General features: G+C 70.1%; 102 protein-coding genes, 1 tRNA gene and 1 pseudogene (2 of these 104 running past the window's edge). 60 read left to right on the top strand and 44 right to left on the bottom strand.

The features are described from left to right. From ACZ6Z4_RS20235 to ACZ6Z4_RS20225, 3 genes are all read right to left on the bottom strand, one after another. Positions 1-58, bottom strand: partial view of a hypothetical protein gene (locus tag ACZ6Z4_RS20235; protein WP_465566276.1) — the 5' portion only. It extends 1,229 nt beyond the left edge of the window; 58 of the gene's 1,287 nt are visible here — the first part of the coding sequence; it begins with the start codon at positions 56-58; its stop codon lies beyond the left edge, outside the window. Positions 59-415: 357 nt separating this feature from the next. Beyond that, positions 416-2,275, bottom strand: coding sequence for an acyl-CoA dehydrogenase (locus ACZ6Z4_RS20230; protein WP_465566273.1), 1,860 nt, complete (start codon positions 2,273-2,275; stop codon positions 416-418). 128 nt (positions 2,276-2,403) lie between these two features. Then, on the bottom strand, positions 2,404-3,309 hold the full coding sequence (locus ACZ6Z4_RS20225; protein WP_465566269.1) for an endo-beta-N-acetylglucosaminidase H: 906 nt from the start codon (positions 3,307-3,309) through the stop codon (positions 2,404-2,406). A gap of 201 nt (positions 3,310-3,510) precedes the next feature. Here ACZ6Z4_RS20225 and ACZ6Z4_RS20220 point away from each other — a divergent pair, with 201 nt between their 5' ends. The 5 genes from ACZ6Z4_RS20220 to ACZ6Z4_RS20200 all read left to right on the top strand — a co-directional run bounded on the left by ACZ6Z4_RS20220 (position 3,511) and on the right by ACZ6Z4_RS20200 (position 8,264). After that, positions 3,511-4,812: an MFS transporter gene (locus tag ACZ6Z4_RS20220; protein WP_465566266.1), complete on the top strand. Its 1,302-nt coding sequence runs from the start codon at positions 3,511-3,513 to the stop codon at positions 4,810-4,812. 1 nt (position 4,813) lies between these two features. Further along, positions 4,814-5,977, top strand: a complete 1,164-nt coding sequence (locus ACZ6Z4_RS20215; protein ID WP_465566263.1) for an anhydro-N-acetylmuramic acid kinase — start codon at positions 4,814-4,816, stop codon at positions 5,975-5,977. Positions 5,978-6,038: 61 nt separating this feature from the next. Beyond that, complete coding sequence (locus ACZ6Z4_RS20210; RefSeq protein WP_465566260.1) at positions 6,039-6,941, top strand: alpha/beta hydrolase family protein; 903 nt, start codon at positions 6,039-6,041, stop codon at positions 6,939-6,941. Positions 6,942-7,007: 66 nt separating this feature from the next. Then, positions 7,008-7,502 carry a SigE family RNA polymerase sigma factor gene (locus ACZ6Z4_RS20205; RefSeq protein ID WP_465566257.1) on the top strand — a complete coding sequence of 165 codons (495 nt, stop codon included), beginning with the start codon at positions 7,008-7,010 and terminating at the stop codon, positions 7,500-7,502. An 18-nt stretch (positions 7,503-7,520) separates the two neighbouring features. Continuing rightward, complete coding sequence (locus ACZ6Z4_RS20200) at positions 7,521-8,264, top strand: hypothetical protein (protein ID WP_465566254.1); 744 nt, start codon at positions 7,521-7,523, stop codon at positions 8,262-8,264. On the opposite strand, the gene ACZ6Z4_RS20195 is transcribed toward ACZ6Z4_RS20200, so the two are convergent. Further along, positions 8,245-8,718 (bottom strand): P-loop nucleotide/nucleoside kinase family protein, encoded by a 474-nt coding sequence (locus ACZ6Z4_RS20195; RefSeq protein ID WP_465566251.1) that lies wholly within the window; start codon positions 8,716-8,718, stop codon positions 8,245-8,247. The genes ACZ6Z4_RS20200 and ACZ6Z4_RS20195 overlap by 20 nt on opposite strands. 52 nt (positions 8,719-8,770) lie before the next feature. On the opposite strand from ACZ6Z4_RS20195, the gene ACZ6Z4_RS20190 reads away from it, so the two are divergent. Further along, positions 8,771-9,829: a DNA polymerase III subunit beta family protein gene (locus ACZ6Z4_RS20190; protein ID WP_465566247.1), complete on the top strand. Its 1,059-nt coding sequence runs from the start codon at positions 8,771-8,773 to the stop codon at positions 9,827-9,829. Here ACZ6Z4_RS20190 and ACZ6Z4_RS20185 read toward each other — a convergent pair. Next, positions 9,826-10,575 (bottom strand): CPBP family intramembrane glutamic endopeptidase, encoded by a 750-nt coding sequence (locus ACZ6Z4_RS20185; RefSeq protein WP_465566244.1) that lies wholly within the window; start codon positions 10,573-10,575, stop codon positions 9,826-9,828. The genes ACZ6Z4_RS20190 and ACZ6Z4_RS20185 overlap by 4 nt on opposite strands. Position 10,576: 1 nt before the next feature. After that, positions 10,577-11,167 carry a TetR/AcrR family transcriptional regulator gene (locus tag ACZ6Z4_RS20180; protein WP_465566241.1) on the bottom strand — a complete coding sequence of 197 codons (591 nt, stop codon included), beginning with the start codon at positions 11,165-11,167 and terminating at the stop codon, positions 10,577-10,579. A gap of 172 nt (positions 11,168-11,339) precedes the next feature. On the opposite strand from ACZ6Z4_RS20180, the gene ACZ6Z4_RS20175 reads away from it, so the two are divergent. Both ACZ6Z4_RS20175 and ACZ6Z4_RS20170 read left to right on the top strand, forming a co-directional pair. Next, positions 11,340-13,184, top strand: a complete 1,845-nt coding sequence (locus ACZ6Z4_RS20175; RefSeq protein ID WP_465566239.1) for a DUF8094 domain-containing protein — start codon at positions 11,340-11,342, stop codon at positions 13,182-13,184. Between the two features lie 54 nt (positions 13,185-13,238). Next, on the top strand, positions 13,239-13,850 hold the full coding sequence (locus ACZ6Z4_RS20170) for a G5 domain-containing protein (RefSeq protein WP_465566236.1): 612 nt from the start codon (positions 13,239-13,241) through the stop codon (positions 13,848-13,850). On the opposite strand, the gene ACZ6Z4_RS20165 is transcribed toward ACZ6Z4_RS20170, so the two are convergent. Then, positions 13,847-16,375, bottom strand: coding sequence for a polysaccharide lyase family 8 super-sandwich domain-containing protein (locus tag ACZ6Z4_RS20165; RefSeq protein WP_465566233.1), 2,529 nt, complete (start codon positions 16,373-16,375; stop codon positions 13,847-13,849). The two genes, ACZ6Z4_RS20170 and ACZ6Z4_RS20165, sit on opposite strands and share 4 nt — an antisense overlap. Positions 16,376-16,640: 265 nt before the next feature. On the opposite strand from ACZ6Z4_RS20165, the gene ACZ6Z4_RS20160 reads away from it, so the two are divergent. Then, on the top strand, positions 16,641-17,327 hold the full coding sequence (locus tag ACZ6Z4_RS20160; RefSeq protein WP_465566230.1) for an SDR family oxidoreductase: 687 nt from the start codon (positions 16,641-16,643) through the stop codon (positions 17,325-17,327). Here ACZ6Z4_RS20160 and ACZ6Z4_RS20155 read toward each other — a convergent pair. Beyond that, complete coding sequence (locus ACZ6Z4_RS20155; protein ID WP_465566227.1) at positions 17,324-18,553, bottom strand: DUF6652 family protein; 1,230 nt, start codon at positions 18,551-18,553, stop codon at positions 17,324-17,326. The genes ACZ6Z4_RS20160 and ACZ6Z4_RS20155 overlap by 4 nt on opposite strands. A gap of 224 nt (positions 18,554-18,777) precedes the next feature. After that, positions 18,778-18,851 (bottom strand) — tRNA-Gly (locus tag ACZ6Z4_RS20150). A gap of 224 nt (positions 18,852-19,075) precedes the next feature. Between ACZ6Z4_RS20150 and ACZ6Z4_RS20145 the strand changes: the two genes are divergently transcribed. After that, positions 19,076-19,513, top strand: coding sequence for a MarR family winged helix-turn-helix transcriptional regulator (locus ACZ6Z4_RS20145; protein ID WP_237771578.1), 438 nt, complete (start codon positions 19,076-19,078; stop codon positions 19,511-19,513). A gap of 214 nt (positions 19,514-19,727) precedes the next feature. Further along, a complete protein-coding gene (gene dcd, locus ACZ6Z4_RS20140; protein ID WP_465566219.1) occupies positions 19,728-20,303 on the top strand; it encodes a dCTP deaminase in 576 nt (191 codons plus the stop codon). Here the strand turns inward: dcd and ACZ6Z4_RS20135 are convergent. The 6 genes from ACZ6Z4_RS20135 to ACZ6Z4_RS20110 all read right to left on the bottom strand — a co-directional run bounded on the left by ACZ6Z4_RS20135 (position 20,300) and on the right by ACZ6Z4_RS20110 (position 25,624). Then, positions 20,300-21,760, bottom strand: a complete 1,461-nt coding sequence (locus ACZ6Z4_RS20135) for a hypothetical protein (protein WP_465566216.1) — start codon at positions 21,758-21,760, stop codon at positions 20,300-20,302. The genes dcd and ACZ6Z4_RS20135 overlap by 4 nt on opposite strands. 18 nt (positions 21,761-21,778) lie before the next feature. After that, positions 21,779-23,296, bottom strand: coding sequence for a hypothetical protein (locus ACZ6Z4_RS20130; protein ID WP_465566213.1), 1,518 nt, complete (start codon positions 23,294-23,296; stop codon positions 21,779-21,781). A 104-nt stretch (positions 23,297-23,400) separates the two neighbouring features. Then, positions 23,401-23,754: a HopJ type III effector protein gene (locus tag ACZ6Z4_RS20125; RefSeq protein WP_465566210.1), complete on the bottom strand. Its 354-nt coding sequence runs from the start codon at positions 23,752-23,754 to the stop codon at positions 23,401-23,403. A 4-nt stretch (positions 23,755-23,758) separates the two neighbouring features. Beyond that, positions 23,759-23,977, bottom strand: coding sequence for a hypothetical protein (locus ACZ6Z4_RS20120; protein ID WP_465566207.1), 219 nt, complete (start codon positions 23,975-23,977; stop codon positions 23,759-23,761). 43 nt (positions 23,978-24,020) lie between these two features. Further along, positions 24,021-24,851 (bottom strand): DUF4097 family beta strand repeat-containing protein, encoded by an 831-nt coding sequence (locus ACZ6Z4_RS20115; protein ID WP_465566204.1) that lies wholly within the window; start codon positions 24,849-24,851, stop codon positions 24,021-24,023. Next, the gene (locus ACZ6Z4_RS20110) at positions 24,848-25,624 is read right to left on the bottom strand and encodes a hypothetical protein (protein ID WP_465566202.1); all 777 of its coding nucleotides are present in this window, start codon (positions 25,622-25,624) and stop codon (positions 24,848-24,850) included. The genes ACZ6Z4_RS20115 and ACZ6Z4_RS20110 overlap by 4 nt, the downstream gene beginning before the upstream one ends. 111 nt (positions 25,625-25,735) lie before the next feature. Between ACZ6Z4_RS20110 and ACZ6Z4_RS20105 the strand changes: the two genes are divergently transcribed. Further along, a complete protein-coding gene (locus ACZ6Z4_RS20105; protein WP_465566199.1) occupies positions 25,736-26,530 on the top strand; it encodes an SDR family NAD(P)-dependent oxidoreductase in 795 nt (264 codons plus the stop codon). On the opposite strand, the gene ACZ6Z4_RS20100 is transcribed toward ACZ6Z4_RS20105, so the two are convergent. The 4 genes from ACZ6Z4_RS20100 to ACZ6Z4_RS20085 form a co-directional block, all read right to left on the bottom strand. Then, the gene (locus ACZ6Z4_RS20100) at positions 26,531-27,346 is read right to left on the bottom strand and encodes a LolA-like protein (protein WP_465566196.1); all 816 of its coding nucleotides are present in this window, start codon (positions 27,344-27,346) and stop codon (positions 26,531-26,533) included. Between the two features lie 131 nt (positions 27,347-27,477). Beyond that, positions 27,478-29,628 (bottom strand): (Fe-S)-binding protein, encoded by a 2,151-nt coding sequence (locus tag ACZ6Z4_RS20095; RefSeq protein ID WP_465566193.1) that lies wholly within the window; start codon positions 29,626-29,628, stop codon positions 27,478-27,480. Positions 29,629-29,885: 257 nt separating this feature from the next. Next, the gene (locus tag ACZ6Z4_RS20090; protein WP_465566190.1) at positions 29,886-32,747 is read right to left on the bottom strand and encodes a M36 family metallopeptidase; all 2,862 of its coding nucleotides are present in this window, start codon (positions 32,745-32,747) and stop codon (positions 29,886-29,888) included. Positions 32,748-32,896: 149 nt separating this feature from the next. Continuing rightward, the gene (locus tag ACZ6Z4_RS20085) at positions 32,897-33,880 is read right to left on the bottom strand and encodes a hypothetical protein (RefSeq protein WP_465566187.1); all 984 of its coding nucleotides are present in this window, start codon (positions 33,878-33,880) and stop codon (positions 32,897-32,899) included. 126 nt (positions 33,881-34,006) lie between these two features. On the opposite strand from ACZ6Z4_RS20085, the gene ACZ6Z4_RS20080 reads away from it, so the two are divergent. Beyond that, entirely contained in the window at positions 34,007-34,420 is a 414-nt protein-coding gene (locus ACZ6Z4_RS20080; protein WP_465566184.1) for an RbsD/FucU family protein, read from the top strand. 45 nt (positions 34,421-34,465) lie between these two features. Here ACZ6Z4_RS20080 and ACZ6Z4_RS20075 read toward each other — a convergent pair whose 3' ends face one another. Continuing rightward, positions 34,466-34,843, bottom strand: coding sequence for a DUF779 domain-containing protein (locus ACZ6Z4_RS20075; RefSeq protein ID WP_465566181.1), 378 nt, complete (start codon positions 34,841-34,843; stop codon positions 34,466-34,468). A 3-nt stretch (positions 34,844-34,846) separates the two neighbouring features. Beyond that, positions 34,847-36,370, bottom strand: coding sequence for an aldehyde dehydrogenase (adh, locus tag ACZ6Z4_RS20070; protein WP_465566178.1), 1,524 nt, complete (start codon positions 36,368-36,370; stop codon positions 34,847-34,849). Between the two features lie 112 nt (positions 36,371-36,482). On the opposite strand from adh, the gene ACZ6Z4_RS20065 reads away from it, so the two are divergent. Then, the gene (locus ACZ6Z4_RS20065; protein ID WP_465566175.1) at positions 36,483-37,928 is read left to right on the top strand and encodes a helix-turn-helix domain-containing protein; all 1,446 of its coding nucleotides are present in this window, start codon (positions 36,483-36,485) and stop codon (positions 37,926-37,928) included. Between the two features lie 114 nt (positions 37,929-38,042). Here ACZ6Z4_RS20065 and ACZ6Z4_RS20060 read toward each other — a convergent pair whose 3' ends face one another. Then, positions 38,043-39,056: a LacI family DNA-binding transcriptional regulator gene (locus ACZ6Z4_RS20060; protein ID WP_465566172.1), complete on the bottom strand. Its 1,014-nt coding sequence runs from the start codon at positions 39,054-39,056 to the stop codon at positions 38,043-38,045. Positions 39,057-39,181: 125 nt separating this feature from the next. Here ACZ6Z4_RS20060 and ACZ6Z4_RS20055 point away from each other — a divergent pair, with 125 nt between their 5' ends. The 3 genes from ACZ6Z4_RS20055 to ACZ6Z4_RS20045 all read left to right on the top strand — a co-directional run bounded on the left by ACZ6Z4_RS20055 (position 39,182) and on the right by ACZ6Z4_RS20045 (position 42,301). Then, a complete protein-coding gene (locus ACZ6Z4_RS20055; RefSeq protein WP_465566169.1) occupies positions 39,182-40,174 on the top strand; it encodes an amidohydrolase family protein in 993 nt (330 codons plus the stop codon). A gap of 129 nt (positions 40,175-40,303) precedes the next feature. Then, on the top strand, positions 40,304-40,867 hold the full coding sequence (locus ACZ6Z4_RS20050) for a cysteine dioxygenase (protein WP_363669884.1): 564 nt from the start codon (positions 40,304-40,306) through the stop codon (positions 40,865-40,867). A 330-nt stretch (positions 40,868-41,197) separates the two neighbouring features. Beyond that, positions 41,198-42,301: a hypothetical protein gene (locus tag ACZ6Z4_RS20045; RefSeq protein WP_465566166.1), complete on the top strand. Its 1,104-nt coding sequence runs from the start codon at positions 41,198-41,200 to the stop codon at positions 42,299-42,301. 120 nt (positions 42,302-42,421) lie between these two features. Here ACZ6Z4_RS20045 and ACZ6Z4_RS20040 read toward each other — a convergent pair whose 3' ends face one another. Next, positions 42,422-43,534, bottom strand: coding sequence for a TIGR03118 family protein (locus tag ACZ6Z4_RS20040; RefSeq protein WP_465566163.1), 1,113 nt, complete (start codon positions 43,532-43,534; stop codon positions 42,422-42,424). A gap of 88 nt (positions 43,535-43,622) precedes the next feature. Between ACZ6Z4_RS20040 and ACZ6Z4_RS20035 the strand changes: the two genes are divergently transcribed. Next, entirely contained in the window at positions 43,623-44,018 is a 396-nt protein-coding gene (locus tag ACZ6Z4_RS20035) for a RidA family protein (protein ID WP_465566160.1), read from the top strand. A gap of 53 nt (positions 44,019-44,071) precedes the next feature. On the opposite strand, the gene ACZ6Z4_RS20030 is transcribed toward ACZ6Z4_RS20035, so the two are convergent. Further along, positions 44,072-44,710 (bottom strand): hypothetical protein, encoded by a 639-nt coding sequence (locus ACZ6Z4_RS20030; RefSeq protein ID WP_363669878.1) that lies wholly within the window; start codon positions 44,708-44,710, stop codon positions 44,072-44,074. 279 nt (positions 44,711-44,989) lie between these two features. Here ACZ6Z4_RS20030 and kdpF point away from each other — a divergent pair, with 279 nt between their 5' ends. Genes kdpF through ACZ6Z4_RS19990 form a run of 8 tightly spaced genes read left to right on the top strand, consistent with a single transcriptional unit; the run spans position 44,990 to position 54,867 of the window. Beyond that, positions 44,990-45,079: a K(+)-transporting ATPase subunit F gene (gene kdpF, locus ACZ6Z4_RS20025; protein ID WP_363669876.1), complete on the top strand. Its 90-nt coding sequence runs from the start codon at positions 44,990-44,992 to the stop codon at positions 45,077-45,079. Continuing rightward, a complete protein-coding gene (gene kdpA / locus ACZ6Z4_RS20020; RefSeq protein ID WP_465566155.1) occupies positions 45,079-46,740 on the top strand; it encodes a potassium-transporting ATPase subunit KdpA in 1,662 nt (553 codons plus the stop codon). The genes kdpF and kdpA overlap by 1 nt, the downstream gene beginning before the upstream one ends. A 38-nt stretch (positions 46,741-46,778) precedes the next feature. Then, positions 46,779-48,818, top strand: coding sequence for a potassium-transporting ATPase subunit KdpB (kdpB, locus tag ACZ6Z4_RS20015; RefSeq protein WP_465566797.1), 2,040 nt, complete (start codon positions 46,779-46,781; stop codon positions 48,816-48,818). Positions 48,819-48,831: 13 nt separating this feature from the next. Beyond that, complete coding sequence (gene kdpC / locus ACZ6Z4_RS20010) at positions 48,832-49,452, top strand: K(+)-transporting ATPase subunit C (RefSeq protein ID WP_465566152.1); 621 nt, start codon at positions 48,832-48,834, stop codon at positions 49,450-49,452. A 13-nt stretch (positions 49,453-49,465) separates the two neighbouring features. Beyond that, positions 49,466-52,009, top strand: a complete 2,544-nt coding sequence (locus ACZ6Z4_RS20005) for a sensor histidine kinase (RefSeq protein ID WP_465566149.1) — start codon at positions 49,466-49,468, stop codon at positions 52,007-52,009. Then, positions 52,006-52,683 carry a response regulator gene (locus ACZ6Z4_RS20000; protein WP_465566146.1) on the top strand — a complete coding sequence of 226 codons (678 nt, stop codon included), beginning with the start codon at positions 52,006-52,008 and terminating at the stop codon, positions 52,681-52,683. The genes ACZ6Z4_RS20005 and ACZ6Z4_RS20000 overlap by 4 nt, the downstream gene beginning before the upstream one ends. A gap of 46 nt (positions 52,684-52,729) precedes the next feature. Further along, entirely contained in the window at positions 52,730-53,581 is an 852-nt protein-coding gene (locus tag ACZ6Z4_RS19995) for a hypothetical protein (protein WP_465566143.1), read from the top strand. Positions 53,582-53,631: 50 nt separating this feature from the next. Then, positions 53,632-54,867: an SGNH/GDSL hydrolase family protein gene (locus ACZ6Z4_RS19990; protein ID WP_465566140.1), complete on the top strand. Its 1,236-nt coding sequence runs from the start codon at positions 53,632-53,634 to the stop codon at positions 54,865-54,867. An 18-nt stretch (positions 54,868-54,885) separates the two neighbouring features. Here ACZ6Z4_RS19990 and ACZ6Z4_RS19985 read toward each other — a convergent pair whose 3' ends face one another. The 3 genes from ACZ6Z4_RS19985 to ACZ6Z4_RS19975 all read right to left on the bottom strand — a co-directional run bounded on the left by ACZ6Z4_RS19985 (position 54,886) and on the right by ACZ6Z4_RS19975 (position 57,828). After that, on the bottom strand, positions 54,886-56,307 hold the full coding sequence (locus ACZ6Z4_RS19985) for an aromatic amino acid lyase (protein WP_465566135.1): 1,422 nt from the start codon (positions 56,305-56,307) through the stop codon (positions 54,886-54,888). 175 nt (positions 56,308-56,482) lie between these two features. After that, positions 56,483-56,728 (bottom strand): type B 50S ribosomal protein L31, encoded by a 246-nt coding sequence (locus ACZ6Z4_RS19980; RefSeq protein ID WP_077018606.1) that lies wholly within the window; start codon positions 56,726-56,728, stop codon positions 56,483-56,485. Then, positions 56,725-57,828, bottom strand: a complete 1,104-nt coding sequence (locus ACZ6Z4_RS19975) for a CobW family GTP-binding protein (RefSeq protein ID WP_465566131.1) — start codon at positions 57,826-57,828, stop codon at positions 56,725-56,727. Before ACZ6Z4_RS19975 ends, ACZ6Z4_RS19980 begins: the two co-directional genes overlap by 4 nt. Positions 57,829-57,967: 139 nt before the next feature. Between ACZ6Z4_RS19975 and rpmG the strand changes: the two genes are divergently transcribed. Then, positions 57,968-58,135, top strand: coding sequence for a 50S ribosomal protein L33 (gene rpmG / locus ACZ6Z4_RS19970; RefSeq protein WP_184800145.1), 168 nt, complete (start codon positions 57,968-57,970; stop codon positions 58,133-58,135). 4 nt (positions 58,136-58,139) lie between these two features. Then, positions 58,140-58,445, top strand: a complete 306-nt coding sequence (gene rpsN / locus ACZ6Z4_RS19965; RefSeq protein ID WP_465566126.1) for a 30S ribosomal protein S14 — start codon at positions 58,140-58,142, stop codon at positions 58,443-58,445. Between the two features lie 57 nt (positions 58,446-58,502). Here rpsN and ACZ6Z4_RS19960 read toward each other — a convergent pair whose 3' ends face one another. The 4 genes from ACZ6Z4_RS19960 to ACZ6Z4_RS19945 all read right to left on the bottom strand — a co-directional run bounded on the left by ACZ6Z4_RS19960 (position 58,503) and on the right by ACZ6Z4_RS19945 (position 61,937). Then, positions 58,503-59,972: a carboxylesterase/lipase family protein gene (locus tag ACZ6Z4_RS19960; RefSeq protein WP_465566123.1), complete on the bottom strand. Its 1,470-nt coding sequence runs from the start codon at positions 59,970-59,972 to the stop codon at positions 58,503-58,505. Positions 59,973-60,066: 94 nt separating this feature from the next. Beyond that, positions 60,067-60,825, bottom strand: a complete 759-nt coding sequence (locus ACZ6Z4_RS19955) for an IclR family transcriptional regulator (protein ID WP_363669852.1) — start codon at positions 60,823-60,825, stop codon at positions 60,067-60,069. Positions 60,826-60,849: 24 nt separating this feature from the next. Further along, a complete protein-coding gene (locus ACZ6Z4_RS19950) occupies positions 60,850-61,047 on the bottom strand; it encodes a hypothetical protein (protein WP_465566118.1) in 198 nt (65 codons plus the stop codon). Further along, the gene (locus ACZ6Z4_RS19945; protein ID WP_465566114.1) at positions 61,044-61,937 is read right to left on the bottom strand and encodes a GNAT family N-acetyltransferase; all 894 of its coding nucleotides are present in this window, start codon (positions 61,935-61,937) and stop codon (positions 61,044-61,046) included. Before ACZ6Z4_RS19945 ends, ACZ6Z4_RS19950 begins: the two co-directional genes overlap by 4 nt. Before the next feature lie 106 nt (positions 61,938-62,043). Between ACZ6Z4_RS19945 and hutH the strand changes: the two genes are divergently transcribed. From hutH to hutI, 9 genes are all read left to right on the top strand, one after another. Continuing rightward, positions 62,044-63,588, top strand: coding sequence for a histidine ammonia-lyase (gene hutH, locus ACZ6Z4_RS19940; RefSeq protein WP_465566111.1), 1,545 nt, complete (start codon positions 62,044-62,046; stop codon positions 63,586-63,588). Positions 63,589-63,612: 24 nt separating this feature from the next. Beyond that, positions 63,613-65,268, top strand: coding sequence for a urocanate hydratase (gene hutU / locus ACZ6Z4_RS19935; protein ID WP_465566108.1), 1,656 nt, complete (start codon positions 63,613-63,615; stop codon positions 65,266-65,268). Between the two features lie 164 nt (positions 65,269-65,432). After that, on the top strand, positions 65,433-66,431 hold the full coding sequence (locus ACZ6Z4_RS19930; RefSeq protein WP_465566104.1) for an ABC transporter ATP-binding protein: 999 nt from the start codon (positions 65,433-65,435) through the stop codon (positions 66,429-66,431). Further along, complete coding sequence (locus tag ACZ6Z4_RS19925) at positions 66,428-67,078, top strand: ABC transporter permease (protein WP_363669839.1); 651 nt, start codon at positions 66,428-66,430, stop codon at positions 67,076-67,078. The genes ACZ6Z4_RS19930 and ACZ6Z4_RS19925 overlap by 4 nt, the downstream gene beginning before the upstream one ends. 3 nt (positions 67,079-67,081) lie before the next feature. Continuing rightward, a complete protein-coding gene (locus ACZ6Z4_RS19920) occupies positions 67,082-67,795 on the top strand; it encodes an ABC transporter permease (RefSeq protein WP_363669837.1) in 714 nt (237 codons plus the stop codon). 23 nt (positions 67,796-67,818) lie between these two features. Further along, positions 67,819-68,751, top strand: coding sequence for an ABC transporter substrate-binding protein (locus tag ACZ6Z4_RS19915; RefSeq protein ID WP_363669835.1), 933 nt, complete (start codon positions 67,819-67,821; stop codon positions 68,749-68,751). Then, entirely contained in the window at positions 68,748-69,935 is a 1,188-nt protein-coding gene (locus tag ACZ6Z4_RS19910; RefSeq protein ID WP_465566098.1) for an allantoate amidohydrolase, read from the top strand. The genes ACZ6Z4_RS19915 and ACZ6Z4_RS19910 overlap by 4 nt, the downstream gene beginning before the upstream one ends. Beyond that, the gene (locus ACZ6Z4_RS19905; protein WP_465566095.1) at positions 69,932-71,239 is read left to right on the top strand and encodes a formimidoylglutamate deiminase; all 1,308 of its coding nucleotides are present in this window, start codon (positions 69,932-69,934) and stop codon (positions 71,237-71,239) included. Before ACZ6Z4_RS19910 ends, ACZ6Z4_RS19905 begins: the two co-directional genes overlap by 4 nt. After that, positions 71,236-72,399, top strand: coding sequence for an imidazolonepropionase (gene hutI / locus ACZ6Z4_RS19900; protein WP_465566092.1), 1,164 nt, complete (start codon positions 71,236-71,238; stop codon positions 72,397-72,399). The genes ACZ6Z4_RS19905 and hutI overlap by 4 nt, the downstream gene beginning before the upstream one ends. Before the next feature lie 65 nt (positions 72,400-72,464). On the opposite strand, the gene ACZ6Z4_RS19895 is transcribed toward hutI, so the two are convergent. Beyond that, positions 72,465-73,340 carry a DUF559 domain-containing protein gene (locus tag ACZ6Z4_RS19895; protein ID WP_465566089.1) on the bottom strand — a complete coding sequence of 292 codons (876 nt, stop codon included), beginning with the start codon at positions 73,338-73,340 and terminating at the stop codon, positions 72,465-72,467. Positions 73,341-73,536: 196 nt separating this feature from the next. Between ACZ6Z4_RS19895 and ACZ6Z4_RS19890 the strand changes: the two genes are divergently transcribed. After that, the gene (locus tag ACZ6Z4_RS19890; RefSeq protein WP_465566086.1) at positions 73,537-74,559 is read left to right on the top strand and encodes a sialidase family protein; all 1,023 of its coding nucleotides are present in this window, start codon (positions 73,537-73,539) and stop codon (positions 74,557-74,559) included. Between the two features lie 88 nt (positions 74,560-74,647). Next, positions 74,648-75,217 (top strand): phosphoribosyltransferase family protein, encoded by a 570-nt coding sequence (locus ACZ6Z4_RS19885; protein ID WP_465566084.1) that lies wholly within the window; start codon positions 74,648-74,650, stop codon positions 75,215-75,217. 40 nt (positions 75,218-75,257) lie between these two features. Here ACZ6Z4_RS19885 and ACZ6Z4_RS19880 read toward each other — a convergent pair whose 3' ends face one another. Further along, positions 75,258-75,737 (bottom strand): GNAT family N-acetyltransferase, encoded by a 480-nt coding sequence (locus ACZ6Z4_RS19880; RefSeq protein WP_363669820.1) that lies wholly within the window; start codon positions 75,735-75,737, stop codon positions 75,258-75,260. 229 nt (positions 75,738-75,966) lie between these two features. On the opposite strand from ACZ6Z4_RS19880, the gene dnaK reads away from it, so the two are divergent. The 5 genes from dnaK to ACZ6Z4_RS19855 all read left to right on the top strand — a co-directional run bounded on the left by dnaK (position 75,967) and on the right by ACZ6Z4_RS19855 (position 80,893). Then, positions 75,967-77,841: a molecular chaperone DnaK gene (gene dnaK, locus ACZ6Z4_RS19875; protein ID WP_465566794.1), complete on the top strand. Its 1,875-nt coding sequence runs from the start codon at positions 75,967-75,969 to the stop codon at positions 77,839-77,841. Then, positions 77,838-78,545 (top strand): nucleotide exchange factor GrpE, encoded by a 708-nt coding sequence (grpE, locus tag ACZ6Z4_RS19870; protein ID WP_465566079.1) that lies wholly within the window; start codon positions 77,838-77,840, stop codon positions 78,543-78,545. Before dnaK ends, grpE begins: the two co-directional genes overlap by 4 nt. 21 nt (positions 78,546-78,566) lie before the next feature. After that, entirely contained in the window at positions 78,567-79,748 is a 1,182-nt protein-coding gene (gene dnaJ, locus ACZ6Z4_RS19865) for a molecular chaperone DnaJ (protein ID WP_363669816.1), read from the top strand. Further along, entirely contained in the window at positions 79,748-80,218 is a 471-nt protein-coding gene (locus ACZ6Z4_RS19860; RefSeq protein ID WP_465566076.1) for a heat shock protein transcriptional repressor HspR, read from the top strand. The genes dnaJ and ACZ6Z4_RS19860 overlap by 1 nt, the downstream gene beginning before the upstream one ends. 123 nt (positions 80,219-80,341) lie before the next feature. Further along, positions 80,342-80,893 (top strand): GNAT family N-acetyltransferase, encoded by a 552-nt coding sequence (locus tag ACZ6Z4_RS19855; protein WP_363669813.1) that lies wholly within the window; start codon positions 80,342-80,344, stop codon positions 80,891-80,893. On the opposite strand, the gene ACZ6Z4_RS19850 is transcribed toward ACZ6Z4_RS19855, so the two are convergent. Both ACZ6Z4_RS19850 and ACZ6Z4_RS19845 read right to left on the bottom strand, forming a co-directional pair. Next, positions 80,845-81,975 carry a glycosyltransferase 87 family protein gene (locus ACZ6Z4_RS19850; RefSeq protein ID WP_465566068.1) on the bottom strand — a complete coding sequence of 377 codons (1,131 nt, stop codon included), beginning with the start codon at positions 81,973-81,975 and terminating at the stop codon, positions 80,845-80,847. The genes ACZ6Z4_RS19855 and ACZ6Z4_RS19850 overlap by 49 nt on opposite strands. Next, positions 81,965-83,164 (bottom strand): glycosyltransferase 87 family protein, encoded by a 1,200-nt coding sequence (locus tag ACZ6Z4_RS19845; RefSeq protein WP_465566065.1) that lies wholly within the window; start codon positions 83,162-83,164, stop codon positions 81,965-81,967. The genes ACZ6Z4_RS19850 and ACZ6Z4_RS19845 overlap by 11 nt, the downstream gene beginning before the upstream one ends. 143 nt (positions 83,165-83,307) lie before the next feature. Between ACZ6Z4_RS19845 and ACZ6Z4_RS19840 the strand changes: the two genes are divergently transcribed. Genes ACZ6Z4_RS19840 through ACZ6Z4_RS19830 form a run of 3 tightly spaced genes read left to right on the top strand, consistent with a single transcriptional unit; the run spans position 83,308 to position 87,643 of the window. After that, complete coding sequence (locus ACZ6Z4_RS19840; protein WP_465566062.1) at positions 83,308-85,083, top strand: sensor histidine kinase; 1,776 nt, start codon at positions 83,308-83,310, stop codon at positions 85,081-85,083. Then, positions 85,080-86,969, top strand: a complete 1,890-nt coding sequence (locus ACZ6Z4_RS19835; RefSeq protein WP_465566059.1) for a sensor histidine kinase — start codon at positions 85,080-85,082, stop codon at positions 86,967-86,969. The genes ACZ6Z4_RS19840 and ACZ6Z4_RS19835 overlap by 4 nt, the downstream gene beginning before the upstream one ends. Continuing rightward, on the top strand, positions 86,966-87,643 hold the full coding sequence (locus ACZ6Z4_RS19830) for a response regulator transcription factor (RefSeq protein ID WP_363669802.1): 678 nt from the start codon (positions 86,966-86,968) through the stop codon (positions 87,641-87,643). Before ACZ6Z4_RS19835 ends, ACZ6Z4_RS19830 begins: the two co-directional genes overlap by 4 nt. Here the strand turns inward: ACZ6Z4_RS19830 and ACZ6Z4_RS19825 are convergent. Further along, entirely contained in the window at positions 87,625-91,257 is a 3,633-nt protein-coding gene (locus ACZ6Z4_RS19825) for a S8 family peptidase (protein ID WP_465566054.1), read from the bottom strand. The genes ACZ6Z4_RS19830 and ACZ6Z4_RS19825 overlap by 19 nt on opposite strands. A 132-nt stretch (positions 91,258-91,389) precedes the next feature. On the opposite strand from ACZ6Z4_RS19825, the gene ACZ6Z4_RS19820 reads away from it, so the two are divergent. Further along, complete coding sequence (locus ACZ6Z4_RS19820) at positions 91,390-92,397, top strand: hypothetical protein (protein WP_465566051.1); 1,008 nt, start codon at positions 91,390-91,392, stop codon at positions 92,395-92,397. On the opposite strand, the gene ACZ6Z4_RS19815 is transcribed toward ACZ6Z4_RS19820, so the two are convergent. Further along, on the bottom strand, positions 92,318-93,319 hold the full coding sequence (locus tag ACZ6Z4_RS19815; protein WP_465566791.1) for an amidase: 1,002 nt from the start codon (positions 93,317-93,319) through the stop codon (positions 92,318-92,320). The genes ACZ6Z4_RS19820 and ACZ6Z4_RS19815 overlap by 80 nt on opposite strands. Positions 93,320-93,731: 412 nt before the next feature. Here ACZ6Z4_RS19815 and clpB point away from each other — a divergent pair, with 412 nt between their 5' ends. After that, positions 93,732-96,308, top strand: a complete 2,577-nt coding sequence (gene clpB, locus ACZ6Z4_RS19810) for an ATP-dependent chaperone ClpB (protein WP_465566048.1) — start codon at positions 93,732-93,734, stop codon at positions 96,306-96,308. Positions 96,309-96,365: 57 nt separating this feature from the next. Here the strand turns inward: clpB and ACZ6Z4_RS19805 are convergent, their stop codons facing one another. The 3 genes and pseudogenes from ACZ6Z4_RS19805 to ACZ6Z4_RS19795 all read right to left on the bottom strand — a co-directional run bounded on the left by ACZ6Z4_RS19805 (position 96,366) and on the right by ACZ6Z4_RS19795 (position 98,848). Next, positions 96,366-96,584 carry a hypothetical protein gene (locus tag ACZ6Z4_RS19805; protein ID WP_465566812.1) on the bottom strand — a complete coding sequence of 73 codons (219 nt, stop codon included), beginning with the start codon at positions 96,582-96,584 and terminating at the stop codon, positions 96,366-96,368. A 51-nt stretch (positions 96,585-96,635) separates the two neighbouring features. Then, positions 96,636-97,043, bottom strand: a pseudogene (locus tag ACZ6Z4_RS19800) (phosphotransferase); the annotation flags it as partial. Between the two features lie 1,400 nt (positions 97,044-98,443). Next, positions 98,444-98,848, bottom strand: coding sequence for a PPOX class F420-dependent oxidoreductase (locus ACZ6Z4_RS19795; RefSeq protein ID WP_465566043.1), 405 nt, complete (start codon positions 98,846-98,848; stop codon positions 98,444-98,446). 905 nt (positions 98,849-99,753) lie between these two features. On the opposite strand from ACZ6Z4_RS19795, the gene ACZ6Z4_RS19790 reads away from it, so the two are divergent. Both ACZ6Z4_RS19790 and ACZ6Z4_RS19785 read left to right on the top strand, forming a co-directional pair. Next, complete coding sequence (locus tag ACZ6Z4_RS19790) at positions 99,754-100,092, top strand: hypothetical protein (RefSeq protein ID WP_465566040.1); 339 nt, start codon at positions 99,754-99,756, stop codon at positions 100,090-100,092. Then, positions 100,092-100,442, top strand: coding sequence for an ArsC/Spx/MgsR family protein (locus ACZ6Z4_RS19785; protein WP_465566037.1), 351 nt, complete (start codon positions 100,092-100,094; stop codon positions 100,440-100,442). Before ACZ6Z4_RS19790 ends, ACZ6Z4_RS19785 begins: the two co-directional genes overlap by 1 nt. A gap of 6 nt (positions 100,443-100,448) precedes the next feature. On the opposite strand, the gene ACZ6Z4_RS19780 is transcribed toward ACZ6Z4_RS19785, so the two are convergent. Both ACZ6Z4_RS19780 and ACZ6Z4_RS19775 read right to left on the bottom strand, forming a co-directional pair. Beyond that, on the bottom strand, positions 100,449-101,600 hold the full coding sequence (locus ACZ6Z4_RS19780) for a pyridoxal phosphate-dependent aminotransferase (RefSeq protein ID WP_465566034.1): 1,152 nt from the start codon (positions 101,598-101,600) through the stop codon (positions 100,449-100,451). Between the two features lie 66 nt (positions 101,601-101,666). Further along, positions 101,667-103,643 carry a glycosyl hydrolase family 28-related protein gene (locus ACZ6Z4_RS19775; protein WP_465566031.1) on the bottom strand — a complete coding sequence of 659 codons (1,977 nt, stop codon included), beginning with the start codon at positions 103,641-103,643 and terminating at the stop codon, positions 101,667-101,669. 118 nt (positions 103,644-103,761) lie between these two features. Here ACZ6Z4_RS19775 and ACZ6Z4_RS19770 point away from each other — a divergent pair, with 118 nt between their 5' ends. Then, complete coding sequence (locus ACZ6Z4_RS19770; protein WP_465566028.1) at positions 103,762-104,628, top strand: EamA family transporter; 867 nt, start codon at positions 103,762-103,764, stop codon at positions 104,626-104,628. A gap of 81 nt (positions 104,629-104,709) precedes the next feature. Here ACZ6Z4_RS19770 and ACZ6Z4_RS19765 read toward each other — a convergent pair whose 3' ends face one another. Next, positions 104,710-105,417 (bottom strand): FadR/GntR family transcriptional regulator, encoded by a 708-nt coding sequence (locus ACZ6Z4_RS19765; protein WP_363669779.1) that lies wholly within the window; start codon positions 105,415-105,417, stop codon positions 104,710-104,712. 190 nt (positions 105,418-105,607) lie between these two features. On the opposite strand from ACZ6Z4_RS19765, the gene ACZ6Z4_RS19760 reads away from it, so the two are divergent. The 6 genes from ACZ6Z4_RS19760 to ACZ6Z4_RS19735 all read left to right on the top strand — a co-directional run bounded on the left by ACZ6Z4_RS19760 (position 105,608) and on the right by ACZ6Z4_RS19735 (position 111,384). Next, the gene (locus ACZ6Z4_RS19760) at positions 105,608-106,921 is read left to right on the top strand and encodes an ABC transporter substrate-binding protein (protein WP_363669777.1); all 1,314 of its coding nucleotides are present in this window, start codon (positions 105,608-105,610) and stop codon (positions 106,919-106,921) included. 4 nt (positions 106,922-106,925) lie between these two features. Next, positions 106,926-107,903, top strand: coding sequence for a carbohydrate ABC transporter permease (locus ACZ6Z4_RS19755; protein ID WP_465566023.1), 978 nt, complete (start codon positions 106,926-106,928; stop codon positions 107,901-107,903). Next, the gene (locus ACZ6Z4_RS19750; protein WP_465566020.1) at positions 107,900-108,736 is read left to right on the top strand and encodes a carbohydrate ABC transporter permease; all 837 of its coding nucleotides are present in this window, start codon (positions 107,900-107,902) and stop codon (positions 108,734-108,736) included. Before ACZ6Z4_RS19755 ends, ACZ6Z4_RS19750 begins: the two co-directional genes overlap by 4 nt. A 235-nt stretch (positions 108,737-108,971) precedes the next feature. Then, positions 108,972-109,739: an SDR family NAD(P)-dependent oxidoreductase gene (locus ACZ6Z4_RS19745; protein ID WP_465566017.1), complete on the top strand. Its 768-nt coding sequence runs from the start codon at positions 108,972-108,974 to the stop codon at positions 109,737-109,739. Continuing rightward, positions 109,736-110,494 (top strand): endonuclease/exonuclease/phosphatase family protein, encoded by a 759-nt coding sequence (locus ACZ6Z4_RS19740; protein ID WP_465566014.1) that lies wholly within the window; start codon positions 109,736-109,738, stop codon positions 110,492-110,494. The genes ACZ6Z4_RS19745 and ACZ6Z4_RS19740 overlap by 4 nt, the downstream gene beginning before the upstream one ends. A 92-nt stretch (positions 110,495-110,586) precedes the next feature. Continuing rightward, complete coding sequence (locus ACZ6Z4_RS19735; protein WP_465566011.1) at positions 110,587-111,384, top strand: hypothetical protein; 798 nt, start codon at positions 110,587-110,589, stop codon at positions 111,382-111,384. 57 nt (positions 111,385-111,441) lie between these two features. Here the strand turns inward: ACZ6Z4_RS19735 and ACZ6Z4_RS19730 are convergent, their stop codons facing one another. Further along, entirely contained in the window at positions 111,442-112,302 is an 861-nt protein-coding gene (locus ACZ6Z4_RS19730; RefSeq protein ID WP_465566008.1) for an NAD(P)H-binding protein, read from the bottom strand. 115 nt (positions 112,303-112,417) lie between these two features. Between ACZ6Z4_RS19730 and ACZ6Z4_RS19725 the strand changes: the two genes are divergently transcribed. Next, a complete protein-coding gene (locus tag ACZ6Z4_RS19725; RefSeq protein WP_465566005.1) occupies positions 112,418-112,786 on the top strand; it encodes a winged helix-turn-helix transcriptional regulator in 369 nt (122 codons plus the stop codon). A 22-nt stretch (positions 112,787-112,808) separates the two neighbouring features. Beyond that, on the top strand, positions 112,809-114,438 hold the 5' portion of the coding sequence (locus ACZ6Z4_RS19720) for a helix-turn-helix domain-containing protein (RefSeq protein WP_465566002.1). Its footprint extends 767 nt past the window's final position; only the first 1,630 of its 2,397 coding nucleotides appear in the window; it begins with the start codon at positions 112,809-112,811; the stop codon falls past the right edge of the window.

Genomic DNA, 114,438 nt, shown 5'->3' with positions numbered 1-114,438 from the left:
CCGGCAGGAACGCCAGTACGGCGAGCAGCACGGCCAGGGCGCGGAGACGGGCGGACATCGCGCTCACCTTACGTCGACCGGTTGCCTTCACGCCTGCACAGACGTCCCGTGGACGCCCGTGGTTCCGGGTTGGACGCGGCCCTGGCCCGGACAGGGGAGACCAGGCCAGGGACGCGGTGTTTCAGGACGGAAACGTTGCTACAGGTGAGCGCTCCTGGGGAGGCCAGATTGCAATCTGCCCCGACCTGCCCCGGAAAAACCCGCTCGACCGTGCCGCCGCACGCAGCCCGGACGAGCGCCGTACGCGCTCCGGTCGAGCCGCCGTACGCGGCCCTGCGGGCGGGAAGAACGACGTCCTCCGCGGGGAGGGGCTCCCGCGGAGGACGTCGGCCGGGGGCGACTCAGGGGGTCGGCGTCAGAACGCCGACTCGGGCAGGTCCATCACGTCGAGGTCGGTCAGCTCGGCCTTGACCCGCTCGGCGCGCACGGTCGGCATCGTCGAGCGCACGAACCACTGCGCCGCGGCGATCTTGCCGGTGTAGAAGTCCTGGTCGGCCGGCGACAGCTCGCCGCCCAGCTTCTCCAGCGCGACCTCCGCCTGCCGCAGCATCAGCCACGAGCAGACCACGTCACCGAGCACGTAGAGCAGCCGCGACGTGTTCAGCCCGACCTTGTAGATGTTGCGCGGGTCGCCGTTCTCGGCCTGCGGGTTGCTGGCCATCAGCGCCTGGCCCATCACACCGAGGATCTTGTTGGCGTCCTCCAGGCCCTTGGCGAGCAGCCCGCGCTCCTCCTTGAGCCGCCCGTTGCCGGCCTCGGAGGTGACGAAGCCCTGGATCTGCTCGGCGAGGTGGCCGAGCGCCTGGCCCTGGTCCTTGATGATCTTGCGGAAGAACAGGTCCTGGCCCTGGATCGCGGTGGTGCCCTCGTACAGGGTGTCGATCTTGGCGTCGCGGACGTACTGCTCGATCGGGTAGTCCTGCAGGAAGCCGGACCCGCCGAAGGTCTGCAGCGACTCGGTGCCGAGCAGCGTCCAGGACTTCTCCGAGCCGTAGCCCTTGACCAGCGGCAGCAGCAGGTCGTTGACCCGCTCGGCCAGCTCGTCGTGCTCCCCGGCGTACCGGGCCTGCTCGGCGCGGTCCTGGTACGTCGCGGTGAACAGCACCAGTGCGCGCAGCGCCTCGGCGTACGACTTCTGCGTCATCAGCGAGCGCCGTACGTCGGGGTGGTGGGTGATGGTGACCCGCGGCGCGGTCTTGGCGGCGTTGGTCAGGTCGGCGCCCTGGACCCGCTCCTTGGCGTACTCGAGCGCGTTCAGGTAGCCGGTCGACAGCGTCGCGATCGCCTTGGTGCCGACCATCATCCGGGCGTACTCGATGACCTGGAACATCTGCGCGATGCCGTCGTGCACCTCGCCGAGCAGGTAGCCCTTGGCCGGCGTGGTCTCGCCGAAGGTGATCTCGCAGGTGGTGGAGACCTTGATGCCCATCTTCTTCTCGACGTTGGTGACGAAGGCGCCGTTGCGCTCCCCGGTCAGCTCGCCGGTCTCCAGGTCGAAGTCGTACTTCGGTACGACGAACAGGCTCAGGCCCTTGGTGCCTGGGCCGCCGACGCCGTCGATGCCCTGCGGGCGGGCCAGCACCAGGTGGACGATGTTCTCCGACATGTCGTGGTCGCCGGAGGTGATGAACCGCTTGACGCCCTCGATGTGCCAGCTGCCGTCGTCCTGCAGCGTGGCCTTGGTCCGCCCGGCGCCGACGTCGGAGCCGGCGTCCGGCTCGGTCAGCACCATCGTGGCGCCCCAGCCACGGTCGATCATGATCTGGGCGATCTTCTTGTCCCGGTCGGTGCCGTTGCGCCAGAGCACGTGCGCGAAGTTCGGCCCGGCGGCGTAGATGTGCACGGCCGGGTTGGCGCCGAGCACCATCTCGGCGGCGGCCCAGCGCAGCGACGGCGGCGTCGGCTGGCCGCCCAGCTCCGGCGGCAGCTCGAGCTTGAACCACTCGGCGTCCATGTAGGCGTGGTAGCTCTTCGCGAACGACGCCGGCATCGTCACCGCGTGCGTGGCCGGATCAAAGACCGGCGGGTTGCGGTCGGCGTCCTCGAACGACTCGGCCAGCTCGTTCTTGGCCAGCCGGTCGATCTCGCCCAGCACCTCGCGAGCGGTGTCGACGTCCATGTCGGCGTACGGGCCCTGCCCGAGCACCTCGCCGCGGCCGAGCACCTCGAGCAGGTTGAACTCGATGTCGCGCAGATTCGACTTGTAGTGGCTCACAGTGTCCCCTTCGCTGTACCCGCCAGTAACTTGAGTATATACCGGCCGGTAACGAAGACAAAGCGCAATCGGCCACCAGGCGGAATCCCTGGTGGCCGATTGTCCGTACTGCGGCGTACTGCGAAGCGCTACGGCGTGTAGACCGTGCCGCTCCCGTAGAGCGGGTTGGTGAAGCCGGAGATGTAGCTGCTGGCGTTGGATGCGCCGAGGTCGTAGGTCAGGAAGACGCCGTAGCCCTCGTTCTTGGTGCGGGTGGCCAGGCTGGCGGCGTTCGACGAGACGTTGATCTGGACCGCCGCCGGGGACAGCTTGGACTTCGCGGCCGGGCCGCGCGGGACCGACCAGGTGCCGTAGTACGGGTTCCAGGCGTAGTTGAACTTCTCCGCGACGCTCTGGCCGTTGTAGCTGAGCCGGGCCGCGGCCGGGCCGATGTCGTACAGGGTGATGATCTTGTTCGGCAGCTTCTGGCGCAGCGCCGTCACCAGGTGGAAGAACGAGCTGGCGTTCGGCTGCGGGGTGCCGTTGACGCCGTAGTCGGCGTACTCGTCGTCGAAGTCGATGCCGTCCAGGCCGTAGCGGTTGACCGCGTCGGCCAGCAGCTGGGCGAAGGCGGCGGCGCTGGCCTGCGACGGGAAGTTCGCGAAGCCGGCGCCCTGGTGGTTGCCGAGGATCGACAGCAGGACCTTGATCCCCTTGCGCTGCAGGGGCCGGACCTCGGTCTCGACGTTGTCCAGCACCCGCTGCACGTTCTCGTTGAAGTGCAGGTACGCCTTCGAGCCGTCGTAGTTGATGTTCGCCGCGAAGATCACCGCGATGTCGAAGACCTGGGCGCCGCCGTTGGCCAGCGTGTACTTGCCGACGTTCAGCATGCTGTTGTTGTTGACCTCGACGTAGGCGACCGAGATCGGGCCGTTCTTCGCGCGCGGCCGGCACTCGGCGGCCGCGGCGGTCAGCGGGACGCCGACCGTGGCGGCGACACCGCCGGCGGCCATCAGGGTCAGCAGACTCCGGCGGCCTAGGAGCTCGTCTTTCATCTCTACCTCTTTCAGGGCGGGAAACGGGCGGAGATAAACCGGTATAGCTCCCCGATCATCGGCGGCCGTGCGGGCTGTGTCAAGGTTCGGACACAGGCGGTGATCAGCATTCGGGCCGGACTCGCGGTTTGGGAAACGATGGACGAAGATGGTGAAGTCAGTGGGAGGAAAGTTACCGGGGGCGAGCGGGGAGAGGACCCGATGAGCAGCTCTGCAGGGACACCGACCGTGGACGTCCGGCGGCACCGCCGGTCGCTGGTCGCCGGCACCGTCGGCAACTTCGTCGAGTGGTACGAGTTCGGCGCCTACGGCTTCTTCGCGACCGTGATCGCGGCCAACTTCTTCAGCGCGACGTCGACCAGCGACGCCGAGAGCCTGATCAAGACCTACGCGTCGTTCGCGCTGGCCTTCTTCTTCCGGCCGATCGGCGCGGCGATCTTCGGCCGCGTCGGCGACCGGATCGGCCGGCGGCCGACGCTGATCCTGGTGCTGCTGCTGATGACGCTGTCGACCACGCTGATCGGCCTGCTGCCGACGTACGCGACGGTCGGGGCGGCCGCGCCCTGGCTGCTCACGCTGGTGCGAGCGCTGCAGGGGTTGTCGGCGGGCGGCGAGTTCGGCGGCGCGGTCGCGATCATGACCGAGTTCGCACCGCGCAACAAGCGCGGCCTGTACGGCGCGTGGCAGTCGCTGACCGTCGCCCTCGGCCTGCTGGTCGGCGCCGGGCTGGCGGCGATCCTGGCGACCGCGCTGAGCACGGAGGCGCTGCACGACTGGGGCTGGCGGGTGCCGTTCCTGCTCGCGCTGCCGCTCGGCCTGGTGGCGCTGTTCCTGCGGCTCCGGCTCGAGGAGACGCCGAACTTCGCGCGCGTCCAAGCCGTCGAGGAGCGCGAACCGGCCGGCAAGGCGGAGGTCGCGAAGGCGATCGCGCTGGGCATCGGCCGGCTGATGGGCTGGTCCGCGGCGGGGTACACGTTCCTGGTCGTGATGCCGTCGTACCTGCAGTCGACGCTGAACGCGACCTTCCAGCAGGCGCTGGTCGCGACCGTGCTGGCCAACCTCGGGTTCGCGGTCTCGATCATGCCGGCGGGCTGGATCAGCGATCGCGTCGGTCGCCGGCCGGTGATGGTGACGGGCGCCGCGCTGGTCGTCGTACTGGCGTTCCCGCTGATGAACCTCCTGCAGGACAAGGACTCCTCGAACGCGGCCAAGGGGATCGCGGTCTTCGTCGCCGGGCTCGTGGTCGGTTTGATGGCCGGGCCCGGACCGGCCATGCTGGCCGAGATGTTCACCACGCGGGCGCGCTACACCGGGCTCGGCCTGGCCTACTCACTGTCGAACGCGGTGTTCTCCGGCTCCGCCGGCCTGATCATCACCGAGCTGATCAAGCGGACCAAGAACATCGACATCCCGGCCTGGTACGTGATGATCACCTGTGCGATCAGCGTCGTCGCGCTGCTGACCCTGCGCGGCGACGACCACCAGCGGGAGCTCAAGGACTGAGATGCGTGTCATCGGACTGATGTCAGGGACCTCGTACGACGCGATCGACGCGGCCGCCGCCGAGCTGTCGTTCGAGGGCGACCAGCTGGTGCTGCAGCCGCTCGGGATGCTCAGCCGGCCGTACTCCGCGCAGCTGCGCGACGCGCTGGCCGCAGCGTTGCCTCCGGCAAGTACTTCGCTGGAGGCGGTGACCCGGCTGGACACCGGCATCGGGCAGGCGTTCGCCGAGGTCGCCGTCCAGGCCGTCGAGCAGCTCTGCGGCGGGCACGCCGACCTGATCGTGTCGCACGGGCAGACGGTCTTCCACTGGGTCGACGAGGGGGTCGTGCGCGGGACGCTGCAGATCGGCCAGCCCGCGTGGATCGCGGAGGCGACCGGGACCGCGGTGGTGTCGGACCTGCGGTCGCGCGACGTCGCGGCGGGCGGCCAGGGGGCGCCGCTGGTGAGCCTGTTCGACACGCTGTGGTTGCGCGGCCGCGGCGGTACGCCGGTCGCGCTCAACCTGGGCGGGATCGCCAACATCACCGTCGTACCGGCGGTGGGTGAACCCGTTGCCTTCGACACCGGTCCGGCCAACGCGCTGATCGACGCGGTGGTCGGCGAGCTGACCGCCGGGCGGCTCGCGTTCGACGCCGACGGGCTGATGGCCGGGCGCGGCACGATCCACCCCGAGCTGTTCGCGCGGCTGATGGCCGAGCCGTACTACGCGCGGCCGGCGCCGAAGAGCACAGGCAAGGAGTTGTTCCACCTGTCGTACCTGGCCGAGCGGATGCAGGGCCTGCCGGAGATCGCGCCGGACGACGTCGTCGCGACCGTCACCGCGCTGACCGCCAGGACCGTGGCCGACGCCGTCAAGGCGTACGGCGGGACGGAGGTGATCGCCGCGGGCGGCGGCATCCGGAACCCGGCGCTGATGCACCGCCTCGGCTGGGAGCTCGGCGACCTGCCGCTGCTGAGCACCGACGAGCTCGGGTTGCCGTCGGCGGCGAAGGAGGCGTACGCGTTCGCCGTACTGGGTTTCCTGACCGTGCACGGGCTGGCCGGGACGGTCCCCAGTTGTACGGGCGCGCGGCACGCTTCGGTGCTCGGGTCGATCACTCCTGGGCGCGGGCCGTTGCCGCTGACTGCTGCCGCGACGTTCCCGGCGAGCCTGCGACTGACTTGAGCGGCCGCCGACGGCTGCGGGTGCTCTGCGCTTGACCTGAGCGCGTGTGATCATCCGGCGCATGATCGTGTCGTCGGAGGTCGAGGTGGACGGTCGGCGCGGGTTGCTGACTGTTCCTGGTGATCAGGTGGTGCGCGGCGGCGTGGTCGCGCTGCACGGGTCGAGCAGTTCGTCGTACCGGCAGGTGATCTTCGAGCACCTCGCCGCGACGGTCGCGCCGCTGGGGATCGCGGTGCTGAGCTTCGAGCGGGCCGCTTGGGGGCGGGACGACGTGGACATCCCGTTCGGCGTTCAGGCTGCCGGGGCGGTGGCGGCGTACGACGTCCTGCGGGGCCTGTACGACGTGCCGATCGCGTTCTGGGGAATCAGCCAGGGAACGTGGATCGCCGCGCTGGCCGCGCAGGAGCGAGTCGCGGAGTCGCTCGTGCTGCTGGGGTGCTCGGGCGTGAGCCCGGCTGAGCAGATGAGGCACGCGACGGCGGAGGCTGTGCGACGGGCCGGGTACGACGAGGAGGCGGTGGGGCAGGCCGTCAGCATTCGCGACGCGGTGGCCGACCTGCTGCGCAGCAGTGCAGAGCCGGAGGAGCCCGCGAGTGCGGACCGAGCAGCGGTGGTGAAGTTGCTGCGGCGCTCCGCGGGGGAGCCGTGGTTCGACCTGGTCGGACTGACCGCCGACGACCTCACCGGCGACCTCCCCGTCTGGCACGAGCTCGACTTCGCCTCCGAACCCCTCTACGCGACCGTCCGCTGCCCGGTCCTCCTCATCCACGGCGCCGACGAGGCCAACCTCCCGGTCCCGGAGACCCTCGACGTCTGGCGCCGAGCCGCCGCCACCTCAGGCAACGACCGCGTCGAGCACGTCCTCGTCCCCGACGCCGGCCACTGGCCCGGCACCCCCGACCGCACCCTGGACGGCATCAGCCCGGCGTACACGGAAATCCTCCGCAACTGGTTCCGCGCCTGATTCCAACCCTTTCCGCGCCGGCGCGCTCTGAGGTGGGTGTCGGCAGGTGAGCGGCTAGGAGGCCGGATGGAACGCGACCAGGGGTTCGCCGAGTACGCGGCGACCCACCAGCAGCGGATGTACCGGCAGGCGTACCTGCTGACCGGCGATCTGCACCAGGCCGAGGACCTCGTGCAGACCACGCTGCTGAAGCTGTACCGCGCCTGGCCGCGCGCCTCGCGGGCGGAGTACCTGAAGGCGTACACGTCGAAGACGCTGGTCCGCACCTACCTGCACGGACGGCGTCAGCGGCGCCGCGAGGCAGAGCTCAACCGCCTGCCCGAGCCAGGGCGGTCCGCGGACGCGACGGAGCTGCGGCTGACGCTGCTCGCCGCCCTGGCCGAGCTGCCACGCAAGGCGCGGGCGGTCGTCGTACTGCGGTTCTGGGACGACCTGAGCGTCGAGCAGACCGCGGAGATCCTCGGCTGCAGCCAGGGCACGGTGAAGTCGCAGAGCAACCGCGCGCTGCGGCTGCTGCGCGAGCGGCTCGGCGGCGACTTCCACATCCTGCAGGGGCACTGAGCGATGGAGGACGAGACGATGAGTGACCAGCAGCTGAAGGACCTGCTCGAGCACCTCACGGAGCCGGTGCGGGATATGGACGACGCGGTACCGGTCAGCCTGGAGCGTGGGCGGCGGAGCGTACGGCGTCGGCGGCTCGTCGCTGGTGGCGCGCTGGTCGCGGGGGCTGCCGCGGTGGTGGTCGGGACGGTCGCGGTGAGCGGAGCGATCGGTGTCCGCGGCAACGAGTACGGGCTGGCCGCGCCGGCGGCGTCGCCGTGGCAGGAACCGCCGATCGGGCCTGAGCAGCGGGAGTTCCAGCGCCGGGTGGCGGTGGAGCTGGACCGGTTGCTGCCGGCGCGGTTCGGGAAGGTCGTCGCTGACGTCGACTTCGACCGCTACCAGGTAGCGGTGGCCGGGGCTTCGATTCCGATCATCTTCACGGTAGGCGCTCCACGGCTCGACTTGCCGCCGGTCTGTGCGAAGGGCAGCCCCGCCAAGTCCTGCGTCGCCGCCACCGTCCAGCCCGGTGCCTATCCGGCGACGGCCAGTCACGGGTTCCTTGTCGACGCTGCTGAGAAGACGCTTGCGATCCCCACGGCGCGGATGCGCCTCGGCTCGTACGACCTGACGCTCGAGCTGATCCCGGTGATCGGGTCGGGGGTGGAGGTCCCGATCAGCGACCAGGAACTGCTGAAGGTGGTCACCGATCGGGCCTTCGTCGCGCTCGCGCTGGAGTGGGCGTCGCGCCCGGAGTGGATGGCTACTCCTGGACCCAGGTGAGGATCTCGCCGGCGGAGTCCTCCGGGGTGCCGTCGCCGGTGACCGACCGGGGGACGAGCTTGCGGATCTCGACGGCGTCCAGGAGGGCGTCGTCGATCTCGTCGGGGGACCAGCCGCGGGCGGCAAGGCGTTCACGGCGTACGGCGTCCGGGCAGTCGAGGTGGAGCCAGCGGCCTTCGGGGAGCTGGCTGGGGGTGATCGGGCCGAGGAGGAGCACCGAGACGCCCGATCGGCGGATCAGTTCGGTGATGCGGAGCCAGAGGGCGTTGTACGCCGGCCAGTGCGGCGCCGCGGCCTGTTCGTCGATCTTGATGCCGAGCAGCCGGCCCTCGTCGTCGAGCAGTTCGTCCATGTCGAGCACGACCAGCCGCTCGCCGCTGAGCCGGAGGAGCTCGGGCACGACTGTGGACTTCCCCGCCCCGGGCGCACCGGTCACGACGTACAACCTGGTCACCGGACCATTGTCCCCGCCGGCGGCCGGCGGCGCGCGTTGACCTTCGAGTGGGGTGAAGGTGTTGGATCAGGGGGTGGTGGACGACCTGCTGAGCATCAGCGCCTTCGCGCGCCGCGTCGGCCTGACCCCGAGCGCGCTGCGCTTCTACGACGACTGCGCGGTGCTGCGGCCGGCCGTGGTCGACGAGGGGAACGGGTATCGGTACTACGCGCTCTCGCAGGAGCCCCGCGCTCGGTTGTTGCGTGACTTGCGGGAGATCGACCTGCCGCTGCCCGAGGTGCGCCGGGTCCTCGACGGCGCTCCCGAGGCCGCGGCGGCGGTCGTCGAGGCGCACCTCCGTACGGTCGAACAGAAGGCGGTCAGCACCCGCCAGGCGGCCCAGCGAATCCTCGCCGACCTCACCAGCGCGCCGCCGCGCGTCACCCTCGGTGGCCCGGAGCTGGCGAGCGCCATCCGCCAGGTCACGCCTTCGGCGGCAACTGATCACCAGGCGGCTGCCCCCGCCTCTTTCCTGCCCGCTCTGCGTTGCGTTCGCATCGAGTTCGCCGAGTCCGAAGTCACCCTCGTCGCCACCGACCGCTACCGCCTCGCCATCCGCAAACTCCACCCCCAGTCCTTCGAAGGTACCCCTGCCGCACTCCTCGTCCCCGCCCCCGACCTCACCAACCTCTCCCGCTGGCTGGCCACCGCCGACACCATCACCCTCCAAGCCGGCGCCGCTCTCACCCTCACCACCCCGACGGACTCCCGCACCCTCACCCCCGTGGTCGCCGAGTACCCCGCCTACCAGGCAATCCTGGAGGGCCTCGAACCACCCGTCACCCGCGTCATCGTCGACCGCACCACCCTCACCGACCACCTCGGCACGGACGAGACAGTTGCCCTAAGCATCAACACCGACCAGGTCACCATCGCCGACCGTCACGTCGACGCGATCACCACCGGCCCCGCACTCGAAATCACCTTCACCACCCGCCTCCTGGCCGAGGCCCTCACCACCGGCGTCGGCCCCGACGTCCTCCTCGAGATCCACGCCCCCGACCGCCCCGTCGTCATCCGCTCCGCCGACCAGGGCACCTTCACCACCTTGGTGATGCCCCACGCCCGCTAGCCCGGCAGCGTGGTCAGCGTGCGGGCGACCGGCGCCGGGCGCAGCGCGCGGTGGGTGACGACCGCGGCCGCCGCCCACGCGAGACCCATCACGACCATCGGGAAAGCATGGCCTGTCTCCTCGTCGAACAGGGCGAACATCGCCAGGTTGACCGCGGTGTGGGCAACCGTCGCGATCGCGAGGTTCGTGCCGCGGGCGGTCTGCAGGACGGCGCCGAGGACCACCGACAGCGAGATCGTCATCAGCAGGAATGCGCCCATGAAGACCGGGCCGTTCGCGAAGCCGCCGACGTGCCAGACGCCCCAGAGGACGCCGACGGTCAGCGACGAGCGCAGTACGCCGTACCGGGTCTGCAGGTAGGGCTGCAGGTACGCGCGCCAGCCGAGTTCCTCGCCGGCGGAGCCGATCAGCATCGTCAGGGTCAGGGCCCAGAACGGGTACTTCTGCTCGTCGAAGTGCAGCGGCTGGCCGGCGATCACGTGGACGAGGACCGAGACGGCGATCGCCGCGGCCACGATGCCGACCACCAGCGCCGACTTCCGGGCGACCACGTCGACCGGTGTGAAGCGCGCCGCGACGGACGTCGTACGGCGGAACAGCAGGAACATCACCCCGACCGCCAGCGCCGGCGCGAACTGCACCAGCTCCAGCAGGTCGGGGTCGAGTCCGACGCCGCCCTGGAGCGCGATCATCACGCCGGACAGCAGCAGCGTGGCGACGTAGAAGACGGTGACGCGTAGGAACATCTCACTCCTCGTTCAGGTACGGCGCGAGCAGCAGATCGAGCTGGTCGCGCAGGAAATCGGTCAGCGTGCCCCACCCGTTCACGGCCCAGACCTGGAGCGCGCCGTTGAAGCAGACCAGCGTCAGCCGGGCCAGCGCGTCCACGTCGGCGGTCGGAACCAGCTCGCCGGCCTCCTGGGCGGCGCTGAGCATCCGGCGCGTGGTGTCGATGATCGCCGCCGAGTGCGCGAGCGCGTGCGCGCGGAACTCGGGGTCGGCGACGTCGAGCTGGACGAAGCCGAGCCCGTTGCCGAGCTGCTCGCGGCGCTCGATGTGGGCGACGCTCGACAGCGCGAAGTCGCGCAGCGCGGCCAGCGGCGACGTGTTGCGCGCCTCGGCCTCCTCGGCCGCCCGGATCACCATCAGCGGCGACCGCGCCGCGGACGCGAGCAGCAGCCCGCGCTTGGAGCCGAACCGCTGGATCAGCGTCGGTGCGGACAGCCCGGCCCGCGCTCCGACGGCCGCCAGGGTGAGCTTCAGCGGGCCGAGCTCGGCCAGTACGACGCGGGTCGCGTCGAGGACGGCGTCGTCGTCGATCAGGCGCGGGCGGGCCACGGCGTACTCCCCGGGTAGTTTATAAACGGCGATTCACTAACTCCGGAGACAGTAACAGATCGCTGCCCGATCAGTTATTCGTCAACGACGGCCGACCCTCGCCCTGTGGTTGGGTCTGTGCCGGTCGGTCCTCCGCCCTGGACCTGACATGTCGTCAACGGGAGCCCTACTCATGCGTTTCGCCCGCGTCACCCTCGGCCTGCCGCTCGCCCTGGTGGGGGTGGTCGCCACGCTCGCCGGGGCCGCCTCCGCGTTCTGGCTGGTCGGCCCGGACAGCACCGTCGAGACCGGTTCGCAGCGGCTGACCGGTCCCGGTCTCGCCGTCGCCACCGCCCCCGACCTGCTCGACCGGCACGGCTTCACGCTGCACGTTTCCGCGGCGGGGGAGCGGCCGGTGTTCGTCGGGGTGGGGCACGACCTCGATGTCAGCAGCTACCTCGGCGGGTCGGCGTACACGCGGGTGGTGCGCTTCGACCTGCCGTCGGAGCTCGGGACGCAGGAGATGAAGGGCGCCGTCGAGCGGCTGAACGCGCCGACCGGATTGGACTGGTGGGTCGCGGACGCGAGCGGCGCCGGGAAGCAGGCCGCCGAGTGGGAGACGCAGGACGGCCGGTACGACGTGGTGGTGATGAACGCGGACGGGTCGCCCGGGGTGGACGCGGTGGTGACGTTCGGGGCGGAGCTGAAGGGGCTGTTCGGGATCTGTCTGGTGGTGCTGGGGGTCGGGCTGATTCTGGTGTTCCTGGGGGTTTGGTTGCTGATGCCGCACAGGCGCAAGCCTGAGATCGTCGAAGAGCCGCAGACGCCGATGCCGTACGTCGTGCCGACGGTCCCGAGCCGGCCGGCTCCGGCTCCGCCGGTCGCGGAAGAGCCCGCGCCGGAGCCCGCCCCCGCGCCGGCCCCTGAGTCCGCACCGGCCCCGAAGCCTGCGCCGGCCCCGAAGCCTGCACCGGCCCCTGCGCCCGAGCCCGAGCCGCGCCCGGCGCCCGTGCCCGGGATTCCCCCGCAGTACCAGGCCCCGGCGTACTCCCCGCCCCGGCTGAAGCGCACGGCCACCGCCCTCACCGGCGGCCTGTTGTTGCTCACAGCAACCGGTTGCGTCGCCGTACCGGAGCAGAACACCAGCACCGGCCCCGCGACCCGCGCCGCCGTCACCGTCGCGGACGGCGTGGCCGTCGTCGAGCACTACAACACCGTCAACAACCAGGCCAACCAGTCCCGCAACGAGAAACTCTCCGAGTCGATCGAGGCCGACCCGACCCTCGCGATGACCCGCGCCGGCTACCAGATCGCCCGCAAGACCGCCGACACCGGCAAGGCCAAGCCGTTCACCTACACCGACCCCGCGATCGCCGCCCCGCAGTACGGCACCTACCCCATGCGCTTCGTCGTGGCCTCCGGCGTCTCCAACAGCCCCGAGAACAAGCAACTAGGCGTCTGGGAGCGCACCACCGCAGGCGACCCCTGGGTCCTCAAGTACTCGGTCTACCCCCGCGCGGCGATCAAACTCCCATCCCTGGAAGGCCTCCGGGCCCCCACCAAGTCGGACATGAACAAGCTCGCCAGCCTCCCCCAGTCAGCCGCCGCGAACCTCGCCGACTACCTGACCGCCGGCCCCACATCCCCCAAGTCCGCCCTCTTCACCCCGTCCCCCGGCACGACCGCCCTCCTCACCCAACGCGCCAAGGACAAGATCACCGACACCAAGAAGCCCTACATCTCCACCGCCACCGACACCTTCCGCCCCTCCGGGGACCCCCTCACCTTCATCACCACCGACGGCCACGCCCTCGTCTTCCTCGCCCTCACCGAGCAGTACCTCCAACACATCGAGCCCGGCTCCAACGCCTACTGGACCAGCGGCCCACCCACCGCCTTCAGCAGCTACGTCAAGTACACCCAAACCCTCCACCAGGACTACCTGCACCAGCTCGCGATCGTCATCCCCCCGAAGGGCCAGGGCAAACTCGAGATCCTCTCCCTGGACGGCCAACTCGTCGGAGCGGGCGGCAGCTGAAATCGCGGGTCGCGAGATCTTGTGGCCCCCGCACCGCAGGACGAAGGTGTGGGGATGGGTGGGAGATGGATCGTTGGACTGATGGGATTGGCGCTCGCGGTCGGGGGATGCGCGAGCGATGGGACGCAGGAGGGCGGAACGCTCGCGCCGATCGCGGGCCCGGTGAGCGAAGCGTCGCCGAGTCAGACGCCGACCAGTACGCCGTCGACCGCGCCGACGCAGCCGGTGCGGGTGAAGCCGGTGACCGTACGGCGGTTGGTGGTCGAGACGCGGGCGATCGCGTTCAAGCGGGTGACGAAGGATGACGCGTCGCTCGAGGTCGGGGTGCGGGAGGTGGTCACGCGCGGGCGGGCCGGGGTGCAGCGGCTGACGTACGAGGTGACGTTCACGGACGGCGTACAGGTGCGGAAGCGGCTGGTCCGGCAGGTGGTGACGCGCAAGCCGGTGACCGAGGTGACGGCGGTCGGGACGAAGACCGCTGAGCAGGACGGCGGTGGGTGCGACCCGAACTACAGCGGTGCTTGTGTGCCGATCGCCAGCGACGTGGACTGCTCCAGCGGGAAGGGCAACGGGCCCGCCTACGTGACCGGGCCCGTTCAGGTCGTCGGCGAGGACATCTACGGGCTCGACGCCAACAACGACGGTGTGGGCTGCGAGAACGGCTAGCGCAGGTCGGCTCGCACCGTTGCGCCGTGCGAGTGGTGGGTGGTGAAGGTCAGGCGGGTGCCCAGCAACGTGTGGGTCAGGCGGACGGCTGGGTTTGGGGTTGTCAGGGTGAGCCAGCGGCCGGGGACCGTCACCGGGATGGTTGTGCGGGTGAAGGTGGGGTCGGAGACGGCGAGGGTTAGCTGGCGGCCGTGTGAGCGGGCCAGGACGGAGGTCGGGCCGTCGAGGATCAGGCCGGGGAGTAGATGAGGGCCTGACGCGAAGGTGTTGGCGGCGGTGAGGGTGCCGGATTGGATCGCCTGGGCTCGGCGGGTGTTGGTGAGGATGCGGACCGGGCGGTGGCCGGCGAGTTGGGCGCGGGTGGCGTTGGGGAGGAGCGAGTAGGCGTGCGACGTCAGCTCGCCCGCGGCGTGGTCGAGGGTCAGGGAGAAGACGTTGCGGGTGACCGCGGTGTCCGGGTTCGACGTACGGATGACTCGGCGGCTTCGGGTGATCTGGTCCTGGGCGACGCGGGTCCGCAAAGAACCGTGGAAGTAGTAGCCGACTGACTGGGCGCCGTTGGAGTAGTGGAGCCAGCGCAGGTCGGCAGTCCCGGGCCCGGTCCAGCGGCGGCCGTTGCGGAGGGCCCCTTCGACAGTCGCCGGTACGACGGAAGGCCGCGCGTCCACAGTCGTCGTCGCCGCCCGCGAAGCATCACCGACGCCGGCGGCGAGGACGACGATCTGGTCGTCGAGCAGGAACCACGACTTCGTCGCCGACGCGTTGCGGTAGGTCACGAAGTCGTCTGGGAGCTCTGCGCGGTGCGCGTACGCGAAGTCGTCGGACTGCACCCACCCGACCGCCCCGAGGGCATCCAGCGTCGCGCCACCCGAGTGCCGGTTCGTGCCGACCGGGAAGTACACGTAGGTGTTCTGCGACTCCGACGACGCGGTGAAGTTCAGCGGGTGCGTCGGGTTGTCGTAGTACGCCGTCCCGTACAGCGCCGGCACCGACTGGCGCGTCTCGACCGGCGCGGTCACACCCGCGAGCCCGTACGGCGACACCGTGGTGAAGTAGTCGACGCCGTACGCCTGCGTCTGGTCCTGACCGGAGAGATACAGGTAGTACGCGCCGTCGCCCTGGAACCACGGCAGCAGGTTCTCGCCGCTCATGTACTCGTACTTGCTGATCCGCTCCGAGCTGCGCGCCAGCGCGAACGCGTAGCCGGGCCGCCGGTGCACGGTCTTGTCCATCGCGTTGAACGCCACCGATGATGCCGCCGGGTTCAGATCGGCAGGCACCACCGACGCGTCTGCGACAATCTCCGCGAACCGCCCGACGCTGACCGGCGACACGAAGCTGTTCGGGTTCAGCGTCGGCCGCGCGGTGAACTTCACGTACGACCGCAGCCGCGCCGCATCGGCCGCCAACGCGTAGTCGGCGAGGTCGACCACGGCCTCGATCACCACCGCGACGTCGTCGTACCCGGTCCCCGGCCGCGACACCGCGCGCCCCTTGACGATCTCCATCATCCAGCCCTCGAAGATCAGCGGCGCGAACCCGGTCTCGACCCAGCCCTGCACGACCTTCACCAGGTCCCCACTCGTCGCGTACGCCGTACCGTCGAGCAGCTTGACGGTCTGGACGACGCGGCTGAGCAGCCCCTTGCCGTACGAGCCGGTGTACGCGACCGAGCTGTGCTGGATGAACGACCCGTCCGCGTAGTACCCGTCGGTGACCCCGTGCTGCAGGTCGTACGGATCGATCGTCGCGAACACGGTGAACTGGTCCTGCAGCGCCTTCCGGATCCGCGCGTCGTCGCCGAGCAGCGCGCCCTGGACGATCCGGTTGGTGGTGATGTCGGCGAGGTTGGCGCCGGTGTGGAAGCGCGAGTCGAGGTTCACGTCGCCGTTGGTGCCGTTGCGCAGGTACGCGTCCATCGAGGCGACGTACGTCGTGACCAGGTCCTGCGGCGCGTCGAGCAGCGCGAGGGTCTTGCCGGCGAAGCCGGAGATGCCGATCTCCCAGGTGAACCAGTTGCCGTAGTACCCCTTCGCCTGGTCGCCGTAGTAGTTCGCATGCAGCCAGGTCAGTTTTTCGAGCACCCTGGCCCGGATCGCCGCGTTGCCCTGCAGTTCGGAGGCCGGACCGGGACGGCGTACGGCGAGCGCGATCTCGTACAGGTGCTGGTACGACGCGCTGAGGTTCGGGTCGCTGGTCCCGAGTGGGAGCCCGGCGAACGCCTCGGTCGCGCCCGCGCGGTCCATCGCGGACAGCCAGGTGCGAGCGGTCTGGTCCATCGCGGCGAGCTTCGCGGCGACCGCGGGCCGGGCGTTGGACTCGGCGGTCCCGGTGAAGATGCCGGCCAGGTTGGCCAGCAACTGCTCCGGACCGTCCAGCTGCTCGAGCCCGGCGGCGCCGGCCGTCAGACCACCGGGAGGCGACGCGGCCCCCGGTTCAGCCGCGGACGCGACCGCGGGATGGACCGCGGTCAGCAGCGTGGCGGCGGGGACGAACGACAGCAGGCGGCGGCGACTGAGCTCCACAACGACTCCCGGGCGAAAGGGAAGAACCTCACGCGCTGAGTCAACCAGCCGAAACTATCTTCCGGCAACCGTTTACCGCCGACTTTCCGCCGCGGTCTGCGCCGACTTTGGGCACCGGCCAGTCACCGAACCGGCTCTCCGGTGACTGGCCCGTGCCCAAAGATGCGCTTGCGGTGCGGGCGAGGGGCGGAACAGATCGGGGGTGGGGGCGGTTGGGGGTGGTGGTGTTCGGCGTGGGCCGGGCGACGAGTGGAAGGTGGGCGCAGTGGCCGAGGTGCTGGTGGTCGGGGGCAGCGGGGGACTGGGGTTGGCGATCGCCCGGAAGTACGCCGGGCAGGGCGACTCCGTGGTGGTGACGAGCCGGACCAAGACCGGTGCCGACGAGGCGGCCGCGCTGGTCGGCGGCGCGACCCGCGGGATCGCGGTCGACCTGGCGCAGCCGGAGACGATCGAGTCGGCGCTCGCCGAGATCACCGCGGTCGATCACCTGGTCGTCACCGCGATCGCGCAGAGCGGCAACACACTCGCCGCGTTCGACCTCACCGACGCGGTGACGGCGGCCACGGTCAAGCTCGTCGGGTACGCCGAGGTGGTGCGCGTGCTCACCGACCGGTTCCGGCCGGGCGCGTCCGTCGTACTGCTCGGTGGGCTCGCGAAGTACCGGCCCTACCCGGGGTCGACGATGGTGACCGCGACCAACGGCGGCGTCTCCGCACTGGCTCGCACGCTGGCCGTCGAGGCCGCGCCGGTGCGCGTCAACGTGCTGCACCCGGGTGTCGTCGGCGACAGCCCGAAGTGGAGCGGTACGGACACGGCGCACGTCGCGGCCCGGACGCCGATCGGCCGGACGATCACGGTGGAGGAGGTCGTCGACGCCGTCGACTTCCTGCTCCGCAACGGCGCCGTCAACGCGGTCGACCTGGAGCTCGACGGCGGGATGCGCGTTCTCTAGACCCGAGAAGGAACAGTGGCGGCCGCACGGCCGCCACTGAAGACGGCCAGCGCACTGACGATGTCGGCGACGAACAGAAGATGCAGCACCGTGTTCACCACGCCGTACCGCGGACTCACCGCGCGCCGCCGCATCATCAGCGCCAGGCACGCGATCCCGAAGATCGACGTCGGCAGCAACATCAGGTAGGTCCCGATCACCGTCGGCACCAACCCGGCCGACGTGAACGCTGCCACGAACGCGATCCCGCCCGGCCCACCGAAGAAGATGATCGCCCCGCGCGTCACCACGATCGGCAGCAGCGTCAGTCCGAGCACGAGGACCGCGCTCAGCACGAAGTTCTGCACGAACAACGGGATCATCACAAGCTTCACCGTCCGCGCCGACCGCCGCAGCGCCTCGAGATCGCCGGCCAGGAACTGCCGGACAGCGGTCCGGAACGCGATCAGCGGAACCACCGGCAGCACCACGAGCAGCACGAACTCGGCCGGCGGCACGAGCGCCAGCCAGAACAGCCCGGCCGCGAAGAACATCCCCGGCGGATTCCACAGGTAGATCACCGCGACGAACAGCAACCACACCGTCGCCAGCCCCGAGCCGACAGCAAGCACCCCGGTCAAGAGATTCCGCGAAACCTTGCCCGGCTCCCGCGCCACCCCGAGCAAATGCCGCGCCGTCTCGACGACGACGATCGTGCCCAGCACGTCGACGACGAAAAGAAACTGCAGCGTCAGGTTGACCCCGAAGCACACCGGCCCGACCCTGTCGTTCTTCCGCAGCACCACCAAACACCCGACGCCGTACGCCGACGTCGGCAGGAACGCCAGATAGGTCAGGACGACGAACAGCACCGCCATCACGAACCCGTCGAGCCCGAGCCGGTCCAAGTCGTCGGCGCCCTGCACTACCACCGCACCCGCTAGCGCCACGAAGTTCAGCACGAAGAACGGCACCGACACGAGCTTCACGAAGTTCGCGGCCTGCTGCAGCGTGGCGAGATCGCGCCGCCGGGTCAGGCGGGACGCGTCGGCGACGACGAAGATCCCGAGCACCAGGTGCACCGCGAGCCAGCACCCGAGTACGGCGTACGCGACGTGCAGGTCGGCAGGATCGGAGATCCGGAACGGCCGCTTCAGCACGATGCCGGCGGCCACGACGGCGGTCAGGATCGCGCCGAGAACCAGCCATCCGCCGAGCACCCGGGCCGGCCCGGTCGTCCGCGTCATCTTCTCGCCCCCAGTGGTCGCGGCCGGTGCGCCGCCTGGACATCCTCGCGCCGCCGTGGGTCATTCCGCGGGTGGTTGCCGGGGGCTACCCGCTGTGGGTGTGATCAAACCCGGTGGTCAGTTGATGTTCGAATAGGCCGTGTCGCGGCCGCCCGGAAAGTGAAAAGGCGCCTCCCGGTTTCGGGAAGCGCCTGGAGGTGCTGGTCAGGACATGAGCCCTGGGATGGAGCGGGTGACGGGAATCGAACCCGCACTGTCAGCTTGGGAAGCTGATGTTCTGCCATTGAACTACACCCGCACGCCTGCAACGCAGTGGATCATACCCGGTTCCCCGGGCGGTTTGCACAGGGGGTGCGCTGGGGAGTTTTCCACAAAGCAGTGCCCAAGGGCTGGGCAGAGCGCCCGAACTCTGGCAGATTAGAACGCGTTGCCGGGGGCAACAATGGACGCAACGTGAGGATGCGGTCCTGACCAGGACCGGACAAGATGGTTGCGGGGCAACTGCACAGAAGGGGTGAAGAGGTGGCAACTGACACTAACGACGCGCTGGACAACCTGGAACGGGAGCTCGTCACGATGGCGCGCCGGCTGCGAGGTCTGCAGCGGACGCTGTCCGACGAGGCGCACCCGGACCTGGAACCGGCCCAGTACGCGTTGCTGAACCACGTCGAGGAACTGGCACCGGTCCGGATGGCCGACCTGGTGGCAGCACTCGAGGTGGACAAGGGTCCGGTCAGCCGGGCCTGCGCACGGCTGGAGGAGGAAGGCCTGCTCAAGCGGGCGGCGGACAAGTCCGACGCACGCGCGACGCTGCTGACGCTGACCGCGAGCGGCAAGCGCAAGCTCGCCGCGGCCCGCAAGAAGCGGCACAAGGTGATCGAGGACCTGCTCAAGGACTGGTCCCCGACGCAGGTGAAGACCTTCGCCAACCAGGTCTCGAAGTTCAACAAGCTGGCCTGAGGCCGGTACGACGAGCCGCCCGGCCCACCAGGTCGTGGCGGAGGCTGTTGCCGACGGCCCGTTCGGGTGCCGTGTTCCGGAGAGCTGAGGGGTCCGGACCGGGGCGTACCCGAGTCGACGGGGAGCGACCAGGGCCGTCGCCAGTACGTTGTTGTGAGCGGCACGGAGGTGTCCGGCCTGCCCTGCACGGGCCGGCCTGCGCTACTGTGCCTGCGTGCTGCTCTCCGACCGCGACATCCTGGCCGAGCTCGAGGCGAAGCGGGTCCAGCTGGACCCGTTCGACGCTGCGATGGTCCAGCCGTCCAGCGTCGACGTACGCCTGGACCGGTACTTCCGGGTCTTCGAGAACCACAAGTACCCGCACATCGACCCGGCCGAGGAGCAGCCCGACCTGACCCGCACGGTCGAGCCGATCGGCGACGAGCCGTTCATCCTGCACCCGGGCGAGTTCGTGCTCGGTTCGACGTACGAGCTGGTCACGCTGCCCGACGACGTCGCCGCGCGGCTGGAGGGCAAGTCCTCACTGGGCCGGCTCGGCCTGCTCACGCACTCGACGGCCGGCTTCATCGACCCGGGCTTCTCCGGGCACGTCACGCTGGAGCTGTCGAACGTCGCGACGCTGCCGATCAAGCTCTGGCCGGGCATGAAGATCGGCCAGCTCTGCTTCTTCCGGCTCTCCTCACCGGCCGAGCACCCGTACGGCTCCACGAAGTACGGCTCGCGCTACCAGGGGCAACGCGGGCCGACACCTTCGCGGTCGCACCAGAACTTCCACCGCACCGATATCTAGCCGACGGCCTTCGAGACCACCAGGATCTTCTCGGTGTTCCGCGGGGCCTTGTTGCCGGGGTCCTGCAGGTAGACGCTGCCGTACTTCGAGACCATCGCCGGTGACTTCGGCTCGCCGAAGATCAGCGAGGTGTCACCCCAGCCGCCGAGGTTCCCGGACCCGTACGTCGGGGCGCCGTTGTCGCTCGGCGTCGACCCCTCGGTCGGCGTCGCACCCTCGCTCGGCGTCGCGCTCGGGACGGCGACGTCCTGGCCGGTCTTCGCGTCCAGCAGGATCGCCTGCTCGTCGGCGGTCCCGTAGACCATCCCGTTGTAGATCGCGGTCACCTCGGGGACGATCCGGTTGGCGGTGGCGTCGTACTTCCAGGCCACCTGGCCGGTGCTGTCGTCGAAGCCGATGATCCCCTTCTGGCCGTTCATCGGGCGGTTGCAGACCACCGCGGCGACGTGGTCGGAGAAGCACGCACCGCCGTCGGTCCGCTCCTTGGAGTCCGGCAGCTTCGACTCGACCACCGCGCCGGTCGCGATGTCGACGGCGTAGAACGAGCTGATGAAGTGGTCCTTCACGTACCCGGTGCCGGTGAAGTACGCGTGCTTGCCCCCCGACCCCTGCCCGCTCAGGTAGTTCATCGCCGGCACCGGCACGGTCTTCTTGACCGCCCCGGTGAGCGCGTCGACCTGGACGATCTGGTTCGTGGTGACGCCCTCGCCGACCTGGCCCTTCGCGGCCACGATCGTGCCGTTCAGGACACCGGCCGCCCGGATCCCCGGGATTGTGGTCGCCTTCTTCGTCGCCGGGTCGGCGAACACGGTGAACTCGCGGATCTTCGCCGACCGGTCCGGCGACGACACCGTGACCCCGATCGCGATCTGCCCGGTCGCCGCGTCGTACGCCGGCCGGTAGAAGTCGGCGCCGCTGTTGCCCGGCCCGAGCAGCGTGCTCAGGTCGGCGACCGCGGTGGCGAGCACGTCACCCTCGGACGGGTCGATCCACTGCACAGTCACCTGCCCGTGCGACTTCTGCGTCCCGCTGCCCTGCACGATCTGCGTGTACGCCGTGGCGACGGCCTCCTTGCCGTTCACCTGCACGGCCAGCGGCGCGATGAAGTCGTTGGTCGTCGTGGTCGGTACGTCGGATGCCGGGACCTCCCAGCTGTTCGCGCTCAGCGTCCGCGCGGTCAGGCCGCTGCGCAGCGCGTACAGGGAGGCCTCGCCGACCATGCCGGCCGCGATGTTGAACATGTTCGACTGGCCGGTGTTGCCCTGCGCCAGCGCCGACACCGGCGCGAACGCTTTCGGCGGGTCGAAGGTGGCCAGGTCCGGGCCGGTCGGGGTCGACGAGGCGGACGGCGTGCCGTCGCTCGCGGAGGGCTGGTCGGTGGACTTGGGGTCGTCCCCGCCGCTGCAGCCGGCCAGCAGCGTGGCGGCAACAGTTGCCATGATCAACGGTCGCAGCATTCGTTTGTCTCCCACGGTTCAGCCGATCGCTTTCAGGACCTGCAGGGTGCCCGCGACGTCGCTCGACAGCTCGCCCTCGCGCAGGTAGGCGGCGCCGTACTCGGAGACGCCGACCGGTGACATCAGCTCGAGGTCAGGAGTCGCCGGGAGCAGGCCCGCGCCCGGCGTGGCCGACGGCGTGTCGGTGGGCGTCGGGGTGTCGGTCGGCGTCTGGTCGCCGCCCGGGGTGCTGCTCGCGTCGGGGGAGGCGGTGTCGCTCGGCGTACCGGTCGGAGTCGGCAGCGGGACGTCCTGGCCGGTGAGAGCGTTGATCAGGACCGGCTTCTGCTGGACGGTCGCGTAGACCATCCCGTGGAAGGCCGCGGTGACCTGCGGGACGACCCGGCCGGGGCTCTTCGCCGTGTAGCCCCACGTCTTCTTGCCGGTGCTGTCGTCGAAGCCGACGATCTCTTCCTCGCTCGCGCCGTCCTCGGTGTCGCAGACGACCGCGCTCCGGCCGTCGGCGTGGCAGTCGTAGCCGTACAGGTACCGGGTCTCCTTCACCGCGGCCTTGGTCTGTACGACGGTCCCGGTGGCCGGGTCGACCGCGTAGATGCTGCCGACGTACTCACCGAGGCCGTAGGCGCCGATGCCCTTGGTGTACTTCTGCCCGTACAGGTAGGCGTACTTGCTGCCCAGGGCGCCGGTCGGTTCGAGACCCTCCAGCCCGGGCAGCAGCCCGGACTTGGTCACCTTGCCGGTCGCGGCGTCGACCAGGGCGAGCGTCCGCCGGGTGTTGTCCTTGCCCTGGGCACCGACCATGACGCCCTTGCCGAGACCGGCCGGCTTCATGAACGGGACCGCGACGCCCTTCTTCGTGCCCGGGTCGGCGATCACCGTGATCACGCCGGACTTGGCGCCGATCAGGCTGGCCGGTGCGACACCGACCGCGACCTGCCCGGTGGTCGCGTCGACCGCCAGGTCGGTGAAGCCGCCGGGAAGGCCGCTGTTCACCTCGGCGTCGCCGAGCAGCGGGGTCACGTCGACGGTGGCCTCGGAGATCGGCTTGCCGTCGGCCGGGTCGAGCCAGCGGAACAGCGCCTGGACGCTGGGCTTCTGCGTCCCGCCGCCCTTCACCCGCTGGTAGTACGCGACCGCGACGGCGGACTTGCCGTCGAGCTGGACGGCGACCGGTTCGGTGGCGTCGTTGGTGAGGACGCTCTCGTCGGTGGTCTCGGTGGTCGGGGTCTGCCAGGGCTTCTCGCCGGTGTTCAGGCTCTGGCCGTAGGCGGCGCTCAGGCTGTTCGCGACGGCCGTCGTACCGATCATCGCGACCTGCGGAGCGAACGAGCTGCGGCCCTTCTCCTCGGCCAGCGACGAGGCCGCGACGGCCTGGAAGGCCTTCGGCGGGTCGAACGCCGTGGGCGCCGGCGGCGTCGGCGTACCGGTGGTCTGTCCGCCGCCGTCCTGCGGGGTGTCGGTCGACTTGTCGTCCCCGCCGCTGCAGCCGGCCAGCAGCGCGGCCGCGGCTGTGACGGCGAATACCTGACGCAACATCTTTCGTTCTCCCCGGGCCGTTACCGGCGGAACGCGAGTGTCCCGCCGCGCTCACGGAACGCTAGCAGCGCGACCGGTTCCCCGGAGGGGGTGGAGCGCACCGATCAGATTGCATCTTCCTGCAACCTCCGCAGCGGCAGCTCCTCGAACGTCACCGCCGCCAGCCCGCTGACCATCAGCCGCCGGATGTTCCCGTGCGCTTCACCTCCGGGATCGGCCAGCACGTCCCGGTAGTGCTCCCCGAAGGCCAGCAACGCCTGCTCGTCGCTGAGCCCTTCGAGCTTCGCCAGACCGAGCACTTTGCACGATCCCTCGTTCTGCCCCGCGGCGTTGTGCAGGTCGGCGTTGCTGAACGCCTGGGGCCGGTAGTCGTAGTGCTGGGCAACGAAGTCCAGCGTGCCGGCGAACTGGTGCTTGCCCGACTCGACGCTGCTCAGGAAGTCCTTCAGGTTCGTCATGGAGTCAGCGGACCACAGACAGACCGGGCCTGCGGTGGCGGGGTTGGGGTTCGAGACGGTCGGCCAGCCGGCGCAGGGCGCCGGCCAGCTCGCGTCGCGGGGCGTTGACGCCGTACTTGCGCTCGTGGTCGGCGCGGTTCTGCTTGCGCAGGGCCCGCAGCTCGGCCTGACGGAGCTGTTCGGCGACCTGGTGGCGCGCGATTTCCTGGTGCTCGGTGATCATCGTGCTTCTCCCCTCGGTAGTCCCCGTGTGTCGATTTGTTGCCTCAGGCCCGTACGACGGTGATGTCGCCGGACACGGTGCGGGCCCGCAGGACCAGCGAGCGCTCACCCTCGGCCGGCTGCTCGCTCGGCTCCAGGTCGCACTGGATCTGGCCGGTGACCGTCTTCAGGTCCAGGTACGTCGGTACGCCGTCCGGTACGCCGATCTGCACGTCGCCGCGGGCGGTCTCGGCCCGGACGCTCGGCCCGTCGGCCAGCTCGACCCGGACGTCACCGGAGCCGGAGGTGGCGACCGAGTGGTCGCGGATCCGCTCGATGGTGATGTCGCCCGAACCGACCTTCACGGTGGTCGGAGCGGCCGCGTCGCCGACCCGGACGTCGCCGGACCCGGTGGACAGCGCGAGCTGGCCGTCGGCCTGCTCGATGTCGATCGACCCCGACCCGGTGTTCGCCCGGACGGCGCCCGCCGCCTGCTCGATCCGGATGTCGCCGCTGCCGGTGCCGGCCGCGAGCGTGCCCTCGACCCGCTCCAGCCGGATGTCACCCGACCCCGTCGACAGCCGGGACTCGCCCAGCGCCGCGCGGGCCGTGATGTCGCCCGACCCGGTCTTGATCCGCGCCGCCAGCACGTCCGGGGTCTGGATCACCACGTGCACCTCCGGCCCGCGCCGGTGGTTCTTGGTGGTCTCGACGACCAGTTCGCTGCCGGACAGCTTGTAGCGGATGTCGTCCTCGGTGCCGTGCTCGACGTCGATCTGGACCTGGGTCCGGTCGCCGTCGACGGGCACGATCTCGACCCGTCCGGCGCCGATCTCGATCCGGACCCGGTCGACCTCGCCGGGCTCACCGACCAGTTGCGTGCTGAAGTCGCTCACTGCGCCCACCCCGTCATCCGCTGTCCCGGTCCGCGCCCACCGCGGCCCTGGTGGTTGCCCCGGCCCCGGTCACCGCGGTCGCGGCGGTCGCCACGCTCGCCGCGCCGCTCACCGCGGTCGCCGCGCCGTCCGTCGCCGAACACGCCGTCCGGCCCGAACGGTCCGTCCGGACCGAGCACGCCGTCGGGGCCGAAGACCCCGTCCGGGCCCAGCGGTCCGTCGGGCCCGAGCGGGCCGTCCGGTCCGAAGATCCCGCCGCGCGGCGGGCGCGGGGGCCGGGGCGGCCGGGGGCCACCGCGGCGGCCGCGGTCGCCGGTCAGGGCGGTCATCACGGTCCGCATCAGCCACGCGTTCGAGGAGATGCCCTCGGCGGTCGCGGCCTCGTCGACCTTGTTCTTCACCGACATCGGCAGCCGCAGCGTGATCCGCGCGGTCGGCTCGTCGGCGTCCAGCGCGAGGTCGGTCGCGGTGGAGTCGTCGTTGTCGTCGTCGGAGTCGTCCAGGTCGTCGTCCGCGCCGGTCAGCTGACTCGGGGCGGGGGTGACGACGAACTCGGGACGGCCGCCGGCCATCCGGAGCTCCACCGAACCGGGGGACAGCTCGCGGCTGATCTCCCCGGCGGCGTCGGACAGGGCTGAGATGAGGGCCAGGCGGCCCGCGTCATCCAGCGTGGCTCCGAGGCGTTGCGCCACGGAGCGGGTCTGATCGTCGGCCAACGCGGTGGCGTTCTCCACGCTACGGCGGACCGACTCGAGGTAGTGGTCAAGTTCCATGACGCAATCATGACGTCATGGTGACGTCACTGTCAACCTCTTCTGATGTCACCCTGTCGTCGCGGTGGTGTCACAGGCAGAATGAAGCCCAGCCAACGAGAGGGGACCAGGGTGTCCAGAGGAGTGCTCGTCACCGGGGCGTCACGCGGCGTCGGGGCCGAGGTGGCCAAGGTGTTCGCGGCGTCCGGCGACCGGGTCGTGCTGCACTGCCGCGGCGCGGTCGACCAGGCTCGGGTGATCCTCGAGCAGCTGCCGGGCGAGGGTCATGGCGTGGTGGTGGCCGACCTCGGCGACCCGGCCGCGATCCCTGCCCTGGTTGAGGAATCAGCCGCCGTCCTGGGCCGGATCGACGTCCTGGTCAACAACGCCGCCCTGTACGTCGAGGAGCCGGTGGCCGGCTCGCGACGGATCGGGCACCCGATCGCGGACACGCCGTACGACGAGTGGGTCGCGGCCTGGCGGCGGACCCTCGCGGTCAACCTGGAAGGCGCCGCGCACCTGACCTGGTGCGTGGCGCGGCAGATGATCGACACCGAGCCCGAGGACGGCGTCCGGCGGGGCGCGATCGTGAACGTCGGCTCCCGCGGCGCGTCGCGCGGCGAGCCCGACGTACCGGCGTACGGGGCCTCGAAGGCGGGGTTGCAGGCCTTCGGTCAGTCGATGGCGGTCGCGCTGGCGCCGCAAGACATCACCGTGACGTCAATCGCGCCCGGTTTCATCGGCACCGACATGGTCGCGCAGCGCCTGAACGGCGCCGAGGGCGACGCGCTCCGGGCGCAGAGCCCGTTCAACCGGATCGCGACCGCCGAAGAGGTGGCCGCGGCGGTGCACTGGCTGGCGTCGCCCGGAGCGGGCTGGTCCTCAGGCGCCGTCCTCGACTTCAACGGCGCCTCGTACCTGCACTGATCAGTTGACGATGTTCTTCTTGGCCGGCGCCTTGATCGTCACCGGGGCGGTCGTCGGGTCGATCGTCATCACCATCGCGACGCCCATCAGGTCGAACGACAGCCGGCGGACCATTTTGCCGCCGTCCATCCACATCGAGTAGGTGATCGTCTTCGGCACCTCGGCGGGGATCTTCTTGCCCTGCGCCTTGAGCGCCGCCGCGGTGTCGACGGTCAGGTCGTAGCGGTCCAGCTTCACGCCGCCGATCGTCTCCGACTTCACGAACTTCACGCCCTTGAGCGCACCCTTGAAGGAGTCGAAGGTCTTGGTCGGGTCACCGCTGCCGGCCAGCTCGCTGAACTGCGCCATCTCCGGGTCGGTGGTGTCGATCTTGGCGTACTTGCCGGCCGGCGTCGCGCCCGGGATCGACATGTACAGCGTCTTGCCGACCACCACCATCTTGGCGGTCTTGCCCTCGAACGCGGCACCCGTCATCGTGATCGACGCGGCCGGCGGCTTGGCCTGCTGAACGCCGCTGATCGTCATCAGCACCGAGCCGCCGGCGGTCATCTTGCCGGTGGTGCGGTAGCTGGTCTGCTTGGCCAGCGCGGTGTTCATCGCGGGCAGGAACGTCGCCCGGTCCAGCCGGACGACGGCCGGTGCGGCCGCGGACGGCGGCGGCGCTGACGGCGTACTGGCCGGTGTGTTCGACGTGGTCGACGTCGTGGTGGACGGCTGGTCGCCGGCCTTCGGCTCCTCGCCGCCACCACAGGCAGCGACCCCCAGAACCAGCGGTACCACGGCCAGCGCGGCAGCCGCTCGTGTACGAACCCTCACAGTGCGTTTCCCCTCCCAGGTGGATCGAACGCCGGATCCTATGGGCTCGGAGCCCTGCCTGGGAAGGGAAATTGCAGCTTGTTGCAACGCACCCGGCGCGTCGTCCGCGCCGGGTCGTCAGTTCAGCGTGATCAGCTCTCGCCGCGCTTGACCGACGCGAGCAGCAGCTGCGCGACGTCGCTGACCTCGACCTCCTCGCGGGCCGAGCCGTCGGCCTGCTTCGCGGTCAGCCCGTCGGACAGCATCACCCGGCAGAACGGGCAGCCGGTGGCGATCTTGTCCGCGCCGGTCTCGACCGCTTCCGTGGTCCGGTTCACGTTGATCCGGGAACCGATCTTCTCCTCCATCCACATCCGGGCACCGCCCGCGCCGCAGCAGAACGACTTCGTCTTGTTGCGCGGCATCTCGGCGTACTCGGCCCCGGGGATGATCTCGAGCAGCTCGCGCGGGGCGTCGTACACCTGGTTGTGGCGACCGAGGTAGCAGGGGTCGTGGTAGGTGATCTTCTGGCCGTTCAGCGTGCTGTCCGCGGGCGCGACCGGGGTCAGCTTCTTCTCCCGGACCAGGCGGTTCAGCAGCTGGGTGTGGTGGATGACGTCGAGCTCGACGCCGAGCTGGGAGTACTCGTTCTTCAGCGTGTTGAAGCAGTGCGCGCAGGTGGAGACGACCTTCTTCGCGCCGGTCTCCTTGAACACCTCGGCGTTCTGCATCGCCAGCTGCTGGAAGACGAACTCGTTGCCCGCGCGGCGCGCCGGGTCGCCGGTGCAGGTCTCGCCGTCACCCAGTACGGCGAAGCTGACGCCCGCGATGTTCAGCAGCTCCGCGACCGCCTGCGTGGTCTTCTTCGCGCGGTCCTCGAAGGCGCCGGCGCAACCGACCCAGAACAGGTACTCGACCTCGGCCAGCGTCTCGACGTCGGTGCCGACCTGCTTCACCTCGAACGGCAGGTCCTTGGCCCAGTCCATCCGCCCCGACGGGTTCATGTTCCACGGGTTGCCCTTGTTCTCCAGGCCCTTGAACAGCCCGTTCAGCTCGGACGGGAACGACGACTCGATCAGCACCTGGTAGCGGCGCATGTCCATGATCGCGTCCACGTGCTCGATGTCGACCGGGCACTGCTGCACGCACGCGCCGCACGACGTACAGGCCCACAGCGCTTCCTCGTCGATGACCGCGACGTCGGCCGCGCCGACCAGCGGCTTCTCCTGCTCGTCGAGCACCAGTTGCGACAGCGACTTGCGGTCGTCCTCGGCTGCCAGCAGGTACGGCGCCTTCGCGTACGCGTGCTCGCGCAGCCCCATCATGATCAGCTTCGGCGACAGCGGCTTCTCGGTGTTCCAGGCCGGGCACTGCGACTGGCAGCGGCCGCACTCGGTACAGGTGGTGAAGTCGAGCAGCCCCTTCCAGGTGAAGTCCTCGACCTTGCCGACCCCGAGCGCCGCGTCCTCGTCGAGCTCCTCGATGTTCTCGAAGTCGATCGGCGCGCCGTTGACCATGATCGGCTGCAGCGCACCCAGCGCCGTACCGCCGTCGGCCTTGCGCTTGAACCAGATGTTCGGCCAGGCGGTGAACCGGTGCCAGGCGACCCCCATCGTCGCGTTCAGCGAGATGGTGATCATCCACGCGAACGAGATCAGGATCTTCACCATCGCGACCAGGTAGACGGCGTTCTCGAGCTGGTGCTCGGAGAGGTTCCCGAACAGACCCTGTCCGACGAAGAACGTGCTCGGGAAGTGGAACTTGCTGCCCGCACCGAGCTGGTACTCCAGCCCCCGCAGCAGCAGGATGCAGACCAGCACCCCGAGGATCGTGTACTCCACGTAGTACGCCTGCCAGGCCCGCGACCCGAAGAACCGGCTGTACCGCCCCTTCTCACCCTTCGGCAGGTTCGCCAGCCGAATCGCCATCAGCCCGATGATCGACACCAGCCCGGTCCAGGTCAGGAACTCACTGACCCACTCGAACACGAACCAGTGCCCGATCACCGGCAACGCGAAGTGCGCGTCGAACAGCTGCCCGAACGCCGTCACCAGGCTCAGGAACAACCCGATGAACCCGAACGCCACGAACCAGTGCAGCACCCCGATGTGACTCCACTGCAGCATCCGCGTGTGCAGCAAAGACTCCTTCGCCAGCGTCACCGTGCGCTGCCCCGGCGCATCCGCCCGCCGCACCGGCTGCCCGAGCCGAACCACCGACACCATGTGCCCGATCGTCTTGGCGAACAAGGCAACCCCGACCAGCGCCACCACCAGCGAAACCACGACCGCAAAGATCTGCATACCAGCGATGCTATTGGCTGGTTACCGACCAGTCATGTCGATGAGCCCCGCATCACGCTGGCGTGTTGTGTCTCACTTGCGGGGAGTGACTGTTTTCACCACAAGCAACGGTCAGCTCAGAGCCGGCCTCCACCGTGCGCCGACCTCACTGTGTTTCTTCTCTTTCTTTCTTTTTCTGTTCTTCTTCTCTGGCTTTGCATGACGAAGGGCCCCAACCGGTGGATCCGGTTGGGGCCCTTCTAGGGTCTAGCCAGGTGTTACTTCGTGCCGAAGACCTGGAGTTCGGTCATGTCGGTGAACTGGCAGCCGCCGAAGGCGCCGGCCGGGCAGTTCGTGGCGAAGTCGGGGACCTGGGGGCTGAGCATCCAGAACCGCACGTACTGGACGTTCGTGGTCGCCGCCGACGGGGTGAGTTCGGTGTACTTGCCGCGGTTCGCGGCGGTGAACTCGCCCTCCTGGGCGGTGGCCCAGGTGGTGCCGTCGGTGGAGGTCTCGATCCGGTACTTGCCGGTCGAGCTGCTGCCCGGGTCGCCGCAGGTGTTCGACGGGTCGACCGAGAACTTCGACACCGTGACCGGGTTCGGCAGCTTGATGTCGACGTGCTTCGGGATCATCACACCGGCCGGCGTGCCGTTGTCGTCGCCGGTGGTGCTGCCCCAGCCGGTGCCCTGGCTGGAGTCGATCGCGTACGCCGGCCCGCACTGCGGGCTGAAGTCCGGGCCGTTGAAGTCGACCACGGAGCCGCCGCCGGAGGCCGCGGCCCAGTTGCGCCGCGGCGCGAAGTTCGCCGTGGTGCCGCCGGCCTTGACCTTCAGCGCGTTGCCGAGGATCTCGTAGCCCGCACCGGAGACCACGAACTTGCCGTAGGTCCCGGGGAAGACGTTGTCGATCGAGTAGGTGCCGTCGGCCTTGGTGACGGCCGAGTAGTCACCGGCGTACCCGGAGGCGTGACCGCCGATGAAGACCAGCGCGCCGGCCACCGGCGCCTTGGTGTCGGAGTCGGTCACCTTGCCGCTGATCGTCGTGGTGGCACCGGTCGGCGGGATGTGGAAGTCCTCGACCGGGGTGGAGTCGCCGCCGTCCAGGACACCGGCGTACCAGCCCATGCCGCGGTTGGCGAAGACCTGCCAGATGATGCCGGCGTTCTTGCCGCCGGAGGCGACCAGGTCGGCCTGCACGATCGCGTTGCGCATGTCGAGCATGGTCGGGTCGGCCGCGGACAGCTCCATCGCGCGGGTGATGATGCTGACGGCGTACGACCGGCCGAAGCGCTCGCGCAGGTCCCAGAGGGTCTGCGTCCACACCTCACCGGAGGAGTGCACCTCCGGCGCGCCGCCGATGGTCGGGAAGTCGCCGTAGGTGTAGCCGCCCTGCGATCCGTCGAGGCCGACGCAGGCCGCTTCCTTGGCCTTGACCCGGCAGTCGCCCGGCTGGGTGCGGATGGTGCCGCCGGCGGTGTCGTACTTGCCGATCCGCATCTCGCCGTTGGCGGTGGTGTCCTTCTCCAGGTTGTGCGAGGCCAGGTAGTCGAGCGCGTAGAAGTCGCTCCACGCCTCACCCATCGAGCCGGCCTGGATGCTGTTCAGCGTCGAGTTGCCTCCTGCGTCGACGACGAGCCGGTTCGACAGGCCGTGGGTGTACTCGTGGTACAGGATCTCGGCCGAGTTCGACGAGCTGCTCGGGACGGTGGCGTCGTCACCGGGCGAGCCGAACAGGTACATCTGCATGGTCGGCGGGGTGCCGTCCGGCGGGGTGTTCATGTTCGCGTTGTTGATGTGGTTCGCGTCCGGGCCACCGTTGGCGGCGGTCGCGGCGCCGTCGAGCGCGTTCAGCAGGACCGGGTCGCCGCCGTCGGCGTCGAACGAGCCGGCCGCCTTGGTGAAGCTGATCGGCGGCTTGGCCAGCCAGTCGTGGAAGTTGCTGGCCAGGTAGAACCCGTTGGTGACGTCCTGGTTCATGTTCGTCTTCCAGGAGTCCGGCTTGGCCGGGTCCCAGGTGCAGACGAACGCCGCCGAGCACAGCGGGTTGGACTGGAACGGAACCAGCTTGTACTGCGAGGAGGTGGCCGTGCCCGGAGCGGGAACGGTCTCGCCGGCGTTCGGCTGGTTGTCGTCGTTGACGTCGGCGAAGGCCGCGACCGAGGTGCCCTCGAGCAGCGTCTTGGCCTTCTTCGGCAGCCACTTGTTGTAGATCAGGTTCTCGGTGCGCTGCACGCCGCCCATCGGGGCGCCCGGGTAGTTGTCCTGGACGAGCGCGTCGCCGATGCCTTCGGTCGCCTTGCTGGACAGGTCGCGCCGGTACAGCAGCGCGCCGGTCTGGGCGTCGATGACGTGGGTGTAGATCAGCGAGCCGCCACCGTTGGTGTACGTCGACCAGCCCTTGCGCAGCCCGTCGGCGGTGTGGAACCAGACCTCCTTGGCCCAGTCGCCGTTGGTCCAGGTGGTCGTCGTACCGGCCGTCTTGGCGGTCGCGTTCTTCGCGGCGCCACCGACGTCCTCGGTCGCGGCGCTGCGCGCGGCGGCCGGGCTCAGCTTGGCGGCCGCCGCCCGGGCCTTGGCCAGGCCGACCAGGCCGGCCACCGGCGCACCCTGGACGGAGATCAGCTTGCCGTCCTTGGTGACGTTGGCCTTGACGCCGTTGCCGAACACCTCGAGGCCGTCCACGACCTGCACCCACGAGATGTGGTGCGTGCCGAGGTCGTCGACGTAGTCCTTGCGGAGCTTGAGGGTGCCCAGGTCGGAGTCGGTGAGCTTGAAGACCTCGGGGTGCGCCTTGATGTAGTCGAGCGCGACCTGGGTGGCCTTCTTGGTGCTCGCGGCGGTGAGGAAGCCGTTGAGCTTGGTCACCTGCGCCGGGGTCCCGGTGTTCTCGTCCATACCGACGATGCCCTGCGGACCGAGGGAGTCGCGGAACTTCTCCGCGGCCGCGGTGTCCTTGCCGACCACCTTCGCGGCCCGCGCGAAGCTGGTCCGGGCGCTCGGGGTGCGGGCGTCGAAGTTGCCCTTGCGCTCCTTCGCGCCGACCGACGGGCTGTGCTCGCCGCCGGCGGTCGGAGTGGCTGCTACGGCGGCCGAAGCCCCACCGCCGGCAGCTACGGCCAGTAGGGCGGTCGCGGACACGGCAGAGACTGCCAGGAGCCCCCGCCCTTTGCCTGAAACTTTCACAAACGCTCCATGAAGTTGTGTGCGCGAGTCGCCCTCCACGACCCGTCCGGGCCGACACTAAGCCTGCGTCCGGCCCGGCGGAAGAGAACTCGGCACAAATATGTCTAGTCGAGGGTTGTCCTTCGTGCACGGTGGAAAACCGTCAGTGACAGCACTACGGTCGCGCTGAGCAACGATCCGAGCGCGATCAGTGTCGAGGCGCCGGGGTGGACGAGCGGCTCGCCGCGCTGGGCCTGCCAGGTGACCAGCCAGATCAACCCCGCGTACGCCGCGGCGCCGATCGCGACCAGGGCGGTCCGCGGGCCTTCGGCGCGCAGTACGGCGTACCGGCGGGCGAGCAGAACGAGGCCGAGGGCAAGCAACGGGATCAGCTGCAGGGCGTGCACGCCGAGGAAGTGGCCGATCCGCAGGTCGCCGCCCTCGGTGCTCCAGCCGGTGATCGGCATCCCCGGTCCGCCGTCCTCGACGCCGACCGAGTGCGAGCCGAAGAAGTCCTCGCGGCCGGTGGCCTCGGTGGCGGCCTGCTGGGCGGGTGTCGCGCGGAACATCAGGTTGCCGAGCAGCATGCCGCCGAGCGTCGTACCGAGGGCGAGCCGGATGCTCCAGCGCAGCGCGCGGTCGCCGGGCTTGTCGAACAGGAGCTGGATCGCGACCACCAGGACGGCGATCCAGATGACGTAGACGGTGCCGGCCATGATGTCGTGGATCAGCGTGTCGCGCGGTGTCGACAGGTTGAAGTGCAGCTGCCGGCCGCGGACGACGACCTGGCCGACGATCAGCACCATCTCGGCCGCGACGCCGGCGGCGACGACCGTGCCCATCCACCAGCCGAGGCGCCGCGCCTTGGTCTGCAGCGACAGCATCCAGGCGAGCGTCACGCAGTAGAGCGCGAAGCTGATCATGAACTTGAGCGGCTTCATCCAGATCGGATGGCCGAGCAGGTCGCGGTCGTCGAACAGCGCGCCGCCGATCCCGACCAGTGTCAGGACGGCGAGCGCGATCGAGACCGCGACCAGTGGCCGGTGCAGCCGGTGCGGGCTGCTCGGCAGAGCGGGTACCTTCGGCTGGACGGTTGTCGTGGTGGTCATGGCATCGATCGTCGGGTCGCGTACGGGGTGGGGACAGAGGTTCAGGCCCCCGTCCCGGGGTGGGTCTGGGCCTACCCTGAGTCGACCCTGATCCGGGGTCGGCCGCCATACTCCTGGAGGACCCTGGTGCTGCGCTACCCGCTGATCCACCCGCCGCTGCTCGGAGCACTGGCCCGGTCCGGCCACGGCTCCGTCGTACTGCTTGCCGATGGCAACTACCCGTACGCGACCGCGGTCGCCCCCGGCGCCGAGACAGTCTGGCTCAACCTCCGCCCCGGCCAGATCCCGGTCGACGACGTCCTCGAAACCCTCCTCGGCGTCGTCCCCGTCGAGTCGGCCCGCGTGATGGCCACCGACACCGGCGAGGAACCCGACATCTACACCCGCTTCCGCGAGCTCCTCCCCGACACCCCGCTCCAACCCCTCCAGCGCGAGGCGTTCTACACCACAGCCCGAGGCCCCGAACTCGCCGTAGCTGTAGCCACCGGCGAACAACGCCTGTACGCCAACATCCTGCTCACCCTCGGCGTGGTCACATGAGAGTGCCGGCCGTCCGGCAACGCCACCGGACGGTCGGCACTCGCTCTAGAGGAGGCCCAGCTCCATGGACTCCTGGTCGCTGAACAGGCGGGACCTGATCAGGAACCGGACGCCCTCCGGGGCCTCGACGGAGAAGCCGCTGCCGCGGCCTTTGACGACGTCGACGGTCAGGTGGGTGTGCTTCCAGTACTCGTACTGGTTCGCCGACATCCAGAAGCCGACCGGTTTGTCGAGCCCCTCGATCGCCAGGTCGCCGAGGTGCACGTCCGCGGCGCCGGTCTTGAACTCGCCGTCCGGGTAGCACATCGGTGAGCTGCCGTCGCAGCAGCCGCCGGACTGGTGGAACATCAGTGGTCCGTGCAGCTCGGTGAGACGGCGGAGCAGCTCCGCCGCCGCCTCCGTGTACGACACCCTGTCCGTCATGGCCTAGAAGAATCCGGCCCGGTCGGGCGAGTAGCTGACCAGCAGGTTCTTGGTCTGCTGGTAGTGGTCGAGCATCATCTTGTGGTTCTCCCGCCCGATGCCCGAGTTCTTGTAGCCGCCGAACGCCGCGTGCGCCGGGTAGGCGTGGTAGCAGTTGGTCCAGACCCGGCCGGCCTGGATCTCCCGCCCGGCCCGGTACGCCGTGTTGATGTCGCGCGACCAGACGCCGGCGCCGAGCCCGTACAGGGTGTCGTTGGCGATCTTGAGCGCGTCGGCGTAGTCGTCGAACCGGGTCACCGACACGACCGGGCCGAAGATCTCCTCCTGGAAGATCCGCATCTTGTTCTCGCCCTCGAAGATCGTCGGCCGGATGTAGTAACCGCCGCTCAGGTCCCCGCCGAGGTCGGCCTTCTCGCCGCCGGTGATCACCTTGGCGCCCTCGGCCTTGCCGATGTCGATGTAGGACAGGATCTTCTCGTACTGGTCGTTGCTGGCCTGGGCGCCCATCATCGTCTCGGTGTCGAGCGGGTTGCCCTGCTTGACCGCCTCGGTGCGGGCCTTGGCGTCGGCCAGGAACTCGTCGTAGATCCCGGCCTGGATCAGCGCCCGGGACGGGCAGGTGCAGACCTCGCCCTGGTTCAGCGCGAACATCGTGAAGCCCTCGAGCGCCTTGTCGTAGAAGGCGTCCTTGCTGCTGGCGACGTCGTCGAAGAAGATGTTCGGGCTCTTGCCGCCGAGCTCCAGCGTCACCGGGATGATGTTCTCCGACGCGTACTGCATGATCAGCCGCCCGGTCGTGGTCTCACCAGTGAACGCGACCTTGGCGACTCTGTTGCTGGAGGCAAGCGGTTTGCCGGCCTCGACGCCGAACCCGTTGACGATGTTCAGTACGCCGGGCGGCAGCAGATCCGCGATCAACTCCATCAGCACGTGGATCGAGGCGGGCGTCTGCTCGGCCGGCTTCAGGACGACGGCGTTGCCGGCCGCGAGCGCCGGGGCCAGCTTCCAGGTCGCCATCAGGATCGGGAAGTTCCACGGGATGATCTGCGCGACCACGCCGAGCGGCTCGTGGAAGTGGTAGGCGACGGTGTCGTCGTCGACCTGCGAGATCGAGCCCTCCTGGGCTCGCAGCGCGCCGGCGAAGTACCGGAAGTGGTCGATGGCGAGCGGCATGTCGGCGGCCAGCGTCTCCCGGACGGCCTTGCCGTTGTCCCAGGTCTCGGCGACCGCGAGCAGCTCGAGGTTGGACTCGATCCGGTCGGCGATCTTGTTCAGGATGTTCGCGCGTTCGCTCGCCGAGGTGCGGCCCCAGCCGGGGGCGGCGCCGTGCGCGGCGTCCAGCGCGGCCTCGACGTCGTCGGAGGTGCCGCGGGCGATCTCGGTGAAGTTCTCACCGGTCACCGGGGTCGGGTTCTCGAAGTACTGGCCCTTGGCCGGGGGGACCCACTCGCCACCGATGAAGTGGTCGTAGCGGGACTTGTAGGTGACCGGGCTGCCTTCGTGCCCGGGAGCGGCGTAGATCGTCATCGGTCCTCCTGCTGCTCGTTTCCGGTGCTTGTGCAACCTAGGTCGCCCGACGTTGCATCAACGTTGCACGCCCGGGCCTTGAACGGCGTCCCGATCCGGGCGAGGGTTGGGTGTGGACGCACCGGACGAGGCGCGGCGGCTGAGCGAGCTCTACGACGAGGTGCTCAGCGGAGGCCGCGTACCCGAAGCGCCCCGCGCGCTGGTCGCGGAGTCCTGGCAGCGGTCGTTGGCCGCGCTGGTCGACCCGGAGCTGGACGCTCCGCCGGTGGTCGTCTCGGGCGAGGAGCTGGAGGAGATCCGCGCCGGCCACCCGCTGCACGCCGTCCTGCCGATCCTGCGCCAGACCCTGACCACGATCGCCGACGAGGCGTCGCACATCATGATCGTCACCGACGCGCGCGGGCTGATCCTGTGGCGTGAGGGTGCGGCCGACGTACGCCGTCAGGCCGACCGGATCGCGCTGTCGGAGGGCGCGATCTGGTCCGAGGACGCGATCGGCACGAACGGGATGGGGACGGCGCTGGCCGCCGACCAGCCGGTGCAGATCCACTCCGCGGAACACCTCGTACGACGGATTCACGCGTGGACGTGCGCGGCCGCGCCCGTGCACGACCCCGACACCGGGCGGTTGATCGGGGCAGTCGACGTCTCGGGTCCGCTGCGGACCGTGCATCCGGCGATGATGGCGCTGGTGACCGCCGCGGCCGGGTTGGCCGAGGGACAATTGCGGGTCCGGATGGCCGCGGCGGACGAGGTGCTGCGGGCGCGGAACATGCGGCACCTGATCGCGTTGGGGGATGCGCCGGGCGCGTTGCTGACGCCGACCGGGCGGGTGCTCGCCGTGCAGCCGCTCGCGTGGTTGCCGGATCGGCTCGCCGTACCGGCTGGTGCTGATCGGATCGACCTCGGCGACGGGCGGGAGGGCGTGATCGAGCAGCTGGACGAGGGATATCTGCTGCGGATCCCGGGTGCGGCCCGGCGGCGGATCTCGCTGCGGCTGGAGCTGCTCGGCTCCCGGCAGCCGGTCGCGATCGTGGGTGGGCGGGAGATCCCGCTGACGCTGCGGCGGGCCGAGGTGCTCGCGCTGCTCCTGCTGCACCGGTCGGGGCTCACCGCGGAGCAGCTGATGCTGCAGCTGTACGGCGACGAGGGGAACCCGACGACTGTCCGCGCCGAGATGCACCGGCTGCGGAACCTGCTCGGCGCGGGGGTGCTGGACACGAAGCCTTACCGCATCCTGGCGAACGTGACGGGCGACGTCACCGACGTACAGGCTCTGCTTCGCCGTGGCGAGGTCTCGCGGGCCCTCGACCTGTACGCCGGCCCGCTGCTCGTGCGCTCCGACGCCCCGGCGTTGCGCGCGGAACGCGACGAGCTCGACGCGACGCTGCGCCGGGCTGTTCTGGACTCCGGCGACCCCGATCTGCTCTGGCGCTACGCCGAGACCTCGCTCGGAGCGGAGGACCTGGAGATCTTCGAGGTGCTCGCCCGGGCACTCCCGCCGGAGGACCACCGGCGGCCCGCGGTCGCTGCGCGTATCCGGCGCCTGCACACCTAGTCGTTTTTCGTCCACCAACAGGTGGGCGGCGGTCTCATATCCTGAGAAGAGCTTTTAAGTCCACTGAGTTAGTCTAGTTTCGATGGTGTGGATGCAGGGGCTCGAAGGTCGTCGTCACGCCGGTGCGGGCGGGGCGGCGACCGAGCCGCGCTCGATCAGGGTCGGGACGACCGTCGTCCGCCGGACCCGGCGGTTGGTGTCGACCGCGGAGGTCACCCGGGCGACCACGTCGGCGACCAGCTCGTCGAGCGGCCAGCGGAAGGTGGACAGCGGCGGCGCCAGCAGCTGGGACATCGGCTGGTCGTCGTACCCGAGCAGGGACAGGTCGTCCGGGACATGGATGCCGAGCTCGCTCGCGGCGGCGTACACGCCGAAGGCCATCGAGTCGGCGAGCGCGAGAATCCCGGTCGGGCGGGGCGTCCGGCGCAGGATCGCGCAGGCGACCTCGGTCGCGCCGGCCAGGTCGTGCGGGCAGGAGGTGATCGTCGCGTTCAGCTTCAGCTCGCCGGCGACCCGCTCGGCGATCGCCTTGGCCGGGCTGTCGACCTCGATCCGGCGCGACGGCGTCAGGACGGCGACGTCGCGGTGCCCGGCCTCGGCCAGGCGGCGGAGCGCCGTACTGATGCCGAGCTCGTTGTCGAACAGGACCTCCGACTTCGCCTTGGCGGCCGGCAGCGCGTCGCCGATCGCGATCACCGGCGCCTGCTGGGCGATCGGCGCCCAGCCCTTGGCGGCCGGGTCGATCGGGATCACCACGATCGCGTCGGCGCGGTGGTCGACCAGGTGCTGGGCCAGCTCCAGCTGCCGGTCGGCGTCGCCGGCCGAGTCGATGATCCAGGCGTTCCGGTCCGGCGCCAGCAGCTCGCGGCCGAGCGCGGCGGCGAGGCGCTGCTGCCAGAGGTCCTCCAGCGACGCGCACAGTACGCCGACCGAACCGCTGCGGCCCGACGCGAGCGCGCGGGCGACCGGGTCGGCCTGGTAGCCGAGCCGTTCGGCAGCCTCCTGCACCCGCTGGCGGGTCTCGGGCGTGCCGTGCAGACCTCGCAGCGCGTAGGAGACGGCGGCCATCGAGAGACCGGTGTCAGCCGCGATGTCCTTGAGGGTCGGCCTGCGGCCAGTACCGGACATGAGGTCGAGCCTAGGCGCTTGCGTGGACAGAAACTTGACAAGAACCGCTTTGAAGCGCTTCACTCTTCACATCTTGAAGCGCTTCAACCAGGCTTCGGTTCTCGTGAGGAGAGGAGGATGAGCCGATGATCGACGTCCATCAGCACCTGTGGCCGGCCGAGTTCATCGACCACCTCCGCGCCCGCCGCGAACCGCCGTACCTGGACGGCTGGAACCTGCACACGCACGGCGAACCGGCGTACGACGTGGACCCGGCGGCACACGCCGTCGACAAGCGCGTTGCGCTGGAGCTGGACGCCGGTACGACGCTCGCGGCGGTCTCCCTGTCGAGCCCGCTGGGAATCGAGGAGCTCGACGACCCGGCGCTGCTGGACGCCTGGCATGTCGGCGCGGCCGCGCTGCCTTCGCCGTTTCGAGCTTGGGCGTCGGTGAATCTTCTGGAGCCTGATCTCGCGGGTCTTGCTGAGCTGTTCGCTGCGGGCTTCGTCGGGCTTCAGCTTCCGGCGCATGTGCTGGCTGTGCCCGCTGCGTGGGAGGCGTTCGGTGAGATCCTCGCGGTCGCCGAGCAGGCGAACAAACCGATCCTGATCCACCCCGGCCCGGCGACCCACGCCGGTCCCGCGGCCCACCCCGGCAACCCGGCTGGCCCGGCGGCCTCGGCGTCGTCCGGCTCGGCTGATCTTCCCGGCTGGTGGGCCCCGGTCGTCGACTACTCCGCCCAGCTCCAGTCGGCCTGGTGGTCCTGGCACGCCTACGCCGGCCGCCACTCCTTCCCCGCGCTCCGCCTGTGCTTCGTCGCCGCGGCGGGACTCGCGCCGGTCCACCACGAACGCCTCTCGGCGCGCGGCGGCCGCCTCGGCACCATCGACCCGAACCTGTTCGTCGACACCTCCAGCTACGGCCCCCAGGGCATCGACGCCGTCGCCCGCGTCCTCGGCATCGACCAGGTCGTCCACGGCACCGACCGCCCGTACGCCGGAATCACCGAGCTCCGCCAGGGCGAGGCCGCGACCACGGTGATCCAGTACGACAACCCGCACCGGTTGCTGTTCGGCACCTCACCACCCCGCAACGACCCCGGCCGCATCGGCTTCGGCCGCGGCGCCCCGTCGTACTAGCTCTTCCGGCGCCCGTACGCCGGCCACCATCCTCCGGCGTCCAGTACGCCGGACACCCACTCGCTGCGGACCAGCGGCGAGCCCAACCATCCGCCGACCCGGTCGGCGTTCCCTAGAGAGGGGAGTGCAGTGACTGCTCAGCCCGTTTCCGACGCACCCGTCGTTCCCGCGCGCCAAGCCACCCGGCTCGTGGAGCTCAACGGCTGTCTGTCACTCGACAGCCTCCCCGGCCGAGACCTGGACCCCGAAGAGCTCGCCGAACTCGCCGGCGGCCTCGCAGCCCAACCCCACCTCTGGGAAGACAAGGTCGCGTACTCCGACGAGGAACGAGTCTTCGCCTCCCTCCACCGAGACGCCAACGTAGACGTCTGGCTGATCTGCTGGACCCCCGTCAACGACACCGGCTGGCACGACCACGACGTCTCCTCCGGCGCCGTAGCCGTAGCTCAAGGCCGCCTCGTAGAACACAACCTCGCCCTCGGCACCGCCCCCCTGGAAACCGAAATCACCGCCGGCGACGTCTTCAGCTTCGGCCCCGACCACATCCACCGAGTGGTCGGCCTCGACAAGGGCTCAGTAACCATCCACGCCTACAGCCCCCCGCTGTGGCGCATGGGCCAGTACTCAGCCAAGGACGGCGTCCTCAAGCGCACCTCGGTCTCGTACGCCGACGAACTCCGCCCGATCGACTGAGAACAGGAACAGGAACAGGAACAGAGAAACCACAAAGACAACAGAACACAGAAACAAAGAAAGAAAAATATAGTTGGGTAGGCGCGTGGTTACGGCGGCTTCTTCCCTCAGGTCCGCTGTGGTGAGGACCATGACCGACAGTGAATCTGATGCCGTGGCACTCAGGACATGGATCAACGGATGACAGGCAGTGCGGTGGAACCGTTGCGAGCGGTCTCATCTGCCAAGCCCGGGCAACTGATCTACCGGGTTGAAGGGCCTGGCGAAGAGAGTGGCGGTAGTCGCGTGACCTGCGGGCACTGCGGGGTTGGAGTCCTTGCGATCGGGCCCGTGGAGACCGTGGTCTTCGACCTCGCGGTTCAGTGCTACCACTGCAGTGGTATCTCCACAGCCCGGCCGTGGAGGCCTGGGACAGCTATCGGAATCCCGCATGTCGTGGCACTGGCGGGCGCGGAGATGTCGGCAGCTGAGCCGCTGCAACTCACGAAGCCGATTGCGATCATGACGTATGCCTCCGCAGAGGCGCGTCACAAGGAACTCGTGCGATTGAGCCAGGGCGACGATGTATCTGGGCGGCAGATCAGTGTCAATTATCTCGCTGGCTTGCTGGAGCGAGGAGTAGGGCTGCTCGGTAACCGGCATCGGCAGTTGTACGCCAAGCATGTTCGCTTGCAGCGGTCAGCGGGATCCAAGAACCGCCCGCATCCGCTGATGTACATCCTGGACGATATTCGCGACGTCATGCACGGTGTAGCCAACGGCGAGCCGCGGAACCCTCGCCAGGCGATCATGCTGGCCGGCGTGCTCGATCTCATCTCACGGTGGGAAGCTGATCCGCTGGGAGTAGCGGAAATCTCCAAGTTGAAGGACGGCAATCAGTTCTGGCACAACGTCGTTCTCTTTGCTTTGGGGCAGCAGCTTGCTCGATTCGGGAACGACGTTGAGCTGTACGCGACGCGAGAAGGAAGACGTACCGCGGACCTCCGCATCGTGACCAACGGTCGGTTCGGGATGCACATCGAGGTCAAGACTCCCGAAGAGCTACTGCCGCCTTATCGCGAGATTGATGCAGATCAGGCAAGGTCCCTTGTCCTGGCGAAGTTCGACGCTGCTGGTACCGGTAGTGGTGGACAGTTGCCGCCAGAGCAATCCGGAGTCCTTTGTATTGGCGGCGTGATGATCGGGCGGGAATCCCGTACCCATCTGACTGCAGCTCTCGCCGAGTACTTCGCCCGGCCTCGAACAGGAACGCACCTCGGAGGTGGGCTGATCGCTTCGATGGAGGTGGCGCAATCGCTGCTGCCTCCCCACAAGATGGCGTTCAACTCGGTTCTGTCGCTCGATTGGGTGCAGAACCCCAACTACGTTGGCGGGCCAATCGTGCCTCCGAGGCTGGTCGGTGACGTCGCGGATCCTCCTGATCCCCGGAGCTAGGAGAGCCTCCGGTGACGCGGTGCTGCAGCTCTCACCACAGACGGCCTGTGGTGAGAGCCGGCAGAACCATCTGGAATCTCTCTATTTTCTTCTGGTTGTCTTTCTTTGCTTCGCCTTCGCTTACGGGTGACGCAGTACGCCGAGGAGGCCGTGGGTCTCGTTGGCGATGCCTGCGGAGAACCACAGGGCGTCCGTGCCGCCCGTGGTGGCGGTGCCCTGGGTGAGGGCCCACAGGCCGGGGATGACCAGCGTCTTGCCGCGGGTGTCCTTGAGTTGGCCGGTGTAGGTGAAGCGGTGGTGGGACTTCGGGGTGAGGACGTTGACTCGGCCGTCGCCGAAGTTGCCGATCAGGAGGGAGCCGGCCAGCGAACCCCACGACGCCGGAGCGAACGCCACGCCCCAGGGGGCGTTGAGGTTGCCTCGGGAGGCGATGCGGGCGACGTAGCGGCCGTCGGGGGTGAACTCGGTGACGTAGCCGTCGCCGTGGTGGTTGATGCTGCGGCCGGTCTTCGGGTCGACCTTGGCGTAGGTGACGAAGACGCGGGAGCCGAGGGTCTGGACGTTGAAGGGGGCGAAGCCGCGGGGGATGCCGAGGTCCTTGAAGGACCACCAGGGGGTCTTCACGCGGGCGAACGTGGAGCCGAAGACGTCGACGCGGTTCTGGGCGAAGTTCGCGGCGTACAGGCGGTCGTTGGTCGGGGAGATCGCCAGGCCCGAGTACGCCGCGCCGGGCGTGGTGGCCTTGATCTGGGCGGCGCCGATCAGCGGGGTGACCGGTGGGCCCCAGGCGGCGATCGAGCCGGTCAGGGTGGCGAAGATGAAGCGGGCCGGGGCGCTCGCGGTGCCGTCGGTGAGGACGAAGTTGGTGCCGGCGTTCGCGACCTGGCCGGAGGGAGCAGGGACGTCCACCCGGACGGTCGGGACCTTCGTCGCCGTGGTGGCGGCGGGGGCCGAGGAGTAGAGCGTCGAGGACGACGTACCGGCGTTGGAGACCCACAGTGGCGAAGTTGCGCCAAGGGCGAGGCCCCAGGGGTTGACCAGGTCGGGGTCGTGCAGGGCGGCCTTGCCGGGGAGGTCGGAGACCAGGTTCACCTGCTGTACGGCGAGGCGGTCCAGCGACGGGTGGTGCGCGCTGGCGGTGGTGGGGGCGATCACGGCCAGGCCCGCGGTGACGGCGGTGGCGAGTGCGATGGTGCCCGTCCGGGTGAATCGGCGGGGTCGACGCAGCGACATGTCACAGTCCTTCGGGTAGGGAGTGGATCACCTCCCACACGTGCGGTTGCGCTGGCCGGTTCAGGGGTCGGCAGGGTAAGTATTTGCCATGACCGAGCTTGCGATCACTCCGCTCAATCCCCCGATCCTGCCGGCGGCCACCGGGAACTACACGCACGGGGTCGAGGTGAGCGGCGGGCAGCGGATGGTGTTCGTCAGCGGGCAGGTGCCCTGGGGGGACGAGCAGGGGCGGATCCCGGAGGACTTCGAGGACCAGTGCCGGATGGTGTGGCGCAACGTGCTCGCGGTGCTGGAGCAGGCGGGGATGAGCGTGCAGAACCTGGTGAAGGTGACCACTCATCTGTCTGATCGGCAGTATCGGGCGGCCAATTCGAAGATCCGTGAAGAGGTGCTGGGGGATCATGCGCCGGCGCTGACGGTGTTCATCTGCGACATCTACGCGGAGGAGTGGTTGCTGGAGATCGACGCGATCGCTGTCGGTTAGGTTCTCGTACGGCGGGTTGGTGGAGCCGCGAGCGGCCCCACCCCCGCTTCCTGTTACGCCCAGGTCTCCGCGTGGGTGACCACGCCGTTCGGGGCGCTGATCTCCGTGATGACGTCGTCCGCGTCCGCCTCGAGGGGCTCGAACGGGTACTCCGGTACGACGTACGCCCGCGCCCCCGCGACCAGGTCGACGCCCGGGAGCTCGAACCAGGCCTCGCCGGTTTCGCGGCTGATCTCGTAGATGGCCTGTTCGGCGGTGTCGACGGGGTCGCGGTCGCCGGACTCGTCGAGCTCGACCGGGTGCCGCTCCTGGGCGGCGCGGCCGGCGTCGAGCAGGGCCTCCAGGTCGACCACCTTCAGGTCGAACCGGGAGACCACGCTGATCAGGTGGTCCTGCTCCTCGGGCTCCTCGTCGTCGGCCTCGACGATCTCGTCGTCGAGCAGCAGCGGCGTCGTACCGGTGTGCTCGAACACGGCGTCGTTCCAGCCCTCGACGAGCTCCTCGAGCTGGGCGTTGTGCTCGTCGAGCACCGCCTGCTCCTCGTCGCCGGTCATCGCCAGCAGGGCCTCGGTGTGGGCCTGCAGGCGTTCGGCGAGCAGCCGGCTGGCCTCGGCCAGCGCCTTGCGGGACTCGTCGGAGAAGAACTGCTCGGAACCCTGGGCGGGGAACTGCTGGTCGTCCACTTCAGTCACTGCGTTCTTCCCTAACTCTGCGAAGACTTCTCATTGCCAGGCGTAAGTATGTGGGCTCGGCGCGCAACCACGAAGTCCGGTGTCCGTGAGAGCGCCGTGAGAGCTGGCGAGGCGCCCGTGAGAGAGCTGCGAGAACTCTCCTGACGGCGCAGTCAGCGGCGTTCAGTGAAGACATGAGGACAACAAGCGGGTGGGCCCGATGAAGGACCTGCTGTACGTCGCCGTGTGCGTGGCCGTTTTCGCGACCGTCTGGTTCGCGCTGCGTGGGGTGGAGAAGCTGTGAGCGCCGAGCACGTCGCCGGTCTGGTGATCGGCGCGGCACTGGTCGTCTACCTCGTCGCCGCCCTGATCTTCCCCGAGAGGTTCTGATGTCCGACACCGCCGCCGGCCTGCTCCAGGTCGGCCTGCTGGTCCTGCTCCTGGCAGCCGCCTACCGGCCGCTCGGCGGGTACCTGGCCAAGGTCTACACGACCACCAAGGACAGCAGGTTCGAGCGTACGACGTACAAGCTGCTCGGCGTCGACGCGAAGGCCGACCAGACCTGGGCGGTCTACGCCCGGTCGGTGCTGGCCTTCTCGGTCGCCGGGCTGATCCTGCTGTACCTGCTGCAGCGGCTCCAGAGCCACCTGCCGCTCTCGCTCGGCCTGCCGGGCGTCGAGCCGAGCCTGGCCTTCAACACCGCCGCGTCGTTCGTGGCGAACACCAACTGGCAGTCGTACTCGCCCGAGGTGACGATGGGCCACCTGGTCCAGTTCGCCGGCCTCGCGGTGCAGAACTTCGTCTCCGCGGCCGTCGGTATCGCCGTCGCGGTGGCCCTGATCCGCGGCTTCGCGCGGTCGAAGACCGAGCGTCTCGGCAACTTCTGGGTCGACCTGACCCGGACCGTCGTCCGGGTGCTGCTGCCGATGGCGATCCTCGGCGGCCTGATCCTGGTCGCCACCGGTGTGATCCAGAACCTGTCCGGGCCGCACGAGATCACCACGATCGCCGGCCAGACCCAGTCGATCCCCGGCGGTCCGGTCGCGAGCCAGGAGGTGATCAAGGAGCTCGGCACGAACGGCGGTGGCTTCTTCAACGCCAACTCCGCGCACCCCTTCGAGAACCCGAACGGGATCTCGAACCTGGTCGAGATCTTCCTGATGCTGGTGATCCCGGTCGCGCTGACCCGCACCTTCGGCCTGCTGGTCAAGGACAGGCGGCAGGGCTACGCGATCCTCGGCGTGATGACCACACTCTGGGTCGCCTTCACGGCCGCCGCGACCGCGTTCGAGGTCAACGGCTCCGGTGCGGCGACACAGGCCGCGGGCGCCGCGATGGAGGGCAAGGAGACCCGCTTCGGCGAGTGGGCGTCGACGCTGTTCACGTCGACCACCACCGGTACGTCGACCGGCGCGGTGAACGCCGCGCACGACTCCTACACACCGCTCGGTGGCGGGACCGCGATGTTCCACATGATGCTCGGCGAGGTGACTCCCGGCGGGACGGGCTCCGGCCTGTACGGCATGCTCGTGCTCGCGATCCTGGCCGTCTTCGTGGCCGGGCTGATGGTCGGCCGGACGCCGGAGTACCTGCGCAAGAAGATCACCGCGCGCGAGATGAAGCTGGTCTCGCTGTACATCCTGGCCACCCCGAGCCTGGTCCTGGTCGGGTCGGCGGTCGCGATGGGCCTGGCGAGCGCACGGGCGTCGATCTTCAACACCGACAGCCCGCACGGTTTCTCCGAGGTGCTCTACGCGTTCACCTCGGCGGCCAACAACAACGGCAGCGCGTTCGGCGGCCTGAGCGCGAACACGACCTTCTACAACACCGCGCTCGGCATCGTGATGCTGCTCGGCCGGTTCGTCCCGATCGTGCTGGTGCTCGCGCTGGCCGGCTCGTTCGCCCGGCAGCAGCCGGTCCCGGTGACCACCGGGACGCTGCCCACCCACAAGGCCCTGTTCGTCACGATGCTCGTCGGCGTCGTCCTGATCGTCACCGGCCTGACGTACTTCCCCGCACTCACCCTCGGACCCCTCGCGGAGGGACTGTGACCACGCAAACCCTGACCCCGGCTCCGCAGCAGGAGCAGGTGGTCGAGAAGAAGACGCCGTCGGGTCTGTTCGACCCGAAGATGCTGCTCACCTCGCTGCCGGACGCGCTGCGCAAGCTCGACCCGCGGGTGATGGTGAAGAACCCGGTGATGTTCGTCGTCGAGGTCGGCGCGGTCGCGTCGACGGTGCTCGCCTTCACCGACTCCAGCGCGTTCGTCTGGTGGATCGTGGTCTGGCTCTGGCTGACGGTGGTCTTCGCCAACCTGGCCGAGGCGGTCGCCGAGGGCCGCGGCAAGGCCCAGGCGGCGACGCTGCGGCGGGCCAAGACCGAGACCACCGCCCGCCGGCTCACCGAGGGCGGCGAGGAGGAGGTCCCGGCGACCGAGCTCCGGCTCGGCGACCGCGTGGTCGTCGAGGCCGGCCAGATCATCCCCGGCGACGGTGACGTCGTCGAGGGCGTGGCCAGTGTCGACGAGTCGGCGATCACCGGTGAGTCCGCGCCCGTCATCCGGGAGTCCGGCGGTGACCGCAGCGCGGTGACCGGCGGGACGCGGGTGCTGTCGGACCGGATCGTCGTCAAGATCACCACCAAGCCCGGTGAGAGCTTCATCGACCGGATGATCGCGCTGGTCGAGGGCGCGTCGCGGCAGAAGACGCCGAACGAGATCGCGCTGAACATCCTGCTGGCCAGCCTGACCATCGTGTTCCTGATGGCCACGCTGACGCTGCAGCCGTTCGCCCGGTACGCCGGGGTGGACCTGAGCCTGGTCGTCCTGGTCGCGCTGCTGGTCTGCCTGATCCCGACCACGATCGGCGCGCTGCTGTCGGCGATCGGTATCGCTGGCATGGACCGGCTGGTCCAGCGCAACGTGCTGGCGATGTCCGGCCGGGCGGTCGAGGCCGCCGGTGACGTGAACACGCTGCTGCTCGACAAGACCGGAACCATCACCCTGGGCAACCGGCAGGCAGCCGAGTTCATCCCGCTCGCCGGGGTGTCCGAGGCGGAGCTGGCCGACGCGGCGCAGCTGTCCAGCCTGGCTGACGAGACGCCGGAGGGCCGGTCGATCGTCGTACTGGCCAAGGCCCGGTACGGACTGCGCGAGCGGCACACCGGTGAGTTGCCGCACGCAACCTTCGTCGAGTTCACCGCGCAGACCCGGATGAGCGGGGTCGACGTCGACGGCCGGCAGATCCGCAAGGGCGCGGCCGGGGCCGTGACGGCCTGGATCCACGACCAGGGCGGCACCGTGGTCGCCGAGCTGGGTGACCTGGTCGACGGCATCTCGGCCTCCGGCGGTACGCCGCTGGTCGTTGCTGTCAGCAAGGAAGAGGTGGCCCGGCCGCTCGGTGTCATCCACCTCAAGGACGTGGTGAAGGCGGGGATGCGGGAGCGTTTCGACCAGATGCGCGCGATGGGCATCCGGACGGTGATGATCACCGGTGACAACCCGCTGACCGCGAAGGCGATCGCGCAGGAGGCCGGGGTCGACGACTTCCTGGCCGAGGCGACGCCCGAGGACAAGATGGCGCTGATCAAGAAGGAGCAGGAGGGCGGCCGGCTGGTCGCGATGACCGGAGACGGCACCAACGACGCCCCGGCGCTGGCCCAGGCCGACGTCGGCGTCGCGATGAACTCCGGGACGTCGGCGGCCAAGGAGGCCGGCAACATGGTCGACCTGGACTCCAACCCGACCAAGCTGATCGAGATCGTCGAGATCGGCAAGCAGCTGCTGATCACCCGGGGCTCGCTGACCACGTTCTCGATCGCCAACGACGTGGCCAAGTACTTCGCGATCCTGCCGGCGCTGTTCGCGGCGGCGTACCCGGGGCTGGAGAAGCTGAACGTGATGCGGCTGGACTCGGCCGAGTCGGCGATCCTGTCCGCGGTCATCTTCAACGCGCTGGTGATCGTCGTGCTGGTGCCGCTGGCGCTGCGCGGCGTCCGGTACAAGCCGTCGTCGGCCTCGGCGATGCTGCGCCGCAACCTGCTGATCTACGGCGTCGGCGGCCTGATCACCCCGTTCATCGGCATCAAACTCATCGATCTGCTGATCTCGGTCATCCCGGGCATCGGCTAAGGGGAAAGCAGAGATGGCAACCAGAAGAAGCCCGTTCGGCCAGTTCGGGGTCGCGGTCCGCGCGATGCTCGTCCTCACCGTCCTGCTCGGCGTGCTCTACCCGCTGGCGATGACCGGAGCGGCGCAGGTGCTGTTCCACGGCAACGCGAACGGCTCGGTGATCACGGTCGACGGCAAGGAGGCCGGCTCGGACCTGATCGGCCAGCCCTTCACCCTCGACACCGGCCAGAAGGATGCCGACGGCAACGCCGTGACGGCACCGGACCCGAAGTGGTTCCAGCCCCGCCCGTCCGCGGTCGAGTACGACGGCGCCGGCAGCTCGGCGTCGCAGTACGGGCCGAACAACCCCGACCTGCTGAAGCTGATCGAGCAGCGCCGCGCGGACGTGGCGAAGTTCGAGGGCGTCGACCCGGCCCAGGTGCCGCCGGACGCGGTCACCGCGAGCGGCAGCGGTCTGGACCCGCACATCAGCCCGGCGTACGCCGAGCTGCAGGTGCAGCGGGTCGCGCGGGAGCGCTGGCTGGACGTGGCGAAGGTCGAGCAGCTGGTCAAGGACAACACCAACGGCCGGACGCTCGGCTTCCTCGGCGAGCCCACGGTCAACGTGGTGACGCTGAACGCGGAGCTGAACTGACACTATGGGAGGTATGGCAGGTCGCGGGCGGCTGAGGATCTACCTCGGGGCCGCGCCCGGTGTCGGCAAGACGTACAAGATGCTGGGCGAGGCGCAACGGCGGCGGGAGCGCGGAACCGACGTGGTGGTCGGTTTCGTCGAGACCCACGGGCGGGAGCAGACCGCCGCCATGCTCGACGGCCTGGAGGTGGTGCCGCGGCGGATCGTCGACCACCGCGGCGCCAGTTTCACCGAGCTCGACCTGGACGCGCTGCTGGCCCGGCGGCCGGGCGTCGCGCTGGTCGACGAGCTGGCCCACACCAACGTCCCGGGCAGCCGGAACGCCAAGCGCTGGCAGGACGTCGACGAGCTGCTGTCGGCCGGGATCGACGTGATCTCCACGGTGAACATCCAGCACCTGGAGTCGATCAACGACGTGGTCGAGAAGATCACCGGCGTCCCGCAGCGCGAGACCGTCCCGGACCGCGTGGTCCGGGCGGCGAACCAGATCGAGCTGGTCGACATGGCGCCGGAGGCGCTGCGGCGGCGGATGGCCCACGGCAACGTGTACGCCGCCGACAAGGTCGACGCCGCCCTCGGCAACTACTTCCGGATCGGCAACCTGTCCGCGCTGCGCGAGCTGGCGCTGCTCTGGCTGGCCGACCGGGTCGACGCCGGTCTTCAGCAGTACCGCGAGCAGCACGACATCGACTCGACCTGGGAGGCCCGCGAGCGGGTCGTCGTCGCCCTCACCGGCGGTCCCGAGGGCGAGACGCTGATCCGCCGCGCGGCCCGGATCGCCGCGCGGTCGGCGGGCGGCGACCTGCTCGCCGTCCACGTCACCCGGTCGGACGGGCTCACCGGAGCAGACCCGGCACGGCTCGCCCAGCAGCGGCAGCTCGTCGAGAGCCTGGGCGGCAGCTACCACCAGGTGGTCGGCGAGGACGTCCCGGACGCGCTGCTCGCGTTCGCCCGGGCGGAGAACGCGACGCAGCTCGTGCTCGGCGGCAGTCGCCGGTCGTTCCTGTCGACGCTGCTGACCGGCCCGGGGATCGGCGCGACCTCGATCCGCGAGTCCGGCGACATCGACGTCCACATCGTCACGCACTCGCAGATGGGCCGCGGGCGGTTGCCGCGGCTGCAGGGCAGCTTGTCGCGGCGACGGCTCGTGTACGGGTTCGCGCTGGCGATCCTGCTACCGCCGATCCTGGCCGTCCTGCTCGGGCCGGGTGGCGACACGCTCAACCTGACCAGCAACGTGCTCGCCTTCCTGTTCGCGGTCGTCGTGGTCGCGCTGGTCGGGGGTTTGTGGCCCGCGATGCTGGCGGCGATCGCGGGCACGCTGGTGCTGAACTGGTTCTTCACGCCGCCGACCCGGTCGTTCACGATCACCGAGCCGAACAACGCGCTCGCGCTCGGCATCTTCATCCTGGTCGCGGCGATGGTGTCGTCGGTCGTCGACCGGGCGGCCCGGCGTACGAGGCAGGCGGCGCGCGCGGCCGCGGAGTCCGAGACGCTGGCGACGCTCGCCGGGTCGGTGCTGCGCGGTGAGACCGCGTTGCCGGCGCTGCTCGAGCGGGTCCGGGAGGCGTTCGGGATGACGTCGGCCTGCCTGATGGAACGGATCGACACCGACGAGCTGACCGAGACCTGGCGGCCGATCGCCTCCGCCGGTACGCCGACCTGCCGCCGTCCCGAGGACGGTGACGCGGAGATCCCCGGCCGCGACGACCTGGTGCTCGTGCTGCAGGGCCGGTCGCTGGCCGCGGACGAGCGGCGCCTGGTCGGTGCCTTCGCGGCGCACGCGGCCGCGCTCGTCGACCGGGCCCGGCTGACCGAGGCCGCCGCCGAGGCGAAGCCGCTGGCCGAGGCCGACAAGCTCCGTACGGCGCTGCTGCGCGCGGTCGGGCACGACCTGCGCTCGCCGCTGGCGTCGGCGAAGGCGTCGGTGACGAGCCTGCGCAGCTCCGACGTCGAGTGGACTCCCGCCGAGCGGGACGAGCTGCTGGAGACCGCCGACGAGTCGCTCGACCGGTTGAGCCGACTTGTCGACAACCTGCTCGACCTGAGCCGGTTGCAGGCCGGCGTGCTGCCGGTGTTCCCGCGGCCGATGGCGCTGGACGAGATCCTCCCCGGCGTACTGGAGGAGGACTCGAAGGTCACCGTCGACCTGCCGTCGAGCCTGCCGCTGGTCGAGGCGGACCCGGCGCTGCTGGAGCGCGTGGTCGCGAACCTGCTGGCCAACGCGATCCGGTACTCGCCGCCGGGGCAGGGGCCGTTGCTGACCGGGAGCTCGTTGGGCGACCTGGTGGAGATCCGGGTCGTCGACCGTGGCCCGGGGCTGCCGGTCGAGGACCGGGACCGGATGTTCGCGCCGTTCCAGCGGCTCGGTGACACCGACAACACGACCGGGGTCGGTCTCGGGCTCGCGCTGGCCCGCGGGCTGGCCGAGGCGATGGGCGGGACGCTGCGGCCCGAGGACACGCCGGGCGGCGGACTCACCATGGTGGTATCGATGCCTTCGGCAACAATGAGGGACGTGCCGGTGCCCGGCAGGTTGGAACGGGGAGCCCTGTGACCAGAGTCCTGGTGGTCGACGACGAGCCGCAGATCGTGCGGGCGTTGCAGATCAACCTGAAGGCCCGCCGGTACGAGGTGCACGTGGCCGGGACCGGTACGGCGGCGCTGAAGGTCGCGGCGCAACACCCGCCCGACCTGGTGATTCTCGACCTCGGGCTGCCGGACTTCGACGGCGTCGAGGTGATCCGCGGGCTGCGTGGGTGGACCGAGGCCCCGATCCTGGTGCTGTCCGGTCGGACGGACAGCACCGACAAGGTCGAGGCGTTGGACGCCGGCGCCGATGACTACGTGACGAAGCCGTTCGGGATCGACGAGCTGCTCGCGCGGATGCGCGCCGTACTGCGCAGGAGCAACGCTGGCGTCGAGCAGCCGGTCGTCACCGTCGGCGACGCCGAGGTCGATCTGTCGGCGAAGCGGGTCACCAAAGCGGGCGGCGAGGAGGTCCGGCTGACGCCGACGGAGTGGCACCTGCTCGAAGTACTGGTTCGCCACCCGGGCAAACTGATGTCGCAGCGCCAGTTGCTGACCGAGGTCTGGGGGCCGGGCTACGAGAACGCCGGCGGCAACCTGCGCTTCTACATGGGCCAGCTGCGGCGCAAGCTCGAGGCCGACCCGGCCCGCCCGAAGCACCTGCGCACCGAGCCCGGCATGGGCTACCGCTTCGAACCCTGACCGATTTCTGTAAGACAGCCCAGCGGAATGTTGGCAGGCTGTCGGTATGGAGATCTTCGCGGGTGGTCGGGAGTTCGTCAGGCGCGATGCACGGCTGCTGGAGCGGCGGCTGTTCAGCGCGTTGTTCGAGGGCGGTGACCGGGCCGGGGTCCTCGACGCGCTGCGCGGGTACCGGAACGCCGACGGCGGGTTCGGGCACGGGCTGGAGCCGGACAAGCGCTGCCCGGACAGTACGGCGCTCGACGTGGAGACCGCGTTCGACGTGATGATCGCGGCCGGCGTCCGGGACGAGGAGCTGATCGGCGGCGCCTGCGACTGGCTGCAGTCAGTCGCGACGCCGGAGGGTGCGGTTTCGCTGTGCAACCCGGCGATCGAGGGCTACCCGCGGGCCGACCACATGGCCGACTGGACGTACATCCCCGGGCTCAACCCGACAGCAGGGCTGGTCGGGCGGCTGCACCAACTCGATTTCGAGCACCCGTGGCGTGACCAGGCGACCGCCTGGTGCCAGGCCGAGCTGGCCAAGGGACTCCCGGAGGACGGGCACGGGATGCTGGAGACGCTGCGCTTCCTGGAGCAGCAGCCGGACCTCGACCTGGACGCGATCCGGGACTGGCTGCCGAAGCTGTCGACGTACCGGGCGAACGCCGACGATCCGACGTACGGCGTGACGCCGCTGCACTTCGCGCCGACGCCGGACAGCGTGTGGCGGCAGCTCTTCACCCAGGAGCAGATCGACGGGCATCTCGACCGGCTGGTCGCCGACCAGGACGCCGACGGCGGCTGGGCGCTGACCTGGGAACCGCCGGGTCCGATGGCGACGCTGGAGTACCGCGGGGTCGTCACTGTGGCGGCGCTGGACAGCCTTCGGCAGAACGGGCGCTTGTCAATCGACTGAATGAACTCACGCCCCGGCTGTGGAAGAATACGGCCGGTGAGGCCGCCCCGATGATGCTCGCCGAGAGCTGGATGCAGTCGCTGATCGCGGCCGTCGCCATGGTGGCCTCGTCGCTGCCCGGCGCACCGGCGCCGGAGGCGCCCGCGCGGGTCACCGCTCCGCCGGACGGCTGGGTCGCGAGCTGGGGCGCCGCGGTCACGCAGGCCGGGCCGACCGGGCCGTCCGCGACCGGCGTCCGGAACACCACGATCCGCCAGGTCGCGCACCTCTCGCTCGGCGGCGGCTCGATCCGGATCCGGCTGTCGAACCGCTTCGGCAAGCAGCCGCTGGTCGTCGGCGCCAGCTCGGTCGCACCCCGCAAGGGCGGCGCCGGGACCCCGAACCTCGAGCTGCTCAAGAGCGTCCCGGTCACGTACGGCGGCCGCGCGGCGGTCACGATCCCGGTCGGCGCCGAGTCGGTGTCGGACCCGATCGACCTGCCGATCGGCAACGACAGCGACGTCGTGATCAGCACCTACTTCCCGGGCCCGACCGGCCCGCTCACGCAGCACCCGGCCGGCTACGCGTCGGCGTTCAGCGCCGCCGGGAACCAGACGCGGGCGGGCGGTGCGCCGTACAGGAAGATCCCGGGGATGGCGCGGTTCGTGCTGTCCGGGGTGGACGTGAAGACGTCGTCCGAGGGCGCGATCGTGCTGTTCGGCGACTCGATCACCGACGGCGCCTCGTCGCCGGTCGACGGCAACCTGCGGTACCCGGACCAGCTCGCGGACCGGCTGACCAAACGCCGGTACGCCGTCGTGAACGCGGGGATCGGCGGAAACCGGCTGCTGGTCAACGGCGGCGTCTCCGGCGAGGCCGCGATCGCGCGGTTCGAGCGGGACGTGGTCCGGCGCAGCGGGGTGCGCGCGGTGGTGATCCTCGAAGGCATCAACGACATCCGCGCCGGCAAGGGCTCGATCTCCGGCACGCAGCTGATCAACGCGCACCGGCAGCTGATCGCCCGGGCGCACGCGGCCGGTCTGCGGGTGTACGGCGCGACGCTCACGCCGTACTGGGCGGCGGACCACTACACCGTCGGCGGCGAGGTCGCGCGGCAGGCGCTGAACCAGTGGATCCGGACCTCCGGCGAGTACGACGGGTACCTCGAGTTCGAGCACGCGGTCCGCGATCCGTACCAGCCGTTGCGGCTCGCGCCGGGCTACGACGGCGGCGACCACCTGCACCCGAACGCCAGGGGTTTCAAGGCGATGGCCTACGCGGCCGACCTGAACCTGCTGACGAGCTAGCCGGAGTCGGCGGGCCGGCTAGCCCGACTCGGCCGGGTGCTCGACCTGCCGGTCGCCCCACTGCGTCATCAGGCCGCGCGCGATCTCCAAGTCGTCGCGCAACGAACGGTCCCCCAGGGCGGGTGGGAGCGCCGCGAACGCGTCGGCCAGCCAGGGACCCACCGCTGACGGCGACAGGTCTGCCGGGGTGAAACCGGCCAAGCGCACAGCCCGGACCGCGGTGACGAGCTCGCAGGCGAGCACCTCCCGCAGGGCGTCGAGGAGCTGGGTGGTGAGGACCGCGGCCTGGGGAGCGAAGCTGGCATGGTGCTCCGCGCCCCGGGACAGCGTCGCGGTCCCCAGGGTGGCGGGCTGCGCGGTCGACCGCACCGCGGCGAGCGCGTCGTGCGCGACGTACTCGATCATCATCACGCCCGAGCTGGCCTCGGCGCCGCTGGCCAGGAAGCGGGACAGGCCGGTGAAGTCGGGGTCGACCAGGTTCGCGACGCGCGACGTCGAGAGCGTCGCGACGCTGTGCAGGCTGAGCCGCAGCGAGTCCAGGGCCAGGGCGATCGGCATCGCGTGCCAGTTGCCGTTGTGCAGCACGGTGCCGCCGGCCACCAGCGGGTTCTCGGCCGAGGCGTTGATGTCGATCTTCAGAGCGTTGCCCAAGGCATCGACATGGTCGACCGCCGGGCCGAGCACCTGGGCGAACGCGCGGAGGCCGAACGGGTCCTGGATCCGGGCCGCCGCGAGCGGGAGGCCGGCCAGCAGGGTGCGCATCCGGGTGGCGACCCGGACCTGGCCGGGCTGCGGGCGGGCCTCGTGCACGCGGACGTCGTACACCTCGCCGTTGCCGCGCATCGCGACGTGCGACAGGGCGCCGACCAGCGGGACGACGTTGATCAGCGTGGCCGCCTCGACGTACGCGAGGCAGCACTCGGCCAGCGTGATCGCGTTGCTGGACAGCAGCGGGAGCGCGCTGGTGCCGTCGATGACGTCGCCGAGCGCCAGGCCGAGCTCGGCCAGCGGGCCGAGGTCGCCGGTGCCGATCGCGCCGCCGCGGTGCAGGTCGGGGAGCTCGTCGTCGTTGAGCAGCCGCACGATCGCGTCGGCGACCTCCGGGTTGAGCCCGGAGCCGCCGGCGGCCAGCTGGTTGACGCGGATGAGCAGGCCGAGCCGGACCACGTCTCGCGGGTACGGCGTGGTGCCGGTCGTGGAGTGTGACAGCAGCAGGCGGGTGCCGTGCTCGGGGTCGCTGGTGAGCACGTCGCGGTTCGCGCCGACGCCGGTGGTGCGCCCGTAAACGGGCTGGTGCCGGGCGATCTCGGTGACGGCCGCGGCCGAGTCGGCCATCCGCTTGCGGGCGATCTCGCCCAGGCGGACCGGCGTACGGCGCTGGCCGAGACCGACGGCGGTCAACGGCGTCAGCCCGGCCCCGGACAGCTCGATCGGCTCCACAGCCACAGTGTGGGACCTGCCCACCCACCGGCTGAAGCACCACGCCCGAACCATCGTCTCGGATCCGAGACGATGGTTCGGGCAAGAAGAAGGCCCGCCGATCCGTGGGGGGAGGGATCAGCGGGCCGGGTGGCAGCAGCCGCCGGGTGGAGGGGCGACCGTGCCTGGTCTGTGGTTACTTCTGGCCGTAGCGCTTCTTGAACTTCTCGACGCGGCCCTGGGTGTCCATCACGCGCTGCTGGCCCGTGTAGAACGGGTGGCTCGCCGACGAGATCTCCACGTCCACCACCGGGTACGTGTTGCCGTCGTCCCAGACGACGGTCTCCGAGCTCTCCCGGGTGGAACCGGTCAGGAAGCTGAAGTTGCCCGACTTGTCGCGGAAGACGACCCGCCGGTACTCCGGGTGAATGTTCTGCTTCATGCAGCGGTACTTCCTTCCAGATAAGGGGCGAACGGGTCGGTCAGGCTGCTGACCTCTTCATCCGCACGTAGGACACAACCATTCAGGCGGCGCTCTAATTCCCAGATGTCGAGATCCACTCCGGTGAAGGACAGGTAGCTCGCGCGGTCGCCGTGCTCCGGGTGCCACTCGAACGCCGACCGGGCCCGGTGGCTGCTGCTCACCTCCGGCCAGCGGTCGGCCGGGAGGTCGGCGAGCCAACGGCCCAGGACGCCGATCGAGATGTTGGTGCCGAAGCTGTCCCACCCGAGCCGCTCCCGCGGCCGGGTCGCCAGCCAGACCGTGCCCTTGCCGCGGGCGGTCTTGTCGACGAGGTCCTCCAACGCGTCGTACAACCGCTCGGGGTGGAACGGCTGGTCCGACGAGAACAGGAACGTCCGGACCGGGCCGTTTTCTTCCCGCAGCGGCGCGCTGATCGTGCCGGGCTCGACGCGGGCCCGCGCGGTGGCCGGATCGTGCAGTGGTCCGCCGGACAGCTCGCGGACGTTCTCGATGTGCAGGGCCTGAGGATTGAGGGCCTCGGCCAGTGCTCGGGCATCAGTGCTGGAGCCGGCGATCAGTACGGCGTCCGCGTACTCGACCTGGTGCACGATCGCCTCGGCCAGCGCGCGGTTGTCCTCGGCCGCCGTCGGGATCCCGCGATCGCGGACCAGCTCCTCGCCGGTCGCGTCCGCGACGAACGTGCTCGCCTCGACCACCGCCAGCACCGCGCTGACCTGCAGCTCCCCGCTCGCGTCCCGGGTGATCTCCGCGGCCAGCGCCTCGGGGTCGCCCGCGGCCGGGATGTTCACCACCGCCGCGTCGTACCGGCCGACGGCCGCGATCCCGCGGAGCAGCTCGACCAGCGTGCCGCGCATCGCGCAGGACACGCAGGGATGCCCCATCGTGATCACCTCGCGGTCGATCACGCCGTTGGCCGTCCGCGCGATCCGGACCACCGAGCCGCCGGCCAGCCCGCGCACGTCGTACTCGACGAGCACGGTGCCGGGCAGCAGCAGCTCGGTGGCGGCGGTGTCGCGGGCCGGGGTGTCGACCCCGGTGACCAAGGTGACCGGCAGCATCCGTACCCTCTTCCTTGAGACGCTTGTTGAAAATGATTACCAATACAACCTACACTCCGAGGACCGGAATACGCACCCGGGTCCCAGGTGTTCACCGTACTGAGTCCTACGGCGCGCGAGCGCCCAGAAAGGTTGGTCGATGGCCAAGCACAACGACATCCGTCCGATCGTCAAGCTGCGGAGCACGGCCGGCACCGGGTTCACCTACGTGACCCGGAAGAACCGCCGCAACGACCCCGATCGGCTGATGATCCGCAAGTACGACCCGGTTCTGCGTCAGCACGTCGACTTCCGCGAGGAGCGGTAACGGCGTGGCGAAGACCAGCAAGATCGCCAAGAACGAGCAGCGCAAACGGGTGGTCGCGCTGTACGCCGAGCGCCGGGCCGCGCTCAAGGCACTGATCGCCGACCCGGCGACCGGTTCCGGCGAGCGCGGCGAGGCGCAGCTGAAGCTGCAGAAACTGCCGCGGGACGCGAGCCCGATCCGGGTCCGCAACCGCGACGCGGTGGACGGCCGCCCGCGCGGCTACGTCGGCAAGGCCGGCATCTCCCGAGTTCGCTTCCGCACGATGGCCCACCGTGGGGAGCTCCCGGGGATCACCAAATCGTCTTGGTGACCCTCTGCTGAGGCCCGGCCCGGAATCAGGTGGTTCCGGGCCGGGCCTTCGCTCTTTCTAGCGCCAGAAGCCGAGCCGGTGCCCGGCGACGAAGTCGGTCCGGGTGACGCCGGCCGGGTCGAGCGACAGCACCTGCCGGTCGAACGGCGTCGCCCGCGGCCAGTACGCCGTACCGGCCGCGTTCGGCTGCCCGGTCCTGGCGAAGGTGCTCCACCGCTCGATCACCTCGGCGGACAGCTCCGCGTCAGCCGGCTCGAAGATCGCCAGGTCGAGCAGGTAGGTCAGGTCGGTCATGTGGTGCGACCCGACCGGCCAATCCGGCCGCCCCAGCCCGAGGTACCAGGGCGCGTCCCCGGCGAACTCGAACGCGTACGTCGGCATCCGCAGCGACAGCAGCTGGTTCGTCCGGTACGCCGGTGCCGCCCACTGCGCGTCGGTCATCACCGTCGACAGCGCCAGCCCGGCGGGCTTGAGGTCGTCGTACGCCGCCAGCACCTTCGGTGCCCTCGCACCGAACTGCTTCCGCACTGCTGTCTCGCACTCCTCCTGCGTGATCGCTACCCCGGTCGCCGCCTCCTGCGCGCCGTACCGGCCGTGCTCCTCGTCGTGGTTGATCCCGTGCAGCACCGGGACGCGGTTGACCCGCCCGCTGAGCAGGGCCTGAGTCGGGTGTAACGGCAGCACCTTGTCGCCGAGCACCGGACCGAACTCGTCCTCTGCTGTCGCCTCCAAGAGCCTGTCCACCGAGACCTGGCGTAGGCAGTGGTCAGTCCTGCATCCCAACTCGGTCGTCAGGTCACGCCGGTACTTCTCCGCGACTGCCTTCGGCCGCGGCGCCGCGTAGTTGGTCTCCGAGTACTCCTGCGCACACGGCCCGCTCTGCACGATCGCGCGCTGGAACAACCCCGCGGCAGTCGGCGACGCGAGGTGGTCACACACGCTGTACGCCCCCGCCGACTCGCCCATGATCGTCACGTTCCGCGGATCCCCACCGAACGCCGCCGCGTTCCGGCGCACCCACCGCAACGCCTCCTGCTGGTCCTCGAGCCCGTAGTTCCCGCCGAGGAAACCCAGCGCGCCGAGCCGGTACTGCACCTGGACAACCACCAGATCGCCCTGCGCCGCGAGCCGCTTCGTCCCGTACACACTGTTCGCGCCGCTGGTGAAGCTCCCGCCGTGGATCCAGACCACGACCGGCCGGAGGCCCGAAGAGCGCTTCGGCGTCGTCACGTCGACGACCAGGCAGTCCTCGCTCGTACTGGCCACCCCGATCGGATGCTCCAGCTGAGCACACGCCTTCCCGTACTCCGTGGCGTCCCGCACGCCCTTCCACCGCTGAGCCGGCTGCGGCGATCGCCACCGCAACGCGCCCACCGGCGGGGCAGCGTACGGAATGCCCCGGAATGTCGTCGTGCTGCCGTCGGTCACCCCGCGTACCTGACCGAGATCGGTCCGAACCACGGTGTCGCCCGGTGCGCTGAGTGGAAAAACAAGCAGAGCAGAAGTCGCGAGAGCAGTCGCAAGCATGAGATCCCTTTCCTGAAGGAGCTCTCATCCTCGGGAAGACCGACACACCGGACACTGGGTTCAGAACCCCGCGCTGGGTAGGCCCAGCACCACTTCAGCCGCGCAGGCGGCGGGTCAACGCGTCGGCGGCCTGGCGGACCCGGCGGGCCAGCAGCGAGCGTTCGCCGGGGGAGACCGCGTCGCTGCGGAACGAGATGCTGATCGAGGCCGCCGGGTGCCCGGCGTGGTCGACGGCCGCGCTGGCGACCGAGGTGACGCCCGCGGTCACGTGCGACTCCTCGACGGCGAAGCCCTGCTGGCGTTCGTCGGCGAGCAGGCGGCGGAGCTGGCTGAGGGTCTGCGGGCCTTGGTCGGTACGCCGTACGAAGGTCTCGGGCGTGGGAAACAGCGCGCGGACCTGGGCCGGAGGCAGCGCCGCGAGCAGGGCGCGGCCGGAGGCGGTCAGCGTGGCGGGGAGGCGGACGCCGACGTCGGTGACGAGCGTCAGCGGCCGCGGGGGTTGCTCCTTGAGCAGGTAGACCAGCTCACGGCCGTGCAGGACGCCGAGGTGCGCGGTGTGGCCGACTTCGGCGACGAGTTGCGCCAGCAGCGGGCGGGCGAGCCGTTCGAGCGGGTCGTGGCGCAGGTACGCGCTGCCGATCTCGAACGCCGCGACGCCGAGGCCGTAGCGCTTGTCCTCGGGCAGGTGCACGACGAAGCCCTCGTCGATCATTGCCCGAAGCAAGTGGTACGTCGACGAGCGTGGCAGGCCGACCGCGGAGGCGATGCGCTCCATCGGTACGGGTCCGGGCTGGGTGGCCAGGAACGTCAGCACCCGCAAGGTCCGGGTCGAGGCGGGAACGTTGCCGCTCACAACTGTGAGGGTAGCGGCCTTGTCTCAGGTTGTGGACGATTGACGGTTCCGGGCGCGGCCGCGCCGGATCTTCAGCCGGACCAGCTCACCGGCCAGGGCGAACGCGAACAGCCCGCCGGCCAGTCGCCAGTCGAAGACCCGGGCCTCGCCGGAGAGCAGGAAGCCGACCGCCGCCGACAGCACGGCGAAGAAGGTCAGCGACCGGATCAGCTTCTTGTTCACAGCGCCTTCTCCGCGGTCCAGGCCGACCCGGCGAGCCGGTAGCCGAGCCAGTCGTTGACCGCGAGCATCGGTGCGTTCGCGGCGTCGTTCCCGGTCGAGGCCTTGGTCAGTCCGGCCAGGTGGGCGCGCCGCAGCGCGTGCGACTTCACCACCTTGGCCAGCCCGCGTCCCCGGTACGCCGGGACGGTGCCGGTCAGGTTCGACCAGATCACGCCACGGTCCGGGTCGGCCGCCGTACTGACCAGCGAGACCACCTGGTCGCCGTCGAGCAGCACGAAGCTGAGGTCGGGGCGCAGGTCCGGGTTCTGCCAGCCCGAGGCCACCCATTCGTCATACGGGCCGACGAACGACAGCCCGCTCGGGTCGCCGCCGATCACCGCCGTCATGGCCTCCCAGACCGGCCGCGGCCCGACCTCCTCGTACGACGCCAGCCGCAGTCCCTCCGGCGGGTCGACCGGATCGGGCGTCGTGGCGAGCGCGACCTCGGAGTGGCTCATCTGCCGGTCGACCACGAACCCGCGCTCGCGCGCGAAGTGCAGCGAGCGGTCGTCGTCCTCGACCACGGTCAGCAGCGACACCGCGCCGGCCTCGGCGGCGACCCGCTCGACCTCGGTCAGCAGCGCCTGCCCGGCACCGCGACCGCGGCGGTCCGGCATGACCTGGACGGCGATCCGGATCCGCGGCGACTTCTCGCCGGGGTCGGACAGGTAGACGTTGCCGTAGCCAACGGGCTGCCCGTCGTCGAGGCCCAGCAGCACGACCCGTGCCTGGCTGGACCTCAGCTCGGACTCCAGCCCGCGGGCCGTCTTCACCAGCCGCGGCAGCGCGGCCGCGAGCACCGCCGCGATCGCTGCCCCGTCACCCGGGACCGCCCGGCGTACCTCGATCATGCCTGCAGCCTATTGCGCGCCGGGGTCGCACAACTGTCTCGCATCTGAGACAGCAACTGGGGTGGCGGTCCTGTCGGTCCGGCGGCGGGCGCGGTGCAATGGGCGGGTGGAGACAGCCGAGGTAGTAGTGGGGACCGGCCCGTTGAGCGCCGGTGACGTGGTCGCCGTGGCCCGGTACGGCGCGCCGGTGCGGATCGACGATCACGCGCTGGAGGAGATCGCCAAGTCCCGGGCCGCGATCGAGGCGCTGGCGCACGCCGACGTCCCGCACTACGGGGTGTCGACCGGCTTCGGCGCCCTGGCGACCCGGCACATCGCGCCGGAGCTGCGCGCCCAGCTGCAGCGCAGCCTGGTCCGCTCGCACGCCGCGGGCTCCGGCCCGGAGGTCGAGACCGAGGTCGTCCGCGCGCTCGTCCTGCTGCGGCTCTCGACGCTCGCCACCGGGCGGACCGGGGTCAAGGTCGAGACCGCCCAGGCGTACGCCGGACTGCTGAACGCCGGTCTCACGCCGGTCGTGCACGAGTACGGCAGCCTCGGCTGCTCCGGCGACCTCGCGCCGCTGTCGCACGTCGCCCTCGCGGTGATGGGCGAGGGCAAGGTCCGCGACCGCGACGGCAACCTGCTCGACGCCGGCGACGCGCTCGCCGCCCACGACCTGAAGCCTGTCGTCCTGGCCGAGAAGGAAGGCCTCGCGCTGATCAACGGGACCGACGGCATGCTCGGCATGCTGGTCCTCGCGCTGGCCGACCTGGACCGGCTGCTGAAGACCGCCGACATCGCCGCCGCGATGAGCGTCGAGGGCCAGCTCGGCACCGACCGCGTCTTCGCCGCCGACCTGCAGGCGCTGCGCCCGCACCCGGGCCAGGGCGCCGCCGCCGCGAACCTGCGCGCCGTACTGGCGGACAGCCCGATCGTCGCCAGCCACCGCGGCCCGGACTGCAACCGGGTCCAGGACGCGTACTCGCTGCGCTGCTCGCCGCAGGTGCACGGCGCCGCGCGCGACACCATCGCCCACGCCGCGACTGTCGCCGGCCGCGAGTTGGCCGCCGCGATCGACAACCCGGTCGTGCTGCCCGACGGCCGCGTCGAGTCGAACGGCAACTTCCACGGCGCGCCCGTCGGCTACGTGCTCGACTTCCTCGCGATCGCCGTCGCCGACGTGGCGAGCATCAGCGAACGGCGTACGGACCGGTTCCTCGACGTCGCCCGCAACCACGGGCTGAACGCGTTCCTGGCCGACGATCCGGGCGTCGACAGCGGGCACATGATCGCGCAGTACACGCAGGCCGCGATCGTGTCCGAGCTGAAGCGGCTGGCGGTCCCGGCCAGCGTCGACTCGATCCCGAGCAGCGCGATGCAGGAGGACCACGTGTCGATGGGCTGGTCCGCCGCCCGCAAGCTGCGCCGCTCCGTCGACGGCCTGGAGCGCGTGCTCGCCGTCGAGATCCTGACCGCCGCCCGCGCGCTCGACCTGCGCGCCCCGCTCGACCCGTCGCCCGCCACCTCCGCCGTACGGCGGGAGCTGCGCGCCCACGTCGAGGGGCCGGGCACCGACCGGCACCTCGCCCCCGAGATCGAGCACTCCGTCCGGCTCGTTGCCGACGGCACCTACCTGTCCGCTGTCGAGGCCGTCACCGGCCCGCTCGCCTGATCAACTGGAAAGGCTGGATCACCCATGTCCGGACCCCGTCCCGTACGCGCCGCCCGCGGCACCACGCTGACCGCCCAGGGCTGGCAGCAGGAAGCCGCCCTGCGGATGCTGCAGAACAACCTCGACCCCGAGGTGGCCGAGCACCCCGACGAGCTGGTCGTGTACGGCGGCTCCGGCAAGGCCGCGCGGGACTGGAACTCCTTCGACGCGATGGTCCGCACGCTGACCACGCTGAAGGACGACGAGACGATGCTCGTTCAGTCCGGCCGCCCGGTCGGCGTGATGCGGACCCACGAGTGGGCGCCGCGGGTGCTGCTGGCCAACTCGAACCTGGTCGGCGACTGGGCCAACTGGGAGGAGTTCCGCCGGCTGGAGGCGCTCGGGCTGACCATGTACGGCCAGATGACCGCCGGGTCGTGGATCTACATCGGCACCCAGGGCATCCTGCAGGGCACCTACGAGACGTTCGCCGCGGTCGCCGAGAAGAAGTTCGGCGGCACCCTGGCCGGGACGATCACGCTGACCGCCGGGCTCGGCGGCATGGGCGGCGCCCAGCCGCTGGCCGTCACGATGAACGACGGTGTCGCGATCTGCATCGACGTCGACGACTCCCGGATCCACCGGCGGATCGAGCACCGCTACCTCGACGTCCGGGCCGACTCGGTCGAGCACGCGCTGCAGCTGGCCGAGGAGGCCAAGAAGGCGCGCAAACCGCTGTCGATCGGTGTCCTGGGCAACGCCGCGGTGATCGTGCCGGAGCTGCTCGAGCTCGGCGCCCCGATCGACATCGTCACCGACCAGACCTCCGCGCACGACCCGCTGATGTACCTGCCGGTCGGCGTCGACTTCGAGGACTGGGTGACCGAGCGGCAGAAGGACCCGGCCGGGTTCACCGAGCGCGCCCAGGCCTCGATGGCCCGGCACGTCGCGGCGATGGTCGGCTTCCAGGACGCGGGCGCCGAGGTCTTCGACTACGGCAACTCGATCCGCGACGAGGCGCGCAAGGCGGGCTTCGGGCGGGCGTTCGACTTCCCGGGCTTCGTTCCGGCGTACATCCGGCCGCTGTTCTGCGAGGGCAAGGGCCCGTTCCGCTGGGCGGCGCTGTCCGGCAACCCGCGCGACATCGCGCGGACCGACCAGGCGATCCTCGACCTGTTCGGTGACAACGAGCACCTGACCCGCTGGATCAAGATGGCCGGCGAGCGGGTCGCCTTCCAGGGCCTGCCGGCCCGGATCTGCTGGCTCGGCCAGGGCGAGCGCGACAAGGCCGGCCTGCGGTTCAACGAGATGGTCGCCTCCGGTGAGCTGGAGGCGCCGATCGTGATCGGCCGCGACCACCTGGACACCGGCAGCGTCGCGTCGCCGTACCGGGAGACCGAAGGCATGCTGGACGGCTCGGACGCGATCGCGGACTGGCCGCTGCTGAACGCGCTGGTGAACACCGCCAGCGGCGCCTCCTGGGTGTCGATCCACCACGGCGGCGGGGTCGGGATGGGCCGGTCGATCCACGCCGGTCAGGTGTCGGTTGCCGACGGCACCGAGCTGGCCCGGCAGAAGCTGGAGCGGGTGCTCACCAACGACCCGGCGATGGGTGTGATTCGGCACGTGGACGCGGGGTACGAGAAGGCAGCAGAAGTAGCGGCCGAGCGGGGCGTACGGATTCCGATGCAGGAGTCCTGACGCTTCGGCCACGGGGAACGGGGTGTTCGTAGTACAGAGTGCGACCGTAGCGCAGCGCTGAGGTGCACTTTCCCGAGGAATGAGAAAGGTGCCGATCGGGTGGCACCGGGCCCTCGTTCCCCTAGGATCGTTCGGGCGATCGCCGACCAGCGCGAAGGGGCGCCATGATCGAGTTCGAAGACGTCACCAAGCAGTACCCGGACGGCACGGTGGCCGTCGACAACCTGTCGCTGCGGATTCCCAGCAACGAGATCACCGTCTTCGTCGGCCCTTCGGGCTGCGGCAAGACGACCTCGCTGCGGATGATCAACCGCACCATCGAGCGGACCAGCGGCCGGATCTCGATCGACGGCGAGGACATCAACGCCGGCGACCCGGTCACGCTGCGGCGCGGGATCGGCTACGTGATCCAGCACGCCGGGCTGTTCCCGCACAAGACCGTGGTGGACAACGTCGCGACGGTGCCGAAGCTGCTCGGCTGGGACAAGCGCAAGACCCGGGCCACCGCGATGGAGCTGCTGGAACGCGTCGGGCTCGACCCGAAGCTGGCCGAGCGGTACCCCGCGCAGTTGTCCGGTGGTCAGCAGCAGCGCGTCGGCGTCGCCCGCGCACTGGCCGCCGACCCCAAGATCATGCTGATGGACGAGCCGTTCAGCGCGGTCGACCCGATCGTGCGCCACCAACTGCAGGAGGAGCTGCTCCGCCTGCAGCGCGACATCGGCAAGACGATCGTGTTCGTCACCCACGACATCGACGAGGCGATCAAGCTCGGCGACAACGTCGCCGTACTGCGGGTCGGCGGCAAGCTCGCGCAGTTCGCGCCACCGGCCGAGCTGCTGGCGCATCCCTCGGACGACTTCGTGGAGAGCTTCATCGGGCAGGACCGCGGTTACCGGGCGCTGACGTTTGTCACGGCTGAGGACCTGCCGCTCGGACCTGTTCCGGGCGACCTGTCCTGTGGTGAGGACGGCAAGCCCTGCGGCTGGCAGAAGGACGGTGAGTTGCTGCCGATCGGTGCCGTCTTCCAGCGCGGTGACTCGCTGCGGGCCGCGATGGACGCCGTACTGACGTCGCCCGTCGGTCAGGGCGTCTGCGTCGACGCGAACGGCAAGCCGGTCGGCGTCATCGACTACACCGCGCTGTCCGGAGTACTGCGCCCATGACGTGGGTCGGAGACAACAGCGCCCTGATCTGGGAGCAGCTGCTGGAGCACCTGTACCTGGCGCTGATCCCGATGGTGCTCGGGCTGCTGATCGCGGTCCCGCTCGGGTACGTCGCGACCCGGTACAGCTGGCTCGCGAACCCGCTCGTCGCGCTCGGCGGCGTGCTCTACTCGCTGCCCTCGATCGCGCTGTTCATCGTGCTGCCGGCGATCATCGGCACCAAGGTGCTGTCGGCCGCGAACATCATCATCGCGCTCACCATCTACGCGGTCTCGCTGCTGATCCGCAACGTGATCGACGGGTTGCGCTCGGTACCCGAGGACGTGCTCCAGGCCGCGGTGTCGGTGGGCTATGGAACCCTGCGAAGGGTGGTGACCATCGACCTCCCGATCGCCGTCCCGGTGATCTTCGCCGGCCTGCGGGTCGTCACGGTCGCGAACATCTCGATGGTCAGCGTCGGCGCGATCATCGGCATCGGCGGGCTCGGGGAGCTGTTCACGCTGGGCTTCCAGCAGGACTTCCTGACCCCGATCCTGGTCGGCGTCGTGCTCTCGCTCGCGCTGGCGCTGCTCGCCGACGTCCTGCTGGTCGGGCTGCAACGGCTGCTCACGCCGTGGGCGCGGGTCAACACCCCGAAGGAGGCCTGAGCCATGATCCAGGGATTCCTCGAGTTCATCAGCGACTCCGCGAACTGGTCCGGGGCCGAAGGCATCGGCAACCGGATCCTGCAGCACCTCGCCTACACCTTCCTCTCGCTCGCGATCGCCGCGCTGATCGCGCTCCCGATCGGCCTGCTGATCGGGCACACCCGGCGCGGCGCGTTCGTCGCGATCAACACCGGCAACGCGGCCCGCGCGCTGCCGACCCTCGGCCTGCTGACGCTGATCGTGCTGCTGATCGGGATCGGCCGGGTGCCGGTGATCGTGGCGCTGGTCGTGCTCGGCATCCCGCCGATCATGGCCTCGACGTACGCCGGAGTGTCCGGCGTCGACCGGTCCACCATCGACGCCGCCCGCGGGATGGGCATGACCGGCCGCGAGATCCTCACCAAGGTCGAGATCCCGATCGCGCTGCCGCTGATCATCTCCGGGCTGCGCAGCGCCACCCTGCAGATCGTCTCCACCGCGACCGTCGCGGCGTACGTCGCGCTCGGCGGCCTCGGCCGGTACGTGATCGACGGGCTGAGCCTGCGCGACTTCCCACAGATGCTGACCGGGGCCGTGCTGGTCGCCGTACTGGCGATCGTCCTCGACCTGCTGTTCGCGTTCGCCGGCCGGTACGCCGTCTCGGCCGGGCTGACCGGCCGCCTGCGGCGCAAGGCCGACACCAAGACTTCCACTGCTCCGGCACCGGCCGGGGTGTAGTAGACGGACCCCTGGAGGATCCCGTGTTCAGAAGAACCTTCATCCGCAGCGCCATCGCCGCGTCGGCCGTGTTCGCGCTCGCCGCGTGCGGGGGCGGCGAGGACCCGCTGGGCGGCGGCAACGACGCCGGCGGCGGCTCGGCGCCCGACAAGGTCGACTCGCTCACCGTCGGGTCCGCCAACTTCGCCGAGAGCCAGGTGCTGGCCGAGATCTACGGCCAGGCGCTGGAGGCCAAGGGCATCAAGGTCAACCGGAAGCTGAACATCGGCGCCCGGGAGCTCTACATGGCCGCGATCCAGGACAAGTCCGTCGACCTGCTGCCGGAGTACACCGGCGCGACGCTGGTCTACTTCAAGAAGGACGCCACCGAGAACGAGGCCGAGGCCGTCTACAAGGCCATCCCGGGCGTGCTGCCGGCCGGCCTGGAGGTGCTCGACAAGTCCGCGGCGGCCGACGAGGACGCGATCGTCGTCACCCCGGAGACCGCGCAGAAGTACTCGCTGAAGTCGATCGCCGACCTGAAGGCGGTCAGCAAGGACATGGTCGCGGGCGGTGGACCCGAGTTCAAGACGCGGACCGCGGGCCTGGCCGGGATGAAGGACAAGTACGGCGTCGAGTTCAAGGAGTTCAAGACGCTGGACGCCGGTGGCCCGCTGAGCCTGAAGGCGCTGAAGGACGGGACCATCCAGGTCACCCAGTTCTTCACCACGCAGTCGGCGATCAAGGACAACAACCTGGTCGTGCTCGAGGACCCCGAGCACATCCACCTGCCGAACAACATCGTTCCGCTGATCCGCACCGACCACAAGAGCCCTGACGTCGCGTCGACGCTGAACGCCGTACAGGCCAAGCTCACGACCGACGACCTGACCGACCTGGTCAAGCGCGCCGAGGGCGGCAGCGAGTCCGCCGCCGCCGTCGCGAAGGACTGGCTGTCGAAGAACCCGCTGTCTTGACCTTCGAACAGCTCTGGACGGACCTGTCCGCCATCGGCCGTGACCCCCTCAGCGGGGGTTACCGCCGAGGCGGCTGGACCGACACCGAACGAGCAGCAACTGAGTGGTTTGTCGATCAGTGCTCCAGCCGCGGCTTGGTGCTGGAGTCGGACGGAATCGGCAACCTGGTCGCCTGGTGGGGTTCATCCACCGGCAAGGGTGTGGTGACCGGCAGCCACCTCGACTCTGTCCTCGATGGTGGCGCCTTCGACGGACCTTTGGGTGTCGTCTCCGCACTTGCCGCTGTCGACCAACTGCGGGCAGAAGGTTTCCAGCCTGCTGTTCCGATCGGCGTCGGCGCCTTCGTCGAGGAGGAAGGCTCCCGCTTCGGCATGCCCTGCCTCGGCTCCCGCGTCGCCGCCGGTGTGCTGGCTCCTGAAAAGGCTTTGGCACTGCAGGACCGGACTGGTGTTTCGTTGGCCGCGGCTCTGGAAGCGGCCGGCACCGACCCCGCCGGCGTCGGCCCCTCGCCGCTGCTGGACAAGATGGGCACCTTCGTCGAGCTCCACGTCGAGCAGGGCCGCGCGCTCACCGCACCCGTCGGCGTCGCCTCCTCGATCTGGCCGCACGGCCGCTTCCGTTTCACGTTCTCCGGCGAAGCGAACCACGCCGGTACGACGCTGATGGAGGACCGCCACGATCCGATGCTCACCTACGCGATGACCGCCCTCGCGGCCAACAAGCAGGCCCGCCTGGCCGGCGCCCGCGCGACCTTCGGCCGCCTCGCGGTCGAACCGAACGGGACGAACGCCGTACCGTCGGAGGTCACCGCCTGGCTCGACGCCCGCGCGGCGTCGACCGAGATCCTGGAGTCGTTGCTAGAGGCAATTACCCGCCAGGCGACCGAACGCGCCGAGCGCGACGGGACGACGGTCTCCGTCACTCCCGAGTCAGTTTCTCCGGTGGTCGACTTCCCGGCGGGCCTCCGCGACCGGCTGTCCGGCGTACTGGACGGTGCGCCGATCCTCCCGACCGGCGCCGGTCACGACGCCGGGGTGTTCTCGGATGCAGGCATCCCGACGGCGATGCTCTTCGTCCGCAACCCAACGGGCATCTCGCACTCACCGGCCGAGCATGCGGAAATGGACGATTGCCTGGCAGGCGTGGACGCGCTCGCCGCCGTACTGAAAGACCTCGCCAAATGACCGCCTACTGGTGCGCACGAGCAGTTCTCCCCACAGGCGTTGAAGATGCTGTCCTGGTGACCGTCACCGACGGACGGATCACAGCCGTTGACGTCGGTGCACCTCCTGGCACTGCGACCCGCCTCGACGGCCTCGTCCTCCCCGGCCTCGCGAACTGCCACAGCCACGCCTTCCACCGCGCCCTCCGCGGCCGCACCCAGGCCGGGCGCGGCACCTTCTGGACCTGGCGCGACCAGATGTACTCCGTCGCCAGCCGACTCACCCCCGACACCTACTACCGCCTCGCCCGCGCCGTCTACGGCGAGATGGTGCTCACCGGCATCACCGCCGTCGGCGAGTTCCACTACCTGCACCACGCCCCGGGCGGCCGCCGGTACGACGACCCGAACGCGATGGGCGAGGCCCTGATCGCCGCCGCCCGCGACGCCGGCCTGCGGATCACCCTCCTCGACACCTGCTACGTCGCCGGCGGCATCGACCAGCCGCTCAACGACGTACAGCAACGCTTCAGCGACGGCGACGTGGTCGGCTGGGCCTCGCGGGTCAGTCGGCTGCAGGGCGCCGACGACGTGGTGATCGGCGCGGCCGCGCACTCGGTCCGCGGCGTCCCGGCCGACCAGCTCGGCGCCGTCGCCTCTTTGTTGCCCGAAGCCCCTTTGCATGTGCACCTCTCGGAGCAGGTCGCCGAGAACGACGCCTGCCTGGCGGCGTACGGGCGGACGCCGACGCAGGTGCTCGACGAGGCGGGTTTCCTGAGCGCGCGGACGAGCGCCGTGCACGCGACGCACCTGACCGACGTCGACATCGACCGGATCGGCAGCTCCGCGACGTACTCGTGCTTCTGCCCGACCACCGAACGCGACCTGGCCGACGGGATCGGCCCGTCGGTCGCGCTGCGCGCGGCGGGCTCGGCGGTGACACTCGGCTCGGACAGTCACGCGGTGGTCGACCTCTTCGAGGAGATGCGCGCCGTCGAGCTGGACGAGCGGCTGGCGTCGCAGGAGCGCGGGCACTGGTCGGCGGCGGAGCTGCTCGCCGCGGCGACCGTCGATGGGCACCGTTCGCTGGGCTTCCCCGACGCCGGGGTGATCGCGGTCGGTGCTCGCGCGGACCTGGTCGCGGTCCGGACCGACAGCGTGCGGACGGCCGGGACCGGTGCGTCGATCGAGACAGCAGTCTTCGCGGCGTCCGGCGCGGACGTCACCGACGTGGTCGTCGACGGACAGCTGCGCGTTGCCGAGGGCAACCATTCGAAACTCGACGTCGGCGCCGAACTGGCGGCCGCGATCGCGGAGGTGACATGAGCTCGCTGCTGCTGACCGGGATCAGCTCGCTGGTGACGAACGACCCGTCCCACGGCCCGTTGCTCGGCGAGCTGCACGACGCCGCGCTCGTGATCGAGGGCAGCACGATCGCCTGGGCCGGGCCGCGCACCTCCGCGCCCTCAGCCGACTCGTCGCTCGACCTCGGCGACCGCGCGGTGGTCCCGGGGTTCGTCGACTCGCATGCGCACCTGGTGTTCGCCGGTGACCGCGCCGAGGAGTTCGCGGCTCGGATGACCGGTACGCCGTACAGCGCGGGCGGCATCCGCACGACAGTCGCCGCGACCCGCGCGGCCGCCGACGAGCAGCTCGCCGCGAACGTCGCCCGCCTGGTCGCCGAGATGCGCCGCCAGGGCACGACGACGGTCGAGATCAAGTCGGGCTACGGCCTGACCGCGGCCGACGAGGCCCGGTCGCTGGCAGTCGCGTCCGACTTCACCGACGAGACGACGTACCTGGGCGCGCACGTCGTACCGGCCGAGTTCGCCGACGACCCCGCCGGCTACGTCGACCTGGTCACCGGCCCGATGCTCGACGCGGCCGCCAAGCACGCCAAGTGGGTCGACGTCTTCGTCGAACGCGGCGCCTTCGACGCCGACCAGGCCCGCACCATCCTCCGCGCCGGCCAAGCCGCCGGCCTCTCGGCTCGCGTCCACGCCAACCAGCTAGGCGAGGGCCCCGGCGTCCAGGTCGCGTGCGAGGTCGGCGCGGCCGCAGCCGACCACTGCACACACCTGTCTGGTGCAGATGTAGACGCCCTGGCCTCAGCCGGCGTCGTAGCCGGCCTCCTCCCCGCCGTCGAGTTCTCCACCCGCTCCCCGTACCCCGACGCCCGCCGCCTCCTGGACGCCGGCGTCACCGTAGCCCTGGCCACCGACTGCAACCCCGGCTCCGGCTACTCGTCCTCCATCCCGTTCTGCATCGCTCTGGCCGTCCGCGAGATGCACATGACCCCCGCCGAGGCCCTCTGGTCCGCCACCGCCGGCGGCGCCGCGTCGCTGCGGCGTACGGACGTAGGCCACCTTTCCGTCGGCGCCCGAGCCGACCTGGCAGTCCTTGACGCGCCGTCGTACCTGCACCTGGCGTACCGCCCGGGCGTCCCGCTGGTCACGCAGACCTTCGTCGGCGGCCGCCCGGCGTGAGGTGGGGCGACACCCACCACTGATCAAGCACTCTGCCACCCCTAGCCGTGAGCGCTGCGAGCCGTTCAGGCGGCCCTTGAAAGCCGGTTGATCAGTGGTGGGTGTTGGAGTGCCTCGCTCACGGACGCCACCACCCACTCCCGGTCGTACATCACGTCCTCCCAGCTGAACCGCAGCATCAGCCAGCCACGCAGGCTCAGGTTGACGTGCCTGCGGCAGTCCTTGACCAGAGCTGCCCGGCTCCCGTGGTGCTCGAACCCGTCGGCCTCGAGCCCGATGCGCTGCCGGCGGTGCCCAAGATCGAGGCGTGCACTGAAACCCACGTCCCGGACAGCTACCTGTGGTTCGAATCCCTCGATACCGGCCTCGATCAGGATCGCTCGCAGAGCGGATTCCAGCACCGACTCGGCGCGGCCGTCAGCCAGACCGACCACCCGCTGAATCCGCCGCCGGTGCGGTCCCGCCAGCCGGCCCGCCGCGGCCGTCAACTCGTCGTGGTCGACGAGCCCGAGGTGGAGCGCTGAGTCGGCCACCGCGAGGGCCTCGCCCAACGACAGCGTCCGGATGCAGTCCAGCACGGTCCGGACCGGCGTCGTCACGTCGTCGATCGCCGGCACCTCGGCCCAGTGCAGGACGCAGGGAAGCCCAGCCCGGCGACGCGCCCGGCGGGGTGGGAGAGTCACATGAGGAAGCGTCGGCACCGAGACGACATTCATCTGCCAGTGCTGAGCCGCGCTGAGGTGCGAGACGACGCCACCTTGACTGCGGGCCGCTGTCAGCGCCGGCGGAGCTTCCGGCAGCGCGTAGACGCCCTTGGCCACCCGGCGGATGCTGTTCGCCGCGAGCGCCGCCCGGATCGAGTGCGGCGTGACGACGACCCGCAGGTCGGAGAACGTCGCGCTCCCGCCTCGCCGAGCCAGCACCTCGCCAACGTCCGTCATCGCAGCAGCCTGCCGGATCGGAGCCGCCGATGCTTCGGCTCGTCCACAGGGACGCATACCCGGCAGCCGGCGGGTGCGACACCCACCACTGATCAACCTCCGCTCAGCGCCGGCTTTCTGCCTCGGTTGAGCGTGGGGACCTGTGCGACTCGGCGGTTGATCAGTGGTGGGTGTCGGTCTGTGAAAGCGTGGGTGCATGAGTCGCGTGGTGATTGCCCGAACCATTGCCGGTCAGCTGCCCTACTTCCCCAGCGCCATCCGCCTGGCCGACGGGCGGGTGCTGGTGGTGTGGCGGGAAGGGCTGGGGCACGTGCGGAGTATTGGGCGCATCGTCGTGGCCGAGAGCAGCGACGACGGGCGGACCTGGTCGGAGCCTCGGGTGGTCGTCGACACGCTCTCCGACGACCGGGACCCGATGCTGGTGCAGCTGGGCAACGGGGACATTCTGCTGAGCTTCTTCCAGATCGAGTGGGCGGTGCGGCCGTACACGTGTCCGGGGGTGTTCGTGGCTCGCTCGGTGGACGGGGGCGCTTCCTGGGGTGAGCCGGTGGCGGTGGGGTCCGCGATGGTGGATCACGAGACTGCCGAGGTGTGGCACAGCTTCCGGGCTGGGCACATCGTGGCGCACGGGCAGATCCTGGAGCTGCCGGGTGGGGACCTGCTGGCGCCGGTCTACGGGGTGTTCCCGGGGGACCGGAACCACTCGGCGAGCGTGGTGCGGTCGACAGATGGCGGGCTGACCTGGCCGGCGGCGCAGGAGGTCGTGCTGGGGCGTAGGGACGGGCGGGAGTACCAGGAGCCGGTGCTGACGTTGCTGCCGGGCGGACAGGTCGTGGCGCTGCTGCGGACCGACGAGGAGGCAGAGCTGGTCCGCAGCGACGACAACGGGATGACCTGGTCGGAGCCGGAGCTATGTGGGCTGCACGCTTCGTCGGCTGACACGTTGACGCTGTCGGACGGCGCTGTGCTGCTGGCGTTCGGGGACGTGTCGAAGCAGTTCAACCCGGGGCGGCCGACGGTGGCGACCATCATCGGCGATCCGCTGGGCCGGTGGGACCAGGACGCGCTGCGCGTGGTCATCGACGCGGGCCGGGACACGTTGGACCAGGCCAACCCAGCGGTCGTCGAGCTGCCCGGCGACGAGCTGCTGGTGATCAGCTACGACATCTTCACCCGGCAGATCGTCGGCGAGCTCCTGCCGAGGGCCGCGCTGCAGTGAACCGGCGCTGCCGTCACCCAGCGCTGCAGTAGGCCTGGCCCTGCATAAACCTGGTGCGCTCACCGGCCGACCTCGTCACCCTTGGAGGGTGACCAGGTCGGCAGTGCACCAGCAGGCCCGCGGCGGCGTCCGCGGGCAGCTGCGCGCTGCCCTCCGCTGGCGGCAGGACCGCGTGGACCGTTGGGCCGCCGCCGACCTCACCGGCTGGTGGCGCGACGCCGAGCTGCTCCGCGACCTCGGCCCTGCACTCGCCGGCCTGTACGACGAGCAGCCGACCGTCGTGGTCGGCCCGGTGTCGCGCGGTGCGATGGTCGGCGCCCTGACCGCCGCCGCGCTCGGCGTCGGGTTCGTGGAGGCACGCAAGGAGATCGCCCAGGCGACCGACAGCGACCAGTGGGTCTACCGGACCACCGGACCGGACTACCGCGACCGCAACCTGGTCTTCGGCTTCCGCCGGGGCCTGCTCCGGTCCGGCGACCAGGTGCTGATGGTCGACGACTGGGCGGACACCGGCGCGACCGCGCGCACGGTCCGGTCGCTGGTCGAGGACTGCGGCGCCCACTTCCTGGGCGCCGCCTGCATCGTGGACGGCCTCACCGATCCACGGCTGCGGCACGACCTGCCGCTGCGCGCGCTGCTCGACGTACGGACGCTCTAGCCAGGTCGCCTGTACGGCGTACTGCTGCAGCTCCTTCCGGCTAGGTCAGCTCCTTCGACAGCATCGCGCTGGTGGTGCCGTCGGGGCGCTGCAGCTTGCCGACCTCGACGAAGCCGCGGGCCGCGTGCAGGGCCAGCGACGGGATGTCCGGCGGGTCCGACTGGACGCGGCAGACCAGCCGGTCGAACGGCTTGGCGGCGCGCTCGACGGCGCGGTAGACGGAGGTGGCGATGCCCTGGCGGCGGTACGGCTCGGCGATCACCAGGCGGTCCAGGTAGAGGTAGCGGTCGGCGTAGGTGTCGGCGAACCACTGGAAGTCCAGGCCGTCGAACGCGGATCCGGGGGCGAAGGTGAGGACGAAGCCGGCGAGGTCGCCGTCCACGTCGACGACGGCGGCGTGGGCGGCGATCAGGCGCAGCCAGTCCAGCCGGTCGGGGCCAAGTCTGTCGAGGTGCTCCTCGGCGGCGTTGAGGGCGAGTACGGCGGCCTCGTCAACGGTGGACAGTGGGCGGAGTTTCACCTGGTCAGCCTCCCACGGCAAGCGCTTTCAGCGGCAGGGGTCGGATCAGGGCCGGACGGGGGTGAACCCGGAAATTCCGGGGCCGGGGTTGGGAATGACCTGAGGGTGGTGCAATGTTGAGCCAGGTGTACTCAAGTCTGCCGGATCGATGTCCGGAGAGGATTTGAAAGTTCGGTCACAGACCGGCAACATTGAGTCTGCATCACTCAACTTCGTGGAGGTAACGCACATGGCCCGCGCGGTCGGTATCGATCTCGGTACGACGAACTCCGTCATCGCCGTACTGGAAGGTGGCGAGCCCACCGTCATCCCCAACGCCGAAGGTGCCCGTACGACGCCCTCGGTCGTGGCCTTCGCCAAGAACGGCGAGGTCCTGGTCGGCGAGGTGGCCAAGCGCCAGGCCACCACGAACGTCGACCGTACGATCCGTTCGGTCAAGCGCCACATGGGCGAGGACTGGAACGTCTCGATCGACGGCAAGAAGTTCACCCCGCAGCAGATCAGCGCGTTCGTGCTGCAGAAGCTGAAGCGTGACGCCGAGGCGTACCTCGGGGAGCAGGTCACCGACGCGGTCATCACCGTGCCGGCCTACTTCTCCGACGCGCAGCGCCAGGCGACCAAGGAGGCCGGCGAGATCGCCGGCCTGAACGTGCACCGGATCGTCAACGAGCCGACCGCGGCCGCGCTGGCCTACGGCCTGGACAAGGGCACCGAGCAGACCATCCTGGTCTTCGACCTCGGTGGCGGCACCTTCGACGTGTCGCTGCTGGAGATCGGTGACGGCGTCTTCGAGGTGAAGGCCACCTCCGGTGACAACCACCTCGGTGGTGACGACTGGGACCTGCGCATCGTCCAGTGGCTGGTGACCCAGTTCAAGAACAAGAACGGCACCGACCTGTCCGGCGACAAGATGGCCATGCAGCGTCTGCAGGAGGCCGCCGAGAAGGCCAAGATCGAGCTGTCCAGCGCTGCTGAGACCTCCATCCACCTGCCGTACCTGAGCCTCACCGACTCCGGCCCGCTGCACCTGGAGGAGAAGCTCTCCCGCGCCGAGTTCCAGAAGCTCACCAACGACCTGCTCGAGCGCGCCCGCGCGCCGTTCAAGGCCGTCATCAAGGACGCCGGCATCGACGTCAGCAAGATCGACCACGTGATCCTGGTCGGCGGTTCGACCCGGATGCCGGCCGTCGCCGAGCTGGTCAAGGAGCTGACCGGTGGCAAGGACCCGAACAAGGGTGTGAACCCGGACGAGGTCGTCGCCGTCGGCGCCTCCCTGCAGGCCGGTGTGCTGAAGGGTGAGGTCAAGGACGTCCTGCTGCTCGACGTGACCCCGCTGAGCCTGGGCATCGAGACCAAGGGTGGCGTGTTCACCAAGATCATCGAGCGCAACACCACGATCCCGACCAAGGGCTCGGAGATCTTCACCACGGCCGAGGACAACCAGCCGTCGGTGATGATCCAGGTCTACCAGGGCGAGCGCGAGATGGCCCGCGACAACAAGTCGCTGGGCAACTTCGAGCTGACCGGCCTGCCGCCGGCGCCGCGCAACGTGCCGCAGATCGAGGTCACCTTCGACATCGACGCGAACGGCATCGTGCACGTCAACGCCAAGGACCTGGCCACCGGCAAGGAGCAGCGGATGACGGTGACCGGTGGCTCCGCGCTGCCGAAGACCGACATCGACCAGATGGTCCGCGACGCCGAGCAGTACGCCGAGGAGGACCGCCTGCGCCGCGAGGCCGTGGAGTCCCGCAACCAGGCGGAGGGCTTGGTCTACCAGACCGAGAAGTTCCTCGAGGAGAACGAGGACAAGATCCCCGACGACGTCAAGACCGAGGTCAAGGACGGCGTCGCGGAGCTGAAGAAGGCGCTCGAGGGTGACGACGCCGAGGTGATCAAGACCGCCTCGGAGAAGCTCGCCCAGTCCAGCCAGAAGATGGGTGCCGCGATGTACGCGAACGCCCAGGCGGCCGGCGACGGCGCGGCCCAGGACGGCCCGTCCGACGGTGACGCGACCCCGAACAACGACGACGACGGTGTCGTCGACGCCGAGATCGTGGACGAGGACCGTCCGCAGGACACCAAGCCCGAGGACACCAAGTGACCGATCGTCCGACCGGCCCTGGCAGCGAGTTCGGCGACGGGGACCCCGTCGTCCGCGACAAGCGCCGGATCGACCCGGAGACCGGCAACCTGCGGGAGCCCGGCGAGCCCGTCTCGCCGGCCCCCGCGGGGGGTGCGGCACCAGGAATGCCCGGTACGCCGGGCGCCCAGCCGCCGCGCGACCCGTCCGACCTGATCGGCCCGTCGGCCCAGGAGGCCCTGCTGACCGAGGCGCTCGCCGAGCGTACGGCCGACCTGCAGCGCCTGCAGGCGGAGTACGTGAACTACAAGCGCCGGGTCGACCGGGACCGCGAGGCGAACCGCGAGGTCGTGATCGGCTCGGTGCTGACCGAGCTGCTGCAGACCCTCGACGACGTCGGCCGGGCCCGTGAGGCCGGTGAGCTGGAGGGCGCGTTCAAGGCGGTCGCGGAGTCGCTGGAGCGGGTCACCGAGAAGCTCGGCCTGGTCAAGTACGGCGAGGTCGGCGACGCCTTCGACCCGCGCATCCACGAGGCGCTGCTGCACAACTACTCCGACGAGGTCGACGGACCGACCGCGACGCTGGTCATGCAGCCGGGCTACCGGCTGGGTGAGCGGATCCTGCGGGCGGCCCGGGTGGCGGTGTCGGAACCGACCGAGCAGCTGCCGGGGGCAGAAGGCAACGATGACGACAACGACCAGGCAACTGACAAGCCTGCGGAGTAAACGGCGGGAGGTGGGACGTCGATGAGTACGAAAGACTGGTTGGAGAAGGACTTCTACAAGGTGCTCGGCGTCTCCAAGACCGCCGAGGCCGACGAGATCAAGAAGTCGTACCGCAAGCTGGCGCGTAAGTACCACCCGGACTCCAACGCCGGGGACGCGTCGGCGGAGGCGAAGTTCAAGGAGGTCTCCGAGGCCTATGACGTCGTCGGCGACGCCAAGAAGCGCAAGGAGTACGACGAGGCGCGGCGGCTGTTCGGCAGCGGCGGTTTCCGGATGCCGGGCAGCGGCGGCGGTACGCAGGGCGGCGGCTTCGGCTTCGACGTCGGTGACCTGTTCAACCGCGGCGGCGCGAGCTCCGGCAGCGCCGGCGGCGGCCTGGGCGACATCCTGGGCGGCATGTTCGGCGGTGGTGGCCGCACGACGACCACCACCTCGACCGCGCGGCCGCGCCGGGGTGCCGACATCGAGACCGAGGCGACGATCGAGTTCGGCGAGGCCGTCAACGGCGTCACCGTGGCGCTCCGGATGACCAGCGACGAACCCTGCAAGACCTGTCGCGGGACCGGCGCGAAGTACGGCACCGTGCCGAAGGTCTGCCTGAAGTGCGAAGGCACCGGCATGCAGACCTCCGTCCAGGGCGGCGTCTTCGCGATGACCGAGCCCTGCACCGAGTGCAAGGGCCGCGGTCTGGTCGTCGACCAGCCGTGCGAGACCTGCCACGGCTCCGGCCGCGGCCAGTCGAGCAAGACCATGCAGGTCCGCATCCCCGCGGGCGTGCAGCACGACCAGCGGATCCGGCTCAAGGGCAAGGGCGCGGCCGGCGAACGGGGTGGCCCCGCGGGCGACCTCTACGTCACCGTGCACGTCACCCCGCACCGGATCTTCGGCCGTCAGGGTGAGCACCTGACCCTCGCGGTACCGGTCAGCTTCACCGAGGCCGCGCTGGGCGCCGAGATCAAGGTCCCGACGCTCGACGGTCTGCCGGTGACGGTCCGCATCCCCGCCGGTACGGCGAACGGCAGCAAGCTGCGCGTCCGTGGCAAGGGATCGGTCCGCCGCGACGGCAGCAAGGGTGACCTGCTGCTGACGCTGGAGGTGCAGGTGCCGCACGAGCTGACCGACGAGCAGCGCGAGAAGCTGCAGGAGTTCAGCTCGGCGGCGGACCAGCCTGATCTGCGGGCCGGGTTGTTCGGGAGCGCGTGATGGCCCCCGGAGCAAGCAGCCGGCCGTTCGGCCAGGTGCCGACCTGGGACGACCGCACCCCGATCTACGTGATCTCGGTGGCGGCCCAGCTGGCCGGCATGCACCCGCAGACCCTGCGTCAGTACGACCGTCTGGGCCTGGTGGTCCCGAGCCGCGCCAGCGGCCGGGGCCGCCGGTACTCGGCGTACGACGTGGCCCGCCTGCGCTACGTCCAGCACCTGTCGCAGGAGGAGGGCGTGAACCTGGCCGGCATCCGGCACATCCTGGAGCTGCAGTCCGAGGTCGAGGGCCTGCGGCACCGGGTGAACCAGTTGCTGGCCGAGGTGCAGCGGGGCGTCGGGGTCTCCCGGCGCTCGACGGCCAGCCGGGTGTTCTCGGCCGGTCCCGCCGGCGACGTGATCGCGATGGGCCGCCAGCAGACGACGACACGGTGGATCCGCACCGAGCCGCTGGAGATCGGCCCGCGCTGATCTCGTTTTCGTTGCACGAAGCCCGGTCCGGGGACTCCTGGACCGGGCTTCTTGCGGTCCGGAGTCGCGAGATGTTCATATTTCGCCTCTTGCCGTCCGGGCGCGGCCGATTACCGTGGAGTGGTGACGGTGACTCTGGAGACTGAGCGGCTGCTGATCCGGGACTGGGTCGAGGGGGACGCGGAGGCCGCGCTGGAGATCTACGGCGCGGCGGACGTGGCGCAGTGGTTGTCCCCGGCCATCGAGCAGGTGGCCGACGAGGCGACGATGCGGATGGTGCTCGGCGCCTGGATCGAGGCCCAGCCGAACTTCGTGGTGCCGGCCGGCCGCTGGGCGGTCGTGCGCAAGGACACCGGCGAGGTGATCGGCGGGATGCTGATCCGGCTGCTGCCGCCGTACGAGGAGGACCTGGAGATCGGCTGGCAGCTCAAGCCGGCCGCCTGGGGGCAGGGCTTCGCGAGCGAGGCGAGCCGGGCGCTGATGAAGTGGGCGTTCGACGACGCCGACACCGACGAGCTGTACGCGGTCGCGCGGCCGCACAACAAGCGGGCGATCGCGACCGCGCAGCGGCTCGGGATGGAGTGGGTCGGCGAGACCGACAAGTACTACGACCTCAACCTGCAGGTCTACCGGATCAGGGCGGCCGACTTCCTGTCACCCAGCAGCACGCTCTGACCGATCAGGAACGCGACACCGACCAGCACGTACGCCGAACCGATGACGTGCTCGGGCAACGACCAGTCGCGGCCTTCCGCGGCCAGGAGCGTGTGCGGGCCGACGACGAAGATCGCCAGGACCAGTGCCGCGGCCCAGCGTTTGGTCAGCAAGAGCACCGCAGGAGCGATCCACACCCAGTGGTGCGACCAGCTGACCGGTGAAGCGAGCAGACCCCAGACAGCAACGGCCAGCAGCGCGGTGACGTCGTTGCCCTCGGCCCTGCGCCTGCGGGCGACCAGCCAGGTCAGCGCGCCGCTCGCTGCCACCAGCGCGAGCCACACCACGGTCCGGGCCGGCCCCTCTTCCATGACCCGCGCCAGCACGGCCTGGAAGCACTGGTTGAACGCGTACGTCGCCCCGCCGATCCGGTCCGGGTCGAACAGCACCCCGAACCAGTAGTCCTTCGAGTCACCCGGTGCGAGCGCCCAGGCCAGCAGCGTGAGCCCGGCGAAGCTCCACGCCGACACAGCCGCCGAGCGGTAGTCACGGCGTGCCAGGAAGAACACCACGAACACAGCCGGGGTCAACTTGATCGCAGCGGCCAGACCGACCAGGAGGCCGCGCGGCCACCGGCTGCTCGGCAGCAGGCAGTCCAGCGCGACCAGGCCCATCAGGATCAGGTTGACCTGGCCGAAACCGATCGTGGACCGCACTGGTTCCAGCGCCATCGCCAGCACCGTGCCGGACAGTCCGATGACCACTGCGCGCCGGTTCCAGCCGTGCAGCCGGGCGCTGACCACCAGCAGGGTGGCGGCGAGCCCGGCGACGCTCGCCGAGTTCATCAGCAGCTCGGCGACGGCGAACGGTACGGCGTACAGGGCGGTGAAGAGGATCGCGGCGATCGGGGGATAGGTGAAGGGCAGCCGGATGCCGGGGACGAAGTCGGCGAAGCGCTCGGAGTACAGGCTGATGCCGTGCAGCCAGGCGTAGCCGCCGGTCCGGTAGACCTTCAGGTCCAGCGAACCGGCGTACAGGGTGTAGAGGACGGGCAGCAGGGCGACCAGCCCGGCCAGGACGAGGACGCGGCGCTCACGCAGCACGGCGACGCAGCCCGTAGAGCGCCAGGCCGATCGTGGCGACCGCACACAGGGCGTAGGAGTTGCCGGCCACCAGCTGGAGGCCGTGATGCGTGTACTCCTTGTCACCCAGGTACGGCGTGTGCCAGGGGAGGCCGAAGGCTGTCGTGACCAGCCAGGCGAGCGCCAGCCCACCCGCTGCCTTGCTGCGCAGGCGGTGAGCGTGGTGAACCAGTACGGCGATGATCGGCAGCGCCCAGACCCAGTGCCCGGTCCAGGAGATCGGCGACACCAGTACGCCGACCAGCGACGTCAGCAGCACCGACTCGAGGACCAGACCCTGCTCGTACGCCCTCTTGACGACGTAGAACCCCAGGACGACGGTGACCGCGACCGCCAGCATCCAGTACGGCGCGATGCCGTCGATCCCGCCGTTGACCCGGGCGAACACCCCGCGCCAGGCCTGGTTGCTGATGAAGTGCGTCGCGCCCGGCCGGCTCGGGTCGAAGATGTAGTGGCCCCAGAACTGCCGGGAGGCGTCCGGCATCGCGATCGTGCCGGCCACCATCGTGCCGACCGTCGCGGCGGCGGCCGTGCCCGCTTCGCGGTAGCGGCGGGTGACGAGCAGGTAGACGATGAAGATGCCCGGCGTCAGCTTGATCCCGGTCACGACGCCGACCAGGACGCCGCGGAACCTCGGCGGCAGGTGCCCGAGCAGGTCGACCAGCAGCAGCGCGGTGAGGATCAGGTTCACCTGGCCGAGGTCGAAGGTGGAGCGGACCGGCTCCAGCGCCACTCCGGCGGCCCCGACGGCCATGCCGACCGCGGCGACCCGGTAGCGCGTCCACTGCGGCCGCAGTGCACGCAGGGTGACCATGCCGATCACCAGCAGGGCCGAGGCGTTCAGCAGCGACATCAGCACCCGGCCGCCCGGCGTACCGAGCAGGGCGACCGGCGCGAAGACCAGCGCGGCGAACGGTGGGTAGGTGAACCCGAGGGCCATGTCCTTCGGGTAGGCCAGGTGGGCGGTGTAGATGTCCTGGCCGTTCAGGAAGGCCTGCGCGGACACGACGTACACGCGCAGGTCGTACTGGAGCGAGATCGGCGACCAGTTCCACAGGCAGAGCGCCAGGAAGACGATGCCGGCGGCAACCAGAGCGAGGACCGGACGACGGGTCCGGACGGCTGGGCGAACGGGGGGACTGATGGTCATGGAATCGACCCTCGCCGCGCGGACCCCTCCGGCACATCGCCGCCGAGAGCCAGCTCCGGTCGCCGGTGCGAGTGACCCGCCACGCCGGGGGATCACTCCAAAGAGTGACGGCCCGGGACCCTGAGCACGCGCAGAATGGCGGAGTGACCGCTGAAGCCGTGCCCGCCGCGTCGCCGCGCCGCCGTGCGCTGCGGCCGCTGGTGGTGGACGTCGTGGTCGCGGCGGTCATCACGCTGGCGCTCGACAGCCTCTACGTGTGGATGGCGCCGCCCTGGAACTCGCTCTACCCGCCGCCGTCGACGGCGGCCCAGCTGGTCATGCTCTCGCCGCTCTCGCTGGTCCTGCTGCGCAGACGGCCCGAGGTGCCCGCGGTGGTGCTGGCGCTCGCCGCCTCCATCGCAGCGCCCGTCCTCGAGCCGGTTCCGGTGCTGGGCTGTGTCGCGTTGGCGATGTTCTTCCTGGGGCTCCGACGCTCCCGGCGGTACGCCGCGACGGTCGCGCTCGTCGTACTGGCGATTCCTGTCGTGCAGCAACATGTGCTGCCGTTCCGGTCCTTCGACTACCTGGACGTCGAGGCGTTGCCGACCTGGTCGTCGACGCTGATGGTCCTCGCCGTGCTGGCAGCGAGCGTGGCAGCCGGTGGCTACGTGCGCAGCACGAGCTGGGCATCCGCTGCCTTCGGCAACAAGCTGCTGCAGCTGCTGGACGACCCGGTCTTCCGGACCTGGATGGACGGCCTCGTGGCCGCCGGTCTGGTCGTGCTGATGGTCCGCGAGCTGCAGAACGCCCCGGTGGGCGGTGACTGGAGTGACGCTCAGCAGTGGGTCCTGCTGCTGACCGCTGCGGCGCCCGCCTCCCTGACACTGCGGCGCAGGATCCCCGAGATCCCGCTGGTGCTGCTGGCCTTCACCTGCCTGGTGATCTACCCGCTGGCCCAAACGCAGTGGGTGCTGCTCACCGCCTTCGCCCTGGCGCTCTACTCGATCGGTGTCCACCGCACCTGGTGGAAGTCCGCCCTGTACGCCGGTACGACGCTGATCGCGCTCCGCGTCATCAGCTGGCTCCTCCACGACGGCCCGTCGGCCCGGCTGGTCGTGGCCGACCTGTACTCCGTCGGCGACGACCGCACGGCCGAGCTGATGCAGCGCATCTGGCCGGTGTGGCTCTCCGCCTCGCTCGCACTGGCCTGGGCGATCGGGCTACTCACCCAGCTCGCCCTGCAGAACCGGCAGGCCGCCGAGCGCGAGGCGGTGCTGGTCCAGAAGAACCAGGAGCAGGAGCAGCTCCAGGTGCTGCTCGAAGGCCGCTCCCAGATCGCCCGGGACCTGCACGACGTGGTTGCGCACCACGTGAACCTGATCGTCATCCAGGCCGAGACCGGCCCGGACCTGATGCAGCGGGAGCGCGACGACGTACTGGCCGGGTTTCAGCGGATCGGTGACGCGGGCCGGAAGGCGCTGGGCGAGCTGGACCGGATGCTGTCCGCCCTGCGCGACGCCCATGGCATCCCCGACCCGGCGCTGACCCCGCAGCCCGGCCTGGCGGACCTTCGGACGCTCGTCGACGGGCTGGCCGATCAGAACCTGCCGGTGACGTTCGAGCTGCGCGGCTCTGCGGACGACGTACCAGCCGGGGTGCAGCTCACGGCGTACCGGCTGGTGCAGGAGGCGCTGACCAACGTGGTGAAGCACGCGGGGGCGAGCCGGGTGGCGGTGGTGGTCGAGGTGGCGCCGGAGAGCCTGACCACACGGGTCAGCGACGACGGAAAAGGCTTCGACCCAGCCCGTACGCCGGACGGCCGGCACGGGCTGACCGGCATGCGGGAGCGCGTCCGCATCCACGACGGGACGCTGCAGCTCGACACCTCTCCCGGCCGCGGGACCAGCGTCATCGCCTGGCTCCCGGTGGGGCAGCGGTGATCGCCGCGGTTCGGCGGCTGTTCGCGGACGCCACAGGCGACGTGGTGCTGGCGATCCTGGCGATCGGGCTGACCCAGGTCTGGGTGCTGCAGTCGACGGACGACTGGATCTACGCCCGGCTGGGCTTCCCGATCTTCGTCGTCGCGGTACCGGCGCTGATCGTGCTCTGCCGGATCGAGCCGGTGCTCGCGGCGGCTGGCCTGGCGGCCGGCGCGTTCGGGTCTCTGCTGATCGGCTACGTGAACTGGCCCGTCCTGGCCGGCTGCTGCCTCGCACTGTGGTGGCTGCCGGCCCGCTGCGACCGGCGGACCGTGGTGGTCTCCGTCGCCGGTGTGGTCCTACTGCCGTTCGCGGTGAACCTGATCCGGCTCGACCTGGTGTCGATCGCCCTGCCGAGGGTCTACGAGTCAGTGCGGGACGACAACGGTCAGGTGATCGGGGAGATGCTGGGGATCCCCGGCGCCCGTTTCGACCGGATCTACGACCTGGCCTGGCCCTGGTGGTACTCGGCGCTGCTCCTGCTCGTCGCTGTGGCCGGCTGGCTGTGGTGGTCGCGGCACCGCGCCGGGACCGACGTGAAGGCGGAGTGGCAGCGGCGGCAGGAGCTGGGCGCGTTCCTGCGTCGTCCTGACCGGGTGCTGGTGCTGGACGCCGTACTGGCTGCTGTCGCGTCGTCGTTCATCCTGCTGGACCTGGTCCGTGACGTGGCCAAGGACGGCAACTGGTGGACCGCTCCTGGCTGGATGCCGTACGCCGTCGCGTACTCCGCTCTCACGCTGGTACTGCGGCGCCGCTGGCCCGTCGTACCGGTGGTGGTGCTCGCGGTGAGCGCGCTGCTGACCTACTGGCAGACCTGGGACAGCTGGTCGGTGCTGGGAGCGCTCGGCCTGGCGCTGTACTCGCTGGCAGCCGGGCGGCTCAAGCTGCGCTGGGTGCTGGTGAGTGCTGTCAGCGTGCTGAGCGCCCTGCCGCTGATCGCGGTGCTGGTGCGCTACCAGCAGATGATCCTGATCTTCCCCGAGCTCGACGACCAGCCGTTCACCTTCGGCATCCCCGACGACGGCACCCTGCACAACACCGTGTACGACGCTCTGGTCGACCGGAAGTGGCCGGTGTCCCTGTCGCTGCTCCTGCTGCTCCCGCTGTCGCTGGGCCTCCTGGCCAGGCTGTACCGGCGCAACCGGGAGGCGTCGCAGCGAGAGGCGGTGCTGGAGCGCGCCGCCGCGGAACAGGACGCGGCACAGGTCGTGCTGACCGAGCGGTCGCACATCGCCAGGGACCTGCACGACGTGGTGGCGCACGCGGTGAACCTGATGGTGATCCAGGCCGAGACCGGGCCGGACCTGATCGCCCGGGGCGACCAGGACGTGCTGGCAGGTTTCCAGCGGATCGGTGACGCCGGCCGGCGAGCGCTGGGCGAGCTGGACCGGATGCTGTCGGCGCTGCGCGACGCTGACGGCGTACCGGATCCGGAGCTGACCCCGCAGCCCGGGCTGTCCGACCTGCGGCGGCTGGTGCAGGACGTGGCGCACGACGGGCTCACGGTGCAGCTGGACGTCCAGGGGGAGACGGAGCTGGCGCCGACCGGGCACCAGCTGGCGGCGTACCGGCTGGTGCAGGAGGCGTTGACGAACGTGGTGCGGCACGCGGAGGCGACCAAGGTGGTGGTGATGCTCGACGTACGGGCCGAGGAGCTGCGCGTGGAGGTGAGCGACGACGGGCACGGGTTCGACCCGGAGGTGGCCCGGGCCGGCGGCCGGCACGGCCTGGCCGGGATGCGGGAGCGGGTCCGGATCCATCACGGCACGCTGACCATCGACGCCGGCCCGGGACGCGGGACCACGGTCGCCGCCCGGATCCCTTTGACTGCTGAGGTTTCGCGATGATCAAGGTGATGGTGGTCGACGACCAGGACCTGGTCCGGGACGGGATCTCGATGATCCTGGACGGGCAGCCGGACATCGAGGTGGCCGCGCAGGCCGTCGACGGCGCCGACGCGATCCGGCAGGCGGCCGCGCTGCTCGACCTGCGGGTGGTGCTGATGGACGTCCGGATGCCGGTGATGGACGGGATCGAGGCGACCCGGCGGCTGGTCCAGGGCCCGAACCCGCCGAAGGTGGTGATCCTGACCACCTTCGACCTCGACGAGTACGTGTACGACGCGCTGCGTGCCGGGGCCAGCGGGTTCCTGCTGAAGCGGTCGTCCCGCGACGAGCTGATCAACGCGGTCCGGGTGATCGCCGACGGCGACGCGCTGCTGGCGCCACCGGTGACGCGGCGGCTGCTGGACCGCTTCGCCCGCAGCCGGCCGGACCCTGACGAGTCCGGCCGGCTGGACGAGCTGACCGCGCGCGAGCGCGAGGTCCTCCGATTGGTTGCCGAGGGCAACTCGAATGCGGAGATCGCCGCTGTTCTGCACCTGACCGAGCACACGGTCAAGACGCACGTCAGCCGGATGCTGACCAAGACCGGGCTGCGAGACCGGGTGCAGGCGGTGATCCTCGCCTACGACACCGGCCTCGTCGAGCCGCGGCCGCTGGATCAGCGGACCAGTCCGTAGGCCCGGGTCACCTCCTGCTCCAGGGTGTTGCCGTCGCTGTCCTGCGCGGACAGCTTGAGCGACGGCGCTTGGCCGGCCTGGCTGTTCGGGTGCGTGACCGTCGTGGTCCAGCCGTCGGCGGTCTGCTTCAGGGCGAGTGTGGTCCACGTGCTGCCGTCGTACGAGAGGGACAGCTTGGGCTCGGCGAACTTGGCTGTGCTCTGCGAACCGGTCTGGTGGTGCAGCTTCAGGGTGATGGGCGTCGGCTTGCCGGTGCGGACCTGGCTGCGGGCGTCGGCCTGCGGGACGTCCAGGTCGGCGCTGATGAACGGCATGACCTCGTCGGCGCCGCCCTTGCTCTTCCAGGTCCAGGTGGACTTCATCTGGGTGGAGTACTTCCAGTACTTGTTCTCCCGACGGGTGTCCAGCGTGGCCCGGTAGCTCGCGGCGTCGTCCGGGAGCTCCAGCCAGATCACGGTGTCCTCAGCAACGCCGACCTCCTCGCCGTTGCGCTCCAGCGTGAGCAGGCTGCCGCCGTTGTTGTACGGCGCTGCGTACTCCTGCTGGTGCTGGAACGGACTCACCTGGACCAGCAGGCCGCCCTCGGTCCGCATGACGCCCTGGACGCCATCAGGTAACCCGCTGACGAGTGCCGGGGCCAGCCAGCGCTCGCTGGTCCGCGTACCCGGCCGGTACGTCGCCGGAGCGCCGTGCGTCTCCATCGCCTCGCCGTCGTCGGTGTTGTTGTAGTAGACGCCGCTCTGCCAGGTCAGCCCGGTGTCGGCCTGGACGTAGGACGTCCGCTGGTACGGCGTGGCGAACGTCGGCACCAGCCAGCCGCCGAACTCGTTGCCGCCCGGTGTCAGCGTTCCCCGCGACTCCGACGTCTGCATGCCGTCGGTGTGGCTGCCGAACGTCTCGTCGACGCGCGCCAGCTGGTTGCGCTTGACCACGTGCGTTCCGGCGGCCGGGATCCGGTTCTTCCAGGGCTGCATGAGGTCGTAGACGTACGGCGTACTGGCGAGGCCGGTGAGTTCGACAGTCCTTGCGCCGCCCTTCAGCAGGGCCTGGGCGTTCGCCCGTGACGTGCGCATCGCCGGGATGGTGGCGTCCTGCTCGCCGTACGCCCAGTAGCTGAAGAGGCCGTTCATGCCGGGGACATCCGGGTTGTAGAGCAGCGCCGCGGCCGCACCGGCGTCCTCGGCGGCCCGGACGACCTGGCCGTTCCAGCGCGGGTCGGAGTCGCTGAGCTTGATCAGGGCGAGCTTGCCCTTGACGCCCTTCAGCTCCTCCGGGGTGGCCGTGCCGGCGTCGTACAGGGGGAGGGTCTTGGTGCCGGTGAAGCGCGGACCGAAGTAGAAGTCGAGCACCTCGATGTCTTTACCCTTGGCTTTGGCCTTGTACGGCGGCTGCTCGAGCCGCGCGCCGAGGGCGAACTCGGAGTTGCCGGTGGTGAGCTGGGTCGTCGGCGTCGCACTGGTCAGCCGGGCCGCGCCGGTCCAGGAGATGCCGGTGCCGCCGGTGGTCACGCCGTCCCCGTTCTTGACCACGAGACCCATCATGCGCTCCCTGGCCTGCAGGCCGGTGGCGCCCTGGGCGGTGACGTCGACCGGCTTGGCCTTGCGCGCGTCGAGCGTGACGGCGGAGTTCTTGCCGACGTGGATCTCGTTGCTGGACAGGACGGAGTACTCCTGCGCCCTGGTGTCGGTCGGGTTCGTGAAGAGCAGCGCCGAGACGACGTACCGGCCGGGTGCGAGCCGTGCGGTGGCCTTGCCGTCCTTGAGCGGCACGGTGTTGGCCGGTGTCGGGTCGCCGTCGAGACGGGCGATGTTGACCTCGGTCTGCGCGGCGCTGCCGTCCTTCGCGATGCCCTGGACGGCCAGGTCGTACATCTCGGGTTCGGCGTACCAGCCGAAGGTGGTGACGACCGGGTCGTTGTTGGCGGGCGTCGCGGTGATGCGGCCGGAGTACTTGCCGGCGCCTGCTGCGGCTCGGTCGAAGGTGACCGTGGCCTGCGCGCTGCCGTTGGCCGGTACGACGAGCTGCGTGGTGCTGAACGTCGGAGCCGCCTGTGCTGGGTCGATGGATGCGCTCAGCTGCAGCGTCACCGGCTGGGTGGTCGGGTTGGTGTAGGTGAGGACCTTGGCGAGCTGCTCCTTGGCGGGGAAGGGCCAGCGGAGGATGCCCAGCTCCAGCTCGCCGGTGTCGACCGTCACCGACTGGTCGGTGGCCTGGTCGGCGTCGACGCGGCCGGCGCCCTCCTCGTCGACCCTGGCCTGCTGCGGGTCGGCGGTGGAGATCAGCTGCGCCTTGAGCTGGTCAGCGTTCCAGTCCGGGTGCGCCTGGGCGACCAGGGCCGCCGTACCGGCGACGTGCGGGCTGGCCATCGACGTACCGCTGGCTGCGGTGTAGTTGTCGTCGACAGGCTCGCCCAGCTCGGTGCCGGCCGCCCGGGCGGCGACGATGCCGGTGCCGGGTGCGGACAGCTCGGGCTTGACGGCGCCGTCACCCGCGCGCGGGCCGCGGCAGGACCGGTTGCTCAGCGAGCCGTCGCGCTCGAGATTGCCGACCGCGAGGGCCTTGTCGGCCGCGCCGGGTGAGGTGATGCTGCCGGGCTGCGGAAAGAAGCAGTTGCCTGCAGCAACGACGAAGAGGGTGTCGCCGCTCAGCCGGTTGAGCGCCTGGGAGACGTCGTCGGTGCCGTCGGAGGGCTCCTGGCTGCCGAGGCTCAGGTTGACCACGTCGGCGCCCTGCGCGACCGCCCACTCCATCCCGGCGATGATGCCGGAGAAGCTGCCGGAGCCGGTGTCGTCGAGGACCTTGCCGACCAGCAGTGTGGCGTCCGGGGCGACGCCCTTGTACTTGCCGCCGGAGGCCGCGCCGGTGCCGGCCGCGATGCTCGCGACGTGCGTGCCGTGACCGTGGTGGTCGACCGTGTCAGCGGCGTCGGTGAAGTTCTGCTGGGCGCCGATCCGGCCGGTGAAGTCGGCGTGGTTCGGGTCGATCCCGGAGTCGAGGACGGCGATCTTGACGCCCTTGCCGGTCAGGCCGCGTTGCCAGGCGGCCGGACCGCCGATCTGCGGCACGCTCTCGTCGAGCTGGATCTTCACCTTGCGGTCCAGCGAGACCTTCTGGATGCCGGGCGTGCTGAGGAAGTCCCTGGCGCGGGCTTTGTCGACCTTGGCGGCGCGGGCGCCGATGCTGGTCAGCGCGCGCGAGCTCGTGACGCCTTTGAGCGCAGCCTTTTGGGCGTACCTGACGATGACGGGCAGGGTCTTCGTCGTCGCGTCGTCCTGCCCTTCGGCCAGCAGCGTGGTGACGTCGAACAGGGCGCGGTCGAGGCGTCCCGTCATGACGTCTTCGCGGGCAGCCTCCGGTACGACGTACGTGTGGCCGCCGCTGTAGGTGGTGACCGCGGCCGTCGAGCGGCTGGTCGGTCCTGGCTCGAACACGACGCGTTCCGGCCGGCCGGGGCGGCGGGTGACCTGGACGCGGTCGCCGGTGACGAGGGTGATCCGGGTGGTTGGTGGCGTGCCTTTGTCGGGAGTGGGCGGTTGAGCGGCAGTGGCGGTGGGTGGCAGCGCGCTCACGGTGAGCACGGTGGCCAGCACAGGGGCGATCCAGCGATGACGCAAGAGTCCTCCACAGGCAGAAAGCTGTCGTTCTGGAAGACGTGTTCCGCCTGCACATTGGTTCTGTCGGACGAAGGATTCGGCACTGTCGCAAAGCTGATGGCCGGGCGCACACTCGGCAGTGAGGGGGACACCATGGGAGTACGGCTGGAGGATCGAGGGCCGCTCGCGCACTACGCCCAGTGGGCCGCGCGCCGAGCGGGCAAGGTGCTGGCGGGGGTCGAGCCCGCGGACGGCGCGGCGTTGCTGTTCGCGGCCGACGAGCTGCTGGTGGACGGCGAGCGGGTTCGGTTCCGCGCTGTGCCGCGGGTGGATCGGCAGGACGAGCTGCTGGAGCTGGCGTACGGCGCGGGTGTTGTCGTCACGTCCGACCTGGGCGCGGCGGTCGCCGCGCTGGCGATGCGACATCGGCTGGACGGGCGGTGCGCTGAGCTCGACGTGGTGACGCCTCGACCCTTTGGGGACGTTTCGCTCGTCGCGGGCTGCTCGTTCGAAACGGCGGCGCCGCTGCTCTTCCAGCCCGTTCGCTGGAGCCCGACCCAGTGCCGCAGCTGGGGGCCGGGTGGCTTCGAGACGACCTCGGGGTGTTTCCGGCTGATGGTGCCGGAGCGAACCATCTACACGCGACCAAGCTTTTCCGTCTCCGGCGTCGACCTCGACGTCGTGCTGTACGACGACTGCCACGCCGAGCTCTCCCGCTGGACGGGTGTCGACGTGGTGACCGCGCACCCACCCGAGTGGTCGACCTGCTACCTCTCCGTCACGAGCCCGGAGCCGTACCGGATCGGTACCGCGATGACGCTCGACACCCCGATCTTCCCGGGCCCGCACCAGGAGATCGAGACCCTCCCGAAGTGGTGGGCCGACCCGCCACCATTGGTGCTGACCGACAAGACCACCCGGTACCTGTACGAGCACTGCCCCGGCGAGGGATCGGCGCTGGTCTTCGAGACCTGCCCCGACCAGCTCGAGGCCGCCCTGATCGACCGGACCGGCCGCGCGATCCGGCACGGCCTGCCGCTCGACACCACCGACCTGGAGCCCGGCTGGTACGTCGTACAGCTCACTCGGTGCGAAGCCGGCGTACTGCCTGTGCGCCTGGTTCCACCGCTTCGACTCCCGGTCCTTGCTCGGCAGCGATGAGGAGATCCACTTCCCGGTGGTGCCTGGCCACGAACTGCAACCCGACGGGCAACCCGTCGGCCGTGAATCCCGCAGGCACGCTGATCGCCGGATGCCCACTCACGTTGAACGCCCACGTCAGCGCAACGCTCATCACGTCACCGGGCCCGTCGTGCCCGTGCGGCGGATTGGGGGTCGTCGGCGTCGCGATCAGATCCACGTGCTCGAAGACCTCGCGCAACCGCCGGTCGTTCTCAGCCTTTGCCTCCTGTGAGCCGCCGGCTCCGCGCAGCGACCTCCACGCGGGCTCCGGATCAACCAGCACCACCTCGACCGACTTCTCGACCAACTTGCCCTTGGCAACCATCCCGATCAGCGCCGCCCTGGCCACCCGTTCGATCTCCGCCTCGGCCTCCGCGAACCCCAGATCCCCCGACCAAGCCACCCGCAACGGCCTGCTGCTCGGCGTCCGTTCCACTCCCAGCCACGCCCACAGGTCCTCGACCCCCCGAGCCAGCACACCACCCACCCCGAGCCCACTCGCATCCACCGGCGGCACCGTCCCGTTCGTCGCCTTCAACCCCAGCACCCCGCACCACGCCGCTGGAATCCGCACCGACCCAGCCCCATCGCTCCCGGTCGCGAGCGGCACCATCCCCGTTGCCACAGCCACCGCCGATCCAGCCGAAGACCCACCCGGCACCAGCTCCGGGTTCCACGGATTCACCGTCACTCCGCGGTCGGTCCACCCCCACGTCTGCCACCCGGTCCCCTTGCCAGGCATCGAAGTCCGACCCACCGGCACGGCCCCCGCCCCAATCAGCCGCCCTACTTCCCGCCCCTTCACCCCCACCGGCACCCCAAGAAACCTGAGCGTCGTCGCAGACGGGCCGGCCGCCCCATCCGCCGCCTGCCCCACCCCGCCGAAACCAGCCCCCACCATTGCGTCCCCACCCCGCTCAGCCCCCGTCCGCCCAACCCCAGCCGGTCCACCGCGCTGCCCCCACATCCGCTCGAGCCCGCCCCGATCGATCAGCCGAGCAGCAGCCAACGCCCGCTCCGCCCAGACCTCCCGAAAGGCCCGCACACCCCCGTCCACCTCGGTGATCCGCCCCAGCGCCGCCTCCACCACGGCCGCCGCCGACAGTTCCCCAGCTCGCACGGCAGCTCCGATCGCCACCGCCGACCACCGCACGTACTCCGCACCGTCCATCGATCGCTGAGCGTAGTCGAGCCGCTCAGGAGCAACCCTGAGTTTTCCCCAGGTTTTGGCAGACTTGAGTGGAATGGACTCAACTCTCGGTAGGTTGTAGTCAGAGACTGTTGTTGAACGCGCTTTGAAAGGCTGGAACCAGATGGATGTTCAGCGGTTGACGACGCTGGCCCGGGAAACCCTGTCGGTCGCGATCCGTCAGACCTCCGCGGCGGGCAACCCGACCGTGGAACCGATTCACCTGCTGTCAGGACTGCTCGCGCAGCCCGAGGGGACCACGATCGGTCTGCTCGAGGCTGCCGGTGGGGACGTGGACGCTGTCCGGCGCAAGACGGCCGAGCAGCTGGCCCGCCTGCCGAAGGCGAGCGGCGGGAGCGTGCAGGCGCCGAGCCTCTCGCCGAAGACCAGCGACGTGCTGAACCAGGCGGAGCAGCGCGCGCTCGGGCTCGGCGACGAGTACGTCTCGACCGAGCACCTGCTGATCGCCCTGGCGACCGTCGAGGGCGTGGCCAAGTCCGCGCTCGACGTGACGCCGGACGCGCTGCTGCAGGCGTTCGACCAGATGCGCGGCAACCGGCGGATCACCTCCCCGGAGGCCGAAGGAACCACCAAGTCGCTGGAGAAGTACGGCATCGACCTGACCGAGCGGGCCCGCGACGGCAAGCTCGACCCGGTGATCGGCCGTGACTCCGAGATCCGGCGCGTGGTCCAGGTGCTGTCCCGGCGGACCAAGAACAACCCGGTCCTGATCGGTGAGCCCGGCGTCGGCAAGACCGCCGTCGTCGAGGGCCTGGCCCAGCGGATCGTCGCGGGCGACGTACCGGAGTCCCTGCGCGGTCGCCGCCTGATCAGTCTCGACCTGGGCGCGATGGTGGCCGGCGCGAAGTACCGCGGTGAGTTCGAGGAGCGGCTGAAGGCGGTGCTGACCGAGATCAAGGAGTCGGACGGCCAGGTCATCACGTTCATCGACGAGCTGCACACGGTGGTCGGCGCGGGCGCGTCCGGCGAGGGCGCGATGGACGCCGGCAACATGCTGAAGCCGATGCTGGCCCGCGGCGAGCTGCGGATGATCGGCGCGACGACGCTGGACGAGTACCGGACCCGGATCGAGAAGGACCCGGCGCTGGAGCGGCGCTTCCAGCAGGTGTTCGTCGGCGAGCCCTCGGTCGAGGACTCGATCGCGATCCTGCGAGGGCTGAAGGAGCGGTACGAGGCGCACCACAAGGTCGCCATCTCCGACAGCGCGCTGGTCGCCGCCGCCACCCTGTCGAACCGGTACATCACCGGTCGTCAGCTGCCCGACAAGGCGATCGACCTGGTCGACGAGGCGGCGTCCCGGCTGCGGATGGAGATCGACTCCTCCCCGGTCGAGATCGACTCGCTGCGGCGTACGGTGGACCGGCTGAAGATGGAGGAGCTGGCGCTGTCCCGCGAGGACGACGCCTCCAGCCGTGAGCGGCTCGAGCGGCTGCGCGCCGACCTGGCCGACCGCGAGGAGGAGCTGCGCGCGCTCGAGGCCCGCTGGGAGAAGGAGAAGTCCGGCCTGAACCGGGTCGGTGAGATCAAGGAGCGCATCGACGAGCTGCGCGGCCAGGCCGAGCGCGCCCAGCGCGACGGCGAGCTGCAGCGCGCCTCGGAGATCCTGTACGGCGAGATCCCGGAGCTGACCAAGGAGCTCGAGGCGGCCGCCGCCGAGCCCGAGGTCACCGACGGTCCCGACGCGATGGTCAACGAGGAGGTCGGCCCGACCGAGATCGCCGAGGTGATCGCGATGTGGACCGGCATCCCGACCGGCCGGCTGCTCGAGGGCGAGACCGGCAAGCTGCTCCGGATGGAGGACGAGCTCGGGCACCGGCTGATCGGCCAGCGCGAGGCGGTCAAGGCCGTCAGCGACGCCGTCCGGCGGGCCCGCGCGGGCATCTCCGACCCGGACCGGCCGACGGGTTCGTTCCTGTTCCTCGGCCCGACCGGCGTCGGCAAGACCGAGCTGGCCAAGGCGCTCGCGGACTTCCTGTTCGACGACGAGCGCGCGATGGTCCGCATCGACATGTCGGAGTACGGCGAGAAGCACAGCGTCTCCCGCCTCGTCGGCGCCCCACCCGGGTACGTCGGCTACGAGGAGGGTGGCCAGCTGACCGAGGCGGTCCGCCGCCGCCCGTACTCGGTGATCCTGCTCGACGAGGTCGAGAAGGCCCACCCCGAGGTCTTCGACATCCTGCTCCAGGTCCTCGACGACGGCCGCCTCACCGACGGCCAGGGCCGCACGGTCGACTTCCGCAACGTCATCCTGATCCTGACCAGCAACCTCGGCTCGGCGTACCTGGCCGACCTGACCCTCGACGACAAGGCCAAGCGAGACCAGGTCCTGGCCGTGGTCCGCCAGTCCTTCAAGCCCGAGTTCATCAACCGCCTAGACGAGATCGTCCTCTTCGACGCCCTCGGCAGCGAAGAGCTCACCAAGATCGTCGCCCTCCAGATCACAGCCCTCCAGAAGCGCCTCACCGACCGCCGAATCACCCTCGACGTCGGCGAAGACGCCCTCGAATGGCTGGCCCTGACCGGCTACGACCCCGTCTACGGCGCCCGCCCCCTCCGCCGCCTGGTCCAATCAGCCATCGGCGACGAACTGGCCCGAGGCCTGCTCTCCGGCACAGTCCGCGACGGCGAAACAGTCCGAGTCCACCTCAACGAATCCAAGGACGCCCTCGAAGTCAGCTGACGTCCTGCCTGCCAGATGCCCGGGATCGCCTCGATCCCGGGCATCTGCCGTTTCTACTCACCCAAGAGCCTCGTCGAACACCTCACGGTGCTCCACCGTGAACACAAGCTCCCGCCGCGACCACGCGATCCTCTCGGCCACTTGCTCCGCAGTCGCAACCCCCGACGCCACCTCACCCCAGAACCGCACGTTCCGGCTCTGCCGCTCCACCATCGCATCCACCAGCAGCCCCCGCTCTCCGGCCGACAACCCGTACCCGTCCGCCAGCACCCGCACCTGCCGAGCCTGAGCCTCCACCGAAGGCCGATCAGCCTTCGAAGACACACACCAAAGCCAAGCCATGTACCCCAAGTCCTCCAACGGACTCCCCGGCGCAGCCAGATCAAAATCGATGAACGCCACCGGTACGCCCTCCCGGAACACCGCGTTGTTCGGCCCCAAGTCGTGATGGCACACCACCCGTTGGTTCCCCACCAACTCACTGCCACGAGTCGCCTCATGCAACTCCCGCGCCAGCACCCCCGCCGCGCCAACCTGCACATCACTCCAAGCCCGCAGCTTCCCGGGAACCCACCCCGGCAGATAACTCAGCACATCCCGCCCAGCCTGATCCGTCCCAAGCCACCGCGGCGCCCCACCAAACCCAACCTCCTCCAACCGCCGGAGCACGGAAGCACCAAACACCGACGCCGGCCGCCGCACCGTCTCCCCGACTCGCACAACCCCACGAGTCATCCGCCCACCCGCCAGCAAAACCTCACCGTCGAGCTCTTTCCGCCCGCGCACCCGCCCGCTTCCGCCCACACTCGCGTCCGCCTGCTCATCCACTCGCTTCCGCCCCCCGCTCACTCACTCACCTGGTCGCCCGCCCAACTGCTCGCTCGCCTACCCGGTCCCCCGCTCACCCGCTCGATTCCGCCCGCATTCGCGCCGGCCCGCTCATCTGGTCGCCCGCCCAACTGCTCGCTCGGCCACCCGCTCGCCAGCTCGCTTCCGCCCGCATTCGCGCCGGCCCGCTCATCCGCTCGCTCGCTCAACTGCTCGCTCGCCCACTCGCTCGCCGACCGCTCACCCCGACGCTGACCTAGCCGCTCGCATGCCTGCTCGATAGCGACCCCGCTCGCCCTCACACGCTGACCTGGGTGCTCGCGCGCTCGCCCACCCGCCGCTCGCCCACCCGCCGCTCGCCCGCCGCTCACCTGCGCGCTCTCCCGCTGGCCGCCCGCATATCCGGCACTCGCGCGCTCGCTCACATGCTGGCTCGCCTGCCTGCTCGGTCGCCAATCCGCCCGCGGCTCACCCGGAGCCTGGCCCGCGCTGATCACATGCTCGGTCGCCCGCCCGCCGCTCGCCCGCCCGCCGCTCATCCACTCACTCGTCCGCTCGCCTACTCGGCTGCCACTCCGCCCGCCGCTCACCCCGAGCCTCGCCCGCCGCTCGCCTGCTTCTCCCGGCCTGCTGGCTCGCCTGCCTGCTCGGTCGCAAATCCGCCCGCGACCACGCTTAGCCTCGCCCGCGTTGATCACATGCTCGGTCGCCGACCCGTAACCACTCGCTCGCCTGCTCGGTCGCCAATCCGCCCCGCTCGCCGCTCACCCGGAGCCTCGCCCGCCGCTCACCTGCGCGCTCACCCGCTTGCCCCGCCCGCTGGCGCTCGCCTGCCTGCTCGGTCGCCAACCCAGGCTCGCCCCACCTGCCGCTCACCCGGAGGCTCGTCCGCCCGCTCACCTGCACGCCCACCCGCCCGCCGACTATGCGGGCGCTCGCGCGCTCACCCGCTTGCCTCCGCCCGCTGGCGCTTGCCTGTCTGCTCGATTGCTAACCCACCCGTCCCGCGCGCCGCTCACCTGGAGCCTCGCCCGCCCGCCGCGCACCCGTTCACTCGCCCGCCCGCCGCTCATCCACCCGCTCGTCAGCCGCTCATCCCCACCCCGGTCGCTCGCGCTCCACTCGCCGTGCTTCACCGGGGGCTCGCCTGCCTGCCTGCCCGTCGCTACCCCGGTCGCCGCTCACCCGGCGGTTCGCCCGCCCGGTGACCTGAGCGTCCGCCCTCTCGGCCGAGCGTCGGGCGGTGCATCTCCTTCGGCTGATTGGTCTCCCGATCGCGAGGTCTCATCCACGGAGCCCGGCGCTCGTCAGCCGCGGGTGATGACGCGATCCGGCGTGATCCGTACGACGACCCGCTGGACCTCGGGCGGCAGGTCGGCGTACTCGGTGGCGGCCTCGGGCCCCGCGTACTTGGTCGCCAGCGCCTGCGCGACCACGCGATCGGCGTCCTCGGTGACCGTCGCCGTGCCGCGGATCTCGGCGTACTGGAGCGGGTCGGTGCTGTCGACGACGACCACGCTCGCGCGGGGATCGGCCTCCAGGTTGCGGACCTTGCGCAGTCCTGCGGTCGACGAGATCAGGACGTCGTCGCCGTCGCGACCGACCCAGATCGGGGAGGTCTGCGGGCTGCCGTCCGGGTTCACGGTGGCGAGTACGGCGATGTTGGTCCCGTCGAGGAGTTCGCGGGCCTGGGCGGGGAGTTCCTTGGTCATCCGGCGGAGTGTAGGCGGGCCCGGAGGTCTTTCCCCGCCGGTGCGTGTGGGCGGTTGGGCGATCTGGGAGGATCGTGGGAAGGAAGCGGAGGACACCCACTCACATGAGCGACCAGCCCGGCGGCCCCGCCGCCCCGCACAACCCCGACGAGCCCACCCCGGCCGACACCCAGCCGACTGCCCCGGCCGCTGCCGAGCCGACGCCGCCGGTCGCAGGTGAGCCGAGTTCGCCGTACGGCGAGCAGGCGACGCCCGGGGCCGAGCAGGCCTCTTCCGCGGCAGCCCAGCCGCCCACCGCTCATGACCCTTCGTCCGGGTCAGCTCAGCCGACGCCTGCGGTTGATCGGCCGACACCGCCGGTCGCGGGTGAGTCGACCTCGGCGTCCGATGAGCAGCCGCTCTCCGCCGGTGAGCAGCAGTCGTCCGCTTGGGCCCAACCGACGCCTGCTGGTGAGCAGCCGGCATCCGCCTCGGCTCCGGCGATGCCCGGTGCTCAAGAGCCCTCGTCCGCGTCCGGTCAATCGGCGCCTGTGGTTGGTCAGCCGGCGGTGTCGGCTGATCCGCGGGCCGCTGGTGCTGGGCAGCCGTTTGGTGGGGGTCAGCAGGCCGGGGGTGGCGGAGCGCCTCGCGGAGAGCAGCCTGGCCCGTATCAAGGCGTCTTCGGCGCGAGCGGCCAGGCGCCCTCGGGAGGACCTCAGTACGACTCGGCGGCAGGGGCTGAGCGGCCGGGACCGTACGGCGGGGCGTTTGGGCAGCCGGCGGGGGTTCAGCCGGGGCAGCAGGGTGGGTTCGGGCAGCCGGGGGTTGGACACGGGCAGCAGCCTGGGAATCCGTGGGGGCAGCAGGCGGCGTACGGGTATCAGCCTGGGCCGGTGGCGCCGCCCAAGCAGGTGACTATTGCTTCGGTGATTTCGTTTGCGTTGGGTGGGTTGTGCATCCTGCTCGGGTTGTTCGCGTTGACCTCGGCGGGGGAGCAGATCGCTGAGACGTTGACTGGCGACCCGGGGGCGCGCGGGCTGGTGGCTGCGGTGATCTTGATCTGCGGGGCGGCGTACATCCTGCCGGCGATCTTCGTGCGGAAGCGGCGGCCGTGGGCTCGGATCATGCTGATCGTGGTGGCGGCGCTGGGGATCATGGGTGGGGTGAGCGCGCTGCCGGGGAGTCTGCTCGGGCTGGCTTTGCACGTCGCGTTGCTGGTGATGATGTTGCAGCAGCCGACCAAACTCTGGTTCACCCACCGCTGATGGAGATCTGGGTCAATCCGGCCTGCTCGAAGTGCCGGGCTGCGACGGCGGCGTTCGACGAAGCGGGGATCGAGTACACGGTACGGCGCTATCTCGACGATCCGCCGACGGTCGAGGAGCTCAAGGAGACGCTCGAGCGGCTCGATCTCGAGCCGTGGCACGTCGCGCGGATGAACGAGGCGGCCGCCGCGGCGCTCAAGAGTGTGCCCAAGGACGCGGAGCACCGGGATGAGTGGATCGCCGCGATGGTCGCGGATCCGATTCTGATTCAGCGGCCGATCATCACCGCGGACGACGGGACGACTGCCGTCGCGCGTGATGCCGAGAGCCTGAATCGCTTTCTGCCGTAGCGGAAATCAGAGTTTGGTGAGGCGGTTCAGCGCCTCTTCGAGGACGTCGAGCTTCTTGCAGAACGCCCAGCGCACCAGCGGGCGGCCGGCGTCCAGGTTGTCGTAGAAGACCTGGTGCGGGATCGCGACCACGCCGGTCTTCTCCGGCAGCATCCGGCAGAACTCGACGCCGTCGGTGTGGCCGAGCGGGCGGATGTCGGTGGTGACGAAGTACGTGCCCTGCGGGCGGTGGACGCCGAAGCCCAGCGCTGACAGGCCGTCGCAGAGCAGGTCGCGGCGCTGCTGGAGATCGGCGCGGACGCCGTCGAAGTAGTCATTGCCCAGGGCAAGCGCTTCGGCGACGGCGGGCTGGAAGGGGGCGCCGGAGACGTAGGTGAGGAACTGCTTCGAGGTGTTCACAGCGGTCACCACCTCCGGCGTACCGGAGACCCAGCCGATCTTCCAGCCGGTCACCGAGAACGTCTTGCCGGCGCTGCCGATCGAGACGGTGCGCTCCGCCATCCCCTCGTACGCCGTGAGCGGGCGGTGCTGCCTGCCGTCGTAGATGAGGTGCTCGTAGACCTCGTCGGTGATCACGACCAGGTCGTGCTCGACCGCGAGGGCGGCGATGCCGCGGAGCTCGTCGTCGGTGAGGACCGTGCCGGTGGGGTTGTGCGGGGAGTTGATCAGCAGCACCTTCGTCCGCGGGGTGATCGCGGCGCGGAGCTCGTCGAGGTCGAGGCGGAAGTCCGGGGCGCGCAGCGTGACCGGGACGCGGTGGCCGCCGGCCATCGCGATGCAGGCGGCGTACGAGTCGTAGTACGGCTCGAGGGCGATCACCTCGTCGCCTGGTTCGACGTACGCGAGCAGGGCGGCGGCGATCGCCTCGGTGGCGCCGGTGGTGACGAGGACCTGCGTGTCGGGGTCGTACTCGAGGCCGTAGAAGCGGCGCTGGTGGTCGACGATCGCCTGCCGCAGCGCGGGGATGCCGCGGCCGGGCGGGTACTGGTTCGCGCCGGAGCGGATGGCGGTGATCGCCGCCTCGAGCACGGAGTCGGGCCCGTCGGTGTCGGGGAAGCCCTGCCCGAGGTTCACCGCCCCGGTCCGCACCGCGAGCGCCGACATCTCGGCGAAGATCGTCGTCCCGAGCCCGTTCAGCCGCTGAGCATGTGCACGCATGCCACGACATTAGTACGCCGGTACGTCGCGCCGCCTGGGGTGTCTCAGGCGGCGCGGCGCAGGTGGTCAGTTCCAGGCGGACGGAGCCGGCGGCGGTACTACCGGCGGGCGGTCCTCGCACCACGAGGCGCTCGTCCAGCCTCCGTCGTTGCCTTCCAGGAGGTGGACGTCGAACTCAGGGGGTCCGTTGAAGTGGAAGGTGCCGCAGTTGTTGATGAAGGGGGCGCCCACATTGCGGGCGTCCACGTTCTCGAAGGTTGCGGCGCCGCCGACTCTCGCGTTGACGACGTTGGTGCCGGTGCCGTCGACCTTGATGTTGCGGACGGTGACGTTGGTCAGGGAGTAGTCGTCCTTGACCGGCCAGTCGACGACGAACATGAACGCGTTGTACGTCGAGTCGAGGAAGGAGCTGTCGGTGATCTCGATCTGGCCTTCCATGTCCGACTGCAGGGCGTAGAGCCAGATCGCGCCCAGGCCGAGGTCCCAGTTGAGGTCTCGGGGGGCGCCTCGGACGGTGGTGTTGCGGGCGAAGGTCAGCTTGCCCTCAAAGGGAGTCGAGCCGAAGCGGGAGCCGGCGTGCAGGGTGCTGCCTTCGCGGATCGGGTCGGCGACGAGGTTGTCGGTGACGGCGTTGTCGCGGCCGCCGTAGATGGCGATGTTGTTGGCCAGGACCGGGGTCTGGACGGTGTTGTGGTCGTAGACGTTGTTGTGCACGACCAGGCCGTCAGGATTCGCTTCCGACCACATCGCCAACCCGTCGTCCCCGCTGTTGCGGACGAAGTTGTTCGTCGCGCGGACCCCCGAGACGCCGAGGTGCAGGTTCATCCCGTCGGCGATCTGGTCGACGATGATGTTGTCGCGGATCAGCAGCCCGTCCATCGGGCCGTCGAGCCAGATGCCGACCTTGGTGTGGTGCAGGTACAGCCCGCGGATCGACGAGCCGCCGCCGATCGCGCCGCCGATGCCGTTCACCTGGTCGGTGTCGATCCGTTCCCGGACGTCGCTCTCGATCGCGAAGTCGGCCAGGTGCACGCGCGTGCTGCCGCCGTCGGCGGCGTACTTGCCGTAGAAACCGGGCGCCGAGTGCACCGACTTGTCGGGCGCAGGCTCAGGAAGCGGCAGCACCGAGCCCTTGATGATCGACCACCAGTTCCCCGCGCCCTGGACCGTCACCTTGTCGACGACGATGTGCCGGTTCACCTGGAACGTCCCGGCGGGGATGAAGACCGACCAGCCGATCTTCCGCGCGGCAGCGATCGCCCGGTCGATCGCCGGCGCGGAGTCCCGGCGTCCGGTCGGATCGGCGCCGAAGAGCCGCACATCCAAAGACCGCAGCGGCGCCCGCTTCGGTGCAGCCACCAGTTCGAAGTCGGCGACGTCGAGCACGTACCACGAGGCAGGGGTGTTGCGCGGCACCGAGAACCGCACCCGGTCCCCGGCTCGGTAGGTCTTGCCGAGCAGCAGCCGCTGCTCGTCGTAGAAGTGGTTCGGCCGGAACGGCTTGCTCACCGGATCCGGCTCCGGCTTCCACCAACCCGGGATCGGGTCGACGTCCGGGTCGTTCGAGAACGGGTACATCCCGTACAGCCAGGCGTACTCCGAGGTCAGCGTCATCGTCTGCTTGCGCTTGCCGTTGACGGTCACGTCGAGCGGCGCCCGCAGCCCGCCCCCGTCGGCGGAGTCCGGGATCGAGTACCGCAGCGTCAGCGCGTTGGCCGGCCGGGTCAGCGTGAACTCGACGTACTGGCCGCGCTCGGTCAGCCGTACGGCGGTCCGCCCGGACGCCTCGGCGGGCAGCGTGTACGCCTCCCGGCTCGGGCCGATCTTCTCGCCGGTGGTGAACGCGTTCTCGGCCTCCTGCTCGACGAACGGCACGGTCGCGCCGCGGCCCTGGACGAGCGCCGGATCGAGTCCGGCCCGGGTCTCCCGGGGAACGGGCCGGAGCGGCTGGGCGGCGGCGGTCAGGGCGGTACCAGTCAGCAGCGCGCCGACGACGACACTGGTCACCGCGAGCCGGCGGCGACGGAACCTTGGGTGGGACAACGGAACCCCCTCGGACGTTGGTGCCCGGACAGTACGGCGACGCGACGAATCGCTGCAAGATCTCGACATCAGAAAGAAATTTTCGCGCAGAGCCGATGCGGTGGGAGACTGACGGGCGGTGAACGCCACAGCCCTGTCCCTCGTGCTCGGCGCCGCCGTGCTGCACGCCGCCTGGAACTTCGCCGCCAAGCGCGTACGACGCGGTGGCGCGGCCTTCGTCTGGTCCTACTACACGGCCGCGAGCGTGCTCCTGCTCCCCGCGCTGGTGATCGCACTGATCACGTCCGACGTGCACCCGCACTGGAACTGGCTCGTCGCGGCCCTGGTCACCGCGGTGCTGCACATCGGTTACGGCATCGTCCTGCAACGCGGGTACGACGTCGGCGACCTGTCCGTCGTCTACCCGGTCGCGCGGGGGACCGGGCCGCTGCTGTCGGTCGCCTTCGCGGTGCTCCTGCTCGGCGAGCGCCCCGGCGTCCTCGGCCTGGTCGGCGCGGCGCTGATCATCGCCGGTGTGCTCGGCATCAGTGGTGGCCGAAGGCAACAGTCGGCGCGCGGCGGGGTCAAGGCCGGGGTCGTGTACGGCGTGGCGACCGGCGCGCTGATCGCGGCGTACACGTTGTGGGACGCGTTCTCGGTGACCGACCTGGCCGTGCCGCCGTTGATCTACTTCGCCGCGGCGTCGATCCTGCAGAGCCTGCTGCTCGCGCCGCAGGTCCTCAGCAAGCCGGAGCCGCTGCGGCTGCTCTGGAAGGAGAACAAGCGCGAGATCCTCGTCGTCGGGGTGCTGTCGCCGATCGCCTACCTGATGGTGCTGTACGCGATGCGGCTGGCGCCGGTCAGCCTGGTCGCGCCCGCGCGCGAGATGAGCATCGTGCTGAGTGGCCTGGCGGCGTGGCTCGTGCTCGGTGAGTCGGGTGCGAAGCGCCGGCTGGTCGGCAGCGCCGTGGTCCTGGCCGGGATCGTCGCGATAGCGCTCGCCTGACGCCTGACGCCTGACGCCTGACGCCTGACGCCTGACGCCTGACGCCTGACGCCCGGCGCGATCGCGCTCGCCTGACGCCGGTCAGTCGGCGGCGGGGAGCTCGACCTGCGGCTCCGGCCGCAATGCCCGCAACCACAGCTCCGTCTGCGCGATGTGCGCCGACGCCGCGGTCGCCGCGGCCGCCGGGTCCCGGTGGCTGATCGCCGCGAGGATCGCCCGGTGCCCGAGATCGCTCGTCCGCTTGATCGCGTCGAAGTCCGCGCCCGGCTCGAAGATCCGGTAGTGCCCGCCGCGCCCGCGAATCACCCCGGTCAGCGCGGTCACCGTCGGATTCCCACCCGCCTCACAGATCGCGCCGTGGAACTCGGCGTCGAGGGCCTGGATCTCACCCGCGTCGGTGGTCGCCTCCAGCCGGTCGAGAATGCCGGCGAGACGCTCGGCCAGCGCGGGATCCTGCCGCGCAGCGGCCGCGGCCGTCGCGTGCGCCTCCAGGATCCGGCGTACTTCGAGCAGTTGCAGCACACCTTCCAGAGGGATCAGCTCGACCGACAGCGAGAACCGGCTGATGATCTCCGCCGGATCCAGCGCCGACACGTACGTGCCCGACCCGTGCCGCGACTCGATCACGCCCAGCGCGGCCAGCGAACGTGTTGCCTCGCGCAACGAGCTGCGGGAGACTCCGAGGTGGTCGCACAGCTCCGGCTCCGGCGGGAACTTTGCCCCCGGGCCGAGCTCGCCGGACGCGATCATCTGCCGCAGCCCGGTCAACGCGCGGTCGGTCGCCGCCATCGGCCGCCTCCTCCCCGTTCCACCAGCCGGTCCGACCCGGCGTACTGATGTTAAGTCCTCAGACCACTTACGGTCACATCTGCGGCGAGTTCTTGTCCACCCCGCGTGAATGTGGTTAATGTGCGGACAACGGTTGACCAACTCGTCTGATGTCCCCTGCCCTGGCCCACATCCCCTGAGGAGAAGCGCCATGCGTCACCGACAGATGCTCGCACCTCTGACCGCGGCTCTGGCCGCCGCCACGCTGGCGCTCACCGCCTGCGGGCCCGGTCCGGCCGAGAAGGCCCAGAGCGGCGGTGAGGTCAAGCTCCAGATGGTCGAGAGCCTGACCAACCCGACCCGGACCGCGCTGCTCAAGAAGCTGATCGCCGACTTCGAGAAGGCGAACTCCGGGATCACGGTGCAGCTGATCTCGCCACCGACCAACCAGGCCGACCAGAAGATCACCCAGATGCTGCAGTCCGGCAAGGGCGTCGACGTGCTGGAGGTGCGGGACACCACGGTCGGCCCGTTCTCCACCAACAAGTGGATCTACGACATGGCGCCCGACCTGAAGGACTGGGACGGGCTGCAGGCGCTGACGCCGAACGCGCTGGCCGTCACGCAGCAGGGCGGCAAGTCGTACATGGTCCCGTACGGCTTCTACGGTCTCTCGCTGTTCTACCGCAAGGACCTGGTCCAGCAGGCCGGGTTCGCCGGGCCGCCGAAGAGCTGGTCGGAGATGGTCGAGCAGGCCAAGAAGATCAACGACCCGAAGAAGAACAAGTACGGGTACTCGTTCCGCGGTGGGCTCGGTGGGGCCGGCAACGCGATCGCGGTGATCTCCGGCTACGTGATCGACGACATCAACAAGGACAACGCGTTCAAGCTGACCGACGGCAAGACGATCTTCTCGTCCCCGAAGGCCGTCGACGCGCTGAACCTGTACCTCGACCTGTTCAAGAACGCCTCCCCGCCGTCCTCGGTGAGCTGGGGCTACCCGGAGATGGTGCAGGGCTTCACCTCCGGTACGACGGGCTTCCTGCTCCAGGACCCGGAGGTGATCGCGACCGTCCGCGAGTCCAAGACGATCAAGGAGGACCAGTGGGGCACCGCGCCGCTGCCGGTCGGCCCGACCGGTAAGGCCGCGCAGCCGCTGGCCAACGCCGGCTGGGGGGTCGCGCAGGGCAGCGAGCACAAGGCCGAGGCGGTCAAGCTGGTCAAGTTCCTCACCTCGGGCGACTCCGCGCTGACCTTCTCCAAGGAGAACAGCCTGGTCCCGATCCTCAAGTCGGCCGCCGAGGACCCGTTCTTCAAGGACGGCCCGTGGGCGTCGTACGTCGCGATGAACTCCTCGCCGGACACCTACGTCGTGGTCACCCAGCCGCGCGGCGTGCCGTGGTCGACCGAGTGGGGCAACAAGTCCGACGCCGACGTGCAGAAGCTGATCACCGGCAAGGCCCAGCCCGCGGAGATCCTCAAGGGCTGGGACGAGTACTGGACGGCCAAGTGGGCCGGGAAGTGAGTTGATGGCTGTCGACACGAGGCCGCCCGCGAGCTCGCGCCGTACGGCGGGCTCGCGGCCACCGGCCGGAGGGCGGCGGCGGTTCAGCGGCCGGACGGCGCTGGTGCTGCTCGCGTTCATGCTGCCCGCGATCGCGTTCGTCGGGCTGTTCACCTACTACCCGTTGCTGAACGGCATCTCGATGGCCTTCCGCAACTACAACCTGAACGACCTGTCCGACACCTCGTGGATCGGGCTGGACAACTTCCGCACTTTGGTCGGCGACGAGATGTTCCGCGGCACCGTGAAGAACTCGGTCGTCTGGGTGGTCGGGTCGCTGGTGCCGCAGTTCCTGATCGGGTTCACGATGGCGCTCTGGCTGCGCCGCAAGTTCCGCTTCCGCGGCGCGTACCAGGCGCTGGTGTTCTTCCCGTGGGCGGTGTCCGGCTTCCTGATCGGCATCCTGTTCCGCTGGATGTTCAACGGTGAGTTCGGCGTCGTCAACGACCTGCTGATGAAGACGCACCTGATCGACACGCCCGTGCCCTGGCTGGCCGACGCGAAGTACGCGATGGTCGCGGTGATCGCCGCGAACGTCTGGTACGGCGTGACGTTCTTCGCGATCATGATCCTGGCCGCGCTGCAGTCCGTCCCGGACGAGCTGTACGAGGCGTCGGCGATCGACGGCGCCGGCAAGGTCCGGACGCTGTTCAGCATCACCATCCCGTCGATCCGGACCACGCTCGCGCTGACCGTGCTGCTGCGGATCATCTGGACGTTCAACTCGCCCGAGCTGATCTTCGGCATGACCGGCGGCGGGCCCGCGAACGAGACCCACATCGTCACGTCGTACATGATCCAGGTGACCCAGGAGGGCGACTACGGGCGCGCCTCCGCGATGGGCGTGATGGTGGTCTTCGTGCTGCTGCTGTTCGCGATCTTCTACCTGCTCGCGGTCCGGACCCGGACCCCGAGGACCCGACGGAAGGTGGTGGCCGGATGATCCTCGACCAGTCGCTGGCCGGGAAGATCGCGCGCTTCACCGGGCTCGGGATCTGCCTGGTGCTGACCGTGTTCCCGCTGTACTGGATCCTGGTCACGTCGTTCAAGGACCCGGGCTCGATCTTCGCCTACCCGCTGAAGTACTGGCCGTCGGAGTTCTCGCTGGAGAACTACACCGGCCTGTTCGAGCAGTCGAACTTCGGGGTGTTCATCGGCAACAGCCTGATCGTGTCGCTGGTCGCGGCCGCGCTGGCGACGGTGGTGTCGCTGCTGGCGGCGTACGTACTGGCCCGGTTCGAGTTCGTCTCCAAGGGCGCGGTGATGGGCGCGTTCCTGGTGACGCAGATGATCCCCGGCTTCATCGCGCTGGGCTCGCTGTACATCCTGATGACCCGGATGTACCTGGTCGACAGCCGCGTCGGTCTGGTGCTCGTGTACGTCGCGGTGTCGATCCCGCTCTGCACGGTGATGCTCCGGGGCTTCTTCGAGAACGTCCCCGCGTCGCTCGAGGAGGCGGCGATGGTCGACGGCTGCTCGCGGTTCTCGGCGCTCTTCCGGGTGCTCGTCCCGGTGATGACGCCCGGCATCGCCGCGTCGTACATCTTCAACTTCGTGAACTGCTGGAACGAGCTGTTCCTGTCGGTCACGCTGCTCAACAGCGACAGCAACAAGACCGTCCCGGCGGCGCTGAACGGCTTCATCTCCAGCTACAACATCGACTGGGGCTCGATGTCGGCCGCGGCGGTGCTGTCGATCATCCCGACGATGATCCTGTTCGCGGTCGCCAGCCGCTACATCGTCCAGGGCCTGACCGCGGGCGCGGTCAAGGAGTAGAGGAACGCCGTCAGGTCCCGCACGTGCCACCGCCGTTCACCGAGCAGCTCGTACGCCGTACCGCTGCTCGGTGAACGGTCCACCCAGGCCGTCTCCGACGTACTCGCGGATGCGTGCGTTCATCTGGCCGGCGGGTAGAGATGTTGTCGAGATCCAGCACCCAGGTGTCCACGGGGGCGAGCATCCGGCCAGGATAGTGACAGACTGGGGGCCTCACCGACGGAGGGATAGTGGCGTGGCTACTGCGCTGGTTACCGGGCCCACGGCGGGGATCGGGCGGGCGTTCGCGGACAAGCTGGCGCTCGAGGGGTACGACCTGGTGCTGGTGGCTCGGGACGAGGAGCGGCTGAAGGACGTCGCCGCCGAGATCACCAAGCTGCACGGTGTCGCGTGCGAGGTGCTGGCGGCGGACCTGACCGACCCGGAGCAGCTCGCGGTCGTCGAGCGGCGGTTCGCGGACGGGCCGATCGAGGTGCTGGTCAACAACGCGGGGTTCGGCCAGAAGAAACCGTTCTGGGCGAACACCATCGAGCAGGAGGAGCAGCAGCTCGACCTGCTGGTGCGCGTCGTACTGCGGCTGACGCACGCGGCGGTGCTGCCGATGATCGAGCGCGGCTCGGGCGCGGTCGTGAACGTGTCGTCGGTGGCCGGGTTCGTGCCACGCGGGACGTACGCCGCGCACAAGGCATGGGTGACGAGCTTCTCGTCCGGTCTCGCGATCGAGCTGCACGCCAAGGGCGTCGCGGTGATGGCGCTGGCGCCGGGCTTCGTGCACACCGAGTTCCACGCGCGGATGGGGATGGACAAGAGCTCCATCCCGTCGTTCATGTGGCTGGACGCGACAGACCTGGTCGACGAGGCGTGGAAGGACCTGATGCAGGGCAAGGCGGTGTCGGTCCCGTCCTGGCGCTACAAGCTGATCGTGGCCGGCGCTCGCTTCGTCCCGCGGTCGCTGATCGCCCGCGTCTCGACGCTCGGGCTGGACGGCCGCCGCCGCGGGTGAAGGTCCTCACCTGGAACGTGTGGTGGCGCTTCGGCCCGTGGGAGGAACGGGCCGAAGCGATTCTCGCCGTCCTGCGGGAGGCCGACGCCGACCTGATCGGGCTCCAGGAAGTGTGGGCCCAGGGCAACGAAAACCAGGCGGGTCGGCTCGCGGCCGAGCTGGGGATGCACTGGGCGTTCGCGCCGCTGCGCCGGCCGGAGCTGTGGCAGGAGCGGATCGGCGATCCATCGGTTGCCGTGGGCAATGCTCTGCTGAGCCGATGGCCGCTGGAGGAGCCCGCGGTGCTGGACCTGCCTGGCGCGGAGGGTCGCAATGCGCTGTACGCCCGGACCGGTGGCGTCCCGTTCTTCACCGCCCACCTGGAGGCGCCGCTGCACGCCTCGGCGGTGCGCTGCGCCCAGGTCCGCGCGCTCGCCGGGTTTGTTGCCGAGCGCCCCGGTTCGCATCCGCCGGTGGTGACCGGCGACTTCAACGCGGTGCCCGACTCCGACGAGTTGCGGCTGTTCGGGGGCGTGCGGACGGCGCCCGCCGTACCGGGGCTGGTGCTGATCGACGCCTGGGAGTACGCCGACGGGCCCGGGCCGACCTGGGACGCGGCCAACCCGTACGTCACGTTCGGGCCGAGCTGCCGGGTCGACTACATCCACGTCGGGCCGCCGGCGCGGGTGACCGGCGTACGGCGTACCGGTGATCGGCCGGTCGACGGCGTCTGGCCGTCGGACCACGCCGCTGTCCTCGCGACGATCGAGAACTGAGACACCGAAACCGCCGGGAAATCCGGAGCCAACCAAATGCCGATCGCTAGCGTCCATTGGGTCGAGGAGCGAACGAGCAGAAGGTTGACGACATGTCGGTACGGGGATGGAAGATCGCGGCCACGCTGGCCGTGCTGCCGCTGGCGCTGGCCGCCTGCGGCAACGACAAGCCGGGCACCGGGAGCCCGGCCCCGCTGAGCACCGCGCCCACCGGGCCGGCCAGCACACCGACGCCGTCCGGTACGCCGACCGAGGGGACGCCGACGGCGACGCCCTCGGTCACGCCGAGCGGCACTCCCACCGGCGTACCCACGCCGACGAAGACTCCGGGGAAACCAGTGGAGACACCGACGCCGCTCAAGCCCGTCCGTCTGACCAACTCGATGCTGCTGACCGGCGGCGAGGTCGCCAAGGGGGACCCGAAGCGCGGCTGGGCCGCGACCGCCGGCAGCGCCAGCACGCCGATCTGCGGCCGCGGCTCGACCCGCGGCGACGGGGTGCTCGGCGCGCTCAGCCGCAACTTCACCAACGGCCTCGACGCCGACGGCGGCCAGTGGCTGACCCGGTACGCCGACGCCAAGGCGGCGACCGCGGCGTACGACTCGATCCTGAAGACGATCGCGACCTGCAAGGCCGCGCGGCCGGCGCCGACGCACGCGCGCAAGGTCACCGAGAACCGCGCGATCGCGGTCGGCGACGCGACCCGGATCGTCCGCTGGTACGACTACCCGCTGCCGTCGGACCCGGGCAGCGAGGACGGCGGCTTCCCGTACGCCGTGACGCGCAAGGGCGCGATCGTCTCGGTGGTCGCGTTCCGCGAGATGGGCAAGGGCATCAAGCCCGCGAACTTCGAGGCGATCGCCCGCTCGGCGGCGGCCCACCTGGGCTGACCTGGACCTGGGGGAAGGGGGATCCACGGACTCCGTGTCCGTGGATCCCCCTTTGTTCTAGTTGAGTGCGGCGCGGATCGTCTCGGCGATCGGGGTGGTCGGGCGGCCGATCAGGCGCGCCAGGTCGCCCGGCGTACAGGCCAGGGCCCCGCGCGAGATCGCGTCGTCGACGTCGGCGAGCACCTCGGCGTAGTCGGCCGGCAGACCGATCGCGACCAGCCGCGCGTGGTTCTCGTCGTGGCCCAGCGTCGTGTGCACGACCGGCTTCCCGGCCTGCGCCGCGACCTCGGCGGCGAACTCGTCGAACGCCCACGCGGTGTCACCGCTCAGCTCGTACGCCTGCCCGGTGTGTCCGTCCGTCCGCAGTACGACGGCCGCCGCGGCGGCGTAGTCCGCCCGCGCCGCGGTCGCGATCCGGCTCCCGGGGGCGACGCCGTTGACGACCGCGCCCGCGTCGACCGCGTGCTCGAGCCCGAGGAGGAGGATCTCCGTGTACCAGTTGTTGCGCAGGAACGTGTACGGCAGCCCCGAGTCGAGGATCGCCTGCTCGGTCGCGCGGTGGTCGTCGGCCAGCACGAAGTCCGCGTTCGGTCCACCGAAGACACCGGTGTACGCCAGCTGCGCGACACCCGCGGCCTTCGCGGCGTCGATCACCACCTGGTGCTGCGGAATCCGCCGCCCCGCCTCGGTCGCCGACACCAGCAGCACCCGGTCGCCGGCCGACAGCACGCCGTCGAACGTCTCCGGCCGGTCGTAGTCCGCGACCACGACCTCGACCCCGCGCTCGGCCAGGTCCGCCGCCTTCTCCTTGCTCCGGGCAACCGCCTTGATCTCCCCGGCCGGCACCCCCGCCGCCAGCAGCTCCTCGATCACCAGCCGCCCCAGCGCCCCGGTCGACCCCGTCACCACGATGCTCATCTCTGCTTCTTCCTCCGGTCGAGTTTCTCTCTTACACTCACCGTAGCGACGGTACTAACTCTACGAAAGTACCCACTTTGAAGTAAGGTACTACTCTCGAAGTAAGGAGGCTCCGATGACCGCTCTGCTCCCCGACGTGAACCGCGTCGGCTGCCCGTCCCGCGTGATCCTGGAACACGTCACCAGCCGCTGGGGCGTCCTGGTCCTGGTCTCCCTCCTGGACCGCTCCTACCGCTTCAGCGAACTCCGCCGCCACATCGAAGGCGTCAGCGAGAAGATGCTCGCCCAGACCCTGCAGACGCTCGAACGCGACGGCTTCGTGCACCGGGCAGCGCAGCCGGTGATCCCACCGCGGGTCGACTACTCGCTGACCCCGATGGGCACCGAGGCGGCGACGTACGTGCGGTGCATCACGGAGTGGGTCGAGGCGAAGGTGCCCGAGGTGCAGACCGCACGCGACGAGTACGACGAGGCTCACGCCTGACGCTCCGCCGTACGATGCGCACGTGCCCGCCCCGGTAACCCCTCTGGCCGCTTTGCTGCGCCAACTCCGCAGCAGCGCAGGCCTGACGCAGGAGGCCCTCGCCGATCGCGCCGGCCTCAGCGCCCAGGCGATCAGCGCCCTCGAAGGCGGTCGCCGCCGCTACCCCCGCGCGGCCACGGTGGAGCAGCTGGCCGACGCTCTGGCGCTCGGCGCTGGTGACCGGAGCCGACTCACTGCGTCGGCTCGGCGCCCCAGAAGCCCCGCGGCAGGGACCAAGAGTCCTGGCGCACTCCCACCACCCCTGGCCGACTTCACCGGTCGGGCACCCCAACTCGATGTCCTGACCGGCCTCCTGAACGCGCCACTCGCGGCCTCGCCCGGCATCGTCGTGTCGGCGATCGGCGGAATGGGCGGCGTCGGGAAGACCGCGCTGGCCCTCCAGGCAGCACATCTGTCAGCTGACGCGTTCCCCGATGGCCGGCTCTACCTCAACCTCCGCGGCACGGTTGATCCGCTGACAGCAGGGGAGGCCCTGGCGGCGCTTCTGTCGATGCTGGGCGTCAGACCCGAGGCCGCCGGCGATCTCGACCTGGTGTCCATGCGCTACCGCACGGCTCTGGCCGGACGACGGATGCTGATCGTCCTGGACGACGCCACAAACGTCGAGCAGGTCCTCCCGCTGATGCCAGGCGTTGCCGGTGTGGTGGTGGTCGTGACCAGCCGTCGCCGGCTGACCGGCCTGCCTGGAGCACACCACGTCGAGCTGGATGTGATGACAGAGGGCGAAGCCCTCGACTTGCTGGGACGTGTCGCCGGTACCGCCTGTATCGAAGCCGACCCGGACGCCGCGCGGCAGGTCGTGCACAGCTGCGGGTTGCTCCCGTTGGCCATCCGTATCGCGGGCCGGCACGTGGAGAGGACCGGTAGTGGACTTCGGGAGCTCGCCGCCGAGCTGGCCGAGGAGTCCGGAAGGCTCGAGGTGCTCGCGGGGACGGCAGGAGGTGTCGCTCGCAGCATTTCGCTGTCGCTGGACACGCTCGGAGCAGGTGACGCCGTGGAGCGGTCCGCGGCCGAGATCTTCCCGCTGCTGGGAGCGCTCGAAGGAGATCGCTTCCCGTTACGTGTGGCAGCGGCCGTTCTCGGTCGTTCGCAGGCCGAGACCGAGGAGTGCCTCGAACAACTCGTCGACGAGCACCTGCTGGAGACTCCGGCGCCGAACCAGTACCGGATGCACGATCTCGTCCGAGCGGTGGCCCGGGCGGGTCTGGGACCGCAGAGCGCATCCTTGGAGGATCCCCGGCGTCGGGAGATCGAGTGCTACCTCGCGATGCTGTGGCGGTTCGACGAGCTGACCGGCGGACCGGACCGGTACCGGTCGAGGGGGCCGCGGTCCTGGGCAGCGGGTGCCGAAGATGTGCAGGACGTCGACCTGGCAGCCGACTGGCTCGAGGCGGAGCTGCCGAATCTTCTCCGGCTTGTACGGCGTACCGCGCGCGGAGGTCAGGAAGGGCGCACGGTCGCCGTCCGGATGGCGCTGGGTCTGCCGAAGCTGTCCGGACGCCTGCTGCGATTCGGTGAGGCACATCAGGCACTGCGGCTGGTCGTGGATCTCTCGGTGGATCTGGAGCCTCGGATCGAGCTGGGGCTGGTGT

The organism is Kribbella sp. NPDC104740, assembly GCF_055583505.1.
The sequence above is the reverse complement of the archived record's forward strand: the minus strand, read 5'-3'. Positions and strand labels throughout refer to the sequence as shown.

Coding starts and splice junctions, on each gene's coding strand:
- ACZ6Z4_RS20085 (WP_465566187.1), bottom strand. CDS start 33,880: ATGACCACCACGACAACCGTCCAGCCGAAGGTACCCGCTCTGCCGAGC.
- ACZ6Z4_RS19785 (WP_465566037.1), top strand. CDS start 100,092: ATGGAGATCTGGGTCAATCCGGCCTGCTCGAAGTGCCGGGCTGCGACG.
- ACZ6Z4_RS19760 (WP_363669777.1), top strand. CDS start 105,608: ATGCGTCACCGACAGATGCTCGCACCTCTGACCGCGGCTCTGGCCGCC.
- ACZ6Z4_RS19930 (WP_465566104.1), top strand. CDS start 65,433: ATGATCGAGTTCGAAGACGTCACCAAGCAGTACCCGGACGGCACGGTG.
- ACZ6Z4_RS19750 (WP_465566020.1), top strand. CDS start 107,900: ATGATCCTCGACCAGTCGCTGGCCGGGAAGATCGCGCGCTTCACCGGG.
- ACZ6Z4_RS19815 (WP_465566791.1), bottom strand. CDS start 93,319: ATGGTGGGGGCTGGTTTCGGCGGGGTGGGGCAGGCGGCGGATGGGGCG.
- clpB (WP_465566048.1), top strand. CDS start 93,732: ATGGATGTTCAGCGGTTGACGACGCTGGCCCGGGAAACCCTGTCGGTC.
- ACZ6Z4_RS20110 (WP_465566202.1), bottom strand. CDS start 25,624: ATGGAACTTGACCACTACCTCGAGTCGGTCCGCCGTAGCGTGGAGAAC.
- rpmG (WP_184800145.1), top strand. CDS start 57,968: ATGGCCAAGCACAACGACATCCGTCCGATCGTCAAGCTGCGGAGCACG.
- ACZ6Z4_RS19780 (WP_465566034.1), bottom strand. CDS start 101,600: ATGCGTGCACATGCTCAGCGGCTGAACGGGCTCGGGACGACGATCTTC.
- ACZ6Z4_RS20155 (WP_465566227.1), bottom strand. CDS start 18,553: ATGACGCGGACGACCGGGCCGGCCCGGGTGCTCGGCGGATGGCTGGTT.
- hutU (WP_465566108.1), top strand. CDS start 63,613: ATGTCCGGACCCCGTCCCGTACGCGCCGCCCGCGGCACCACGCTGACC.
- ACZ6Z4_RS20125 (WP_465566210.1), bottom strand. CDS start 23,754: ATGACGAACCTGAAGGACTTCCTGAGCAGCGTCGAGTCGGGCAAGCAC.
- kdpA (WP_465566155.1), top strand. CDS start 45,079: ATGTCCGACACCGCCGCCGGCCTGCTCCAGGTCGGCCTGCTGGTCCTG.
- ACZ6Z4_RS20200 (WP_465566254.1), top strand. CDS start 7,521: ATGAGTGACCAGCAGCTGAAGGACCTGCTCGAGCACCTCACGGAGCCG.
- adh (WP_465566178.1), bottom strand. CDS start 36,370: ATGACGATCTACGCCGCTCCCGGGCACGAAGGCAGCCCGGTCACCTAC.
- ACZ6Z4_RS19730 (WP_465566008.1), bottom strand. CDS start 112,302: ATGAGCATCGTGGTGACGGGGTCGACCGGGGCGCTGGGGCGGCTGGTG.
- ACZ6Z4_RS19765 (WP_363669779.1), bottom strand. CDS start 105,417: ATGGCGGCGACCGACCGCGCGTTGACCGGGCTGCGGCAGATGATCGCG.
- ACZ6Z4_RS20035 (WP_465566160.1), top strand. CDS start 43,623: ATGACCGAGCTTGCGATCACTCCGCTCAATCCCCCGATCCTGCCGGCG.
- dnaJ (WP_363669816.1), top strand. CDS start 78,567: ATGAGTACGAAAGACTGGTTGGAGAAGGACTTCTACAAGGTGCTCGGC.
- ACZ6Z4_RS20060 (WP_465566172.1), bottom strand. CDS start 39,056: ATGTCCGGTACTGGCCGCAGGCCGACCCTCAAGGACATCGCGGCTGAC.
- ACZ6Z4_RS19975 (WP_465566131.1), bottom strand. CDS start 57,828: ATGCTGCCGGTCACCTTGGTCACCGGGGTCGACACCCCGGCCCGCGAC.
- ACZ6Z4_RS20175 (WP_465566239.1), top strand. CDS start 11,340: ATGCGTTTCGCCCGCGTCACCCTCGGCCTGCCGCTCGCCCTGGTGGGG.
- ACZ6Z4_RS19860 (WP_465566076.1), top strand. CDS start 79,748: ATGGCCCCCGGAGCAAGCAGCCGGCCGTTCGGCCAGGTGCCGACCTGG.
- ACZ6Z4_RS19755 (WP_465566023.1), top strand. CDS start 106,926: ATGGCTGTCGACACGAGGCCGCCCGCGAGCTCGCGCCGTACGGCGGGC.
- ACZ6Z4_RS19925 (WP_363669839.1), top strand. CDS start 66,428: ATGACGTGGGTCGGAGACAACAGCGCCCTGATCTGGGAGCAGCTGCTG.
- ACZ6Z4_RS20005 (WP_465566149.1), top strand. CDS start 49,466: ATGGCAGGTCGCGGGCGGCTGAGGATCTACCTCGGGGCCGCGCCCGGT.
- ACZ6Z4_RS20205 (WP_465566257.1), top strand. CDS start 7,008: ATGGAACGCGACCAGGGGTTCGCCGAGTACGCGGCGACCCACCAGCAG.
- kdpC (WP_465566152.1), top strand. CDS start 48,832: ATGGCAACCAGAAGAAGCCCGTTCGGCCAGTTCGGGGTCGCGGTCCGC.
- ACZ6Z4_RS20215 (WP_465566263.1), top strand. CDS start 4,814: ATGCGTGTCATCGGACTGATGTCAGGGACCTCGTACGACGCGATCGAC.
- ACZ6Z4_RS20185 (WP_465566244.1), bottom strand. CDS start 10,575: ATGTTCCTACGCGTCACCGTCTTCTACGTCGCCACGCTGCTGCTGTCC.
- ACZ6Z4_RS20210 (WP_465566260.1), top strand. CDS start 6,039: ATGATCGTGTCGTCGGAGGTCGAGGTGGACGGTCGGCGCGGGTTGCTG.
- ACZ6Z4_RS20135 (WP_465566216.1), bottom strand. CDS start 21,760: ATGCTGCGACCGTTGATCATGGCAACTGTTGCCGCCACGCTGCTGGCC.
- ACZ6Z4_RS19820 (WP_465566051.1), top strand. CDS start 91,390: ATGGGAGTACGGCTGGAGGATCGAGGGCCGCTCGCGCACTACGCCCAG.
- ACZ6Z4_RS19980 (WP_077018606.1), bottom strand. CDS start 56,728: ATGAAGCAGAACATTCACCCGGAGTACCGGCGGGTCGTCTTCCGCGAC.
- ACZ6Z4_RS20040 (WP_465566163.1), bottom strand. CDS start 43,534: ATGTCGCTGCGTCGACCCCGCCGATTCACCCGGACGGGCACCATCGCA.
- ACZ6Z4_RS19920 (WP_363669837.1), top strand. CDS start 67,082: ATGATCCAGGGATTCCTCGAGTTCATCAGCGACTCCGCGAACTGGTCC.
- ACZ6Z4_RS19735 (WP_465566011.1), top strand. CDS start 110,587: ATGTCGGTACGGGGATGGAAGATCGCGGCCACGCTGGCCGTGCTGCCG.
- ACZ6Z4_RS19960 (WP_465566123.1), bottom strand. CDS start 59,972: ATGCTTGCGACTGCTCTCGCGACTTCTGCTCTGCTTGTTTTTCCACTC.
- ACZ6Z4_RS19890 (WP_465566086.1), top strand. CDS start 73,537: ATGAGTCGCGTGGTGATTGCCCGAACCATTGCCGGTCAGCTGCCCTAC.
- hutI (WP_465566092.1), top strand. CDS start 71,236: ATGAGCTCGCTGCTGCTGACCGGGATCAGCTCGCTGGTGACGAACGAC.
- ACZ6Z4_RS20055 (WP_465566169.1), top strand. CDS start 39,182: ATGATCGACGTCCATCAGCACCTGTGGCCGGCCGAGTTCATCGACCAC.
- ACZ6Z4_RS19725 (WP_465566005.1), top strand. CDS start 112,418: ATGACCGCTCTGCTCCCCGACGTGAACCGCGTCGGCTGCCCGTCCCGC.
- ACZ6Z4_RS20075 (WP_465566181.1), bottom strand. CDS start 34,843: ATGACGGACAGGGTGTCGTACACGGAGGCGGCGGCGGAGCTGCTCCGC.
- dnaK (WP_465566794.1), top strand. CDS start 75,967: ATGGCCCGCGCGGTCGGTATCGATCTCGGTACGACGAACTCCGTCATC.
- ACZ6Z4_RS19895 (WP_465566089.1), bottom strand. CDS start 73,340: ATGACGGACGTTGGCGAGGTGCTGGCTCGGCGAGGCGGGAGCGCGACG.
- ACZ6Z4_RS20130 (WP_465566213.1), bottom strand. CDS start 23,296: ATGTTGCGTCAGGTATTCGCCGTCACAGCCGCGGCCGCGCTGCTGGCC.
- ACZ6Z4_RS20095 (WP_465566193.1), bottom strand. CDS start 29,628: ATGCAGATCTTTGCGGTCGTGGTTTCGCTGGTGGTGGCGCTGGTCGGG.
- ACZ6Z4_RS19945 (WP_465566114.1), bottom strand. CDS start 61,937: ATGATCGAGGTACGCCGGGCGGTCCCGGGTGACGGGGCAGCGATCGCG.
- ACZ6Z4_RS20120 (WP_465566207.1), bottom strand. CDS start 23,977: ATGATCACCGAGCACCAGGAAATCGCGCGCCACCAGGTCGCCGAACAG.
- ACZ6Z4_RS20225 (WP_465566269.1), bottom strand. CDS start 3,309: ATGAAAGACGAGCTCCTAGGCCGCCGGAGTCTGCTGACCCTGATGGCC.
- ACZ6Z4_RS19795 (WP_465566043.1), bottom strand. CDS start 98,848: ATGACCAAGGAACTCCCCGCCCAGGCCCGCGAACTCCTCGACGGGACC.
- ACZ6Z4_RS20170 (WP_465566236.1), top strand. CDS start 13,239: ATGGGTGGGAGATGGATCGTTGGACTGATGGGATTGGCGCTCGCGGTC.
- ACZ6Z4_RS20220 (WP_465566266.1), top strand. CDS start 3,511: ATGAGCAGCTCTGCAGGGACACCGACCGTGGACGTCCGGCGGCACCGC.
- ACZ6Z4_RS19845 (WP_465566065.1), bottom strand. CDS start 83,164: ATGACCATCAGTCCCCCCGTTCGCCCAGCCGTCCGGACCCGTCGTCCG.
- ACZ6Z4_RS19990 (WP_465566140.1), top strand. CDS start 53,632: ATGATGCTCGCCGAGAGCTGGATGCAGTCGCTGATCGCGGCCGTCGCC.
- ACZ6Z4_RS19905 (WP_465566095.1), top strand. CDS start 69,932: ATGACCGCCTACTGGTGCGCACGAGCAGTTCTCCCCACAGGCGTTGAA.
- ACZ6Z4_RS19830 (WP_363669802.1), top strand. CDS start 86,966: ATGATCAAGGTGATGGTGGTCGACGACCAGGACCTGGTCCGGGACGGG.
- ACZ6Z4_RS19995 (WP_465566143.1), top strand. CDS start 52,730: ATGGAGATCTTCGCGGGTGGTCGGGAGTTCGTCAGGCGCGATGCACGG.